Raw genomic sequence first — 115343 nt, 5'->3', positions numbered from 1 at the left:
GGCCGGATTGTCACCGTGCCGCGGCGGCTCGATCGGTACGGGGTCGAGCAGGCGCTTCACCCTGAGGTCACCCTCGAACGGGAACGTCGGCCAGTAGGTAAACGAGGGCAGCTGCGATGGCGTCTCGGACACGAGCCGACCCTAGCCGAACCGCGGCCTGGTGTCCGCACCCTGTGGACAGTACACCCGCCGGAACCTCTATCCACAGGTACCCAAGACGTCTACCACGTGGTTTCACGTGAAACGGCGAGCCTGTGGATAACCCCTGTGGATAAAGTGCGCCCAGAGCCATCCTCTGAGGAAAACCAAACGGCCGGACTTTGCCGTCCGGCCGTTTCGTTTCGCCTATTCGGGGCTTCTCCAGCCCCTTCCGGCTCGCTACTGCTCTCGCTGGCCTCGCTGGTCGACCCCGATGATCCCGACGATCCGCTCGAGGTCGTCGACGGTGGCGAACTCGATCGTGATCCGGCCCTTGCGCTGACCGATGTCGACCTTGACCCGAGTGTCGAACCGATCCGAGAGCCGATCCGCCAGATCCGACAGCGCAGGCGCGTGGGGCTTGGCCCGGCGCTGCGGTGCGGCCTTCTTCGCCGTGCCGCCCTCCGACACCGCGAGCGAGACCATCTCCTCGGTGGCCCGGACCGACAGCCCTTCGGCGACGATGCGGTGGGCGAGCGTCTCCTGCTCCTCCGAGCTGTCGAGCCCGAGGAGCGCACGGGCGTGCCCGGCGGACAGCACGCCGGCCGCGACGCGGCGCTGCACCTGTGCGGGCAGGTTCAGCAGACGGATCGTGTTGGAGATCTGCGGCCGGCTCCGGCCGATGCGCCGGGCGAGTTCCTCGTGGGTCGCCCCGAACTCCTCGAGAAGCTGCTGATACGCGGCGGCCTCTTCCAGCGGGTTGAGGTTCGCACGGTGGATGTTCTCGAGGAGGGCGTCGCGGAGCATCGCGTCGTCGCGGGTCTCCCGGACGATCGCCGGAATGACCTCCTTGCCGAGCGCTTGGGCGGCGCGCCACCGGCGCTCGCCCATGACGAGTTCGTACTTCTTCTGCGTCCCCTCGTCGCCTTCGGCCTCGACCGGCGTGGGGAGCTCGCGGACGACGATCGGCTGGAGAAAGCCGACCTCCTGGATCGAGGTCTTCAGCTCCTCGATCGCCTCCTCGTCGAACACCTGCCGCGGCTGCTTCGGGTTCGGCACGATCGAGGTCACGGAGATCTCGGCGAAACGCGCACCGGGAACCGGGGCGAGCTGCTCCACCGGCTCGGCGGTCGCGCCGTTCGTGGGAGCGTCCGTCGTGGCCGGGGGAGTCGCCAGCGCGGTGGCGGTGCCGCCGGCCACGCTCTCGGCCGGCGCGGCGGTGGGGATGAGAGCACCGAGCCCCCGTCCGAGACCTCCACGTCGGTTCGACTTCATGCCACTCCTCCAACCTGTGCGTCATGCGCACCGCGCAGCGCGATCTCTTGCGCCGCCTCGAAGTAGCTCACCGCACCGCGGGAGCCCGGGTCGTACGTCATCACCGACTGGCTGTAGCTCGGCGCCTCGGACACGCGCACGTTGCGGGGGATGACCGCGTTCAGGCACTTGTCCCCGAAGTGGTTCCGCACGTCCTGCTCGACGAGGTCGGCGAGGCGGGTGCGCCGGTCGTACATGGTGAGCAGCACCGTCGAGATGTCGAGCTTCGGGTTCAGGTGCGACCGCACGAGCTCGATGTTGTTCGTGAGCGCCTGCACACCTTCGAGGGCGTAGTACTCGCACTGGATCGGGATCAGCACCTCTTCGGCGGCGACGAGCGCGTTCACCGTGAGGAGCCCGAGCGAGGGCGGGCAGTCGATGAAGATGTAGTCGTAGTTGCTGCCGCCGGCCTCGATGGCCCGCTTGAGGCGCGACTCTCGGGCGACGACGGAGACCAGTTCGATCTCGGCGCCGGCGAGGTCGATCGTGGCGGGCACGGCCCACAGGTTCGGGATGCCCTCGACCTGTTGGGTCACCGCGTCGAGCGGGGCGCCGTCGATCAGGCAGTCGTAGACGTCCGGCACACCGGAGTGGTGGGGAACGTTGAGGCCGGTGGAGGCGTTGCCCTGCGGGTCGAGGTCGATCACCAGGACGCGGTTGCCGTGCAGCGCCAGGGCGACGGCGATGTTGACCGCTGTGGTGGTCTTTCCCACCCCGCCCTTCTGGTTCGCTACGCACATCGTGCGTCGCCGTGGTGGGCGGGGCATGGTGATCTCCCCGCTCGGGTTGAGGATCTCCACGGCGCGCTTTGCCTCCTGTGCGAGCGGGGGGTCTTCGGTTTCACGTGAAACGTACGCGTCTGTCATTGCGCCCTCGGTATCCGCGGTGACGACGGACGGGTGTGGTCGGGGGGACGGAGTGCTCCGTCGCTCGGACCTCATATCTGCTCTCGTCTCGGCTTTCGCTTCGTCTGCAGCGGACTGTGGATCGGCTTTGGACACGACCGGTTTTCCGCCCCGGCCGTAAACAGTACCGGTATTTGCACGATCGACTTGCCCGCTGACGTGAAACTCCACCGTGGCGCCGCGTGTCGTACCGACCGGCTGCTCCAGACGCGGTTGGGGCACCGGCCGCACGCCCCATCCCTCGATTCCATCGGCGCTCCGCGCCCCTGCATCCGTCCTGTATTCGGTCCCGGCGTTCGCCCCTGTTTCACGTGAAACATGCGAACTGGCATCGCCATAGTCGGGGTTGTCACCGCTGTCGCGCACCATGTCAGTCCCGTCCCGCTCGGAAAGATGTGCACTGCCGGCCGTCAGCGACGCGGTGCCCACCTCCGGAACACCGCCCGACACGAAGTCTCGACTGACCGCGGTGACCGGCGCCGGGAACGCAAGAACGGCGCGCGGCCAGCCTACGGCGCACAGGCGGCCTGAGCTATGGCTCATCGGCGCGTCGTCGCCCTTGTCACTCTCTCCCGGCCGCAAGAAGACCAAAAAGCCGTCGACTCGGCGGAGGAGACCGCCGAGTCGCTTCATCGGCGCGGCCGGCCAGCCGCTGCCACAGTTCCTGATGTCCATTGTCGAACCCCCGCGTTCCCCCGTGTCCGGGGGACGCTCTTGGCCCGCCCCCCGGTTTACCGGCCGCGCTTGCCCTTCCGGCGTTGCGCGACTTCCCGCTCCCGCACGATCTCGACGACCGTGGTCGGCTCCGCGAGGACGGCGTCCCCGCAGAGGCGTACCGACGGCGTGCCCGCTCCGAGCCGGCTCAAGGTCTCCGCGTGCTCGGCGATCTCGGCCGCTGCGGAGGCTCCCTTGAGCGCAAGCAGTCGCCCGCCGACGGCGGTGAGGGGAAGACACCAACCGGCAAGCCGGTCCAGCGGTGCGACTGCTCGGGCGGTGACGACATCGGCGAGCGGGAGCTTCCCGACGCACTCCTCGGCCCGCGCCCGGACCACGGTGGTCCGCTCGAGACCGAGCGCCGTCACCGCTTCGGAAAGGAACGCGGTACGTCGTGCGAGCGGCTCGACCAACGTGACGTGCAGGTCGGGACGAGCCACTGCGAGCACCATACCGGGCAGGCCGGCGCCGGAGCCGACGTCGACGACCGTGGCGCCCGACTGAATCAGATCGCCGAGGACGGCGCAGTTGAGCAGGTGCCGCTCCCAGATGCGCGGCGCCTCGCGGGGGCCGATCAGCCCTCGGACCACCCCGTCGGTGACGAGCAACTGAGCGAACCGCTCAGCCAACGGAAGCCGATCGCCGAAGACCTTCTCGGCGGCCGGCAACACCTCATGCGGAACAGCACCATCCATACGGTCAAGCAAATCATGCGGGCCAGACCGGTCGGGCCGGTGGGCGCACGCGCCACTCGTCGGGTGCGCTGATCCGGGGGCCGTTGTTTCACGTGAAACAACGCTCGGTGGAGCGGAAGGCCGGCGATGCATCGTCGCCACGGGCCTGCCCCGGTTTGACGGACATCCGCGGTTGCGGCGGGAGAACTGCCGCCTGCAGGACGACGTCGACATCCTGAAGTGGGCCACGGCCTTCTTCGTCCTATTGCCATGATGATCGATGTCTCGGCGAGGTTCGCTCACTTCTTCGCTACCCGGGCCAGCGGCTGGTGGCTTGTCCCTGATGTGCGGCCCTGCCGGACGCCCGCGCCCGAACCGGGAGTGCCTTGATAGGAGCCTGCTCACGCTCGAATAGGGCATGCCCCTGGGTCGGGTCGCGGGTCGATGACCTCGGCCGCAAGCTGGGCGAAAAAGACTGTGGCGGCAACCAGCGAAGCCATCTCAGCGCGGTGCAATGGGCCGGGCAGTGGCCCGACGTGCGGTTCGCGGTTGAGGACTGTCGACACCTGACCCGCCGCTTCGAAGGTGACCTGCTGCGTGCCGGGTACTCAGTCATGCGCGTGCATACCCGGTTGATGGCGGCGGCGCGACGCACCGGACAGCAGCGTGGCAAGTCCCACCCAATCGACGCCGAAGCCGTTGCCCTGGCCGCGCTGCGCGACCCCGATCTGCCCGTCGCCCGCCTCGACGGCCCGACTCGCCAGATGAAGCTGCTGTCTGATCACCGGCACGACCCCGTCGTGGACCGCAAAGCTGTGCGGCCGGCTGCGCTGGCACCTGCACGAACCCGACCCGGAACTCCGCGTTCCCTCCCGCGGCCTGCGCCGCTTCCACGTGCTCGACGAGCTGGCGGCTGAGATCGACCGCTTCGACGGCACCGTCGCTCGGATCGCCCGTGAGCTGGTGGCGCGGTGCCGCGAACTCACGACACAGATCAACGCCCTGGAACGTGAGCTTGAATGCCTGTGGACCGCCAACTCGGCCCTGCATATGGCCGCGGTCACCCAGACCCGCGGGATCGGAACGGGCAAGGCTTACGTCGATAAGTTGCTCTACGAGGACAAGACCGGCACCGAAGCCCTACGGCTGCGGCGGCGACAGCCTTTCCGACCGGGTGTTCTCTGCACTGCTCACCGACGAACGCGCCCAGCAGCAACTCGCTGCTGCCGCCCCGATCAGCCGATCGAGCCCAGCGCTGGGGGCGGCTTGACATAGGAGCATCAGGCAGACCTGGTGAATATGTACCCGTTCATCGAGGCGGAGCAGACCGGCCGGCGCAACGTGAAGCGTGCGTGCGACTGCTTTCGGTTCCCCGGTCCGTCCTCTGCCGCTGCCACCACGAGTCGACCGAGCAGACACAGACCGGGACCTGATCGCGCGGATCATCGCGATCCACGATGTCTCAAGAGCACCTACGGCGCGCCGCGCACCCCATGCCGAGTTCACCGAGACCGGCACATCGGCACGGCCGCGAACGCATCGCCCGGCTGCTGGCCGGCACGGGCCACCACGGCAGGACCTCACGCCGCTGGCGGATCACCACGGCCTGACCACCACAACACCCCTGTCCGACAGAGACGGGTCGACGCCACCATGGCGTGGTCGAAGCGGTCGACTTGCCGTTGGTCCGAGGCCCGTAGCGGCGGGTGTCGCGGGCTTGTCCGCCAAGCTTGGTCAGCGTGCGCCGCCAGGCCCGGCCGCGGCGATAGGCCCGGACGTGTCAGTCATGACCCGTTCGATGCGGGGTAACGCCACGAGCAGCGAAGTGAGCCGCGACGCGGCGCGGCTGCCGGCGTCCTCGTCCGGCTGCGTCTCGACGTAGGCCAGGCGGCGAAGAGCGTGGCGGGTCAGCACGGTGCGGTTGCGGGCACGGTCCTGCAGGGAGAGCGCCACGCACGCGGGCCCAAGTAGACGGGCCTCGCCGGAGCGGGTTCCGAAACGGCGGGGGAGCGGCCCCGGGTCGTTGGGCCTGAGCGACCCGGGGCCGATGTTTCACGTGAAACGGCGCTCCGCGGCGGTGACCGCGTTGCGGAAGAGCATGGCGACGGTGGTGGGGCCCACGCCGCCGACTCGGGGAGTGATGGCGCCGGCGACGGCCGCGCACGACTCGTCGACGTCGGGCAGGAGACGGCGGCCGGAGTAGCGGACGCCGCCGCCGATGACCACGGCGCCCGGCTTCACGTGCTCGGGCTGGATGATGCCCGGGACTCCCGCGGCGGCGATGAGGATGTCGGCGCGTTGGGTGTACCGCGGCCAATCGGCAACGCCGGTGTGCACCACGGTCACCGCGGCGTTGGCAGTCGGGCGCTTCTGCGAGAGCAGCATCGCGAGCGGACGGCCCAGCGTCGCACCGCGACCCAGGATGACGACCTCGCGGCCGCTGACCGGAATCTCGTAGTGCGCGAGCAGCGCCTCGATGCCGGCCGGCGTGCAGGGGAGCGGCCCGGGCATCCCAGCGGCCAGGCGGCCCAGGTTCAGCGGGTGCATGCCGTCGACGTCCATATCGGGGTCGACCCGCTGCAGGGCGGTGTCATAGTCGATGTGCCGCGGCGTCGGGTACTGGATGAGCAAGCCGTGCACATCGGGGTCGGCGTTGAACCGGTCAATGACCGCGTGCAGGTCCTCCTGTGTCGCGTCGGCGGGCAGGTGCTCATGCGGCGACGCGAACCCGAGCTCGGCGGCCTGGCGCTGCTTGATGCGGATGTATCCGGCGCTGGCATCGTCGTCGCCGACGAGAATCGTCGCGAGCGACGGCACGACACCACGAGCCCGCAGCGCGGCGACCCGGTCGGCGACGTCGGCGAGGATTTGCTCGGCGACGGGAGCGCCGGGCAGGAGTACGGCAGTGGTCGTGGACATACGACTCCTCGACGTGAGGACCCAGGCGGTCGACCCTCACAACTCGAGCTCCCCGATGGTCCGTCCCATCCCGGTGCCGCCAGTCGCGTCTGCCCCCATTGTCGCCGATCCCGGAGCCACCCGGCCAGGCGGGGACATCGCCCGGCCGGATGAGCCGGAACGGCGGGAGATCAAACAGCGGAGCCAGACCGTGGAGCGGACGGTCGGCGCAGGCTCCTCGATCGTGCGGACGGACACCGCGCGGCCGGCAAGGTGATGACCGGCAACGCCGGTGGAAGATGAGCAGCCGGCTCGGGCGATGCCGACGTGCGCTGCGGCGCGGCGTCGTCGTAGACACGCCGCTGAGCAAGGCTGCAAGCGGTGGGGACCAAGCAGACCCACCAGGCCCGAGACACGGAAGCGGGGCGCCCCCATCAAGGGACGCCCCGCCAAAGACAGAGCAGCAGCGGCGGCAGAACCGTCAGGCGACGGGCCGCACCACGATCCGCCGGGCCGGCTCGACGCCTTCCGACTCGCTCTCCACGCCGGGGAGTGCGTTGATCACGTCGTGGACGCACTTGCGCTCGAACGCGCTCATCGGCTCGAGCCGGACGGCCTCGCCGTACTCCTTCACCTTCTCGGCGGCGTTCTTGGCGATCGCGCCCAGCTCCTTGCGGCGCAGCGCCCGGTAGCCGCCGACGTCGAGGAGCAGCCGGCTGGGGGAGCCCGTCTGCCGGAAGACCGCGAGACGGCTCAGCTCCTGCAGCGCCTCAAGGGTGGCGCCGCGCTGGCCGACGAGCGCCTGGAGCCGGCGGCCGGAGCCGTCGCCCCCCTCGACGACCTCGACGACGGGACGGCCGCTGACCACGAGCTCGTCGATGTCGCCGTCGTAGTCGAGGATGTCGAGGAGGCCCTCGACATAGTCGGCCGCGATCTCGCTCTCCCGGAACAGGTCGGCCGCGGCGCGGCCGTTGCCGCCGGTGGACGCCGGCGCGGCGTCGCTATCGCCCTCGCCGTCGCCGGCTTCGGCGTCGCCGTCCTCGACCTGGTCGAGGTTGGCGTCCTGATCCAGAGCGTCGCCCTCGGTGCCGCGCGCGTCGAGATCACTGGTGGTGTCGGTCACGAAACTCATCTCCGCTTGTTTGGGGCGCCGAGGCGCCGTCACAGGTCGTCGGTGAGGGGTGGTGGTGCACAGGGAGCGCCACTCGCCGGTCCGGGATGAGGGGTGGACCGGCGGGGTCGCGTCAACCCGACTGCCGCTTCGCGGCGCCACCCTTCTTCGGGTTGATCGGCTTGGCACCGGGCTTCGGGGCGAGCGCCTTGCCGTTCGCCTTGGCCGCGGCCGCCTCAGCCGCCGCCGCCTGCTGCGCCGCGGCCTCGTCCTTGGCCTTGGTCAGCATCGCCCGGAAGCCACCGACCGGCTTCGCCTCGCCGGTCTTCTTCGGGCCCCCCTTGTACGGGGTGGTGTTCGCGGTGGCGCTGGCCGGCGGCGGGTACTTGTGCAGGACCCAATACTGCTGGCCGAGGGTGATCGCATTGTTGGTGACCCAGTAGATGATGACGCCGATGGGGAAGTACCAGCCAGAGGTCAGGGTGAAGAACGGGATGCCGTAGAGCATGAACTTCTGGATCATGCGCTGCTGCGGGTCGGAGTTCCAGCCCGTCTTCATAATCATCTGACGCTGGGTCAGGTAGGTCGTCGTGATCATCAGGGCGACCAGGAGCGCGGCGACAATCTTGACGGTGGTCGAGTTGGCCTCGATCTTCGCCAGGTCGGCGGCGCTGCTGCTGAACTTCGCGACGATCGGGGCGTCGAAGAGCCGGGCGTCGACGGCACCCATGAACTCAGGGATGCTCCAGCCGTACAGCTGCATCTGGTGGTCGGAGGTGCCGGGCTTCAGGTGGCGCAGCACGTGCAGGAGGCCGATGAAGACCGGGATCTGCAGGAACATCGGAAGGCAGCCCATGAGCGGGTTGACCTTCTCCTCCTGGTAGAGCTTCATGACCTCCTTCTGGAGGGTCTCCCGGTCGCCCTTGTGCTTCTCCTGCAGCTCCTTCATCTTCGGCTGGATCGCCTGCATCGCGCGCTGCGACTTGATCTGCTTCACGAAGATGGGGAACAGCACCACGCGGACCGTGATCACCAGGAACACGATCGCGAGAACCCACTGCCAGTTGGTGCCGAGCGTGCGGTGGTCGGGCACGACCTTGTCCCACACGGTGTGCCAGAACAGCATCACCTGCGAGATCAGCCAGTAGATCCCGCCCATCAGCTTGCTAATCACGACACTGCTCCAGTCACGTCGACTCGGGCTCGGGCGAGGCTCCCCGGCGCGGAGGCACCGGATCGAACCCACCGGGGTGGAATGGGTGGCAGCGCAGCAGCCGCCAGATCGCGAGACCGATTCCCCGGACCGCGCCGTGAGTGCCGACCGCCTCCAGGGCATAAGCGCTGCACGACGGGTAGAACCGACAACGCGCCGGCAACGCCGGGCTTATCCAACGACGGTACGCGACGATGGGAGCGGCAACGACCCGGGCTCCGACGTTCATCGACGCCCCTCCCGGCTTCTGGGCCGCTGGGCGGCCGTCAACGCTGCCTCGAGATCACGGCCGAGATCGTCATACCGCGCGTTGGCCGACGCCGGCAGTGCCCGGACGACGATCGTCGACGCCGGGGGGAGAGCTGCCAGGTGCGGCCGGATCAGGTGCCGGAGCCGGCGCTTCACCAGGTTGCGGACCACGGCGTTGCCGACGGCCTTGGACACGACGAACCCAGCACGCGCCGGGACGGCACCGGCCTCACCAGCAACGTCAGAAACCGGGGCAGCCACGTCAGATGAGGCAGCCACGTCAGACGGCGAGCCGGACGCCGACACGACGAAGCCGGCGCGGGCAGATGGTTGATCTGCTGGCGCCGGCTCGACAGTCGACTGCAGGAAATGCACCACGAGGGCTCCGCGACCGGCGCGGCGACCGTTGCGAATGGTGGCGGCGAAGTCTTCCCGCCGCCGCAGACGCTGAGCGGCCGCCAGCACACTGCCTCCCGGAGGGCCCGGCGTCGGATCAGGCCGACAGGCGGTCGCGCCCCTTGGCGCGGCGCGCCGACAGGATCGCACGACCGGCACGGGTGCGCATGCGCAGCCGGAAACCGTGGGTCTTCGCACGCCGGCGGTTGTTCGGCTGGAAGGTGCGCTTGCTCACGTCGGGCTCCGTCTTCGTAGCGGCGTAGGGCTGGTTCACTGGAGTTTATCAGGGAAAGCTTCCCCAGCCGAACCAGGGTACGCGCGGCCCTACAGACCGTCAACGATGGCGGGGAACGCCCCGAAATCCACAGGTTACTTGTGGACAACGGTTGAGTGGTTGTGGACAACGCTGTTAACGTGCCCGGTTGCCGGTAGACACCGCGACGACCGGCGACAGGACACAACGGACTTTCCGCAACCAAACGGATGCGCCACAGGGGGCACGGCACCGCATCCGACCTGCAGAACCTTCCGCACACGGGTCGAACACCGCCAGGTCGACACCGAGCGAGAGGGAATCAGGACGATCCGTCCACGGCACATGCCTCGTTGATACACAGGTTGTGGAAAACCTGTGGACAATGGGGGCCGGGACGGGCGGAACTTCCGGCGCACGGTCCACTCGCGGTGGGGGGCGACGATGGGGGTGCGCGAACGGTGACTGACACCGACCTCGCAGCGGTGTGGCATGCGGCGACGGACGAGATCGCAGACGAGATCGTCTCGGCGCAGCAGCGTGCCTATCTGCGGCTGACGAGGCTACGGGCCATCGTCGAGGACACCGCGCTGCTCTCCGTGCCTGACGCCTTCACCCGCGACGTCATCGAGTCGCGCCTGCGCCCGGTCATCACCGAGGCGCTGTCCCGGCTGCTCGGCCGGGCCATCCAGGTCGCCGTCACGGTCCGCCCGCCCGAGGACGCGCCGCCGCTGCCCGCGCCGTCCGCGTCGCACTGGTCCAACGGCACCGCCGGCCAGCTGACCGAGCCGACCTCAGGGCCTCCGTTCCAGCGGCAGGCGCAATACCCGCCGCCGCAATATCAACAGCCGCAGTACCAGCAGCCGCCGTTCCACCCCGCGTCGCCGGGCCAGCAGGAGCAACTCGATCTCGACCAGGGCCGGCCGCTCGACCAGGGCCGGCCGGAGCAGCCGCTGCCGACGGCCCGGGAGGGCAGCGACCGCCTCTTCGACCTGCCGACCGAGACGGGCTGGACGCCCGCGGAGCGGACCGAGCACTCGGGCACCGCGTTCGAGGCCGCCCGTGACGAGCGGCTGCGCCGCTCTCCGCTGCAGGACGAGGACCCGCTGCCGCCGCGGCCGCCGTCGAACCCGGGCACCGGCCGCGAGGACCGCCGCGCCGCGCAGACCCCCGCCGGCGACTCTGCCGGCAACCGGCTCAACCCGAAGTACACCTTTGAGACGTTCGTCATCGGATCCTCGAACCGTTTCGCGCACGCCGCGTCGGTCGCGGTGGCCGAGTCGCCGGCCAAGGCGTACAACCCGCTGTTCATCTACGGCGGCTCCGGGCTGGGCAAGACGCACCTGCTGCATGCCATCGGCCAGTACGCCACGATGCTCGGCAACGCCCGCTTCGTGCGCTACGTGTCGACGGAGGAGTTCACCAACGACTTCATCAACTCGCTGCGCGACGACAAGACGCAGGCGTTCCAGCGCCGGTACCGCGACGTCGACATCCTGCTGATCGACGACATCCAGTTCCTGGAGACGCGGGAGCGCACGCAGGAGGAGTTCTTCCACACGTTCAACACCCTCCACAACGCCAACAAGCAGATCGTGATCAGCTCGGACCGCTCCCCGCGGCAGCTGGCGACGCTGGAGGACCGGCTGCGGACCCGGTTCGAGTGGGGACTGCTCGCCGACATCCAGCCGCCGGACCTGGAGACGCGTATCGCGATCCTGCAGAAGAAGGCGGCGCAGGAGCGGCTGTTCGCGCCGCCGGACGTGCTGGAGTTCATCGCGTCGCGGGTGTCGTCGTCGATCCGTGAGCTGGAGGGCGCGCTCATCCGCGTCACCGCGTTCGCCAACCTGACCCGCGCCCCCGTCGAGCTCGGCCTGGCCGAAGAGGTGCTGCGCGACTTCATCCCGGACGGCTCCGGGCCGGAGATCACCGCCGACCAGATCATGGCGTCGACCGCGGACTACTTCGGCGTCAGCCTGGAGGACCTGCGCGGGCACAGCCGGTCGCGGGTGCTCGTCAACGCGCGCCAGGTCGCCATGTACCTGTGCCGCGAGCTGACCGACCTCTCCCTGCCCCGGATCGGCCAGGCGTTCGGCGGCCGCGACCACACCACGGTCATGCACGCCGACCGCAAGATCCGCCAGCAGATGGCCGAGCGCCGCTCGCTCTACAACCAGATCGCCGAGCTGACGAACCGCATCAAGCAGACGACATAGCGGAGTCGGGTCCCGCCCTTGGAGGCCGTGTCAGGCGTGGTCGCGCCTGCCGCGGCCTTCTTCGCGTGTACGCCCAGACGGCTGTGCACAACTGAGAACGCGAACGATTCTCACGATGCGCCTGTGGACAACGCTGTGGGTCGCGCGACGAGCGGCGGTCGATATGTCAGGAATGCACTTTCCACCGAGGTTGGCCACAGCCTGTGGACAACGTGCGTTATCCACCGTGTCCACAGGCCGCCGAGCTGGGATCCAGGCGCTTATGCCCATAAGTTTTCCACAGCTCGTCCCCAAGTCGTCCACAGGTTGTGCGCATATACCCCCAAGGGGTTTGTCCGAGTTATACACAGCTTTCATCCACAGAGCCTGTGGATAACTCCGTTTGTGCCAACTCTTGACCACGAAGAGCGACGCACCGGTCACAAGTGATGGGATGACTACGCATTGCACACAGCCGTCATCCACAGTCTGTGGATAACTCCTGGGGAGATCGTGTGGACGGGGTGTGGACACATCCGAAGAGTGACCGAGGTGTCAACAGAACGTGAGGCACTCTCTGATCGAGTTATCCCCAGATGGTGGACGAACCCTGTGGATTGCCGGTGGATAGCCGGTGGACAACGCCTGTGGACGATCGTTTATCCACAATCCACAACCTTGTACACAGGGGGTTATGCACAGTCCATACCCAGAGACCTAAGTCCTCTGAGCTGCGGAAACGCGGGTTATCCACAGAATCCACACCACCTATGACTACGAAGTAAATCTCTTTAAAAGAGAGAAAAAAGCAATCATCAGCAAGTGGAAAAGTTCTGGGCTCGAAATTTGGTGGGGTCGGTGCACGGCACCGCCGTGCAAGCCCTAAGGTTCGATGCAGCACCACGCTTGAGACGAGACGACGCGGGAGGACCGCGATGAAGTTCCGAGTCGAGCGCGACGCGCTCGCCGATGCCGTCGCCTGGACAGCCAAGAGCCTGCCCAGCCGCCCTTCTGTGCCGGTGCTTGCCGGTGTACTGCTCAGAGTCGCTGACGGTCGCCTGCAGGTGTCCGGCTTCGACTACGAGGTGTCCAGCCAGGTGACCGTCGAGGTCCAGGCCGACGCCGACGGCGCGACGCTCGTCTCCGGGCGGCTGCTCGCCGAGATCACCAAGTCGCTGCCGGCCAAGCCGGTCGACGTCGCCGCGGTGGGGTCGCACGTCGAGATCACCTGCGGCAGCGCCCGGTTCACTCTGCCGACGATGCCCGTCGAGGACTATCCGACGCTGCCGGAGATGCCCGAGCTGGCCGGCACGGTCGACGCGGCCACGTTCGCCGGTGCCGTCTCGCAGGTGGCGATCGCCGCCGGCCGGGACGACACGCTGCCGATGCTCACCGGCGTGCGGATCGAGCTGGAGGGCAGCAAGCTGACGCTGCTCGCCACCGACCGCTACCGGCTCGCCGTGCGCGAGCTCGAGTGGCGCCCCGACGAGGATGACGTGAGCCTCGCCGCGCTGGTGCCTGCCCGGACGCTCGACGACACCGCGAAGACGCTGGGCCCGGTGGGTGGTCACGTCTCCGTCGCCCTGTCCCGGGGCAAGATCGGCGAAGGCATGATCGGTTTCGCCGGTGGCACCCGCCGCACCACGTCACGCCTGCTCGACGGCGACTTCCCGAAGGTCCGGGCGCTGCTGCCCGACACGCACAACGCGCAGGCCCGCATCCGGGTCTCCGCGCTCAACGAGGTCGTGCGGCGCGTCGGCCTGGTGGCCGAGCGGTCCACCCCGGTGCGGCTGTCGTTCAGCGGCGACGGTCTCGTGGTGGAGGCCAGCGGCAGCGAGGACGCGCGGGCCAGCGAGGCGATGGACTGCACCTACGAGGGCGAGCCGATGACGATCGCCTTCAACCACCAATATCTGCTCGACGGGCTCAAGGCGCTCGACGCGCCGATCGCCGTGCTGTCGTTCACTGACCCGAAGAAGCCTGCAGTCATGTCCCCGGCCAAGGATGATGGAGAAATCATCCCTGGGTACTGGTACTTGATCATGCCGGTTCGCATCGGCAGCTGAGGTTCGGAGGCACCAGAAATGCAGCTCGGTCTCATCGGCCTGGGCCGGATGGGCTTCAACATGCGCGAGCGGCTCCGGGCCGCCGGGCACGAAGTCATCGGCTACGACCACCATCCGGACGTCACCGACGTGTCGTCCCTCAGCGAGCTGGTGGAGAAGCTCGCCGCGCCCCGCGTGGTGTGGATCATGGTTCCGGTGCAGTACACGGAGCCGACGATCGACGAGCTCGCCAATCTGCTGTCGCCCGGCGACATCGTCATCGACGGTGGCAACTCGCGCTTCAGCAACGACCGCCCGCGCGCCGAGCGGCTGGCCACGAAGGGCCTCGGCTACCTCGACGTCGGCGTGTCCGGCGGGGTCTGGGGCCGGACCAACGGCTATGCGCTCATGGTGGGCGGCGACAAGAAGCACGTCGAGCACTGCATGCCGATCTTCCAGGGCCTCAAGCCCGAGGGCGAGTTCGGCTTCGCGCACGCCGGCCCGGTCGGTGCCGGCCACTACGCCAAGATGGTCCACAACGGCATCGAGTACGGCATGATGCACGCCTATGCCGAGGGCTACGAGCTGCTCGAGGCCTCCGAATACGTCGAGAACATCCCCGAGGTGTTCAAGTCGTGGCGGGCCGGCTCCGTCGTGCAGTCGTGGCTGCTGGACCTGATGGACCGGGCGCTGGACGAGGACCCCAACCTCGACGGCCTGCGCGGCTACGCCGACGACACCGGCGAGGGCCGCTGGACGGTCGAGGAGGCCATCCGCCTGGCCGTGCCGATGAACGTCATCGCGGCGTCGCTGTTCGCCCGGTTCGCGTCCCGCCAGGACGACTCGCCGGCGATGAAGGCCGTGGCCGCCCTGCGCAACCAGTTCGGCGGCCACGCGGTCAAGAAGGGCTGAGTTTGTACGTCCGGGGTCTCGAGCTCGTCGACTTCCGCAGCTACGAGCGGGTCGTCGTCGAGTTCGGGCCCGGGGCGTGCGTGCTGGTCGGCCCCAACGGCGTCGGCAAGACCAACCTGGTCGAGGCCCTCGCGTATGTCGCCAGCCTCGAGTCGCACCGGGTCGCCACGGACGCGCCGCTGGTCCGGTTCGGCACCGCCCGCGCGGTGGTGCGCTGCGCCATCGTCCACGAGGAGCGCGAGCTGCTCGTCGAGCTGTCGATCGAGCCGGGCAAGGCGAACAAGGCGCGACTGGGCCGCTCGCCGGTGAGCCGTACCCGCGACATCCTGGGCGCACTGAAGCTCGTGTTGTTCGCGCCGGAGGACCTGTCACTGATCCGCGGCGACCCGGGCGAGCGCCGGCGCTTCCTGGACGAGCTGCTGGTCACCAGGCAGCCCCGCTTCGCCGGGGTGCGCTCGGACTACGACCGGGTGCTCAAGCAGCGCAACGCCCTGCTGCGCAGTGCGTATCTGGCCCGCAAGACCGGCGGCAGCCGCGGCGGGGACCTGTCGACGCTCGACGTGTGGGACACCCATCTCGCGCAGCACGGCGCCCAGCTGGTGCGCGCCCGGCTCGACCTGGTCGCCGCGCTCGCACCGCACGTGGCGAAGGCGTATGCGGCGGTCAGCGCCAGCCGGTCCGAAGCCCGCATCGCCTACAGCCCGTCGTTCCCGGTGCCGGCGGAGCTGCCCGCGGGGGGCGACGGTCAGGCCGCCATCGAGCAGGCCCTGCTCGCCGCGCTCGGGGAGGCCCGCAAGCAGGAGGTCGAGCGCGGCGTGACCCTGGTCGGGCCGCACCGCGACGAGCTGACGCTGACGCTGGGCGACCTGCCCGCCAAGGGGTATGCCAGCCACGGCGAGTCCTGGTCGTATGCGCTGGCCCTCCGCCTGGCCGCCTACGATCTGCTGCGGGACGACGGCGTGGAGCCGGTGCTGGTGCTGGACGACGTGTTCGCCGAGCTCGACGTGGGCCGCCGGGAGCGGCTCGCCGAGCTCGTCAGCGGCGCGAGCCAGGTCATCGTGACGTGCGCCGTCGACGACGACGTGCCGCGCTCGCTGCGCGGTGCACGGTACGAGGTGGGCGGAGGCGACGTGCGACGTGGCTGACGACAGCACGCCGGGCGCCGGCGCACCGGGCGCCCCCGGGCGCGGCGGCGTCGAGGGCACCGGGCAGAGCGGGCCGGAGCTGGCCCGGGCCGCGGTCGAGGCGGCCCTCGCCAAGCGGCGGGCCCAGCCGCGCCGCAAGGCCGTCGGCGACCCGGCGACGGGGGAACCGCGCCGGCGGCGTGGCTATACCGGACCCGGACCCGACCCGCGCGACCCGCAGCTGTTCGGCACGCTGCTCGAGCGGATGATGAAGGCGCGCGGCTGGCAGAAGCCCAAGGCGGAGGCGACCGTCTTCGGCGAGTGGGAGCGGGTCGTCGGCGCCGACGTGGCGGCGCACTGCCGGCCGATCAAGCTCGAGGACGGCGAGCTGACCGTCGAGGCGGAGTCGACGGCGTGGGCCACGCAGCTGCGGATGCTGTCGGGCCGGCTGATCGCCCGCATCGCGGGTGAGGTCGGTCACAACGTCGTCAAGAAGCTGCACATCCAGGGGCCGAGCACGCCGTCGTGGAGCCGCGGGCCGAGGCGGGTGCGCGGGCGGGGTCCGCGCGACACCTACGGCTGAGGCGCCGCGCCCGCCAGAACGTCGGCGTCAGAAGTCGGCGTAGACGGCGAACCCGCGGTTGGCGCAGCGACGGTAGAACTTCGCGAGCACGTCGAGCTCGGCGATCGTGTAGCTCCACTGCGGAGCGTTGCCGGTGTCGTCACGCAGCGCGTCGAGGCGGCTCTGCAGCCACCGCAGCTGCTGCTCGGCCAGGCGGGAGCCCTCGAGGGCGCGCCGCAGCACCGTGCTCACGGTCTCGAACGTGATCTCGTCGCCGAACTCCTGGTGGCCGTTGACGAAGCGCTCCAGCCCGCCGGCGATCCAGGCGCAGTCGTCGGGGCTGATCACCGGATCCTCGTCCTCGGCCGCGGCGTCGGTGGCGAACAGCACACCATTGAGACCGAAGAGCAGATCGACCAGCTCCGTGTAACCGGTCACCCGCACCGTGCCGGTCTTCGCCACGTGGTCCGCCAGCGCCGCCGCCGGCCCCGCGTGCAGCGGCAGCTTCTCGGCCAGCTCCGCGAAGTCGACGAACTCGGCCGGGGCCACCGGGTCATAGAACCTGCCGGTGCGCGGCCACTGCACGGCGACGTTGTCCAAGCCCATCGCGGACCCCTCGCTCTCACACTTTCCCCGCCCCCGCGGCGGGGAACATACGGCACGAACGGCCGCTCGCGCGACCCCCGCAGGTGCCGAACCCGGAGCCGGCCTCCCGGCGCTCGCCGTGCCGCCCATCATCGCCCGCCGGAACCCCTCCCGCGTAGGGGGACCTTCGCCCCGTACCGTTCGGGCCGCTACGGGGACTACAGGCGCCGTCCCGATGCGAAAATGTCGCACGGGCACAGTAGGATTGCGGCAGGAGCGAAGGCTCTGAGAACCAGCCGACACAACCCGCGTGCACGCGTCCGCGGTGTCGGCCCGCCGGTGGTCGCGGCGCCCGCTCTGGGTGGGGCGCAGGCCCTCGGCGTGCCTGCGCCGTGACCGTAGTGCCCGCACGACTCCGCACGAGACCCGGGGCGCCCTGCGGCGCGGCCGGCCGGTGCGAGAAAGCGACCGAGGGTGGTAGCAAACAAGCCCGAACAGTCCTACGACTCCTCATCGATCACCGTCCTCGAAGGGCTCGAGGCGGTTCGCAAGCGCCCAGGCATGTATATCGGCTCGACCGGCGAGCGCGGCCTGCACCACCTGGTGTGGGAGGTCGTGGACAATGCCGTCGACGAGGCCCTGGCGGGCTTCTGCGACACCATCGAGGTCACGCTCCTCGAAGGTGGCGGTGTGCGGGTCGTGGACAACGGTCGTGGCATTCCGGTCGACATCCACCCCAAGGAGAAGCGGCCCACGGTCGAGGTCGTCCTGACGGTGCTGCACGCCGGCGGCAAGTTCGACGGCAAGGCCTATGCCGTCTCCGGCGGTCTGCACGGCGTCGGCATCTCGGTCGTCAACGCGCTGTCCACGCGCATCGACCTGGAGATCCACAAGGACGGGTATGTCTGGCGGCAGACCTACCGCAACTCGGTGCCCGAGCCGCTGCAGAAGGGCGAGGCCACCGACCGCACCGGCACCAGCGTGACCTTCTGGCCCGACGGCGTGATCTTCGAGACCCTCGAGTTCAACTACGAGACGGTCTACCGGCGCATCCAGGAATATGCCTTCCTCAACCGCGGGCTCAAGATCGCCCTGCGCGACGAGCGCGCCGAGGCGCCGGAGGAGAAGCGGGAGGTCGTCTTCTGCTACGAGAACGGCATCGCCGACTTCGTCCGCCACCTCAACGCGACGAAGACGCCGATCCACCGCTCGGTCGTGGAGTTCGGCTCCGACGGCGACGGCATCTCCGTCGAGATCGCCATGCAGTGGAATGAGTCGTATGGCGAGAGCGTCTACACGTTCGCCAACACGATCAACACGCACGAGGGCGGCACCCACGAGGAGGGCTTCCGCAGCGCGCTGACCTCCGTGGTGAACAAGTACGGCGCGGACAAGAAGCTCCTCAAGGGCGACGAGAAGCTCACCGGTGAGGACATCCGCGAGGGCCTGGCCGCGATCATCTCGATCAAGCTGACCAACCCGCAGTTCGAGGGCCAGACGAAGACCAAGCTCGGCAACACCGAGGCACGTAGCTTCGTGCAGAAGGTGTGCAACGAGTGGCTGGTCGACTGGTTCGACCGCAACCCGGCCGAGGTCAAGACCATCATCACGAAGGCGTCGCAGGCCGCCCGGGCGCGGCTGGCCGCCTCCCAGGCCCGCAAGCTGGCCCGGCGCAAGTCGCTGCTGGAGTCGGGCTCGATGCCCGGCAAGCTGGCCGACTGCCAGTCCAACGACCCGCGGGTCTCCGAGCTGTTCATCGTCGAGGGCGACTCCGCCGGCGGCTCCGCCAAGCAGGGCCGCGACCCGCGGGTGCAGGCGATCCTGCCGATCCGCGGCAAGATCCTCAACGTGGAGAAGGCGCGCATCGACCGCGTCCTCAAGAACAACGAGGTCCAGGCGCTGATCACCGCGCTCGGCACCGGCATCCACGACGAGTTCGACATCGAGAAGCTGCGCTACCACAAGCTGATCCTCATGGCCGACGCCGACGTCGACGGCCAGCACATCCAGACGCTGCTGCTGACGCTGGTGTTCCGGTTCATGCGGCCGCTGATCGAGCTCGGCCACGTGTATCTGGCGGCGCCCCCGCTGTACAAGATCAAGTGGAACAAGAAGGGCGACGACGCGCAGTACGCGTACACCGACCGCGAGCGTGACGGTCTGATCGCGCTGCGCCAGCAGAGCAAGCCCAACGCGAAGCCCGACGACATCCAGCGGTTCAAGGGCCTCGGCGAGATGAACTACCCCGAGCTGTGGGAAACGACGATGAACCCGGCGACCCGCATGCTCCGTCAGGTGACCTTGGACGACGCTGCAACCGCGGACGAGCTCTTCAGCGTCCTGATGGGCGAAGACGTGGAAGCACGCCGCTCGTTCATCCAGCGCAACGCCAAAGACGTCCGGTTCCTCGACATCTGATCGCCGACACTGAGAAAAGGGATAAAGAGTGACGGAACCGACTTCCACTCCGGAGACCCCCGACGAGAGTGGTTCAGCGGTCGCGAGCCGGATCGAGCCGATCGGCATCGAAGTCGAGATGCAGCGGTCCTACCTCGACTATGCGATGAGCGTCATCGTCGGGCGCGCCCTGCCCGACGTGCGTGACGGCCTCAAGCCGGTGCACCGCAAGATCCTGTATGCGATGTTCGACGGCGGCTACCGCCCCGACCGCGGCTACGTGAAGTGTGCCCGCGTCGTCGGTGACGTGATGGGTAACTACCACCCGCACGGCGACGCCTCGATCTACGACGCCATGGTCCGCATGGCGCAGAACTGGTCGCTGCGCTACCCCCTCATCGACGGCAACGGCAACTTCGGCTCACCGGGCAACGACCCCGCCGCCGCCATGCGGTACACGGAGGCCCGGCTCGACCCGCTCGCCATGGAGATGCTGCGGGACATCGACGAGGACACCGTCGACTTCGTCCCCAACTACGACGGCCGGGCCCAGGAGCCCACGATCCTGCCGTCGCGCATCCCCAACCTGCTCGTCAACGGCAGCACCGGCATCGCCGTCGGCATGGCGACGAACATCCCGCCGCACAACCTGCGGGAGATCGCCCAGGCCGTCCAGTGGTGCCTGGACAACCCCGAAGCCGACGAGGCCGAGACGCTCGACGAGCTGATCAAGATCGTCAAGGGGCCCGACTTCCCGACCAAGGGCCTCATCGTCGGCACGTCCGGCATCGTCGACGCGTACCGCACGGGCCGCGGCTCGATCCGCATGCGCGCCGTCGTGGAGGTCGAGGAGGACACCCGCGGGCGGACCATCCTCGTCGTCACCGAGCTGCCGTACGCGGTCAACCCGGACAACCTCGCCGAGCGCATCGCCGACCTCGTCAAGGAGGGCAAGCTCGCCGGCATCGCCGACATCCGCGAGGAGTCCTCCGGCCGCACCGGCATGCGCCTGGTGATCGTGCTCAAGCGCGACGCCGTCGCCAAGGTGGTGCTCAACAACCTCTACAAGCACACCCAGCTGCAGGAGACGTTCGGCGCCAACATGCTGGCGCTGGTCGACGGCGTGCCCCGCACGCTCAACCTCGCGCAGTTCGTGCGGCACTACGTCACGCACCAGATCGAGGTCATCGTCCGGCGCACCCGGTATCGGCTGCGCAAGGCCGAGGAGCGCGCCCACATCCTGCGCGGCCTGGTCAAGGCCCTCGACATGCTCGACGAGGTCATCGCACTCATCAGGCGCTCGCCGAGCGCCGAGGAGTCGAAGAACGGCCTCATGAACCTGCTCGACATCGACGACATCCAGGCCACGGCGATCCTCGACATGCAGCTGCGCCGGCTCGCCGCCCTGGAGCGCCAGCGCATCTTCGACGAGCTGGCAAAGATCGAGATCGAGATCGCGGACTACAAGGACATCCTGGCGACGCCGGCCCGGCAGCGGCAGATCATCTCCGAGGAGCTCGCCGAGATCGTGTCCCGCCGCGGCGACGACCGGCGGACGCAGATCATCCCGTTCGACGGCGAGGTCTCCATGGAGGACCTCATCGCGCGCGAGGACGTCGTGGTCACGATCACTCGCACCGGCTACGCGAAGCGCACCAAGGTCGACCTGTACCGCTCGCAGAAGCGCGGCGGGAAGGGCGTCTCCGGCGCGACGCTGCGGCAGGACGACATCGTCAGCCACTTCTTCGTCTGCTCCACGCACGACTGGATGCTGTTCTTCACCAACAAGGGACGCGTCTACCGGGCCAAGGCCTACGAGCTGCCCGAGGCGAGCAGGGTCGCGAAGGGCCAGCACGTCGCCAACCTGCTGGCGTTCCAGCCCGACGAGCACATCGCCCAGGTCATCGAGATCCCGAACTACCAGGTGTCGCCCTACCTGGTCCTGGCCACCAAGGACGGCCTGGTCAAGAAGACCAAGCTGGAGGAGTTCGACTCCAACCGGTCCGGCGGGATCATCGGCATCAACCTGCGCGACGAGGACGAACTCGTCGGCGCCGCGCTCCTCGGCCCGGAGGACGACCTGCTGCTGGTGAGCAAGCAGGCGCAGGCGATCCGCTTCACCGCCAACGACGACACCCTGCGCCCCATGGGCCGGGCGACGTCGGGGGTGATCGGGATGCGCTTCGCCGAGGGTGATGAACTGCTGGCGATGGAAGTAGTGCGCGAGGGAATGGACCTGGACGTCTTGGTGGCCACCGACGGTGGTTTTGCCAAGCGGACTCCCATCGAGGAGTATCCGGTACAAGGACGCGGCGGCAAGGGCGTCCTCACCGCTAAAATCACGTCTCGTCGTGGTGGCCTCGTTGGCGCCGCGGTGATCAGTCCGGATGACGAGCTTTTCGCCATCACCTCAAATGGTGGCGTGATCCGGACTCCTGTGAAGCCTGTACGACGTACGCGGGATCGGAACACAATGGGGGTCAAGCTCATGGACCTGCCGGAGGGTGTGACCATCGTCGCGATCGCCCGTAACGCCGATGAGCCCGACGAACAGGACTAGTTGATGACAGACACACAGGCGAAGTCGGGGACCGCCTCGGCAGCAACCGAAGAGGCCAAGCCGGCCGGAGAGGCTGCCATGACGGGATCTGACTCGGGGGCGCCTGCCGCCGGCGGCGACGCCGGCGCGTTCAACGGCTCCAGCACGCCCGGTGAGACGACGATCGGCGGCACGCCGAAGTTCCAGCGTGCCCCGGGCATGGCGCCGCCACCGGACTCGCTGACGGTGCCGATCCAGGCGCCGACGTCGGTCGCGAAGGGCAAGGCCGGGGTCGTCACGCCCCCGCCCGTGACGCTCGGCTCGGCCGCGCCCACCAGCGGCGCGGCGACGGGCACGGCGAGCGTCGCGGTCGCCCGCGCCTCGGTGCGCCCGACCAACGCGGGCGCCACCCAGGCGCTGAACACGCCCGCGGCGCCGGCGGTGAGCGGCTCCGCCCGCGTCACCGAGGCCGTCCGCGCCGCACGCAAGACGGTCAGCTCGGCCGTCGGGCGCGGCCCGCGCCGGGCCCGGCTGCACCTGAAGCGCATCGACCCGTGGTCTGTGATGAAGTTCGCGTTCGCGGTCTCGTTCGTGCTGTTCGTGGTCGTCATCGTGGCCACGTCGGTGCTCTACCTGGCCCTCGACGCGATGGACGTCTTCAACAGCGTCAACAAGGCACTCTCCGACATCGTCAGCTCCACCGGTGGAGAGGCCGACAGCACCTTCCGCATCACCGCGAAGGGTGTCATCGGCGGCGCCGCCCTGCTCGGCGTGGTCAACGTGGTGCTCTTCACCGCGCTCGCCACCCTGGGCTCCTTCATCTACAACGTCTGCGCCGACCTGGTGGGCGGCATCGAGCTGACGCTGGCGGAGAAGGACTGACCTGCGGTTTTCCCCACGGCGGGCCGCCCGGCTCGCCGTGGGGGGAACCGGTTTGAGGCTTCGGTGCCGGGTGCGGTAACCTTGGCCGTCGCGCTGATACGCCGCATTTCGCGGGGATCGGTGTAACGGGGCTATAGCTCAGTCGGTTAGAGCGCAGAGCTGATAACTCTGAGGTCGCTGGTTCGATTCCAGCTAGCCCCACATGTGGAAAAAGGTGCTCGTGGTCGTCGCAGTCGTCGGTGCCGCCGCCTATGTCGCCAAGCGCGTGAAGACGGCGAATGAAGAGCGCGCGCTCTGGCACGAGGCGACCACCGCCCCGGACCTGCGCTAGTCAGACCCGAGGGTTTCCCTCGCCTGGGGGCGTAGCTCAACTGGCAGAGCACCGCCTTTGCAAGGCGGGGGTTAGGGGTTCGAGTCCCCTCGCTTCCACTCCATCCGGTGTGTGACCTGCGCGTTCCTCTTGCTCATGATCGCCGGGACCAAATCGGGACCAAGATCTTCCTTACCGGCGTGCTGCCGCGCTCATCAGCGCCGCGCCGATGACGCCCTTCTGCCGGGTGCGCTTCGGCCACCAGTGAACGTAGGTCTCCAGCGTGATGGTCAACGTATTGTGACGCAGTGCCCGCTGAACCTCTTGCGGCTCGACATGCTGCGAAGCCACGCTGCACATCGCCGCGATCAACGAATGGCTATGACTTCAACACACGACCTAGCCGCGAAGCCGCCCATACTTGCCACGTACCTCCGGCAGACCCATCCGGAAAGCAATCACAGCGTCGATCTGTTCGGCGTGTAGCGGCGCGAGGGCGAGGATGAGTTCGCCTCGGGTCCAGAGGCTGGCGAAGTCGCTGGGCGGGTCGTTTTGCCCTGGCGAACCCAAGGGATGGGGGGCCGGCATGGATGCCGCCATCGCTAAGAAGTCATCGGAGCGAAGGCAGAGCATCGCAGCCATGCGTCGCAGATATCTCGGTTCCGGCATGCGGTAGTCGTTGATCACGACGCCGACCGTGGGCTCCGAGAGGAACGTCGCATGGGCCATCGCCCTCCGCCTCAAGTTCCGGACCTGCATCAGTCTTCTGAACGCGTCGCCGAACGTCATCGCCTCCATTGCGGGTAGGCCCGTCGTGCCAGTCGTGCGAGGCGGGATGGGCAGAGACCGTGCGTAATCGAGGACCACTGGGTCGCTACCCCATGCGTAGTCGGCCACCGTCATGACCTGGCTGATGCCGTCAGGGTTGGCCGGCAGCAACTCGGTCGGGATCTCGCAGCCGGCGATGGCGAGGAGGTCGGCGGGCCGGATGTCGAGCATTGGAGCAAGATCCAGCAGCAGTCCCTCTGTCGGCACCGCGACACCGCGGTGGGCACAGAGCCGCTCCAACGGAGTCGCTGTCACATCCACGAACCTAGTTGGTAGTCGTAGATCGCTCCACATCTGCGAGCCGAGCTGACTCGGGACCAACACCTGCCGGGAGCAAGATCATCGGGACCAAATCCGGACCAACTGAGGTTGAGAAGTGCTGTCAAAGGTCCACAAGTGCTGGCAAGGTTCGCGCAGCTCAGGCGCATGATCCGCCCGGTTTGGGTGATCTCCGAGCACGCCTGCGGCTTAGGGGTTCGAGTCCCCTCGCTTCCACTCCCTCACCGGGCGTGGTCGGTGCCATTGCCAGCCCTTCTGAATATGACCAACTCATCGGCGTGCCGCTGCTCAGACCAGCGCCACGCCGATGCTGCTTTTCGGCCGACGCCGCTTGTCGGTGGGCTGCCGCTTGTGGGCGGGGTGCTGCTTGGTCGCGGTAGGAGCGACGGTGCGGCGGGTGGTGCTGATCCGCGGTCCGGGCATCGATCTGTCGCCGGCCGAGATGCTTGGTGACGCCGCCGGGTTGGACGTCGTCAGCGCTGGGAACCTGTTCCGCGAGCATGTCGAGCGGGGCACGCCGATCGGCGCGCGGGCGAGCGATCTCATGCGGGCCGGGGAGCTGGTCCCCGATGCGCTGGCGGTGGACGCGGTCGCCGGTGCGCTGGCCGGTGTGGCGCACGGCTGGGTGTTGAGTGGCTTCCCGACCACCGTCGACCAGGCCGCGCTGCTGACCGCGCGTGGGCACCTGCCCGACACCGTGATCGAGCTGGCCCTGGTCGAGGCCGAGCTCGACCAGAATCCTCGGCTGGCCGCACAGCGCGAGCACATCGACCTCGTCCTGCCGCACTACCACGAGCGCGTCGAGCCGTTGCGCCGCTACTACGCGGCCCGCAGCGCGTTCCACGTCGTCAGCGGCACCGGCCACCGCGAAGCCGTCGGCGCCGCACTGGTGGCGATCGTCGCCCGCGGCCCGGAAGGCCGCTGAGGCGGAAGGCCGCTGAGGCGGCGGGGCTCAGCGGGCCAGGTCGGTGATGACCTCGGCGGTGGCGAGGCGGGTCAGGGCGGCGCCCGGCAGCACGATCTTGCTGCGGCGCAGGCCGCTGCCCACGATGACCAGCGGCACGTCGACGACCCGGGAGTCGATGAGGACGGGCCAGTCCGGCGGGAGGCCGATAGGGGTGATGCCGCCGTACTCCATGCCGGTCAGCGACACGGCGTCGTCCATCGGGGCGAAGCTGGCCTTGCGCACGTCGAGCCGCTTGCGCACGACGCCGTTGACGTCGGCGCGAGTGGTCGCGAGGATCACGCAGGCCGCGTAGCGGATCTCGCCTTCGCGCTTGCCGGCGACGACGACGCAGTTGGCCGACTGGTCGAGGCCGACGTCGTACGCGGCGCAGAACTCAGCGGTGTCGGCGAGCGTGGGGTCGATGGGCGCGACCAGGATGTCCGGGTCGTGCACCGCGGCGGCGACGGGGGCGGCCAGCAGGTCGGTGGCCGACAGGGCCGGCACCGTTTCGAGCTTCCCGATCAACGACCGTCGTCCAGTGCGAGTGCCTTCATGAAGATGTCTCCGATCTTCGACGGGTCCTGGGCGATGAAGACGGCGCCGCCGGTGGCGTCCACGATCTTCTGCATCTCGCCCTGGTTCACCTCGGAGCCGACGCCGATGATGATGATCTGCACCGGCTGGTCCTTGTTCTCCGCCTTCTTCAACGAGCTGACGAGCGTGTCGAGCGACATGCCGCTCGGATCATTGTTCCGCCCGCCGGTGATCACCACGACCGAGTTGCCGCGAGTGGAGTCCCAGCCCTGCTGCACGGTCTGGTACGCGGCGAACACCGTGTCGTACAGTCCGCTGCCGCCCTTGGGGTTGGGCTTCAGGCCGCCCAGGGCGCCGCGCAGCTGGTCGCGTTGCGCGTTCAGCGGGCCGATCGGCACCAGCTGCTGGTGCCCGGTCGAGAACGACCAGAGCCCGACGGCCCAGCTCTCCGGGAACATGTCCAGGCCGCCCAACGCGGCCTGGACAGCGATCTGTTGCTTGCTCAGCCCACCGGCGGACGCGACGGTCTGCTTCATCGCCGCGGAGACGTCGACGACCGCCAGCATCCGTGACGGCTGAGTGATTTCGATCCACATCTGCAGTGCCGTGTTGATGACCTTGGGGTCCGGCACCGGGGTGACGGCGCTGCTGCTGGCGGCGCTGGGCGACAGCGTCATGCCGGTGCCGACGGTGCCGTCGTTGGCGCGCAACTGGTGCGTGGAGAGCAGGTTGCGGAACTCGGGACCGGACAGCACCGCCCGGAACTGCTCCGCGGCCGCGGCCCGGTTGGGCGACAGCCGCGGCATCGCGGCGAACGGGTAGTCCAGCGCGATCGGCGCCGGGTCGGGATAGACGGCGACGAGTGGCACCGCCGGCCCGGTCGCGTTGTACGCGTGCAGCGCCTGCTCCGACAGCGGCGCCAGGGTGACCGCCGTCGACAGCGTCCGCGGGTCGGCGTCGCGGGGGAACCTGGCCATCAGCCCGGCCTGCTGCTCCGACTTGCCCGACGTCAACGCCTTGATCGCGCCCACGGTCAGCGCGTCGCCCTCGGGGCCGAACTGGTCGCGTACCGACGCCATCGCCACCATCGTGGAGATGCCGACGGCATCACGGTTGGGGTCGACGATGCCGGCCGTGATCCGGGTGTCGCCGACGATCTGCTGCAGCACCTGCTTCCAGGTGAGCTTGTTCTCCAGCCAGCCGAGCGACTTGGCCGTCGGCTCGGGCACCGCCAGCACGATCGGGCTGCGCGCCAGCGACGGCGCGGCCAGCGGCACCAGATCCTCGCGGGCGGCACGCATACGCTGCAGCCAGATCGAGGAGTCCGGAACCCATACGTGCGGCACCTGCGTCTTGCCGTCGGCCTGCCCGAGCGTGTTGATGTTGACGCCGTGCTCGCCGGCGATCGCCGCGGCGACCTCGGACGCGCCCACGGCGACCACATCGACCGCGACACACTCATTGTCGACCCGCGGCTCGGTCTTGATCCACCGGGCCGCGGCGTCCTTGATGGCCGGCGCGATCTCCGGGCTCGCCGCGACAGACAGCCGCACCGTGCCCGAGCACCCCGTGGTCGACATCACCTGGTAGCCGCCGTAGACGGCACCGATGACGACGAGGGGAAGGATCATGCCGGCGGCGAGTGCGACGAACCCGTTACTTCTCAGGTCCGCCGCTGCGTGCCGTCCTCTCACGGGTACCAATATTCCCTAGATACGAGGTAAATGGGTCCCGCGTTCGGGTATTCGTCACACAAGTTCGCGCGACACGAGTACACTCCGCATTTCAATGATCACGTTCGGTCCGAAACTTGTTCGGATCCTTTCGGAAGCCTTTGCAGACCGTTTGGATGAACGCGCGGGCCTCGGCGCCGTTCCCCGGCCGCCACGTGCACGCGAGGTCCACCGCGACGACCCGGCCGGTGGCGATGATCTCCCGCACCTTCGCCAGGACGGCGCCCAGCGAAGGGCCGCCCGGCACCGGGAAGAGCAGCCCGGGCAGCTCGGCGGCGTCCACCACGTCGAGGTCCACGTGGACGACCAGCGGCCCGTCGGGCAGCTCCAGGTCCTGCAGCCGGTACTGCCGGATCCCTGATCCCCGCAGGTAGTCCGCCTCGGCCGGGTCGAGGTCGCGGGCGTCGACCAGCACCGCGCGCCGCTCGTCCAGCGCCCGGAGCCCGAGCCGGTCCGCGATGAGCTCCGGCCGGTACCCCACCAGGATCCGCAACGGCATCCCGCCGATGTATCCCGAGGTGGTGGTCTCCAGCGTCTGCACGTCGCCGTGCGCGTCGAACCACACGATCGCCGGGTCCACGCCGCGGCGCTGCAGGCCGGCGACCGTGCCGAGGGCGGTGGTGCAGTCCCCGGAGATCACCACCGGCGCGTCGGCCTTGCTGACCTCGTCGGCGAGCACGTCGTACAGGACCGCCAGACGCCCCCAGATGTCGGTGTCGGCCGGCAGGTCGGCGGTGACCGTGGTGTCCGCCGGCTCGTCGACCAGGCCGTCGAGCCGCTCGTCGAGGTGGTATGGCACGTAAATGGTGGTCATGACCCAGTTTCCCTTGCGCTGATCGTGGAGACCAGGTCGGCGTCCCCGGCCGGTGCGGGCGGGGTGCCGGCGGCCCGGACCGCCGCCGCGCCGGCGAGCAGGCCGAGCATCAGCGCGGTGATCAGCCGGACCCCGACGATGTGCGGTCCGTGGTACCCGAGCGACCACGTCACCAGCGCGCCGGCGCCGAAGACCACGGCGGTCGTGAGCCAGAACAGCGCCGGCCGCCGCTCGACGGCCGGCGGTGCACCGTGCCAGCGGCGCAGGAGGCGGCGGCTGCCCGCGTACCAGATGAACAACGGCGTCAGGAACAAGGACGCAACGTCGCTGGTCCGGCAGATCACGAACCACGCGTCCAGCGGGCCGGGGTGGGTGACGAAGTCCCACAGCAGGTGGCTGGCGATGCCGATCGCCGCGGACCAACCGGTGATCCACCACCGGTGCGGATTGCGCCCGAGGACGCCGTAGTCCGCCGCCCAGCCGCCGGGGCGGCCGAGGTGCGCGGCGACGGTCGGCGCGCCGAGCCTGATCAGCCACGCGATCAGCAGCGCCACCGGCACGCTCCACCACAGCGCGCCGAAGAGGTGTTCGGGCGTGTACCCCCACGCGTGGACGCCGTGCCGCGGCGGCCAGCCGAGGAGCCGGTCGAACGCGTACGCGGTGTCCGGCGCCGCCGCCCCCGCCACCATCGCCACCCCGTCGAACCGGCGTGGCCGCCAGAGCTTCAGCGGCAGCACGGCCAGCGGATGCGTGGGCAGCGTCGACGGCATGCTGATGATCGTGCCCCGCCGGTCGTCCCGCTGTCGAAACCGGAGGCGGGTGATACGTTCGGATTATGATCGGTGTCGATCGATGGCTGAAGGCCGTGGTGGACCTGTCACACCCGCTGTCGCCGGGCTTTCCCGGGCACCCGTCGACCCGGCCGCCGCGGGCCGGCACGGTCGCCGACCTCGCCCACGAGGGCTGCTTCAAGCAGCGGTGGGACCTGGACGAGCACTCCGGCACGCACCTGGACGCGCCGGCGCACTTCCTCGAGGGCGGCCGCACCGTCGACCTGCTGCCGGCCGAGGACCTGGTGCTCTGCGCCGCCGTGGTCGACCTCCGTCCCCGGGCCGCGGCGGACCCGGACGCGCTGGTCGAGGTCGAGGACGTCCTCGCATGGGAGCGCGAGCACGGTGAGCTGCCGCGGCGGTGCGCGGTGCTCGCACAGACCGGCTGGTCGTCCCGGGTCGGGGACCGGCTGGCGTACCACGGGATCGACGGCGACGGCCTGCCGCACTGGCCCGGGTTCGCCCCCGCGACGGCCGCTTTCCTGGTCCGTGAGCGCCCGCAGGTCACGGCGCTGGGCGTGGACACCCCGAGCCTGGACTCGGCCGGCAACGAGCGAGCCGGCTGCCCGGTGCACAGGACATGGCTGCACGGGCGGCGGTTCGGCCTGGAGCACCTGACCAACCTGGCCGCGCTGCCGGCCGCCGGCGCCGCGATCGTGGTCGGTGCGGTGAGCCTGGCGGGCGGCAGCGGCGCGCCCGCCCGGGTGCTGGGCCTCGTCCCCACCGCCGGGTGAGTCGGAGACGATCATCTTGTTGCACGTGAAACGGTGAGTTCCCGACCGAGCGCGGCGGGATCGCGTGGGAGGCTGGCGGGACCGTTTCGCGGGGGAGTCGCCGTGACGCAGCTCGGGAAGGGCGGGAACACCGCCGTTCAGGCCAGCACCGTCCGTGTGGTCGTCGGGTGGCAGCCCGGGCCGGGGATGCCGGACGTGGACTGCACGGCGCTGCTGGTCGACGCCGGCGGCAAGGTGCGTGGCGACGCCGACATGGTGTTCTACAACCAGCCGAAGCACCCGAGCGGCGCCGTCGTCCACGAGGGGAAGCAGCGGGCGGGTGGCTGGGCGTACGACGCGGTGACCGTCAGCCTCGGCGCCGTCGAACCGGCGGTCGACCGGGTCGTGGTGGCCGCGTCCGCGGACGGTGGCTCGTTCGGCCGGGTTCCGGGGCTGCACGCCACGGTCTACGACGCGATCAGCGGGGCCGAGCTGGTCCGGTTCACCGACATGCGCGCCACGTCGGAGACCGCGTTCGTGGTCGGTGAGCTGTACCGCCGGCAGGGCGCCTGGAAGTTCCGCGCGGTCGGGCAGGGCTGGGACACCGGCCTGGCCGGGCTGGCGACGGCCTTCGGCATCACGGTCGAGGACACCCCGGCGACACCACCGACACCACCCGCCGCACCCCCGACGGCACCGATGACGCTGCCACTCGCGCCCCCAGCCGCACCCCCAGCCGCGCCCCCAGCCGCGCCGCCGGCGCCGGCGGTGCGGTTCACCAAGGGCGAGGAGCGCCTGCCCGCCGCCGACCGGCAACGGCTCAACCTGCGCAAACAGCAGGTCCTCGTATCGCTGGCCAAGCGCGGCGCCGCCGGCATCCAGGCCAGGGTCCTGGTGGTGCTCGACGCGTCAGGCTCCATGCTCGGCCTGTACAAGCGCGGCGTGGTCATGCAGGCGGTGGAGCGGATGGCCGCCGTCGCGGCCCAGCTCGACGACGACGGCACGATGCAGGTGTGGGCGTTCGCGGACAAAGCCAGGCAGCTGCCGGACCTGGTCATCGCCGACCTGCCGCGGTGGCTCCCGACGCACCTCAAGGCGCGCCCCGAGAAGGTCGGGGTGGGCAACAACGAGCCCGCCGTCATCGCCCAGATCCGCGGCTGGATCGCGGCCAACCCCGCCCCGGACCCGACGCTGGTGCTGTTCTTCTCCGACGGTGGGGTGCACCGCAACGACGAGATCGAGCGCCAGCTGCGTGCCGCCGCCCAGGAGCCGATCTTCTGGCAGTTCATCGGGCTCGGGCGCAGCAACTACGGCGTCCTGGAGCGCTTCGACCGGATGGAGGGCCGGGTCGTGGACAACGTCGGTTTCTTCGCCGTCGACGACATCTCCACGGTCAGCGACGCCGAGCTGTACGACCGGCTGCTGCAGGAGTTCCCGACGTGGATCCCGGAGGTGCGCAGGCTGGGCATCCTGCGCTGACCGGATCCCTGGGGTCAGGCCTCGCGGACCTGGCGCTGCAGGCGGTTGAGGATCGCGGTGCCGCCCCGCACGCGCAGCGGGCTGATCGCCGCCGCGAGGCCCATGCGCTGGTACAGGTCGGACGGCACGGAGAGGACCTCGGCGGTGGTCGCCCCGTCGAGCCCTTCGCTGAGAATGCCCGCGAAGGCGCGCGTGGTCGGCGCCTCCGGCGGGCAGTCGAAATACAGCTCAACCTGGTCCTGCGGGGTGACGACCGCCTTGAGGAAGAACGGCGTCTGGCACTCGGGCACCTGCTCCATACCCGCATGGCCGTCGAACGAGGCCGGCAGCGGCTTCACCGCGTCGGCGTACTCGAGCATCATCTCCAGCACCACGTCACGCGGTGCGGAGGCGAACTCCTCGACGATGGCGGCAAGCTTGGCAGGCATCTCCACGACTACAAATTTAGTTGTTCGGGGCGGCCTTGCTGATGCCGCCGAGGACGGAGTCGGGGTCGATCTCCTCGGCCAGGTCGCCGATCGACACGATGCCGACCAGCCCCTGCACGTCGTCGCAGACCAGGACGCGGCGCACGGCCTGATCCCGCATCAGCAGGGCCGCGGTGTGGATGGAGTCCTCAGGGCGGACGGTGACCAGGTCGCGCGTGACGATCTCACCCAGGGTGGTGGCGGCCGGGTCGCAGCGCTCCGCGACGGCCCGCACGACGATGTCCCGGTCGGTGACGACGCCGGTGAGACCCGGGCCGTCGGCCACGACGACGTCGCCGATGTCCTGCTCGCGCATGGTGCGGGCGGCCTCGGCGAGGGTCGTCTCGCTGGGGAGATACACCACGTTGGTGGTCATCACGTCGCGAACGGTCTGCATCGTCATGGTTGTCCTCCCTGCGGTTCGATATCGCTTTGTTACCCCCGGGCCGAAGGGCTGAACCCCGGTGTGGCGTGCGGCAAAGTCGCTTCCAACGCTCCGGGCGCCCTGAAAGGATGCGAGGCAGGCAACGGCAGACCACGGGGAGGTTGTGCGGTGGCGGGGTGGACCAGCTATGTAGCGGTCGGTGACAGCTTCACCGAAGGCATGGACGATCCAAGACCCGACGGCAAGGGCTACCGCGGCTGGGCCGACCTGGTCGCCGGTTGCCTCGCGGCGGACCAGCCCGACTTCCGTTACGCCAACCTCGCCGTGCGCGGCCGCCTGTTCGACAACATCGTGGCCGAGCAGGTGCCGCTCGCCACGGCCATGAAGCCCGACCTGATCAGCTTCGCCGGCGGCGGCAACGACGCGCTGCGCCGCGGGTTCGATCCCGAGCCGCTGGTCGCGCGGTTCGACAAGACGATCGAGCGGCTCCGGGCGACCGGCGCGGACGTGATCCTGTTCCGCTGGGCGGACCTGACGGGACGCATGCCGGGCGGCAAGATCCTGCGCCCGCGGGTGGACGCGCTCAACACCGCGATCGACAGCATCGGGGCGAAGCACGGCGCCCACGTGGTGAATCTGTGGGATGACACGGAGTTCGCCAACCCGCGGCTGTGGGGGATCGACCGGTTGCACCTGTCGCCGGCCGGCCACCGCCGCGTCGCCGGGCACGTGCTGACCGCGCTCGGAGTGACCTGCGACGCGGCGTGGCTGGCCGCGCCGCCGCCGCCGGAGGACCTGTCGTGGATGTCGCGGAAGGCGGCCGACGCCCGCTGGGCGACACAGCACCTGGCGCCGTGGGTGAAGCGGCGGCTGACCGGAAAGTCGTCCGGAGACATGGTGACGGCCAAGCGGCCGGAGCTCGCGCCGCTAGATTGAAAATATGGCTGCGACAAAGCTCGTCACCACGCAATGGCTGGCCGAGCGCCTGGAGACCGGAGACACGGACAACCTCGTCGTCGTCGAGTCCGACGAGGACGTGCTGCTGTACGGCACCGGCCACATTCCCGGTGCGGTGAAGGTCGACTGGCACACGGAGCTCAACGACCAGGTCACCCGCGACTATCTCGACGCGGCGGGGTTCGCCGCGCTGTGCGAGGCCAAAGGCATCAAACCCGACGACACCATCGTGTTCTACGGCGACAACTTCAACTGGTGGGCGACCTACGCGCTGTGGGTGTTCTCCCTATTCGGCCACCGCGACCTGCGCATCCTCGACGGTGGCCGGGCGAAGTGGATCGCCGAGGGCCGGCCCCTCACCAAGGATGTGCCGGACCGGCCGAAGACCACCTATCCGCTGCCGACCAGGGACGACACCGGGATCCGGGCCTTCCGCGAGGACGTGCTGGCGCACATCGCCGCGGACCGGCCGCTGGTGGACGTGCGTTCACCCGGCGAATACACCGGCGAGCTGCTGCACATGCCCGACTACCCGCAGGAGGGCGCGCTGCGCGGCGGGCACATCCCGGGCGCCGTGAGCAAGCCGTGGAAGCAGGCCACGCAGGAGGACGGCACGTTCAAGCCGGTGGAGGAGCTGCGCAGGATCTACGCCGACGAGCTGGGCCTGGCGCCGGACGACGACATCATCGCCTACTGCCGCATCGGCGAGCGCTCCTCGCACACCTGGTTCGTGCTGACACACCTGCTCGGATACCGGCACGTGCGCAACTACGACGGCTCGTGGACCGAGTGGGGCAACCTCGTGCGGGTGCCGGTCGTTAAAGGCAACAGCCCGAAGTAGCGACAAACGGACGGCGGCCCACTGCAGGGGGCCGCCGTCCACCGCGCTCGTCAGCAGGTCACTCGTTCTCGGGTGGCAGACTGACCAGGTAGTCGACCACCTCGGAGAAGCGGGCGCTCGCCATCGCGACGCACAGGTCGGCGGCGCCGTAGTACAGCCGCAGCTCGTCGCGCGCCTCGTCGTGGACGAGGCCGGTCGGGAAGACGACGTTGGGCACGTCGCCGACCCGCTCGTACTCGGCGTCGGGGCCCAGCACCCAGCTCGGCGTCCGACGGATGATCTTCGTGGGATCGTCCAGGTCGAGCATGATCAGGCCGACGCGGTACAGCGACGTCGCCACCATCTGCTTGACGCCGTGGTACACGCACAGCCAGCCGTGCGGCGTCTCGACCGGCGGCGGCCCCATGCCGATCCTGGTGGCGTCCCACCAGGGCCCGGAGCGGGACTGCATGACCGGCTCGGGCGTCGTCCACGCCTGCAGGTCGGTCGACTTCGACAGCCACACGTCGGCGCGCGCCGACAGCACCGACACGGGCCGGTGGAAGAGCACGTAGTGACCGTCGACCTTGCGCGGCAGCAGCGAGGCGTTCTTGTCCTCGGGCGGCATGACGATCCCGAGCGGCTCCACCGACTCGAAATCCTCGGTGCGGGCGAGCGCCACGCAGGGGCCGCCCGGCCCGTACGCGGTGTAGGCGATCACGTAGCCGGCCAACTCGTCCACGTACGTGATCCGCGGATCCTCGACACCCCAGCAGCTGTGCTGGTCGGTCGGGTCGTCGGCGATGAGCGGCTTGGCGTCGACGACCCAGTTGGTGCGGCCGTCCTTGCTGCGGGCGACGGTCAGGTGGGAGATGCCGCGCCTGTCCTCGATCCTGCACAACAGGATGGTGTCCCCGTTGTGCAGGCAGGCGCCCGGGTTGAACACGCTGTTGATCGGATAGGGCCAGTCCCCGGCGGTCAGCAGGGGGTTCGTCGGTTCCCGGTGAAACAGCTCCGCGTCAAAGTGCATCGGGGCCCTCCGTGGTGCGGGAGCGGGGCGGCTGAGCGGTCGCGCTGAAGCCGGCCGACGCCCGCCCGACGGCCCGGGTGCCCGTCGGTGCCTTGTTCGGTGTCGGCCGGGACGGACCGGTGACCGGCAACGACGTCGGCACCGGTGTCGTCGCGACCACCGGATGGGGCAGAGCGGCCAAACCGGCCTTGAGCAGGCTGAGCAGCGCTTGGTAATAGGCTAGCGTGGACTCGGCGCCCTGGTTCCCATTTGGCTCAGTAGCAGACAAACCGTCATGGCAGGCACCCGACGCGTCGACGTAGAGCCGCGCGCCGGCCCTGTTCCGGCCGAGGAACCAGGAGTAGCCCCAGCCCGCCAGCCGTGCCGTCGTCGGGTCCGCCGTGTAGTGCCAGGCGTCGACCATCGCCTCGGTGATCGCGGCCGCGTCCAGCGGCTGCTCGTCGCCGTCGTCGGCGAGCCAGGCCGCCGGCGACTCACCCCGCCGGTGCCAGCGGTTGCCGACGCAGCGCAGGGTGCCGTCCGCGAGGCCGACGTGCTGGGCGTACCAGTCGAGCGCCGCGATCGCGCGGGCCGCCGCGGCGTCGTCCTCCAGCAGCGCGGCGCCGAGCAGCATCGCCTGCGGCAGCCGGGCGTTGTCGTAGGTCAGCTCCGGCTCGAACCAGCGCCAGGACGGGTCCACCACCGACGTCGTCACCAGCGCCTCGTCCAGCGCGCGCAGCAGCGGCGCCGCCTGGTCGCTGCGACCCGCGCGGGCCAGGCCGATCAGCGCGTACGCGGCGGTGCGCAGGCCCAGCTCGGGCAGCTGGCCGGTGCGCGGGCCCAGCTCGTCGAGCAGCGCCGAGGCCGGCCGCCGGATGTCGTCGGGCACCGCCGGCGTGCCGACCAGCACGCCGAGGGCCCACACCGCGCGGCCCACGTGGTCGCCGAGGTGCGGCCAGTCCTGCCAGGTCCCGCCGTAGCTCAGCACGTTGTGCATCGCGCCGGACGGGTCGTAGGCGGCGGTCAGGAACCGCACCGACTGGCGCAGCCAGCGCGTCGCCAGCGCGGTCTGCTTGCTGTCGATACCGACCGCCAGCAGGTCCGCCGCGACGATCGCGAGCCGGGCGACGTCGTCGACGCAGTACCCCGACGCCAGCTCCGGATTCGAGCCGCGGGAGAACTGGATGATGCCGATCTCGTCCGTGAGACGGTCCAGGTGGGTGAGGTTGAGCACCGGCGCGGCCGCGGTCGAGTGACCGGGGCGGGCCGTGGCCGCCTGCGACTGGCGCACCACGTCGGCGACCAGCTCGGCCTCCCGGGCGGCGACCGCCGGCCAGGGCAGCCACGCCGCGCACGCCTCCGCCACCGACTTCGCCGCGGCGAGCGCCCGCGTGTCGGTGAGCAGGTCGGTGATCTCGGCCGCGAGCGCCGCGTCGTCGCCGCACGGCACCACCCGGCCGGCGCCGCCGGCGAGCATGTCCTCGGCGTAGCTGTACGAGGTCGACACCGCCGGCAGCCCGGCGCCGAGCGCGAACGTCAGCGCACCCGAGCAGATCTGCTCCGGCGACCGGTACGGCGTGACGAACAGCGTGCTGGCGTGCAGGATCGCCGACAGCTCGTCGAGCTTCAGGAAGGCGTCGACGAAGTGCACGTTGTCGGTGAGCCCGAGCATCTGGACCCGCCCCTGCAGGCTCTCCCGGTAGACCTCGCCGTCGCGGCGCTTGATCTCCGGGTGGGTCGCGCCCGCCACGATGTACTGCGTGTCGGGGTGCTCCTTCACCACGGCGGCCAGCGCGTCGATCGCGATGTCGATGCCCTTGCCCTCGCTGAGCAGGCCGAAGGTGGTGAGCGTCGGCTTGCCGTCGACCTTCGCGAGCAGCTCGCGCAGCTCGGTGCGCAGCGTCGCCGGGTCCGGCGGCTGGCGCATCGCCTCGGGCGCGCCGTGCGGGACCACGATCAGCTGGTGACCGGCGGCGACGCCGGTGCGGATCGCGACCCGGCGGGCGGTTTCGGTGAAGACCGTGACCCTCGCCGCCCTGGCGCACAACGCGCGCAGCGTCGCCGCCTGACCGGGCGAGGGCCGCGACAGCACGGTGTGCAGCGTCAGCAGGTAAGGAATGCCGCACGCGTTGAGCGCGCGGGTCAACTCGAGCAGGTGTGAGCCGTCGGTGCCGCCGAAGATCCCGTACTCGTGCTGGATCAGCACGACCTGGACGCCGGCCTCGCGCAGCGCGCGGGCAGCGGCGGAGTAGTCCTCGATGCGGTCGTGGTTGATGGTGACGACGACCTCGTCACCGTAGCTGTGCCCGTCACGGTCGATGGCCACGACGACTGTTTCCAGATCGTCGGTGGCGACACCAAGTGCCTCCCGCAGGTCCGCGGTGTACGTCGCGAGACCGCAGCGGCGAGGCAGATAGGTCGACACGATACCGAGGCGATAGGTCGCGGCAGGGTGTGACATGAGCACATTGTTACCCCGGGGCCCGCCAAAAAACCTTGATACGCCCGGATGGGGGTCTGCGGTGAATGTGCTGGTCAGTACCTCTTTCGAGAAACCCTTCCGGGCATGATCGTTTGGGTGAAATATCGTTCAGTTGTCACGTAGAGTATTTAGCTCCAAGTGGGGAGCGGCTCACGGTGGTCGATCCACTGCGGCGGCACCCCGATCGTCCCCCGCCCCGGGTCGTCGCCGATCCCGGTGTGTGCCGCGATGATCCCGCCCGCGATCGCGCACATCGAATCGGTGTCGCCCCCTGCCTGTACACACGCCTCCATCGCCCGCGGGTAATCGTCGAGATGCGTGGCGGCCACCCAAAGCGCGAACGGCACAGTGTCCTGCGCCAATGCGTGTGAACCGTTGCCGAGGTCGGCGGCGACGTCCCGGGGATCGGCCTTCTCCGACATCCGCACCGCCCGGCCGATGCCGTCGCGGACGTCGGACGGCGGCAACTGGTTGAGCACCATGCGCAGCAGCGACTCGCGCGGGGTGTGCCGGGCGGTCAGCGACGAGGCGAGCGCCACCGCCACGGCGCCCGAGATCCCCTCCGGGTGCCGGTGGGTGACCTCCGCCGACAGTGCCGCCTGCCGGACCGCGACATCCGGGTCGTCGGCGAAGAACGCCCCGAGCGGTGCCACCCGCATCGCCGCGCCGTTGCCGGACGAGCCCCGGCCGGAGAAGAGGGCGGCGGACGCGGTCTGCCACGGCACCCCGTCGCGGATGCTGGACAGCAGCGAGACCGAGCCGCGACCGTAGCCCCGGTCGGCGCTCCACCGCTGTGCGAACGCGGCCGCCAGCCAGTGCTGGTCGACCCGGCCGTCCCGGCGCACCCCCTCCAGCAGGGTGCAGGCCATCTCGGTGTCGTCGGTCCAGCGCCACGGCGGCGGTGGCGGTGCGAACACCGCGCCGTCCTCGAACGGCGGGTGCATCTCGAAGGGCGCGCCCAGCGCGTCACCAACGGAGAGTCCGGTCAGGCTGTCGACTGCGGCGCGGAGATCCACCTGCCGAAAATAGTCGATGATCGCCGGGAACGACGCTCGCGTACGGGGGCTCGTGCTGGACATGAAGCGTCGTGAACTGCTCGGCCTGGGCGGCATCGTCCTTGTGGCGTCCTGCGGGTCGGACGGACGGCCCAGCCGGGTCGAGCCCGGTGAACTGCTCGCCGTCGGCGTCACCGACGGCCTGACCGTGGTGGAGTCCGGCACGGGGCGCAGGGTCGTGGCGCCGGCCGCCGCGCTCGCCACCGCCGACGGCCGCCGGCTGCTCAGCACCGTGGCGGAGGCCGGCACGTCGAAGGTCGTCACCCGCGACGCGGCCACCGGCGACGTGGTCGCCCAGACCACCGTGCGGGGCGCGGGGCGGCTGGCGGCCGTCGCGCCGGACGCGGGTCTCGTCGCCCTCGTCGACGGCGACCCTGCCGGGCGGCAGGAGACCACGATCGTCGTCGCCGGGCCGGCGGGCGAGCGGCACCGGCTCACGCTGCCGGGCTTCGTCCAGCCGGAAGCCTTCTCCTCCGGCGGTACCAGCCTGTTCGTGCTCGACATGCTGCCGCCCGAGCACCCCGACCACTACCGGGTGCGGGTCCTCGACCTGGCCGCCGGCCAGCTCAACGCCCTGAACCTGCCCAACCAGAACGCGGGTGTGAAGGTGCTGGTGCCCGAGGGCGCCGAGGAAGAGATGCGCGGCGAGGGGCGCCAGGCCGTCTTCGACCCGAAGCGGGAGCGGCTCTTCACGCTGTACAGCCACCAGCCGGACCACCAGCACGTGCGGGACCTGCTGCACCCCGGCGCGCGCGACGGCAGGCCCGACGTCCACGCGTTCGTGCACACGCTCAGCGTGGCCGACGCGTGGGCGGTCTGCGTCGACCTGCCCACGTCGTTCGGCACCGGGGCGGTCGAGGGCCTGACGATCGCGCAGCACGCGGGCGAGGTCTGGGTCGCCGACGCCGGCAAGGGCGTGCTCGCGGTCATCGACGCCGACGCGCTGGTGGTCGCGCACGAGCAGGCGTTCCCGCCCGTGGCCGGCCGGGCCCGGCTGGCGGTGTCCGGTTCGGCGGCGTACCTCGCGGCGGGCCGGCAGATGCACGTCTTCGATGCCGGTACCAAGGAGGTGCGGGCGACCTGGCCCCTGCCCGGCGAGGCGAAGGGCGTCGCCGTGTCGGGCACGCACCTGTACGTGGGGCAGCCGGACGGCGTGCACCGGCTGGATCCGTCGACCGGCGCGAGGACCGCGACCGTCGCGGTGCCCGGCCTGACCGCCGTGGAGCGCGTCATCGGTTGAGAACGGGGCGGAGAATGTCGGTGGGGCGCGGTAGCGTGCGCCCGTGGATCGGACGTTCCAGGTGGACCTGCGCGGGGTCGTGGACCTGCTCAGTCATCACCTCTATGCGAGCCCTCGTGTCTACGTGCGCGAGCTGCTGCAGAATGCCGTCGACGCGATCTCCGCGCGGCGCGCCGCCGCCGGTCCCGGGGACCCGCCGGTGCCCGCCCGGGTGCGCATCGACCCGCCGGACGTGACGGGCGACGGCACGCTTCGCGTGTCCGACACCGGCATCGGGCTCACCGAGGACCAGGTCCACCAGTTCCTGGCCACGATCGGGCGCAGCTCCAAGCGCGACGACTTCGGCTTCGCCAGGCACGACTTCCTCGGGCAGTTCGGCATCGGCCTGCTCTCCTGTTTCCTGGTCGCCGACGAGATCCGCGTCCTGACCAGGGCGGAGGGCAGCCCGACGGTGCTGTGGCGCGGCTTCGCCGACGGTCGCTACAGCGTCGCGGTCGCCGGCGAGGACCGGCTGCAGGTCGGCACCACCGTGACGCTGGTGCCGCGGCGCGACGCCGACCAGTGGCTGCTGCGGCGCACCGTCGTCGAGCTTGCCACGCTGTATGGCTCGCTGCTGCCGGTGACCGTCGAGGTCGGCGACACCACGATCACCGGCGACGGCCTGCCCTGGCGGCCGGGCGGCGACGACCGCCGGCAGCGGCTCGTTGCGTACTGCCAGGAGGTCTTCGGGTTCACCCCGTTCGACGTCGTCGACCTGGCGGTGCCCGAGGCCGGGCTGACCGGGGTCGCGTTCGTGCTGCCCACGCCGGCCAACCCCGCGGCCCGCGCCGGGCACCGGGTCTACCTGAAGCGGATGCTGCTCGCCGAGGGCGCCGAGGGCGTGCTGCCCGAGTGGGCGTTCTTCGCCCGTTGCGTGTTCGACGCCGGCGAGCTGCGGCCGACCGCGAGCCGCGAGGCGCTCTACGAGGACCAGCTGCTCGAGTCGACCCGCGAGGCGCTCGGCGACCAGCTGCGCGGCTGGCTGGTCCGGCTCTCCACCCGCGACCCGCGCCGGCTGACGGAGTTCCTCGAGATCCACCACCTCGGCGTGAAGGCGCTCGCCGTCCACGACGACGAGATGCTGCGCCTGGTCGAGCGCTGGTGGCCGATGGAGACCAACACCGGCCGGATGACCCTCGCCGACTTCCGGGCCCAGCACGGCCTGGTGCGATACACCGTCCAGGTCGACGAGTTCCGCCAGATCGGCGCGGTCGCCGCGGCGCAGGGCATGCCCGTGGTCAACGCCGGCTACGTGTATGACGCGCAGCTCATCGAGCGGCTGCCGCTGGTCGAGCCGGGCGCGCTCATCGAGCGGGTCGAGCCCAGCGACCTGACCACCCACTTCGACGCGCTGGAGCCGGGGCTGGAGCTGGCGAAGCGACCGTTCCTGGCGCGGGCCCAGCGGGCCATGGACCGGCTCGGCTGCGAGGTGGTCCTGCGGGCGTTCGACCCGGCCGGTCTGCCGGCGATGTATCTGGTCAACCGCTCGGCCGCGTTCGCCGCGGAGCTGCGGGCGACCCGCGAGCGGGTCGACGAGGTATGGGCCGACGTGCTCGACGCGCTCGCCCGCACCGACGACGAGGACCGGCCGCAACTGGTGCTCAACCATCGCAATCCGCTGGTGCGGCGGGTCAGCGAGCTGGCCGACGAGGACCTGGTGCGGCTCGCCGTCGAGGGCCTGTATGGCCAGGCCCTGCTGCTCGGCCACCACCCGCTGCGGCCGGCCGACGCCGCGCTGCTCAACAGCTCATTTTTGGGTCTGCTCAACAAGGCGGTCGCACATGAAGACTGAAGACGAGCTGTGGGGCCTGCTGCGCGAGGCCGACCGCATGCCCTACGGCAGCGGGCAGATCGCCCTGGTCGAGCAGATCGTGCAGCACGCCGACGCCGGCGGCTTCGACGAGCTGCGCTTCGCCGCCAGGATGCAGGCGACCACGGCGTATGTGCACGGCGGGGAGACGGCGAAGTCGTTCGTGACGTTCTCCTGGTGCCGGGCGGAGTATGACGCTCACCCGGACCGCTTCGACCGCCACGCCGAGAGCCTGCTGCTGTGGCAGTTCAAGTACATGGTGTCGGGGCTGCTGAAGTTCCCCGAGGTGCCGCTCGGGCGCACCTATGACGTGCTCGACGACATGGAGCGCCGCTTCCGCGCCGGTGGGCACAGCCTGCAGGCCGTCTACTCCTACCGGCACGCCGTGGCCGCGCACGTCGGCGACCCGGCCGCCGAGGAGTGGTACGAGAAGTGGTGCGCGACGCCCCGCGACGAGAACTCCGACTGCGTCGGCTGCGACCCCACGTCGAAGGTCTACCACCTGGTCTCCGTCGGCGACGACGAGGCGGCGGTCGCGCTCGCCCAGCCGGTGCTGGCCGGTCACCTGACCTGCGCCGAGCAGCCCCAGTCCATCCTGACGTCGCTGCTGCTGCCGTACCTGCGCACCGGCCGGCTGAGCGAGGCGGCCGACGCGCACCGGCGGGCCTACCGCAGCCTGCGCGGCAACCTCGCGGACCTGCAGCGCATCGGCGAGCACGTGGTCTTCTGCGCCCGGACCGGCAACGAGACGCGGGGCCTGGAGATCGTCGAGCGGCACCTGAGCTGGCTGGACAAGGCGCCGCACCCGCAGGCGGACATGTGGTTCTCCGCCGCGGCGGCGCTGCTGCTCGGCCGGCTCGGCGGCGACGTGCTGGTCGGTGACGAGCCGGCGCCGCGGCTCGGCGAGCGGCTCGCCGAGCGGGCCCGGGCGCTGGCGGCCCGGTTCGACGCGCGCAACGGCACGCCCAACATCGGCCGGCTCATCGACGCGCGGCTGCACGCGGAGCCGATCGTGGAGCACCTGCCGCTCAGCGCCGTCGCCCGCACGCTGCGGGCCGGCGCGACCGTCACGGCGGCCGCGCCGGCGCGGGCGCCGCGCCCGTTGCCGACCGACGCGGCGCAGCTGCTCGACCGCGCCGAGGAGCTGTTCGACGAGTACCGCTTCACCGAGGCACGTGCCGCGTGGCAGCGCTTCGACGAGCTGCACCCCGAGCCGCCGTTCCCGCTCGCGGTGCGGCGCGTGGAGGGCCGCGGCCGGATGGCGGGCGTCGACCAGGAGCCGGAGCAGGCCGAGGCCGCCTTCCGGGAGGCGGTCGCCGGATACCGCGCGCTGGGTGACGAGCTGTCCGCGCTGGTCGCCGAGGCCCGTGCGGTCCTCGCCCCGGACGCCGAGGACCGGCAGGAAGAGGTCCTGGCCCAGCTCACCGGGGTCACCGAGCGGATCCTGGCGGTCGGCGACGCCGACGTGCGGGCCGAGGCGCGGCTGCGCCTGGAGTATCCGCTGCTGGCGCTCGACCGGCTCGACGAGGCGCTCGCCGCGGTCGACGCCGCCCTCGCCGAGGAGCCGGCCCGGCCGGCGCTGCGGGCCGAGCTGGCCGGCCGGCGGGCCCGGTGCCTGCTGGTGCTCGAGCGGTTCGAAGAAGCCGCGGCGGCCGCCGCCGACTGCCGCGAGCAGTACGCCCGGCTCGGCGACCCGCCACCGGTCGCCCTGGCAGCGCTGATCCACGGCCACGCGCTGGCGAACCTGGAGCGGTTCGACGCCGCGGTGGAGGCGTTCGACGCCGCGCTCGGCGCCGCCGTCGAGCGCGACCCGCGGCTGTCGGCGCTGGTCGGCCGGGCCCGGGCCCGGCTCGCCGCGGACCGGCCGGGCGAGGCGGTCGACGACCTGGTCGAGGCGATCGCCGACCACGTGGCGCACGGCGAGGACGCCCCGGCGGCGGTCCTGCGCTTCGACCTGGCCAGCGCGTATGAGCAGGCCGGCCAGCCGCTCGACGCGGCGGAGGCGGCGGAGAGCGCCATCGACGTGCTGGACCGCATCGGCGCCCAGGACCACGCCGACCGGACCCGGTATCTGCTGTCGCGGGTCTACCGCGAGCTCGACGAGCCCGACCAGGCGCTGGCGCTGCTGGAGACGCTCGCCGGCAACCTCGACGGGTTCGACAACCTGCCGGCCCGGGGCCGGATGCTGCAGGAGGCGGCCCAGCTGCTCTACCGGGCCGACCGCGACGCCCAGGCGGCCGAGCGGTTCGCCGCGGCGGCGGCCGCGTTCGAGGCGGCCGGAGTGGTCCAGGCCGAGCTGTACAACCGCCGGATGCGGGCGCTCGCGCTGCGTTGGGCGGGTAGCGTCGAGGAGTCGCTCGTGGCGCTGGCCGAGGCCGACGCGCTCGTCCAGTCGTTGACGTCGACGGTGGACGGGTCCGAGGCGTGGCTCGTGTGGCACCGGGCGATGCTCGACTGCGACGCGGCGCGCGTGCACCTCGGCGCGGGTCAAGGCACTGAGGCCCTGGCCCGGGTCACCGGCGCGGCGGGCACGCTGCGGGACATCGGCGCGTTCGGCGAGGCCCTGGAGGCCGACCTGCTGCACGCCGAGCTGCTCATGCGCGCCGGCGAGCCGGCACCGGCCGAGCCGCTGCTGCGCTCGGTGCTCGGCGCGGCACCCACCGGCTCCCAGGCCGGGCAGAATGCGGCCTGGATGCTGGCCGAGGCCCTGGAGGCGCTGGACCGCCCGGCGGAGGCCGCGGAGATCCGCCGGCGCCATCTCGAGCAGTGATGAACTTAACGACCGTTCAGCAACTGTCTTGACACGAGGTTAGGCTTTGCCCATGACGCTGGAACAATCGGCCGTCCGCCCACCTGCACAGACCCGCGGCGCCGGCCCCGCCGGACAACGCCGCCGCTCACGGCGCGAGGAGATCCTCGAGATCGCCGTGGGGCTGTTCGCGACCCGTGGCTACCACGGCGTCTCGATGGACGACATCGGTGCGGCGGCCGGCGTGACCGGCCCGGCGCTCTACCACCACTTCGCCGGCAAGGAGGCGATGCTGGCGGCCGCCCTCATCCCGGTCAGCGAGCAGCTGCTCGCCGGCGGCAAGGCGCGCATCGCCGAGGCGTCGGACGACCCGGCCGCGGCGCTGGCCGCCCTGGTCGACTTCCACGTCGAGTTCGCCCTGGCCAATCCGGCGGTCATCGCCCTGCACCTGCACGAGCTCGACCGGCTGCCCGAGGAGCCGCGGCGGCAGATCCGCCGCCTCCAGCGCCTCTACGTCGAGGAGTGGGTCAACACGCTCACCGTGCTGCGCGGCGAGCTGGACGCCGGCGAGGCCCGGGTCCTCGCGCACGCCGCCTTCGGTCTCATGAACTCCACGCCGTTCCTCGGCGGCGAGGTCGACCGGGTCCGGCGCGCGGAGCTGCTGCGCGCGGCGACCCTCTCCGCGCTGCAGGGATGACCTCGACCGGGTGACGTCCCGGCGTTATCCACAACCTGGTTACGTTCAAACCCACAGAGTTATCCACAGGAGACGCTCCGCATGTTGAGTGCTCTGCTCGTCGCCAACCGCGGGGAGATCGCCAGGCGGATCATCCGCACCGCACGCCGGCTGGGGATCCGCACCATCGCGGTGTATTCCGAGGCCGACGCCGCGCTGCCCTTCGTCGGTGAGGCCGACGAAGCGGTGCTGATCGGCCCGGCCAACCCGGCCCAGTCGTACCGCAACACCGAAGCCATCCTGGCCGCGGCCAAGTCGACCGGCGCGGAGGCGATCCACCCCGGCTACGGCTTCCTGTCGGAGAACGCGGCCTTCGCCGCCGCCGTCGTGGAGCACGGGCTCATCTGGGTCGGGCCCGGTCCGGAGGCGATCGCCGCGATGGGCGACAAGATCAACGCGCGGAACCTGATGGCCGCCGCCGGGGTGCCGGTGGCGCCGGGCACCACCGACCCCGCCACCACGGCCGACGACGCGGCCGCCGCCGCGGCCGGGATCGGCTACCCGGTGATGGTGAAGGCCGCCGCCGGCGGTGGGGGCATGGGCATGGCCGTCGCCGCCGACGAGGCCGCCCTGCGCACGGAGTACGAGAAGGTCCGCGCCTTCGCCGAGCGGATGTTCGGCGACGGCTCGGTGCTCATCGAGCGGTACTTCCCCCGGGTCCGCCACATCGAGGTGCAGATCCTCGGCCTCGCCGACGGTCGGGTCGTCGCCCTCGGTGAGCGCGAGTGCTCGGTGCAGCGGCGCAACCAGAAGCTCGTCGAGGAGACGCCGTCGCCGGCTCTGGACCCGCGGCAGCGCGCCGACCTGCTCGCCGCCGCCGTGCGCGCCGGTCAGGCCGTCGACTACCGCAATGCCGGCACCGTCGAGTGCCTGTTCGATCCGACGTCCGGGCAGTTCTTCTTCCTGGAGATGAACACCCGGCTGCAGGTCGAGCACCCGATCACCGAGGCCGTGTTCGGCATCGACCTGGTCGAGCAGCAGCTGCGGGTCGCGTCCGGCCTCGCGCCGACCTTCGACCCCGACGCGCTGACGGTGACCGGGCACGCCATCGAGGTGCGGGTCAACGCCGAGGACCCGAAGCGCTTCCTGCCCGGCCCCGGGGCGATCACGTCCTGGGTCGAGCCGACCGGCGACGGCGTGCGCGTCGACGCGGGGTACGGGCCGGGCACCGTCGTCACGCCCAGCTACGACTCGCTGATGGCGAAGCTCGTCGTGCACGGCACCGACCGCGCCGACGCGCTGGCGAGGCTGCGGACCGCGGTCGCCGGGTTCGAGGTCGTCGGGCCGAAGGTCAACCTGCCGTTCTTCGCCGAGCTGCTCGACAACGCCGAGTTCGTCTCCGGCGACTACGACACCGGCATCGTGGGCCGCATGCGCCAGGGAGGTGCGCGTTGAGCTTCATTTCCATCCGTGAGGTCGGGCCCCGCGACGGCCTGCAGAACGAGGACCCGGTCCCGGCCGGGGCCAAGGTCCGGCTGCTCGACGCGCTGTCGGCGACCGGGGTCGGCCGGATCGAGGCGGTCTCGTTCGTCCACCCGAAGGCGATCCCGCAGATGGCCGACGCCGACGAGGTGTGGGCGGCCGCGCACAAGAACCCCGCGGTCCGCTACTCCGCGCTGGTGCCCAACTCCCGCGGTGCGGAGCGGGCGCTCAAGGCCGGCTTCGGGGAGATCGAGGTCGTCGTCTCGGCGTCCGAGACGCACAACCAGCGCAACGTCAACCGGTCGACCGGCGAGTCGCTCGACGACATCGCCGAGCTGATCGCGTTGCTGCACGCCGCCGGTGCCACCGCCGAGGTGATCATCTCGACGAGCTTCGGGTGCCCGTTCGAGGGTGACATCGACCCCCAACGGGTGGCCGGCATCGTGGACCGGGTGATCGCCGACGGCGCCGACCGGATCGCGTTCGGCGACACGACCGGCATGGCGACGCCGCGCCGGGTGCAGGACGTGGTCGGCCTCGTGCGTGACCGGCACCCCGACGTGCCGCTGCTGCTGCACTTCCACAACACCCGGGGCGCGGCGCTGGCCAACATCCTCACCGCGATGCGGCTGGGGATCACCGAGTTCGACGCGAGCGTCGGCGGGCTCGGCGGCTGCCCGTACGCGCCGGGCGCCACCGGCAACGTCGCCACCGAGGAGGTCGTGCACATGCTGCACGACATGGGCTACGAGACCGGCATCGACCTCAAGGCGCTGATCGAGGCGGCCGCGACGGCCCAGGAGATCGTCGGGCGGGAGCTGCCGTCGGGGGTGCTCAAGGCCGGTCCGCGAATCCCTTTCTGACGCCCGTCGCCCCACTTGTGTCCGATTCGCCGGGATAGTGGCGTGTCCCCGGCCGGGGCGGTTCGTTGCTCAGTACGGAAACAGTCACATGTCGGGCGACAAGCCCGGCATTGAGCCCGTACTGAGAGGCAGACATGGCCCAGTCGAGGAGCGAGCGCAACCCGCGCACGGCCCGCTGTGCCCGTTCTGCTGCCCGCCTCGCCGTCAAGGGTCTGGTCGTCGCCGGCTTCGCCGGCGTGGCCTGGCTGCTGTCGGCGTCGGCGGCGCAGGCCTCCGAGTCGGCGGGCGCCGACGGTTTCGGGTCCGTGACGTCCCTGCTCGGCCCGGTGACCAACCTGGTCACCGGCGGCGGCGGTGCAGGACTCGACCTGCTCGACCTCGGTGCCGGTGGCAACCGTCACGGCGCCTCCGGCGGTCACATCGGGTCCACCGGTGTGCCCTCCGGCGGGGCGACGCACGAGTCGAAGCGTGACCTGCTCACCGGGACGGTGCTGACCGTCCTGCGACCGGTGACGGGCACCGTCCTGACCACCACCGGCGGGGTCACGGACAAGGCGGCCGACCAAGCCGCCACTCCGGCATCCGGCAGGATGCCCCGCTTGACGACGGTGAACGCGTCGAGCGCCACGAACTCACGCACCAAGAGGCCGGCAAAAGCCGGCATCACGAACGCCCGCAGGACGCAGACGCAGGAGCCGGCCGTCCAGGCCGTGCCGGTCGGCGTCGGGTCAACAGACGACGTCGTGGCCGCGGCGACCGGCACCTCCGGTGCCGGCGTCGACTCGACGCGCGTCGTCGTGTCACGTGCCTCGGACCAGCTCGACCGGCTCGACGCCGGTGACGCCACGCACGTGAAGCCGGTCGCGGACCGGACCGATGCGCAGGGCACGCGCCACGTGCCGCTGCTGCCCCGCCCGGCGCCCGTCCCGGCGCCGGCGGTCGGTGTCACCTCGGGAGCCCCGGGCACCGTCCCAGGCCTCAACCACGACGGTGGCGCCACCGCCACGCTGCCCGCCGCACCGGCCGGCACGAAGGTGCTCACCTTCCGGCTGGACGCGGTCGACGACGCCGAGCTGCGGCTGCTCGCAGCCGAGAAGCCGACAGTCTCACCTGACTGAGGCCGGCCGGCCAGCCGACGCGACGCGAAGCGGGCCGAGCCGGAGCCAGCCAGGGTCCGTAGACCCGCCTCGACCACATCGCGGCATCTCGCACCACCGAACACGCACCATCCGGGCGCACGTCGACAGGGCGGAGCCGGGCAGAGCCTGCCCGCACGCAGGTTTCGCGGCTCCGATCCGCGCCCACGCAAGCAGCACTGAACAGAAACACCTACCGAAGGGTCTCACTTTCACCATGAAGACGTGGGTTCGTAAGTCGCTCAACGTGGGCGTGCTTTCCGCGGGCTTCCTGCTCATCTCGGGCGGGGCCGCGCACGCCGACTGGACGACTGGCTACAACGCCGGCCTGCTGAACGGCAATCAGTTCGACACCACCCTCCAGCTGCCGGTCAACGTCTGCGGCAACTCGATCGCGGTGCTCGGCTTCGCCGACGCGTCCTGCGGCGGCGGCGCCATGGCGGTCGACACCGAGAGCGCGACGACCGAGGACTGGACCACCGGGTACAACGCCGGTGTCGCCAACGGCAACCAGTTCGACACCACCCTCCAGGTGCCGGTCAACGTCAGTGGCAACGCGATCGGCGTCCTGGGCTTCGCCAGCGCGTCGAGCCAGGGCGGCGCGGCCGCCGTCGACGGTGACGGCTGGGGCGGCGGCAACGGCGGCGGCAACGGCCACGGCCACGGCCGCGGTCACGGGCACGGTGGCGGCAACGGCAACAGCAACGGTGGCTACAACGCGGGCAGCAACGGTGGCTACGACGCCGACGCCGCGGGCGACTACACCGAGAGCACCGGCAACCGTACCGAGGACTGGACCTCGGGCTACAACGCCGGCCTGCTCAACGGCAACCAGCTCGACACCACCCTGCAGGTGCCGGTCAACCTGAGCGGCAACGCGATCAGCCTGTTCGGCTTCTCCAGCGCCCAGAGCGCCGGCGGTGCCTGGGCGGTCAAGGGCGAGAGCGCCTCCACCGAGAGCGCCACCACCGAGGACTGGACCACCGGCTACAACGCGGGCCTGCTCAACGGCAACCAGTTCGACACCACGATCCAGGCGCCGATCAACGTCTGCGGCAACGCCATCGCGGTGCTCGGCTTCTCCAGCGCCTCCTGCGGCGGCGGCGCGGTCGCCGTCGACGGCGACGGCGACGGCTGGGGCGGCGGCAACGGCCAGGGCAACGGCAACGGTCACGGCCACGGCCACCACGGCAACGGCGGCGGCAACGGCGACTGGGACGACGACTGGGACAACAACGGCGGCGGCAACGGCGGCTACGGCGACGACGACGCTGACAGCAACGGCGGCTACGGCGACGACGACGCCGACAGCAACGGCGGCTACGGCGACGGCACCAGCCACGCCAACCCGAACGCGTACGGCAACGCCGCGGGCAACGCCAGCAACATGAGCTCGCACGGCGCCTCGGCGTCGCACGGCGCCTCGGCGTCGCACGGCAAGGCCAAGACCAAGAAGGAGCACGGCCGCGGCAACGGCGCCGGCACCGGCACCGCCAACAACGGCGGCTACGGCAACGGCGCCGGCAACAACAACGGCGGCTACGGCAACGGCCAGAACAACGGCGGTTACGGCAACGGCCAGAACAACGGTGGCTACGACGGCAACGGCAACGGCAACGGTGACGACAACGGCGGTTGGGGCCACGGCCACCACGGCAACGGCAACGGCCAGGGCAACGGCAACGGCGGCGGCGCCACCGCGGTCAAGAACTCCTGCAGCGACTGGACCACGGGCTACAACGCGGGCCTGCTGAACGGCAACCAGTTCGACACCACCCTGCAGGTGCCGATCAACATCAGCGGCAACGCGATCAGCCTGTTCGGCTTCTCGCAGGCGTCCAGCCAGGGCGGCGCGGTCGCGTACTCCTGCTGACAGCGGGTACCGGGGTCCCTCTGATCCGCAGGGGGACCCGGGCCACGCCGGGTACACACCGACCCGTGCCCGACGAGCCATTGGTACTTGACCTCTGCTTCGGCTAACCTGAACGATCGTTAGGCATAACGATCGTTCAGGTAGCCGTTGCGGAGGTCGCACCATGCTGGAGGGTCTTCGGAAGCGCGTCGAGGCCGGCGGTGCCGAGAAGTACCACAAGGCCAACGCCGACCGGGGGAAGCTCTTCGCCCGGGAGCGGGTCGCGCTGCTCGTCGACGAGGGCACCTTCGTCGAGGACGGCCTGTTCGCCAACGTCATGGCCGAAGGCCTCCCGGCGGACGGCGTCATCACCGGCACCGCGACCGTCGACGGCCGGCCCGTCTGCCTGATGGCCAACGACTCGACGGTCAAGGCCGGCTCCTGGGGGGCCAGGACCGTCGAAAAGATCATCCGGATCATCGAGCAGGCCTACGACACCGGCGTCCCCATGGTGTACCTGGTGGACTCCGCCGGCGCCCGCATCACCGACCAGGTCGAGCTCTTCCCCGGCCGGCGCGGCGCCGGGCGCATCTTCCACACCCAGGTCCGCGCCAGCGGCAGCATCCCGCAGGCCTGCGCCCTGTTCGGCCCGTCCGCCGCCGGCGGCGCCTACATCCCCGCCTTCTGCGACGTCGTCGCGATGGTCGAGGGCAACGCCTCGATGTACCTCGGCTCCGACCGCATGGTCGAGATGGTCACCGGCGAGAAGACCACCCTGGAGGCCATGGGCGGCGCGCGGGTGCACTGCGCGGAGTCCGGCGTCGGGCACTTCCTGTGCAAGACCGAGGCCGACGCGATCGAGACGGTCCGGCGGTACCTGTCGTACCTGCCGTCCAACTGGACGATGCCCGCTCCGGTCGCCGCCGCGGCCGACGCCACGGGCCTGCCCGAGATCCCCGCCAGCGAGCGCCAGGCATTCGATATGCGCCGGTTCGTCAAGGGTCTCGTCGACGAGGGCTCGTTCTTCGAGATCCAGGCGCTGTGGGCGCGCGAGCTCACCACCGGGTTCGCCCGCATCGACGGCAAGCCGGTGGGCGTGGTGGCCAACAACTCGATGTTCAAGGGCGGGGTGCTCTTCGTCGACTCCGCCGACAAGGCGACCCGGTTCGTGCAGCTCTGCGACGCGTTCAACGTGCCCCTGCTGTTCCTCGCCGACGTGCCCGGCTTCATGGTCGGCTCGGCGGTGGAGAAGCAGGGCATCATCCGGCATGGCGCCAAGATGATCACCGCGATCTCCGAGGCGACCGTGCCCAAGATCTGTGTCGTGGTCCGCAAGGCGTACGGCGCCGGCCTGTACGCGATGGCCGGCCCGGGCTTCGAGCCCGACGCCACGATCGCGCTGCCCACCGCCAAGATCGCCGTCATGGGCGCCGAAGCCGCGGTCAACGCGGTGTACGCGAACAAGATCGCCGCCCTGCCCGACGACGAGACCCGCGCCGCGTTCGTCGCGGACAGGCGCGCCGAGTACGAGCGCGACATCGACATCATGCGCCTGGCCAGTGAGCTGGTGGTCGACACGGTCGTCGAGCCGGGCGCGCTGCGCCACGAGCTGACCCGCCGCTTCGCCGCCGCTGCCGGCAAGAACCGTCAATTCTCGCGCCGTCGCCACGGCGTGACGCCCGTCTGAGAGGCACCTGTCATGGTCGACTTCACCCTCGGCGAGGATCTCGAAGCCCTCCGCCTCAGCGTCCGCGAGTTCGCCAACGACGTCGTCGCACCCGTCATCGGCGACTACTACGAGCGGCACGCGTTCCCGTACGACGTGGTGCGCCAGATGGGCAAGATGGGCCTGTTCGGGCTGCCCTTCCCCGAGCAGTACGGCGGCATGGGCGGCGACTACTTCGCCCTCTGCGTCGCCCTGGAGGAGCTGGCCCGGGTCGACTCCTCCGTCGCCGTCACCCTGGAGGCCGGCATCTCCCTCGGCGCCATGCCGATCTACCGGTTCGGCACCGACGAGCAGAAGGCCCACTGGCTGCCGCGGCTCGTCTCCGGTGAGGCGCTGGCCGCGTTCGGCCTCACCGAGCCCGGCGCCGGCTCCGACGCCGGCGGCACCCAGACCAGGGCCGTGCTCGACGAGGCCACCGGCGAATGGGTGATCAACGGCTCCAAGGCGTTCATCACCAACTCCGGCACCGACATCACCGCACTGGTGACCGTCACCGCGGTCACCGGCGTCAACCCTGACGGCTCCAAGGAGCTCTCGGCGATCATCGTGCCGAGCGGCACCCCGGGCTTCACCGTCCAGCCCGGCTACTCCAAGGTCGGCTGGTGCGCCTCCGACACGCACGAGCTGAGCTTCGACGACGTCCGGGTGCCGGCCGCCAACCTGCTCGGCGAGCGCGGCCGCGGCTATGCCCAGTTCCTGCAGATCCTCGACGAGGGCCGGGTCGCGTTCGCGGCGCTCGGGGTGGGCCTGGCCCAGGGCTGCGTCGACGAGTCGGTCGCCTACGCCAAGCAGCGCCGCGCGTTCGGCAAGGCGATCGGGGAGTACCAGGCGATCCAGTTCAAGCTCGCCGACATGGAGGCCAGGGCGCACACCGCCCGGCTGGCCTACTACGACGCCGCGTCCCGCCTGGTCAGCGGCCGCGAGTTCAAGCGGCAGGCGGCCATCGCCAAGCTGCAGGCCAGCGACGCCGCGGTCACCAACGCCCGTGAGGCGACCCAGGTCCACGGCGGTTACGGCTTCATGAATGAGACCCCGGTCGCCCGGATGTGGCGGGACGCGAAGATCCTCGAGATCGGCGAGGGCACCTCAGAGGTCCAGCGGATGATCATCTCTCGGTCCCTGGGGCTCTAGCGACACGGGGGATTTCGCCCGGCTCGGGCGCCGTGCTTGCATACTCCGATGTTCGCGAAACTGGGCACGCTCATGGACCGCTACCGCTGGCCTGTCATCGGCCTGTGGCTGGCGGTGACCGTGGCGGGTGCGGTGTTCGGTGGCGGGTTGTTCGACCGGCTCGCCACCACCAGCACCAACCGCGCCGACAGTGAGTCGGCCGTCGCCCAGCAGCGCATCGACGAGCTCGCCCCCGAGGGCTCGATGGTGATCGCCGTCATCGAGGGCAAAGACGTCTACGACCCGGGGCTCAACGCCAGCGTCACCAAGGCCGGCCAGGAGATCAAGGCCATGGCGGGGGTCAAGGAGGTCCACGACCTCTACAACGGCCCCGGCGGTCAGATCGGCGCCGACAACATGAGCTCGACGGTGCGCGTCGAGCTCGACCCGGCGCTCGGCGAGGACGCCCGCGAGCAGCTCGAGGACAAGGTCAAGGCTCGCCTCAAGCAGATCGAGGCGCCGAAGGTCACGGTCGGTGGCACGAAGCTCGCGGAGCGCGCGTTCGGCGAGCAGTCGGTGCGTGACCTGGCGATCGGCGAGAGCATCGCGCTCGTGGCGCTGCTCGTCGCGCTCGTGCTGATCTTCGGTGGGGTGATCGCGGCCGGCCTGCCGCTCGCCGTGGCGCTGGTGGGCGTGACCGGCTCGCTGCTGCTCCTGCTCGTCCTGAGTTTCGCGACGAAGGTCAGCGAGTACTCCCTCAACGTGGTGACCCTGCTCGGCATCGGGCTCGCCGTCGACTACTCGCTGCTGATCGTCGCCCGCTTCCGCGAGGAGCGGCTGCTGCGCGAGCCGGCCGAGGCGCTCGTCGAGGCGGTCGCGCGATCCGGCCGGGCGGTCGCCATCTCCGGCATCGCGGTCGCGGCGACCCTCGCGGGGCTGACGGTGTTCGCCGAGCCGCTGCTCGCCGCCGTCGCGCTCGGCGGTGCCGCCGTCGTCGTGCTGGCGACGGTTGCCGCTCTGACGCTGGTACCGGCGCTGCTGTCGCTCGCCAAGGAGAGGATTCCGGCGGCCGGCGAGGGACGGTTCACCTTCAGGACGGATCTGCTGGCGCGGCTCGCGACCAAGGCGCAGCAGTCGCCGGGACCGGTCGCACTCGGCGTGACCGTCGGGCTGCTGGTGCTCGCCGCGCCGCTGCTCGGGGCGAACTTCGCCAACTCCGACGCGCGGGCGCTGCCGCACAGCAACGAGGCGCGGCAGGCGTACGACGCGCTGCAGCAGAAGTTCAACAACAACCACCCCGAGGACGTGGTGGTGCTGGTGCAGGCCGGCCCCGAACGCGCCGACGTGCGCATGTTCATGAACCAGATCAACAACCAGCTCAACGCCCAGGTGTTCCGCCAGGAGGTCCGGCCCGACGTGCCCAAGGGCTGGACAGTGCTCGACCTCACCCCGAAGGGCGAGGTCGGCGGGGAGGAGTCGCTGGAGCTGGTGCGCAAGGTGCGGGCCATGTCGACGCCGTTCCCGAAGTGGGTCACCGGCCCGAGCGCCGAGGTCATCGACTATCAGGACTCCCTCGCCCGGCGGCTGCCGATCGCGGTGCTCATCGTCCTCGTCGTGACGGTCGTGGTGCTCTTCCTGCTCACCGGCTCCGTGGTCATCCCGCTCAAGGCCGTCCTGATGAACCTGCTGACGCTGATCGCCACGCTCGGGGTCCTGGTCGTGGTGTTCCAGTGGGGCTGGGGGCAGCTGCCGCTCTTCTTCGACTCCTGGGGCGGCATCGACCTGACGACCCCGGTGCTGCTGTTCGTCTTCATCTTCGGCCTCTCGATGGACTACGAGGTGTTCCTCCTGGCGCGCATCAAGGAGGAGTACGACCAGCGCCCCGACACCAACCGGGCGGTGCTGCGCGGCATCACGAAGTCGGGTCCGGTGGTGACCGCGGCGGCGATCTGCATCGTCATCGTGTTCCTCGGCTTCACGGTCGGCGGGCTCGTCGCGGTGAAGGAGATCGGCGTCGGCATGACGGTCGCCGTGATCATCGACGTCACGGTGGTGCGCGGGCTGCTGCTGCCGGCGCTGATGACGATGCTGGACAGCTGGAACTGGTGGGCGCCGAAGTTCCTCGGCCCGCTGGGCGCCACGCCCGCGACCTCGGCACCGCGCCCGCCGAAGAAGGCCGCGCCGGCTTCGGGCTCCAAGGCGGCTTCCATCGCAAAGGCGGGTTCGGGCGCAAAGGCGGGCTCGGGCTCCGAGGCGGCTCCCGGTTCGACGGCCGCGACGACTTCCGGCTCGACCGCGGCGGCCGCTCCGGCCGGCACGACGGCGGTGTCGCCGGCCGACGAGCTGACGGTGGAGGTGCCCGCACCGCGGCCGCCGTCGGAGGAGCTGACGGTCGAGGTGCCCGCGCTCAGCCGCAAGCCGCCGGCCGATACGCCGCCCGTAGATAACGTATAGATAACCGTCGTGGTTCCGACGTCTGGCTTCTTCGGCACCGCTGCGATTAGTACCCTTCCTCAACATGTCTCCAGTTGCGGATCATGATCCGCGGGGCGCCGGGGCAGGGTTCGCCGCCGCGTTGCGGACCCGCCGCCTGGCCCGGGGACTGACGCAGGAAGAGCTGGCCGGCCGGGCCGGCCTGGGCGTGCGTACCCTCCGCGAGCTGGAGCGCGGCCGGGTCGCCCGGCCACAGCGGGGCACCCTCACCCTGCTCGCCGACGCACTGGACCTCGTCGGCGTCGACCGGGAGGACTTCCTCGCCGGGACCGTCAGCTCGAGCCCCACGACGCTGCCGCTGCCCACCGCGCCGGCGCTGATCGGCCGCGGCGCCGACATTGCCGAGCTGCTCGACCTGCTGGAGCGCGCCGAGCTGATCGTGCTCGTCGGCCTCGCCGGCGTCGGCAAGACCGGCCTCGCCCACGCCGTCGCGCACCGGGTCCCCGGCACCGCGGTCTCCGTGACGATCACCGACGTGTCGCAGCCCACCGACGTGTTCGCCGCGGTCGCCGCGGTCTTCGGCGTGGCCCGCGCCGAGGAGCTGCCCGACCGCCCGGCGCTGCTGGTGCTCGACGGCATCGACCGCTCGCACCGCAGCGCGGTCAAGGCGATCGCCTGGCTGCGCGCCCGGGCGCCACAGGTCAGGATCCTCGCCACCAGCCGGAGCCCGCTGGCCGGCGTCGTGCCCGGCGCCGTCGACTGGCGGGTCGAGCCGCTGGAGCTGCCCCACGCGTTGGGTCCGCCGGCGGATGTACGCCGTGTCCCGGCCGTCGCGCTCTTCCTCGACCGGCTCCGGCAGGTCCGCCGCGAACCGGTGCCGGACGCGGAGATCCCCGCCGTCGCCGAGCTGGTCCGGCGCCTCGACGGGCTGCCGCTCGCGATCGAGCTCGCCGCCGCCCGCGGGCGCGTGCTGGAGTTGCCGGAGCTGCTGTCCCGGTACGGCAACCGGGTCCTCGACCTCGCCCCCACCGACCCGGACGGGCAACGGCTCCGCGACGCCGTCGCGGCGAGCTACTACCTGCTGGACGAGCCGGAGCAGGCCGCCCTGCGCCGGCTCGCGATGTTCCGGGGGCGCTGGTCGCTCGAACTGGCCGAGGCGCTGCTCGGGTTCAACGCCGAGGCGGTGCTCGACCGGCTCGTCGGGCTCGGCCTGGTCAGCGTCCGCGGCCCGGGTGACCTGCGCTTCCGGCTGCTGGACGTGGTCCGCGACTTCGCCGCCGAGCGCTGCGTCGAGCTGGGCGAGCTGCGCGCCGTCCGGCTGCGGCACGCCCAGGTCATCACCCGGTTCGTGGCCCGGCTCGCGGCCGACCTCACCGGGCCGGCCAGCGGCGCCGCCGTCTCCCGGCTCGACTATCTCAACAGCGACATCCGCGCCGCGCTGCGCTATTCCTCTGTCCGCGACCCGGAGACGGCGCTGCGCCTGGCCGGCGCCATCCCGCGCTGGTGCCGGCTGCGCGGGCGCGACGTCGAGGCGCACCAGCTGCTGCGGCGGTTGCTGGACGATCCGCGTACCGCCGGCTGCGACCTACACGTGCGGGCAACCGCTCAGGTCGCGGCGGGGATGCTCGCAATGGCCCACGGGCGCGGCTTCGCGGAGCTGTGGCCGACCGAGGCCGCGCTCGAGGTGCTCGCCGGTCTCGGCGACACGTCCGGTGAGCTGGCCGCCCGTGCGGTGCTCGCCGGGGTCTGGCAGGCGGTCGGTGGCCCCGACGAGTCGCGCCGGCACAACGAGGCGATGCTCGGCCTGGCGATCCGCGCCGGCCGGGTACGGGAGATCGCCGTGTCGCAGAACAATCTGGCGTGGCACGACATCCGCGCCGGTGATCTGGCCACGGCGGCCCGGCGGCTGACCGGCGCTGGACGCCGCGCCGTCGAGGCCGGCGACGCCCGCGTCCATGCCCTCGCTCAGGCGAACCTGGCCGAGGTCGCCCGCCTGGACTGCCGCTTCGACGAGGCGATCGACCTGGCCCGCCGCGCCGCGGCCGCGTCGGCGGAGATCGGCGACCCGACGCACCGGGTCCGGGCGCTGGGCACGCTCGGCCAGGCGCTCGCCGAGTCCGGCCGGCTCAACGACGCGGCCGACGTGCTGGTCGAGCTGGCCGAACTGCCCGGCAGCGCCGGCATGTCGGCGATGATCGGCGGTTACCTGGCGCTGGCCCGCGGCGACCGGCCGGCGGCGGCGACCGCGTTCGAGGCGGCGGCCAACCACCTCGCCGGCCGCGACGACATCCGGGACGTGCTGGAGGCGCTCACCGGGCTGGCCGCGAGCGCGGATCCGGCGACTCGTCAGCGTGCCCTCGAGGATCTGGACGGCATCTGTGCCCGGGGGCGGCTGGCGCTTCTGCCGCGCGAGCGGGCGCTGCTGGCCGGGACGGTATAGGGCACGGACGAAGACCCCCCGGGCGCGTGTTGCCTTCCCACCTGCTTCGTCCGTGCCGGTCCCCGTGGTGCGGTGCCTCCCCGGGCCGGACAGTAACGAAGCCGTTCATCCGGATTGCGGCTTTCCACGCGATTCAGCGCGATCACCGGCAGAAGCTGCCGGTGATCCTGCCGGTAGCGTTCGCGGGTTTTCACAATCGAGCGACTTTTCATGATCGAGCGACCGAGGAGCGCTCGTGGTGACGCCGCTCGGCGTCAGGGAGCGTCCGTCACCGCCGCCGGGCGTCAGTGGCGTTACCGGTGAGTCGCTGGGCGTCAGTGGGTGGCGGAGGCCTGGGCCGCGGCGCCGGACGTCGCGCCGGGGCGGACCGCGTCGCGGATCGTCCTGAGGCTGGTCAGCAGGGCCTCCAGCGCCTCCGGCGACAGCCGCCCGGTGAACCACTCCTCGATGAGCGCGAGGTGGTCCGGCAGGACCTGGTGCATCTTCGCCACGCCGGCGGGCGTCACCACGGTGAACGAGCCGCGCCGGTCCGTCGGGCAGGCGCGCCGCGTCGCCAGGCCGTCGCGCTCCAGGCGGTCCACGACCCGGGTGACGCCGCTCGTGGACAGGCCGGTCTGCGCGGCGAGGTCCGTCATGCGCAGCTCACCGCCGGGCGAACGCGCCAACCTGACCAGCACCTCGAAGTCGACGTTGCCGAGGCCGTGCTCGGCCAGCTGGACGTTGAGCCGCGCGTTCACCCCGGTGAACGCCTCGACGAACAGGCCCATGGCCGTGATTCGTGGATCTTCCAGCATCTCGTCGCTCACAGCTGACACTCTACCAGAAGAGCTTGACAAACGAGAGTCTGCTGTGCGTATATTTGCTGCGGCAATCTTCTTCATTGCAGCACATGTGGAGGGCATCATGACCGCACCGGCCGCCAACACCCGCGAGTTCAACGGCGTCACCATCCCCACGCCGGGCAAGTTCGACCTCGACCCGACCCACACCCGCGTCGGCTTCGTCGCCAAGCACCTGATGGTGAGCAAGGTGCGCGGCGGCTTCACCAAGGCCGGCGGCACCATCGTCATCGCCGAGGACCCGCTGCAGTCGCACGTCGACGTCCAGATCGACGCGGCCAGCATCGACACCGGCGTGGCCGACCGTGATGGTCACCTGAAGAGCGCCGACTTCCTCGACGTGGAGCGCTGGCCGTCGGTGACCTTCAAGAGCACCCGCGTCGTGGGCTTCTCCGGCGGCGAGTTCAAGCTCGTCGGCGACCTGACGATCCGCGACGTCACCCGCGAGGTCGAGCTCGACGTCGAGTTCGAGGGCCACGCCAAGAGCCCGTGGGGCCAGGAGGTCATCGGCTTCAGCGCGACCACCGAGATCGACCGCGAGGAGTTCGGCATCACCTGGAACCAGGCGCTCGAGACCGGCGGCGTGCTCGTCGGCAAGAAGGTCAAGATCGAGATCGGTGCCGAGGGCGTGCGCCAGGCCTGAGTCCCGCCAAGACCGTCTGCGCCATACGGAAGATCGGACTCCGCGCCGATCGCGGCTTATGCCGGAGTTTGACCATCGTGCAGAGGGTGGGCGAAATCTCCCACCCTCTGCAAGGTTTTGATCACCCTAGGCTGAGGTTGTGCCCGTTTTGTCCCTAGCGGTACACCGGGACCGCTCTTAACGTGGAGGGTCCACGGGGTCGGCCGGGGATTTGGGGAAACGCAAATGGGGCAAGACGTCATACGGGGAGCCTTCTCGCGTGAGGACCGTGCCCGATATCGGTATAAAGTCCGCCGGTGTCTTGACGTGTTTGCTCTGATGCTCAACGACTTCCGGTTCGATTCGGACCGGCCGATGACGGGCCTGGAGATCGAGCTCAACCTGATCGACCCCGACGCGCAGCCCGCCATGCGCAACGCCGAGGTGCTCGCCGACCTGGCGGATCCGTCGTTCCAGACCGAGCTCGGCCAGTTCAACCTCGAGATCAACGTCGCGCCGCGGGTCATCGAGGGCGACGGCCTCGATGTGTACGAGCGGGAGGTCCTCGCCAGCCTCGTCCACGCCGACGAGCGGGCCCGCAAGTCCGACGCCCAGCTGGTGCTCATCGGGATCCTGCCGACGCTGCGCCAGGAGCACACGGTCCTGGCCAACCTGTCCAACAACCCGCGCTACCAGCTGCTCAACGAGCAGATTATCAACGCGCGCGGCGAGGACATCGCGCTGGACATCCGCGGCCAGGAGCGGCTGGAGGCCGAGTCGGACTCGATCGCCGCCGAGTCCGCGTGCACCAGCGTCCAGTTCCACCTGCAGGTCGCCCCCGAGGACTTCGCGATGCACTGGAACGCGTCCCAGGCGATCGCCGGCGTCCAGGTCGCGGTGGGGGCGAACTCGCCGTACCTCTTCGGCAAGCGGCTCTGGGCGGAGACCCGCATCGCCCTGTTCGAGCAGGCCACCGACACCCGGCCAGAGGAGCTCAAGGCACAGGGGGTGCGGCCGCGGGTGTGGTTCGGCGAGCGCTGGATCACCTCGATCTTCGACCTGTTCGAGGAGAACGTCCGCTACTTCCCGCCGCTGCTGCCCATCACCGACGACGAGGATCCGGTTGCGGTCCTTGAGGCCGGCGGCGTGCCGCGCCTCGGCGAGCTGCGGCTGCACAACGGCACCATCTACCGGTGGAACCGGCCGGTCTACGACATCATGAACGGCCGGCCGCACCTGCGCGTCGAGAACCGGGTCCTGCCCGCCGGCCCGACCGTGGTGGACCAGGTCGCCAACGCCGCGTTCTACTTCGGACTGGTCGGCGAGCTGGTCCAGCAGGACCGTCCGATCTGGACCCAGATGACCTTCTCCGCGGCCGAGGAGAATTTTCACACCGCGGCCCGCGAGGGACTCGACGCCCACCTCTGGTGGCCGGACCGCGGCGAGGTGCAAGTTGCGGAGTTGGTACTGGACGAGCTGCTGCCACTGGCGTCGGCCGGCCTCGACCGCTTCGGCGTGCACCCCGCCACCCGCGACCGCCTGCTCGGGGTGATCGAGGGCCGGTGCCGCACCGGCCGCAACGGCGCCGCCTGGCAGACGGACACGGTCAACGACCTGCAGGCCAGGCACCACCTCGACCGCCGCTCGGCGCTACGGGAGATGCTGCAGCGTTACAGCGTCGGCCTGCACGTCAACGAGCCCGTCCACACCTGGCCGGTCTGACCCGCCGCCGCTGACCCTGTGCGGATCCGCGCGCGGGCGGAGGGCTACTCGCCCGACCGGCCACGTCCCCGGCCGCGACCGCGGCCAGGAGCAGGCTTGGCCGGCTCGGTCGGCGTCTCCGTCGCGGTGTCCGTCGGCCACAGCGGCTCGACCGAGCCGCGGGCGGGCGACGACGACTTCGCGGGCTGGGGGTCGGACTCGTCGCTGACGGTGTCCTCGGCGTATGCGCGGTTCGCCGACTCGGACGCATACGTCCGGCCGGTGGACTCGCCGCCGTAGGCGCGGGCCGGCGCGTACGCGTCGGACTCCAGGTCCTTGGCCGAGTCCAGGTCGGCGCCCTTGCCGGCGGCGGCGCTCGCCTTCGCCACGCTCGCCTTGCCGCTGGACGTGGCCGCCTTGCCGGGCTTGCTCGTGGTGACGGGCGGCTTGCTGCCCGCGCCGATGGTGACCGGCTCGGCGGAGCGGTCGGATGCCGCGGCCCACGGGTCGTCGCCGTCGGGCTGCTCGCCCTTCTCGGCGCGGCGGCGGGCCTCGGCGGCGTCCGCGTCGGCCAGCGCCTGCGTCCAGTCGGCGATGTCGGAGGCGGCGCGCGCCTCCCGCTCCGCCGCGGCGGCCTTGCGGGCGGCCCGGGCCTGCGTGCGGGAGCCCCGGGGGCCGATCGCCGACACGATGACCGAGCCGGCCAGCCCGGCGAGCACCGCATACGGCGCGATGACGAACGCCGACAGCTGCTGGTCGCGCTCGTTCACGGCGGGGGCGGCCAGGAAGTACGCGAGGGCGACGAGCAGCGGGCCGGCCGCGCCGGAGACCGCCACGCCGACCCGGTTGTCCCCGCGCCGGCCGGCGGGCCATGCCGCGAGCGCCCCGATGACCAGGGCAATGGCGAGCATGAGCAGTGCGCCCGGCAGGTTGACCATGCCCCTGATCCAGGTCGCGTCGGTGAACTGCCACGTGCCGAGCTGGGCGGCGGTGGCGAGGTTGCCGTCGGCGCGGACCACGTCGATGACCGCGACGACCGCGAGGAGCCACAGCCACGCCGACGAGGCGATGACGTTGGCGGCGATCGCCCGCGCGGCGAGGGCGCCGACCGCGATGAGCAGCCCGACGATGATGCCCGCGATGGCATAGCCGCCGGCCGTGAAGTAGGGCGCGACGTTGTCGGGCCGGGGCGTGCGCGACGGCACGGCGACCAGCGGCACGATGATCAGGCTGCCGACCGCGGCGGACAGGGCGATCACGATCCGCCAGGCGGCGGTCAACGCGTGCGCCGCGGGCGTCGAGGCGTCACCCGCGACCGGGGTGTCGGCCGGGCTGAGCCGGTCGGCGCACAGCGCGCCGATGACCGTGGACGATGCCGCGAGCCACGCCACCCAGGCAAGACTGCTGACCCAGACGGTCGCGCTGTTGCCGGTCGGCTGCCAGGAGATGATGCCCAGGCCGTAGCCAAGACCGAGCTGCGCGGCACCCGCGCCCGCCGCGACACCGATCGCGGTGAATATTGAGGTTGCCCAGCTTCGTGCCGCCATGCCGCGCAGCGTACGCCCAGCGGTCCACCCGGGCGAGTCGATGTCCGAGGAACGTCAGGCAGTGTCCGCGACGGTCGCGGAGGGTGGACCTGAGGTGGGCAAACTGTCCACCGTCAAGCGACATGTCGGACAAGGTGATGAACTGGGAGCTATGCCTGACGAGCCGGACGACACCGCTCCGTTCGATCGACCGCCGTCCCAGGGAGGCGACCCCGACGCGACCAGGATCGGCCCGACCGGCCCCACCGACCCGGACGCGACCAGGATCCACCCGGCGGGCCCGATCGGCCCGGACGCGACCAGAATCGGCCCGGCCGACCCGGACGCGACGAGGATCGGCGGCGGCACCTCGCCCCTGCGCCCCGACGACAGCGGCGCGACGAGGATCGGCGGTCCGCTCGGCCACGACGAGCCGCCCCGGTGGTCCGCCCGCGCCAACGTCCCCCAACCGGGTGATCCCGTCCTTCGCCAGCCGGCGCCGGAGGAGTGGGTGGAGGAGGACCCGTACCAGGGCCGGTCGTGGTTCACCCCGGTGATCGTCGGCATCGTCGCACTGGTGCTGGTCGGCGCCCTGAGCTTCGGGCTGTATCTGATCTACCAGGCCACCGCCGACGGGGAGAACGCACCGTCGGGCCAGCTGCCGAGCGTGGAGGGGACCACCAGCGCCGCCGTACAGTCGCCGACGCCGCCACCGACGAGTGCGCCGCCGACCTCCGCCGAGCCCTCGCCCACGACCGCGGCGCCGCCGTCGAGCGTCACGATCCCGCCGCTGCGCGGCAACACCCTGGCCCAGGCGACGGTCAAGCTGCAGCAGCTCGGGCTCCAGGTGAAGGTCGTCCGCCGCGCCGACGGGTCCGTCGAGCCCGGCGAGGTCCTCGAGTCGGACCCCGGCCCGGGCGAGGTGGTCGACGCCGGCGAGACCGTCACGCTCTACGTGGCGACCGCGCCGACGGCGGCACCGACCAAGGCCTCGGTGTCGCCGTCGGCGGATTGATTCAGCGGTACCCCGCCAGCAACCAACCCTTCGCGACGGCCGGCTCGGTCACCGTGGTGCGGACCGACCGGTCGGCCGCCAGCAGGGTCAGCGTCGTGCCGCCCGGCCGGCTGGCGCGGACCAGGATCGTGCCGTCGGACCCGAAGAGGATCTGGGTGACGGCGCCGGTCACGGGCAGGGTGACGGCCTTGCCGGTGCTCGTGTCGATGATCGCGTCGGCGGTACGGTTCGGCCCGATGTCGCCGGCGTCCTGGCCGGGCAGGATGACGTCGACCGCGATCATCGAGCCGTCCGGCGACAGGCTGAACGGATCGCAGCTGCGGACGGTCGGCACCAGGCGGGCGTTGCCACCGTCGGCGTCGGCGACGCCGATCCGGCACTCGCCCGTGGCGTAGCCGAGCCGCTTGCCGTCACCCGACCAGAGGTAGTGGATGCCGCCGGGGTCGTGCGGCAGCGGAGTGAAGGCGCCGGTGGCGACGGTGAGGACGCCGTACCTGGGCCGGCTGTCCGCGGGTCCTCCGGCGACCAGGATCCGGTCCCCGGCCGGTGACCAGGCAGGCTCGTAGCCGACGCCCGCGAGGCCCGAGCCGAGGTGCCGCCGGTGCTTGCCGTCGCGGTCGGTGATCACCACGCGGTCGCCGTCGAGCGCGGCGATGGCGGTGCCGTCGGGCGACACCGTGGGAAAGTCCACCCCGGACGCGACCGGCACCAGGCGCCCGCCGTCGAGGCGGGCCAGGGTGGTCGTGCCGCTCGACCCCGCCGCCGGCTGGTAGTACAGCCAGCCGGGCAGGCCGGCGACCGAACCGGCGACCGGGGGAGAGGACGACGGCACCGACGGCGACGACGGTGGCGCCGACGACGGCAGGACCGGCGGCGACGGGGCCGCCGTGGCCGAGATCTCCGGGCCCGGTGACGGCCGGTCCGGGCCGTTCACACCCAGGGTCACGCCGACCGCGGCGACCACGGCGAGCGTGACCCCGCCGGCCGCCGCCATCGCGCGTCGCTGGCCGATGCGCCTGGAGCGCCGCAGCGAACGATCGAGCAGGTCGGCCGGCGCGACCTTGTCGGCGATCTCGGACAGGCCGGTGTGCAACGGGTCGCTCACCTCAGGCCTCCTTCCGCCCTGATGGTGCCGAGCTCCGGGACCAGTGCCCGGAGCCGTTCCAGTCCGCGCGCACCCTGGGTCTTGACCGTGCCGACCGAGACGCCGAGCAGCTCGGCGGTGGCCGCCTCGGTCTGGTCCTCGAAATAGCGTAGGACGACCACCGCCCGCTGCTTCGGGCTCAGCGAGCGCAGCGCCTGCTCCAGGACGACCCGCTGGCTGGAGGTCTCGGCGAGGTCGGTCCCGCCGGCGGTCTCCGGCAGGTCACCCGGCATCGACTCGGGTGCGCGCCGGCGGCGCCAGAAGCTGACCTGCGTGTGGTACATGACCTTGCGGGCGTACGCCTCCGCGTTGCCGCCCTCGTGCAGCCGCCTCCACGCCCGGTGCGTGCGGGCGAGGGCCTCCTGCACCAGGTCCTCGGCGAGGTGCTGGTCGCCGGTGAGCAGGTACGCCGAGCGCAGCAACGCGTGACTGCGGGCCCTGACGAACTCGACGTACTGCGCGTCGCTGCCGCTCACAACGAAGACCTTAGATTGCGGTCAGACGTAGCCGACGAGGATGGCCTTACCGGCGACCGCCGGCTCGGTGGTGCTGGCCACGACCGTGCCGCCCGCGCTGAGCAGCGTGAGCGTGACGGTGCCCCCGGTCGACGCCCGGACCAGGGCAGTGCTGTCGGGGCGGAAGAAGACCTGGGTGACGGTGCCGCTGACGGGGATGGCGATCGCCTTGCCGGTGCTCATGTCGATGATCGCGTCGGCGGTACGGTTCGGCCCGATGTCGCCGGCGTCCTGGCCGGGCAGGATGACGTCAACGGCCATCTTGGTGCCGTCGGGCGAGATGCTCAGCGGGTCGCAGCTCTTGACGCCGGGGACGAGGCGGGCCCCGCCGCCGTTCGCGTCGGCGATGCCGATCTCGCAGACCCCGGTCGCGTAGCCGAGGTGCTGGCCGTCGGCGGACCAGATGTAGTGGATGCCGTGCGGGTCGTGGGGCAGCGCAGCGAACGCGCCGGTGGCGACGGTGACGATGCCGGGCGTGACTTCGCCGCTGCCGGCGGTCTTGGCGACCAGCAGCCGGTCCCCGGCCGGCGACCAGGCGGGCTCATAGCCGACGTCGGCGAACCCGGTGCCCAGCTTGCGCCCATTGGCCCCGGTGCCGTCGGTCACCCACAGGTCCGTGCCGTCGACGAAGGCGATCCTGGCGCCGTCGGGCGAGACCATGGCGCTGTAGGTCCGCTCGGCCGCGATCAGGTCCACGAGCCGGCCGCCGTCCAGGCGCTGCAGGGCGTACTTCGGGTGCTCGCCGGTCGGTGACGCGTAGAAGAGCGTGCCGGGAAACCCGCCCGGCCTGCTCGCCGCGACGGGCGGGCTCTCGGACGGACCGGTCGACCCGGCCGGCACCGCGGCCGTCGTGCCGGGTGTCGTGAGGCTCTGGCCTGCGCCGCAGCCGGTGAGTGCGGCGAGCGTGGCGGCGACGCAGGCGGCCGTGACGATGTGGTTGCGCACGATCGGGCTCCTTCAGTGGGTGAGGTACCCCTGAAGACGCGAGCCCGGCGAAGCGTGGATGACGGCCCGTTCGGCCGGTGTTTGTATCAGCCGAACGGTCAGGCGGAGACCGGCACGCGGCCGGCGGCCGCCCGCTGGGAGCTCTTGACGACTCCCGGCTGCAGCCCTTGAAGCTGGACGAAGATCGATCGGCGCTCGACCGCGTCGCCGGTGGCGTTGAGCTGGTAACCGTCCAGCCAGGCCCAGCCGTCGTACGTCTGCCAGTCGTGCACCCGGATCACCCGGAACAGCATCGGCTGCACGAACTGCACACTCGCGGCCCTGGTCACGCGCAGCACGTCACCGGTCTTCGGTAACACAGTTCAGACTCCCGTCATCCGCCGGTGGGGGGAAGGTCGGTCACGGACATGCCGTAACCGCCGATCGGCTCGATCGTTTGTCGCTGCGTCCGCTTCTGGTGATCAGGTCGTCTCGTTGGCTCGAAGATGAACAGACCGTGACCGCCGCCACACACACAGATTGCCTGATGGTCGTGATCGATGCAACTTGCACGACGAAAATTCCACCGCACGCATGAGTGAAACGCCCCTCGGTGGCGAACCGCTCGGGTTGTGGTGAGAATGTCGTGCCGGAGCCGGGTTGCGCAGCTTCGTGATGTTGCGCTGATCTATACGTATCGGAATTACGTGGACCGGCGGAGGTGCGACGCGTGGCAAGTCGACGAGGCAGCCCGACGCTACGACGCAGGCAGCTCGGCATGGAATTGCGCCGCCTTCGGGAGGCGGCGCACGTGACCATTGATCACGTCGCGGAGCGGCTGGAATGCTCCGGCTCCAAGATCTCCCGGATCGAAACGGGGCAGACCGGTGTCACCCCGCGCGACGTGCGGGACATGCTGGACATTTACCACGTTGACCCGGAATACGCCGAGCAGCTGATGAAGATCGCCAGGGAGGCGCGCCAGAAGGGTTGGTGGCAGCTCTACGGTGACGTGCTCACCGGTGCGTATGTCGGCCTGGAGGCGGCCGCCGATCACATCCGCTCCTACGAGGCGCTCGTCGTGCCCGGTCTGCTCCAGACCGAGGAGTACGCGCAGGCCATGATCCATGCCGCCCGGCCCGACATCAGCGTCACGGAGGTCGAGAAACGCGTCCGTGTCCGTATGAGCCGCCAGTCGTTGGTCACTCAGGATGACCCGATCGATCTCTGGGTGGTGCTGGACGAGGCTGTGTTGCGCCGCCCGGTCGGCGGAAGGGCGGTCATGCGCCGCCAGCTCGAGCATCTGAGCCTGGCGGCCGGGTGGCCGAACGTGACTCTCCAGGTCCTGCCCTTCTCCGCCGGTGCGCATGCCGGGATGGACGGGACATTCACGATGTTGCTGTACGACGAGTCCGCGGGACAAAACTTCGTGTTCGCCTCGAACGCGGCCGGCGGTCTCTTTCTCGAGAAGGACGACGAGCTTCAGCGCTACGGATTCATCTTTGACTACTTGCGCGCCAACGCACTCCGTCCGGACGAGTCAGTGTCAATGATCGTGAAGCTGACAAAGGAGTTGTAGTGGAAATCGAGGCCAAGGGCTTCAGCGTGAATCTCGAGGGTGCGAACTGGCGCAAGAGCACCCGCAGCGGTCCGTACTCGGACAACTGCGTCGAGGTCGCGTTCGTCGGCGGGGCCGTGGCGCTGCGCGACTCGAAGGACAAGGCCGGGGCGGTTCTGCTGTTCACCCCGGAGGAGTGGCTGGCCTTCATCGGCGGCACCAAGGACGGAGAATTCGATCTCGCGTAAGTGACACGCCAGGTCTGAAATCGACCGGCCCGGCCCGTGACGGTGGTACCGCCGTTGCGGACCGGGCCGGTCATCGTTGTATCCGATGAGTGCTCAGGCGCTTTCCGACGACAGACCCGCACCCCCCCGAGTCAGATAAGGCTTGTATCCGATGAACAATGGCCCCGACAACTTCGGCAACGGATCGTCGAAGACCGACGACCGTTTCTCCGGGCAGCTCGGTAGCTACCGCCCGGGCGGGCGCCGGGACGTCATCGGCGACGGGCCGATCGACGACCTGTCGCCCCGCAACGGCACACCGCTGGACCGCCCGGGCTCGCCGCTGGACCGGCCGTCCTCACCGTTGGACCGCCCAGGCTCGCCGCTGGACCGGCCGTCCTCGCCGCTGGACCGCGCGTCGATGCCGCTGGACAACTCGCCCATCGCCGCGTCGCTGACGCCGCCGAAGCTGCCCGAGTCGTCGCTGGTGGCGGACCTCGGCCCGCTGACCGAGCCGATGTTCGGCCGCACCGGCGTGCTGCAGGACTCCTGGCTGGACGGCCCCAGCGGGTCGATGGCCGACCACCCGCTGCTGCGCGGGCTGCTGCTGGAGCTGCCGCCCAAGGGCACGATGCCGCAACAGGAGTGGCTGGACCGCTGGTTCGAGGCGGCCCGCTCGATCCTGGAGCTCATCTATTCGCAGGAAGCGCGCGGGCTGAAATAGTCCGCGAACGCGCACCAATTCGCCTGTCGACAGGTCGAATCCCATGGCGTAGAAACGCAGGGAGACTCGGCCTGGGGAGGTCGGACGGGCTCCGGTGCGCGCGAACGCGGCCGGAGCCCGTCGCTATTTTGAACGGATGAGCTTCCCCAAGATCGAGCTGCACGTGCACCTCGAGGGGGCGATCCCGCCCGCGACCCTGCTGGACATCGCCCGCCGAAACGACCTGCCGCTACCCGTCGACACCGTCGAAGGCGTGCAGGGGCTCTACGAGTTCACCGACTTCAAGAAGTTCGTCGAGGTCTGGATCCTCACCACGAACTGCCTGCGCACCGCGGCCGACTTCCGGCAGATCGTGGTCGACTACGCCGGTGTGGCCGCGTCGCACGGGGCCGTGTATCTGGAGGCGATCTTCTCCCCCGGTGAACGCGCGCAGCGCGGTGTCGCCTGGGAGGACCTGTACGAGGGCTACACCGACGGCATCGTCGAGGCGCAGGAGCGGCACGGGCTCACGGTCCGGCTGACCCCGGACCTCTACCGCGGCATGCCGGCGGACCTGGCCGAGGAGGTCGCGCGGTGGAGCGTGCGCTACGCCGACCGGGGCATCGTCGGCCTCGGCCTGGGCGGCAACGAGCAGGCCGGCCCCGCGGCGACCTATGCCAAGGCGTTCGAGATCGCCCGCGACGGCGGACTGGCCCTCGTGCCGCACGCCGGCGAGTCGGCCGGCGCCGAGTCGATCCGCGAGATCCTGACCTTCGGACCGGACCGGCTGCGCCACGGCATCCGTGCCGTCGAGGATGCCGCTGTACTGGCGGAGATCGTCGATCGTGGGCTGGTCCTGGACGTGTGCCCGACCTCGAACGTACGGACCCGGTCGGTGCCGTCCCTGGCCGAGCACCCGCTTCCCGCCCTGCTGGCGGCGGGTGTGCCGTGCACGGTCAACACCGACGACCCGGCGATGTTCAACACGGATCTGGCTCAAGAGCACCGGGTGGCTGCCGATCTCGGTCTTGGTGCGAGGGCGGCCTACCGGGCCGGCGTCGCGGGCGCCGCCTGCGACGAGACCACCCGCGCAGTACTGGCCAGCAAGATCAGTGATATCGGCTGAATGTCCGATTAGCGGGTCTACGTTCGGCCGAGGTCGGTGTCGCAAAGTTGATGGTCGATCTTGAAATGTCCGCTTAGCTTTGGGCGGGTTCGCTGATGGTGCGGGGAGGCAAGGGTGAGTGACGTGTCTGATCTGATGTTCGCAATGATGAGTGGCGGCGGCCTCCTGGCCCTCAGCATCGGCGCTTTCGGCGTGCTCGACGCCTACAACAAAAGGGGCGTCGGCGAGAAGCGCGTCGACTGGCTGATCGCGCTGTACGCGTTCGGCGTCGTCATGAACATCGTCGCCTACGTGATGCTGGACCGCTGGTACATCGCTGCGCCGCTGGCCCTCATGCTGGTGCCGGCCGAGCGCGCGCTGGAGAAGCGGGGCACCTTCAAGCGTCGCGCCGTCAAGGTCGACGCGATCACCGGTCGCTGACCTCATACGACTTACAGCCGGCTCCCCGGAAGGGGGGCCGGCTGTCGGTGTACACCAGGGGGCGGGCCGTCCTCAGGACAGACGTCGCCGGTGGGTCGTGCCCGGTAGCGGTGGGCGTCGCTTCCGCCCTGCGGATATCGCCGGGCGTCGCCGCTCAGACGGCGAACGTCGTCAGCTGCTCGGTCGCGGGTGGCGGCGGGGTCGCCCGCCACAGGCGTGCCTTCTGGGCGCCGAGCCGGGCCAGATACGCCGGGTTGAGCAGGATGTAGCGCCGCCAGAGCCGCTTGGGCTCCAGGCCGAGCCGCCAGAGCCACTCCAGGGCGTACTTCTGCATCCACGCGGGCGGGTTCTTCAACCCGCCGGCGTGATAGTCGAACGCCGCGCCCACCGCCAGCATCGGCGCGTCCACGAGGTGGCGCATGCCGTACACGAAGATCTCCTGGCGGGGGCAGCCGAGGCCGACCATGACCACGCGCGCCCCGGAGTCCCGGATCCGCGCGGCGATCTCCTCCGGCTCACCGGGCTGCGCCGGGCGGAACTTCGACGCCTCCATGCCGGCGATCTTCAGCGCCGGGAACCGCTCGTGCAGCTTGCTCACCAGCAGCTCCAGCGTCTGCTGGGTGGAGCCGTACAGGTAGACCGGCAGCCCCTGCTCGGCGCTGGCCCGCAGGACCCGCAGCGTGAGCTCCGGGCCGTAGACGCGGTCGGCGAGGCGGGCCCGGTGCAGCAGGTTGAGCGCCCAGCGCACCGGCTGGCCGTCGGGGGTGACCAGGTCGAACGCGTTGAGCCGGGCACCGTGCGCCCGGTCCTGCACGCCGGTCATGACGCCGTGCACGGCGAGCGCGGTCACCGCGAGCGACCGGCCCTCCCGGGCGGCGCTCATGACCTTGTCGACGGCGCTGTCGTAGTCGACGGCGCTGACCTGCACGCCGAGGACGTTCTGCTTGCCCTGGTCGATCACGGTCAGGCTTCCGGGGTCCACTTGTCGACGTTGGCCTCGTAGATCTCCTGACAGATCATGGGCACGTCGTAGACCTGTTTCCAGTCCGGGTAGTCCAGCTGGAAGCGCTCGTTGGACCCGATCCACCACTGGTGGTCGCCGACCCGGTTGGCCTCGTGATACTCGGTGACCATCTCGTTGCCGGTGATCTGCTGCGCCAGCGAGAACACCTCCAGGTGCGAGGTGTTGGAGTGCCGGCCGCCGCCCAGGTTGTAGACCGCCGCCGAGCGGGGGTTGCGGAAGAAGGCCTCGAACGCGGCGACCACGTCGTGCGAGTGGATCGCGTCGCGCACCATCTTGCCCTTGTACCCGAAGATCTTGTACGTCCGGCGCTCCATCGCGCACCGCATCACGTACCCGAGGAAGCCGTGCAGCTCGGTGGCCGAGTGCGCCGGCCCGGTCAGCGTCCCGCCCCGGAAGCAGGCGGTCTTCATGTCGAAGTAGCGCCCGTACTCCTGGACCATGACGTCCGCGGCGACCTTGGAGGCCCCGAACACCGAGTGGAGGCACGCGTCGATCGACATGTCCTCCTTGATGCCGTTCTCGTACGGGTGACCCGCCTCGATCTCCCACCGGGTCTCCTGCTCGACCAGCGGCAGGCTGTTGGGCCGGTCGCCGTAGACCTTGTTGGTCGAGCAGTGGATGAACGGCGCCTCGATGCAGTGCTCCCGCACGTTCTGCAGCATGTTGAGCGTGCCGCCCGCGTTCACGTCGAAGTCGGTGAACGGGTCCCGCACCGCCCAGTCATGGCTCGGCTGCGCCGCCGTGTGCACGACCAGCGCCACGTCCTTGCCATACCGCCTGAAGATGGCCGCCAGCGCGTCCCGGTCGCGGATGTCCACGTCGTGGTGCGTGTAGGCGTCCCCGAGGTCACTCGCGAGCCTGACCACATTCCACGCGGTCGACGCCTCAGCCCCGAAGAACTGCTTCCGCATGTCGTTGTCGATGCCCACGACCTCCAGCCCCAACGAGGCGAAGTGCCGAACGGCCTCAGACCCGATCAACCCGGCCGAACCGGTGACGATGACGACGCTCACGAGAAGAACTCCTTGCGGCTCCAGCAGGTCCGGCCGAGCATACCCTCAACCCACAGTCACCTTCCCGACCGCAGCAAGCGGACAGACCGGCGCTGGACAACATGATTGGGGCCGGGGGCGCAGCCCCGAGATGAGCGAGGCGAAGCCGAAGCTGACGCGGGGGTGTGGGTGGCCGCAGGCCCCCACTGGGGAGCGAGGCGAAGCCTTGCGCGGGTGATGCCGCCACATCAACGGCGAACGCTCCCTGCAGCGTGAGCAGGGAGCGTCCAATGTGGTGGGGAAGGGGGGAGTTGAACCCCCACGCCCTTTCGGGCACACGGACCTGAACCGTGCGCGTCTGCCATTCCGCCACTTCCCCTTTGACGATGAGCGGGCTCATCGTCTGGCAGTGCCCAGCGTAGCGTGTCCAAACTCGGCGGAATCACCGGGTAGGTACTACGCTGCCCTGGGCGCCACGGAAGAGTAGCACGGGCTGACCGGTCAGGTTGCAACCGGGCGTGCGACGTCCGGATACCATCATGACCTCGGAACCCGAGGAGGAACCGGTGAGTGTGCTGCAGCGCTTCGAGAAGCGCCTAGAGGGCCTGGTCGAGGGGGCCTTCGCAAAGGTCTTCAAGGGGGTCGTCCACCCCGTGGAGATCCTCAACGCCATGCAACGGGAGGCGGAAGCCCACAAGGCGATCTTGGCTGGCGGGCGCACGCTCGTGCCGAATCGCTACGTGATCGACCTTTCGCCCTATGACCACAGTCGGCTGGCGCCGTATGCCGCCGCGCTCGCCCAGGAGCTCGCCCAGTCGCAGGCGGAGTTCATCGGCGAGCAGGGGTGGACCGTCTACGGCGACGTGATTGTCGAGATCGAGCGGGGTGACGGCCTCGACACGGGCATGTTCCGGGTCACCGCCGAGGTCTACACCGGCGGTGAGGTGGCTCCGCAGGCCGCGCCCGACCCGTACGGCGGCTACAACCAGGGTGGTGGCTATGGGCCGGGTGCCGGTGGCCCCGGTGGGCCCGCCCGCAACGTACGACTGGTGTCCGGCGACGGGCGAAGCTACCCTCTGTCGATCGGCTCGACCGTGATCGGCCGGGGCGACCAGGCCAACATGCGCCTGCCAGATGTCGGCATCTCGCGGCGTCACGCGCGACTCGACTTTGACGGTGCGCAGGTGGTGCTCACCGATCTCGGCTCGACGAACGGCACGATGGTCAACGGTCAACGCGTCTCCGCGGTCGCGCTGAATCCCGGTGACATGATCCAGCTCGGCACGACCACGCTCACCTACCGCGTGGATGGCTGAAGTCCCTGCACCACGTGGTCGACGTTAGGCGGATCTGGATGAGTGCACCTGCTCGACCGGGCCTTCAGCAGGCCCCTGATAGGTCGTAGATGGAATTTGTCATTACGGTCGCCCGCTACGGGTTGCTCGTGCTGCTGTGGATCTTCGTGTTCACGGTCGTGGGAGTGATCCGGCGGGACCTGTTTGCGGGCTCCCGGTCGAGCCGGATCGTCGCCGCACCCCGGGGGGTTGGTGCGGCGACGGCTCCTGGCCGTCCTGCGAAGGTGAAGCGCGGCAAGACCGCCCACCAGCTGTTCGTCACCGCCGGTTCGCTGGCGGGCACCCGGATCACGCTCGGCGAGGCGCCGATCACGATCGGCCGGGCCGAAGACTCGACGCTGGTGATCACCGACGACTACGCCTCGGCGAAGCATGCCCGCCTCGTGCCCCGCGCCGGCCAGTGGTATCTCGAGGACCTCGGCTCCACCAACGGCACCTACCTGGACAAGACCAAGGTCGGCGCCCCTACCCCCGTCCCCCTCGGCGTGCCGATTCGCATCGGCCGCACTTCTCTCGAGTTACGGCCATGACCCTCACCTTGCGCTATGCGGCCCGCAGTGACCGCGGTCTGATTCGGAGTGGCAACCAGGACTCCGTCTACGCCGGACCGCGGCTGCTCGCCGTGGCCGACGGCATGGGCGGCATGGCCGCCGGTGACGTCGCCAGCAACATCGTCATCGCCACCATGGCGCCGCTCGACGAAGACGTGCCCGGTAACGCCATGATCGACACGCTTCGCAGCGCCGTCGACCTGGCGAACCAGCAGATCCGGGACGCTGTCGAGGAAAACCCGGCCATGGAGGGCATGGGCACCACCCTCACCGCCATGCTGTTCTCCGGCAGCAAGATGGGCATGGTCCATATCGGCGACTCCCGCGCGTACATCGTGCGCGACGGTGAGTTCGCCCAGGTGACCAAGGACGACACCTACGTCCAGATGCTCGTCGACGAGGGCCGGATCAGCCTGGAGGAGGCCAACAGCCATCCCCAGCGCTCCCTGCTCACGCGCGCCCTCGACGGCCGCGACGCCGACCCCGAGTATTCGGTGCGCCAGGTCAAGACGGGCGACCGCTATCTGCTCTGCAGCGACGGGCTCTCCGGCGTCGTCAGCGCCGAGACGATCGAGTCGACGCTGCGGGAGTACGTCGACCCCAACCAGTGCGCCGGCCGGCTCATCGAGCTCGCGCTGCGCGGTGGCGGACCCGACAACATCACCGTGATCGTGGCCGACGTCACCGACGAGGACATCGTCGAGGAGCGGCCGATCGTCGGCGGTGCGGCCGCCCAGGACCGGGGCATGGCCACGTCCGCCGACCAGTCGATGTCCTCGGCCCGGGGTGCCGCGCTCGCCGCGCCGCGCCCGCCGGTGCCGGAGCCCGACGAGGAGGCCCGGGCGCGCGCCGCGGCGAGCGCCCGCGACGAGGCCGGCCGGCCCAAGCGGCACCCCGTGCGCACCGTCCTGCTGCTCGTGGTGCTGCTCGGTGTGCTCGGTGGCGGTCTCTGGTACGGCTGGAGCGTCACCCAGTCCCGCTACTACGTGGGCGCGACCGACGACGGTACCGTTGCCATCTTCAAGGGCGTTCCGGGCAAGATCGCCTGGATCGAGCTGTCCGAGGTCTACGAGTCGAGCGAGCTCAAGCTCGACGACCTGACCCCGGCCGCGCAGAGCACCGTCCGGCAGGGCATCCAGGTGGACAGCCTCGACCAGGCCAAGGACAAGCTCGCGGCGCTGACCGACCCCGACAACCCGTCACGGAAGCAGGCGTGCCCGACCGGCGAGCCGACGCCCGACACGAGCCTGAGCGCGACCAGCGCCGCGGCGCCCGGCGCGACGCTCAACGGCTCCGCCGCGCCGACGTCGGCGCCGGCGAGCAGCGAGGCGCCGCCGACCATGACCTCCGAGACCCCCACCCCGAACGCCAGCTGCTGATCTGACGATGACCCTGACCGCGAGGCCAAGAGGAATTCTGCTGTGACCGCAACAGCCATCCCTTCCCCGTCACCCATCGACCCGGGTGACGGGGCTGGCGCGCCGCGGCCGCGCACCCGACGCAACGTCGAGTTGGGGCTGCTGCTGTTCGTCGCCGCCATCCTGCTCGTCTACGCGGCGGTCGTCGAGGGCAACGCGATCGGCGAGGTCACGCCCGACTTCTGGGTGCAGATCGCGATCCTCGCGGTCATCTTCGCGGTCGCGCACGTCGCGATCCGCTTCCTGGCGCCGTACGCCGATCCGGTGATCCTGCCGGCGGTCGCCCTGATCAACGGCATGGGTGTGGCGTTCCTGCGGCGGCTGGACCTGGCCCGTACCAAAGCACCACTGCGCGCCGACCTGAGCGTCTTCGGCGGCGACGGCTTCCGGCAGCTCGGCTGGACCGCGGCGGCCATCGTCGGCGCGATCATCCTGATGCTGATCGTGCGCGATCACCGGTCGCTGTCGCGGTACGCGTACACGCTGGGCCTCGCCGGCATCGTGCTGGTGCTGATCCCGGCGGTTCTGCCGGCGCGGTTCTCCTCGATCAACGGCGCCAAGCTGTGGATCAAGTTCCCCGGCTTCTCGATCCAGCCGGGTGAGTTCGCCAAGATCTGCCTGCTCGTCTTCTTCGCCTACTACCTGGTGCGCAAGCGCGAGGTGCTGTCGATGGCGAGCAAGCGGTTCCTCGGCGTCGACTTCCCGCGCGGCCGCGACCTCGGCCCGGTCGTGCTGGTCTGGCTGCTGTCGCTGATGGTCCTCGTCTTCGAGAAGGACCTCGGCACCTCGCTCATGTACTTCGGCATGTTCGTCGTGACGCTGTACATCGCCACGGTGCGGGTCAGCTGGCTGATCATCGGTCTGGGCTTCTTCCTCGGCGGTGCGTTCCTCGCGTACTTCCTCGGCAAGACCGTCGGCGGCCCGTTCCTGAACTTCTCCGAGCGCGCGACCACCTGGCTCGACCCGTTCGCCGACGCGGACAACAAGGGCTACCAGCTGGTCCAGTCGCTGCTCGGGCTCGGCACCGGCGGCCTGACCGGGGCCGGACCGGGCGCCGGTCAGCCGACCAAGGTCCCCGAGGTCCGCACCGACTTCATCTTCTCCGGGCTGGGCGAGGAGATCGGGCTCTTCGGCCTGACCGCCCTGCTGGTGATCTACCTGCTGCTGGTCGAGCGGGGCCTGCGGGCCGCGATCAACGTGCGGGACTCCTTCGGCAAGCTGTTCGCCGGCGGCCTCGCGTTCACGCTGGGGTTGCAGGTGTTCGTCATCGTGGGTGGCATCAGCCAGCTCATCCCGCTGACCGGGCAGACCACGCCGTTCCTTTCGGCGGGTGGCTCGTCGCTGGTGGCCAACTGGCTGCTGATCGGCCTGCTGCTGCGCATCTCCGACGCGTCGCGGCGCCCGGCCGGCGGTGCGCCGTCGATCGGGCTCGGCGGGGTGTCCACCGGTGGTGGAGGCGGCGCGCCGGTCCAGATCCAAGAGCTTCCCACGGAGGTCGTGCGATGAACGCCCCACTGCGCCGGGTCGGTGTCGTGGTGCTGGTGCTGTTCGCGATGCTGTTCGTCAACCTGAACTACCGCCAGGTGGTCAAGGCCGACGACTACCGGACCAACTCGCACAACGGGCGGGTCCAGGCGAGTGAGTACGAGCGTGCCCGCGGCAAGATCATCAACGCCCAGGGCATCGCGCTCGCCGACGCGCAGGAGACCGGCGACACGCTGAAGTTCCTCCGCACGTACCCGCTGAAGGACAAGTACGCGCACGTAGTCGGCTTCAAGCCGGTCAACCTCGGCGCGACCGCCCTGGAGAAGCTCAACAACGACTTCCTGATCGGCACCTCCGACAAGCAGGCCGCCGACCGGATCGCCGGGCTGTTCACGGGCAAGGAGGTCGCGGGCGGCAACGTGCTGCTGACCCTGTCGCAGGCCACCCAGGAGGCGGCGTACACCCAGCTGGGCAACAACAAGCTGAAGGTGAAGAGCGGCGCGGTCGTCGCCCTCAATCCGGAGACCGGCGCCGTGCTCGCCGAGGTGTCGCTGCCCAGCTACGACCCCAACCTGCTGAGCACCCACGACATCAACGCGGCCAGCGCCAACTACAAGAAACTCGACAGTGACCCGGCCAAGCCGATGCTCAACCGCGCGGTGCAGGAGATCTACCCGCCCGGTTCGACCTTCAAGGTCATCACCTCCGCGGCGGCCATGTCCGCGGACTCGTCGCTGACGCCCGACACGACCGTGCAGGGCGGCGAGTTCTACCAGCCGCCGCAGACCTCCTCGTTCCGCATCAAGAACGCCCACGAGGGCATCTGCCCCGAGCAGATCACCCTCAAGCAGGCCCTCACCGTCTCGTGCAACACCGTCTTCGCCCGGATGGGCGTGGAGCGGATCGGTGCCGAGAAGCTCAAGTCGATGGCGCAGGCGTTCGGCTTCGAGACCGAGCCGCGCTTCATCGAGGACCAGGACAAGAACTACTGCAACGTCGCGGCGAGCCACACCGGCCCGATGACCGCCGGCGCCAACAATGTCGTCGACCCGCCGGCCGTTGCTCAGTCGAGCATCGGACAGCGGGAAGTGAAGATGTCTCCGCTGCAAGGCGCCATGATTGCGGCGACGGTGGCCAACGGCGGGCGCGAGATGCAGCCCTACATTGTCGACCGTCTGCAGAACGCCGACCTGTCCAACGCCGACCGAACCGACCCGAAGGAGCTGCGCCGCCCGATCAGTGGCGACGTGGCCGCCAACCTGCAGCAGATGATGTTCAGCGTCGTCACCTCCCGTGACGGCACGGGCCGCAGCGCTGCCGTCTCGGGTTTGCAGGTGGGTGGTAAGACCGGAACGGCGGAGGACGGTGACGAGGCCGGGGACCACGGCTGGTTCATCGGCTTCGCAATGAAGGACGGTAAGCCGATCGTTTCGGTCGCGGTCTTCCTCGAGAACGCTGGCAAGGGCGGCAGCGCGGAGGCGGCTCGCATTGCCGGCCTGGTCATGAAGGCATACGCGGACGAAAAGGGCATCAAATAATGAGGTGCGCGACATGTTGAGCGCCGGCACCACGTTGGGTGGGCGCTACCGCCTGGACGAGCGCATCGCCGGCGGTGGGATGGGTGACGTGTGGCGGGGCACCGACGAGGTGCTCGGACGCACGGTCGCGATCAAGGTGCTGCTGCCCGCACTGCTGGAGGAGCCCGGCTTCGCCGAGCGCTTCCGCGGCGAGGCGCGCACGATGGCCACCATCAACCACCCCGGCGTGGTGGACATCTACGACTACGGCAGCGAGAACGGCACCGCCTTCCTGATCATGGAGTACGTGGAGGGCGACGCGCTCTCCCGCACCCTGTCCCGGGTCGGCCGGCTCACCCCCGCGCGAGCGATGGCGCTGGTCGCCCAGGCCGCCGACGCGCTGCACGCCGCGCACGAGAAGGGCATCGTCCACCGCGACGTGAAGCCCGGCAACCTGCTCGTGCGCCCCAACGGCACGCTCGTCCTCACCGACTTCGGCATCGCCCGGTCGGCCGCTGTGGCACAGCTCACGGCCGCCGGTTCGGTGCTCGGCACCGCCTCGTACATCTCGCCGGAGCAGGCCTCCGGCGCGCAGGCCACCCCGCTGTCCGACGTCTACGCCCTCGGCGTGGTCGCCTACCAGTGCCTATCCGGCCAGCGGCCGTTCGAGGGCGACAACCCGCTGCAGATCGCGATGCGGCACGTGCGGGACACGCCGCCGCCGCTGCCCGCCGACATCCCGCCGCCGATCGCGCAGCTCGTCGAGCGCGCGATGGCCAAGGACCCGTCGGCGCGCTGGCCCAGCGCCGCCGCGCTCGCCCAGGCCGCCCGCCGGGTGTCCGGCGCCGCCGGCGGTGGCACCAGCGCGGGCCCGGGCATCCCGATGGCGGCGCCGCTCGGCCCGCCCGGATCCCCGGTCGGCCCGCCCGGCTCGCCCGTGGCGTACACGCCGGTCTCCGGTCCGCCGGTCTCCGGTGGCCCGATGTCCGGTGCGCTGGGCTCGCCGATCTCCGGTGGCGCGCCCGTGTCCCCGGCGGCCGGCGCGAGCGGCACGCGGATCATGCCCGGTGCCGCGGTCCCGCCGCCCCCTGGCGTCGCCGCGGCCTCGGCCGGGCACGCCGCGCGCGGCGCGGCAGGGGTACCGCCGCCGCCGAGCAACGAGACCGCCTACTTCGCCGGTGATACCGGTGGTTACCAGGCCCCGGGCAACTACCAGCCGCCCACGCCGAACAACAACCGCTCGGGCGGCAACCGCAACATGATGGTCGCGCTCGGTGCGGCCGCCGCGGTGCTGCTGGTGCTCTGCGGCGTCGGCGGCATCTGGTACGCCACCAAGGGCGACGACAAGCAGACTCCTGGCGCCGGCGGCCAGACGACGGCGGCGGCGACGCAGGCACCGACCAGCACGAAGCCGACCGGCAAGATCGTCAAGGTCCCGTGCGAGTGGGCCGGCGCGCCGAAGCTACGGGCCTCGGTGGTGTCGCAGCTGAAGAAGGCCAAGCTCAACGTCAAGCAGACCCCGCGGGACGACAAGAAGCCGATTCCCGGCCAGGTCCTCGAGGTGCAGCCGTGCGGCGACGTGCCCGAGGGCAGCGACGTGACGCTCTTCTACCAGGAGAGCGCACGCGGCGGCGGCCCGACCGCGGAGCCGAGCGAAGAGACTGAGTCGCCGGCCCCCGGCAACTCGTCGCAGCCGGCCGGCAACGCCAAGCCGTCGTGCACGCCTCCCGCGGTCCCCGTCGGGAACCAGTGCGTGGGCTAGATCGGAATGGGTTCTCGTCGCAAGACGTGGCAAGGTAAGAGTCGATGACCGAAGGACGACACGACATGACCGCCCAGCCTCGCCTCCTCGGCGGCCGATACCAGGTCGGGGAGCTGCTTGGCTATGGCGGCATGGCCGAGGTCCATCGGGGCCGTGACCTGCGCCTGGGCCGCGACGTAGCGATCAAGACCCTGCGCACCGACCTGGCCCGCGACGCGACCTTCCAGCTGAGATTCCGCAGGGAGGCGCAGAACGCCGCCTCGCTCAACCACCCCGCGATCGTCGCCGTGTATGACACGGGCGAGGAGCGGGGCCCGGCGGGCGAGGAGCTTCCCTACATCGTCATGGAGTTCGTCAACGGCCGCACCCTCAAAGAGGTGCTCGCGGCCGAGGGACGGCTCATGCCCCGGCGGGCGTTGGAGATCACCGCCGACATCTGCGCGGCGCTGGAGTTCAGCCACCGGCACGGCATCATCCACCGGGACATCAAGCCCGGCAACGTGATGCTCACCCAGACCGGCCAGGTCAAGGTGATGGACTTCGGCATCGCGCGGGCGCTGGCCAGCGGCGCCACCACGATGACCCAGACCTCCGCGGTCATCGGCACCGCGCAGTATCTGTCGCCCGAGCAGGCCCGCGGCGAGCCCGTCGACGCCCGCAGCGACGTGTATGCGTCCGGCTGCGTGCTCTTCGAGCTGCTCTGTGGCCATCCGCCGTTCGTCGGGGACAACCCGGTGTCGGTGGCCTATCAGCACGTACGGGAAGATCCGCGGCCACCGAGCAGCAGCAACCGCGACGTGACGCCCGAGATCGACGCGGTCGTGCTGAAGGCCCTGGCGAAGAACCCGCTCAACCGCTACCAGAGCGCCGGTGAGATGCGCGCCGACGTAATGCGGGCGGCGGCCGGCCGGCCGGTCTCGGCGCCGCCGGTCATGACCGAGGACGAGATGGCGAGCGTGATGGCGGCGCAGACCGCCTACCGCCCGCCGCCGGCCTCGCGCCAGCCGGCCCGCGCCGCGCAGCGGCAGAAGCGCAAGAACTCCACCGGCATCGTCGTGGCGCTCACGGTGCTGAGCCTGCTCGCGGTCGCGGCGCTGTCGATCGGGCTCTATCTGGCCAACCAGGACCCGATGGTGCAGGTGCCCGACCTCGTCGGCAAGAGCCAGGACGAGGCCCGCGCGGCGCTGCGTCAGTCGAAGCTGGAGGGCGACCCGCGCACGGGGCCCGGTGAGAACTGCAAGGCCGGCACGGTCATCTCGCAGAACCCGCCGAAGGGCAACGAGGTCAAGCAGGGCACCCAGGTCGACTACAACATCTGCGGCGAGCCCACGCTGATCCCGATCCCGACGCTGGCCCGCCAGCAGGCCGAGGCGGCCAAGCAGCAGCTGGCCAACCTGGGTCTCAAGGCCAACATCGTGGCGAAGGACGGCGCGGCCCCCAAGGACGAGGTCCTGGAGTCCGACCCGCCGGCCGGCACGCCGGTGAAGCCGAATTCGACCGTGACGCTGTACGTGTCGAAGAACAACCAGGCGATCATGCCGGACCTGTCGAACAAGACCCTGGTCCAGGCGCAGGCGGCGCTGGAGGCGGCGGGCTTCACGTCCGCGCCGAAGACGAGCGAGACGCAGGTGACCGACCCGTCCAAGGAAGGCCTGGTCGTCTACCAGTCGCAGCCGGCCGGCAGGGCGCTCATGAAGACCGATGTCATCACGCTGCGGATCGGCGTCCTGGCGGGCGGCAACCCGTCGAACTCACCGAAGCCGAGCGTCACCGCCTCGCCCAACAATTAGTCCGGATTCACCTGATTCTCCACCGATCACAGTGCGTACCCTGTGGATAACAGGCCAGTTATCCACAGGGTTGTGCACAGGCGTGGTGGTCTTGGGTGTGAGGAGCGCCGCATTTTCGCCCTCAATCTGACCCAGCGGCCCGAGCTTCCCCGCACACCGCGCACAGGCTGAGGAGCGCGAGCCGGCGATGTGGATGGCGGCTGACCGCCGGCGCCGGTCTCATCGACGCACCCGGCCTGAGGGTGGGCGCCCGGCCTGACGGTCAGCGCCCGGCTGAGGGGCAGCGCCCGGCTGAGGGGCAGCGTCCGGCTGAGGGGCCAGCGTTCTCGGGGCCACCCCGGCGAGGGCGGCGTCCAGGCTGGTCCCGGTGGCAGCGGGCCTTCCGGGGCTGCCGCCGACGTCCCGTCTCCCGCTGTTGAACGGTCGGTGCCACACCGGGCCGAGCCCGAGCGCAAGGGAAGCCGGGGCGCGACCGCCGACCCGTGTGAGCGGAACGGTCGCGACGGCCGGTCAGGCGAACGCCGCGACTCTGCGGGCCTCCACCTCGGCGACGAGGTCGGGTGCCCGGTCCAGCGCTCCCGGCAGGCCGCAGACCGCCAGCCAGTTGGCCAGCATGAGGTGACCGCCCTGGGTCAGCACCGACTCGGGGTGGAACTGGACGCCCTCGATCGGGAGGCTGCGGTGGCGCATGGCCATGATCACGCCGGACTCGGTGCGGCCCGTGACCTCGATCTCAGGTGGCAGCGTGGACTCGACCACGGCGAGCGAGTGGTACCGGGTCGCGATGAAGGGGTCCGGCAGGCCGTGCAGCACGCCCTGGCCGGTGTGGGTGACCAGCGACGTCTTGCCGTGCAGCAGTTCGGGGGCGCGGGTCACGGTGGCCCCGAAGGCGGCGCCGAACGCCTGGTGACCGAGGCACACGCCGAAGATGGGCAGTTCACCGGCGTACCGCTCGATGACGGCCATGCAGATACCGGCGCGTTCCGGGGTGCCGGGGCCGGGGGAGAGCAGGATGCCGGCGGGGTTGGCGGCGCCGACCTCGTCGACGGTGATCTCGTCGTTGCGGCGCACGTCGCAGTCGACGCCGAGCTGGCCCAGGTACTGCACCAGGTTGAAGACGAACGAGTCGTAGTTGTCGATGACAAGGACGCGCAATCGGCTCACCTAGCTCGGTAGGACCAGCGGGGCGGACGGGGTCTTCGTGGGCACCCTGGACGGCACGGACGTCGCCCCGGTCGACGGCGCCGTCGACGGGGCGGTGCTGGGCGGCTGCTCCAACTGCCCACCGGCGGGGTCGTCCGTCTCGACCTGCACGTCGTCGAACGGCAGGATCGGCTCGACCGCCGGAAAGACCTTGTACCACAGCAGCGCCGCGAACGCACCGATCAGCAGCGCGGAGACCAGGGACTTGAGCTGCCACTGCTTGAACGGGATGTGCCGCCAGATCCATCCGTACACGCGGCTATCCCTTCAGCTCGGCGGGGTCGCCCTGGGCGACCGGCTGCGTCCGGTCCAGCTCGGCGTGCACGACCAGTCGTTGGTAGTTGTTGAACTTCGGGTTGCACGTGGTCATGGTCAGCAGTGCCTTGGTCGGCGCTACCCCGGGCTTGTTCGGCACCGGCGCGACGACCTGCACCGCCGTCGGCAGCACGATCTCGTGGCCGATCACGCGGTAGACGTACCAGGTGTCGGCGGTCTTGATGACCACGGGATCGCCGGCCTTGAGCTGGTCGAGGTCCCACCAGATGGCCGGCGTGCGGTGCCCGGCCATGGAGAAGTTGCCGATCTGGCCCGGCAACGCCGTGTCCGGGTAGTGCCCGGGCGCGTAGCGGATGTCGGCGGCCGTGACGCCCTGCACCACGGCCCACTTCTTCTTCAGCTTCGGGATGTGCACCGACGCGATCACCGCGCCGTTGGCAGGCTTGGCGACGGGCGTGGGCGGCCCGGACGGCGCCACGGTGGGGTCGGCGCCCGGCTGGGCCCACTGCTGCTCCAGCTGCCGGTTGAGCTCGTCCTGGTGCGCCTCGACGATCGCCGACTTGCCCCAGACCTCGTAGCCGGCGAAGAGCAGCACGATGAGGCCGAACGTGATGAGCAGCTCGCCGGTGCCCCGGCTGACCGCCCGCACGACCGTGCCGAACGTGGTCCTCGTGTATTCGGAGTACACGCTGCGATAACCCTCCTGAGTGCGGACCGGCCGCAACGGCACGACCTTGACACCCTTCGGGATGTCAGGATCCTGGGTCGCGTCCGGTTCATCCTCAGGAGTGGCTTTCGGAGTGGTTTCCGGCGTGGCGGGAAGCTTCGGCAGCACGGTGGTGGCGTCGGCCTGCTCCGTGAACCGGGGGATGTAGGCGGTGGCGTCCGCCGCTGCCGGCACGACCGCTGCCGGCGCGACCGCCGGCGGCGCGACCGCCGGCGGCATGACCGGCGGCGGCATGACCGGCGGCGGCGCGACCGCCGGCGGCACGACCGCCGGCGGCGCGACCGGCACGGGCTCCGCGGGCGGATGGTCGTCGCGGATCCGCGGGATCATCCTGGTGGCGATGTCGTCCTGGTCCAGCGCGCGGTGGCGGGGGCGGTGCTGATCGCTCATGCGTCAGGACCCGGTCGTCGCCGCTTGCAGCGCGGTGGAGCCGTCATAGGCCTTCGCCTGCACGTCTGCCTCCATCCGGACCTGGTAGCCCAGGCCGAAATTGTCCGCGGCGTCCCTGAACAGGGCAACCCCCTCCGACTCGTCGAGCGAGCGCTGAAGGCGCGCCTGGTCGCCGATGGCGGCGATCTCGAACGGGGGTGAATACACCTGGCCGTCGAGCAGCAGCGTGTTGCCGACGCAGCGTACCGCGCTGGTGGTGATCACCCGGACGCCCATGAGCGTCATCGCCTCGGCGCCGCCCGCCCACAGGGCGTTGACCACGGCCTGCACGTCCTGCTGGTGCACGACCAGGTCGTCCGGGCGGGCGCCGGCCGGGCGGCCGCCGTCGGGCCGCCGGGGTGCGTCGTTGAGCACGACCACGACCCCGGGGCCGTGCACCGCGGTCAGCCCGGCCGCGGCCAGCTGGCGCTCGCCGCGGCGGCGCTGCTCGTCGACCGCGCTGTCCGCGCCCGCCTGACCCTGCTGCTGCGCCTCGATCTCGGCGCGCAGTCGGGCGGCGCCCGCGCGGGACGTGGCAATTTCGTGTTTTCTTTCAGCGATCAGATTGGTCAGCTCGGGCCGGCGGTCGTCGCGCAGGTCGGTGCCGTGCGCGGTCGCGGCCGTCAGCGAGAAGAGCAACCCGGCCGCTCCGAACACCACCGGCGTCGCCACTGACCAGCCGAAACGTCGATCCCGGCGGTGGCGCGGCAGCATAGCGCGACCGAGCCTGCGCAGGGCGCGAGCCCACGAGGAGTCGCCTGATGTGTACTCCACCACGACCCCTCCCCGCACGCGCGTGCCGACTTGACTACGCTAGACGTAGAACATTATTCAGGCCGACGCTGGCGGAGGTGGCGGCGTCACGTGGATAGTGTTGGCCAGACGACCCCTCCAGGAGAGCGCCGTGCCGAAGTCGACAGTTCGTAAGAAGAAGGTGTACACGCCGCCGGCGGAGTTGCGCCCACAGGAGACGGCCGCCGCCAAGCGCCGTCCAAGCCCGGTCTGGGTGCCGATCCTGGCGGTGAGCCTCATCGTGATCGGCATCGGGTGGTTGGTCGCCTACTACCTGACGCAGGGCTTCTTCGACGTGGATGCGTTCTCCGCCGTGGCCAAGCTGCAGTACTGGAACCTGGCCATCGGCTTCGGGTTCCTCGTCGCGTCGCTCGGCGTCCTGTCCAAGTGGCGCTGAGCTAGCCCCTGCTCCACGGCCTGGGCCCCTTCGGCACACCAACGTGTCGAGGGGGCTTCTTGGCGCTCCCGAACGGCACCGCACCGCTAATCTGTCACAACTTGTGCCGTCGCCCGTGACCGTTGCATCCCGGTGTCTTAGCGTTTGCTGCGACAAACTTCACGTTACCCACCGGTAACGAGGGGACTAAGGTCCTAATTCAGGACCAGCGGCGTTGGAGGCATCGGCATGGGCCCAGTGCAGATCATCGCGACCAGTGTCGCGGCGGTGATCACCGTCGTGGCCGTCGTGCTCGTCGTGCGCACCGTGCGCCGCATGCTCTCCGTCGTGCGGCTCGGCCAGCCCGACCCGACCCGGGGCGACTCCCGCGGCCTGCGCCTCAAGACCATGCTGGCCGAGACGCTCGGCCACACCAGGATGCTGCGCTGGACCGTCGTCGGCGCCGCGCACTGGTTCGTCATGATCGCGTTCATCGCGCTGTCGTCGCTGGTGCTCGAGGCGTACTTCGAGGTCGCCGTGCCCGACCACGGCCTGCCGCTGATCGGCGGCTGGAACGTCTACGGCCTGGTCACCGAGTGGATCGGTGTGCTCGGCTTCATCGGCATCCTGGTCCTGATCGGCATCCGGCTGCGCAACCTGCCGAGCAACCCCAACCGGCGCTCCCGCTTCGCCGGCTCGACGATGTGGCAGGCGTACTACGTCGAGTACACGATCCTCGCGGTGCTGCTCTGCGGCTTCTTCATCCGCGGCTTCAAGGCCGCCAACGACACGCTCGAGTGGCCGGTCTGGGCCGCGCCGGTCAGCCACGCGCTCGGCGATGTGCTGCCGGCCAGCGCCGCCGCAGTCAGCCTCATCGCCATGGTGAAGATCATCGTGTCGATGACCTGGGTCATCGTGATCGCCAGCAACATCACGATGGGCGTCGCCTGGCACCGCTTCCTCGCGTTCTTCAACATCTACTTCAAGCGCACCCCGGGCCGCGCCGGCTCCGGCCTCGGCGCCCTGCGCCCGATGATGAGCGGCGGCAAGCCGCTCGACTTCGAGGAGGCCGACCCGGAGAAGGACCAGTTCGGCGTCGCGCAGGTCGAGCAGTTCACGTGGAAGGGCATGCTCGACTTCACCACCTGCACCGAGTGCGGGCGGTGCCAGTCGCAGTGCCCGGCCTGGAACACCGGCAAGCCGCTCTCGCCGAAGCTGCTCATCCTCGGCCTGCGCGACCACGCGTACGCGAAGGCGCCCTACCTGCTGGCCGGCGGCGCCAACGCCACCGAGGAGGCGCTGGCCAAGGTCGACGTGCTGGCCCTGGCGGAGAAGGACCGGCCGCTCGTCGGCGGCGTCGACGAGAACGGCGTGATCGACCCCGACGTGCTGTGGTCCTGCACCACCTGCGGCGCCTGCGTCGAGCAGTGCCCGGTCGACATCGAGCACGTCGACCACATCGTCGACATGCGCCGCTACCAGGTCCTCATCGAGTCGAACTTCCCGACCGAGGCCGGCGTCATGCTGCGCAACCTGGAGAACAAGGGCAACCCGTGGGGCGCGGCCCAGTCGACCCGCGAGGATTGGACCAAGGGCCTGGACTTCACCGTCCCGAACGTGGCCGACGGCGGCGACTTCGAGTACCTGTTCTGGGTCGGCTGCGCCGGTGCCTTCGAGGATCGCGCCAAGAAGACCACCCGCGCCGTGGCCACGCTGCTCAACGAGGCCGGCGTGTCGTTCGCGATCCTCGGCCAGGGGGAGACCTGCACCGGCGACCCCGCCCGCCGCATCGGCAACGAGTTCGTCTTCCAGATGCTCGCCCAGCAGAACGTCGAGACGCTCAACGAGGCCGGCGTCAAGAAGATCGTCGCCACCTGCCCGCACTGCTTCAACACCCTCGCCAACGAGTACGGCCAGCTCGGCGGGCACTTCGAGGTCATCCACCACACGCAGCTGCTGGCCCAGCTGGTCGCCGCCGGCAAGCTCACCCCGGTGCAGCCGCTCGACGGTGCGATCACCTACCACGACCCGTGCTACCTCGGCCGGCACAACCGGGTCTTCGCGCCGCCGCGCGAGGTGCTCGGCGCGGTCGCCTCCACGAACGAGGACGCGGGCCTGGTGGAGATGGACCGCTTCGCGGAGCGCTCGTTCTGCTGCGGCGCCGGCGGCGCACGCATGTGGATGGAGGAGCGGATCGGCAAGCGGATCAACGTCGAGCGGGTCGAAGAGGCCCTGTCGACCGGAGCGAAGACCGTCGCCGTGTCGTGCCCGTTCTGCCTGACGATGCTCGGCGACGGGGTCACCGGCAAGAAGGCGGCCGGTGCCGCGCCGGACGACGTCGAGGTCGTGGATGTCGCGTCGGTACTGCTGCGCTCGCTGTCTTCGTGACGTAATTGACAAAACGGACTTTTCGCTCTACCTTCGGAGGCGTCAGCGCTGCCCGATGACGTTCATCGCCATCGCCAGCGCCACCAGTACAGCTGCCGCGGTCGCGATCACGCGGAGGCCTCGCAGGCTCTCCGCCCACGCGGTCTTGCGCGCCCCGGGCACGAGCGCCTTCGTGCGCGTGTAGTCCAGCCGGGCGCGCTTCGCCCTGGTGTTCGCGCTGCCGGCGGCGAACCCGGCAACGACCGCTATGCAGACACCGATCAGTGCCGCTCCCATTCCGCCCTCCTCGTGTCGTTTCCACAGCATCCGCGCTGCCTCGGAGGGCGGAAAGACCCCGAAAGAGGGAGGGTGATCTATGCCTCTCGATACCGGGGCGGCCGCCGTCAGCGGCCGGTGGGTTCACGTGGAACAATCGGCTGTCACCTCGAAGGGATCGTCGCGCGCGCGTGTTCACCACCCTGTTGCCCCTGCTGGCCTTCGCGCTGCTCACCGCGGCGAACGCGGGCTTCGTCGCCGCCGAGTTCGCGCTGGTGACGGTCGACCGCGCCGAGATCGACCAGCAGGCCAGCTCCGGCGACCGCACCGCGCGCACCGTCCGGACCGCGCTGCGGGAGCTGTCGTTCCAGCTGTCCGGCGCGCAGCTCGGCATCACCATCTCCGCCCTGCTCGCCGGCTATCTCGCCGAGCCCGCGCTGTCGCACCTGTTCGAGCCGCTGCTGGAGCCCCTGTTCGGCACCGTGACGCAGGGTGCCGGACACGTCGCGGCGCTGATCGTCGCCACGCTGCTGTCGATGCTCTTCGGCGAGCTGGTGCCGAAGAACGCCGCGCTCGCCAAGCCGATGCCGGTGGCCCGGGCCACCGCCGGCCCGCAGCGGATGTTCTCCAAGCTGTTCTCCTGGCTCATCGGCCTGCTCAACGGCTCCGCCAACTGGGTCGTGCGCCGGTTCGGCGTCGAGCCCCAGGAGGAGCTGGCCAGCGCCCGCTCGCCCGAGGAGCTGGGGCTGCTCGCGGCGATCTCGGCCCGCGCCGGCGCCCTGCCGCGGGAGACGGCCGTGTTGCTGCAGCGGACCATCCGCTTCGGAGACAAGCGCGCGGCCGAGGCGATGACGCCCCGCGTCGACGTCGTCTCACTGCGTGCCGACGCGACCGTCGCCGACCTGCTGGCCACCTCGGTGCAGACCGGTTACAGCCGTTTTCCGGTGTACGTCCAGACGCTCGACCAGGTCACCGGGGTCGTCACGGTCACCGACGCGCTCGGTGTCCCGCCGGTGCGCCGCCCGACGACGAAGGTCGGCGCGGTCGCCCGCGAGCCGGTGTTCGTGCCGGAGAGCCTCGACCTCGACGGCGTCCTGCAGGCCCTGCGCCGCAGCGGCTCCGACTTCGCGATCGTGGTGGACGAGTACGGCGGCACCGACGGCGTCGTCACCGTCGAGGACCTGGTGGAGGAGCTGGTCGGTGAGATCGCCGACGAGCACGACGTCGAGGAGGAGCCGACCACCGCGCACGGCATGCCCGACCTCACCGCCCCCGGCAACGAGCGCACCTCGCTCGTCGACGGCGTGCTGCGCGAGGACGAGCTGGCCGAGGTGACCGGCTTCCGGATGCCCGAGGGGCCGTACGAGACGCTCGCCGGCTTCCTGATGGCCCGCCTGGGCCGGATCCCGACCGTCGGGGAGATCTGGAAAGAGGACGGCTGGGAGTTCACCGTCGTTGAGGTCGAGCGGCGCCGCATCGAGCAGGTCCGCGTCGTGCGGCCGGAGGACATCGATGATTGAGCTGCTGGTCACCGTCCTGCTGCTGCTGGGCAACGCGTTCTTCGTCGCCAGCGAGTTCGCCCTCATCGCGTCGCGCCGCACCATGATCGAGCCGCTGGCGGCCACGTCCCGGCGGGCCCGCTCGGCGCTGCGCGCGATGAACGAGATCCCGCTCATGATCGCCGGTGCCCAGCTCGGCGTCACGATCTGCACCCTCGGCCTCGGTGCGCTGAGTGAGCCCGCGCTCGCGCACGCGCTGGAGGGGCCGTTCGCGTCGCTGCACGTACCGGAGCAGCTGATCCATCCGACCGCGCTCGTCCTGACGCTCGGGGTCATCGTCTTCGCACACACCGTGCTCGGTGAGATGGTCCCGAAGAACCTGACCCTCGCCTCGCCCGAGCGAGCGGTGCTGTGGCTCGGCCCGCCGATGCTCGCGTTCTGCATGGCCACCAAGCCGGTGCTGGTCGCCATGAAGTGGGCCTCGCGGATGATCCTGTCGCTGTGGCGGATCGAGACGACCGGCTCGGTCAAGACCGTCTTCACCGCCGAGGAGCTCGCCGGGCTGGCCGCCCAGGCGACCACGGAGGGCCTGTTGGCGCCCGAGGAACACGCCCGCATCACCGGCGCGCTCGCGCTGAGCCAGCGCACGGCCCGCGACGCGCTGCGCCGCTGGTCGGAGATCACCACGGTGGCGGAGGACGTCTCCCCGGCGTCGCTGGAGGTCCTCGCCACCCGCACCAACCGCTCGCGCTTCCCGGTCGTGGAGCGCGCGTCGCGGCGGGTGCTGGGCTTCGTCCACGTCAAGGACGTCATCGGGTTCGTCGGCCCGCAGCGGCGGGCGCCGATCCCGCTGGAGCTGATCCGCCCGCTCGGCATCGTGCCGCCGACGCGGACCCTCGCCGAGCTGCTGCTCGCGATGCGCCGGGAGCGGCAGCACATCGTGCTGGTCAGCGACGGCCGGGTGCCGATCGGCGTGGTGACCCTGGACGACGTGCTCACCGCCGTCGTCGGCCAGGCCGTCTCGGAGGAGCCGGCGCCGGCCTGACCAGGTCCCCCTCCCTCGATCGTGTCGTTGTAGCGTGGTTCGTGGCCTTTTGCCCGGTCTGGCGCGGCATAGTGTCCGGTTATGCGGACGTGGCCCCGCCGGCGACGGCTCATGACGCTTGCCGCGGTCACGCTGGTGGTCGTGGCCGGCGCCTGGGCGCTGCGCCGCGAGCCGGCCGGGACCGCGCCGCCGCCCGCCGCCGCGAGCGGTCGGCCGCCGGCCTCGGCGGTGGTGTCCGGCGCCGCCACGGTGACCCAGGCGGTGCAGCCGGCCGCGTCGGGGCAGTCGGCGCATGCCGGGGTGCGGTACACCTTCGACGGCGGCGTCACGGGGCCCGTCCTGGACGGCGCGGGCCGGCTGCCGTTGCGGATCCGCAGCGCCGGGGGCGAGCTGTCCGCGGTCCCGCACGCCGGCGGACTCGCGGTGCGATTCCCGCCCCGGTGTGAGCATTACGGTGCACAGAGTTGTGCGCGCGCCATCCTGCAGAGTGGTCCCGCGGAATTTCTCAATCCGGGACAGGGTGCGTTCACCTATGGCGCGAGTGTGCTCGTCGGACCCGATGAGACTTCCAAGGGCGCCAATGTTCTGCAAAAAGGGTTCTCGGTCGGTGACAGTCAGTTCAAGTTGCAGGTCGACGGCGCCGCCGGACACCCCAGTTGTGTGATTGTCGGAACGGGCGGACCTACCATTTACGTAGCACTCGCATCGCTGACCGTGGCTGACGGCAGATGGCACCGGGTTGAGTGCTCGCGCCGTGACGCCCTGCTCACGGTGGCCGTGGACGGCCAACTCAAGGGACGGTCAGCTATTCCTTCGTCACTGTCCATAGTGAACGCGGATCCGCTCTGTATTGGTGGCAAGGGGACCAGCGCGAACAACGATCAGTTCACCGGTGCAATTGATGACGTGTACGTCACCAAGGCCGCGTGACTTTTCGGCCAAATCGGACAACAATCGCGGGCTGACTTGCTCCGTGGGAGCGGTCGCCATACCGTGATTTCCGGTCGTGTGGATGTCCGCGCCCAGCACGGGTGCGCCAGACGGCACCGCCGAGTCGATTTTTCTGAACCGGGGACCCAACTGCGCCATCGGGGTGAATCCGCGACGTTCGCGGTAGGGCGACCTTCTCCGCCCGAACCCGTCAGCTAACCCGGTAGGCGGCTGGAAGAAGGAGCAACTCCTCGGTGGAGACCCATACGAGGCGGCCCAACCGTATGTTGCGGCTGCTCGTCGCCACACTCGGAGGTCTGTCGCTCGCCCTCGGGATCACCGGCGCCGCGCACGCGGAGCCGACCCCGGCCGAGCTCGAAGCGCAGATCGACAAGAAATGGAACGAAGTCGAGCCCATCATCGAGCAGCACAACCAGCTCAAGGGTGAGCTGAAGGCCAACCTGGCGAAGCAGGCCCAGCTCAAGAGCAAGATCGACCCGCTGCAGGCGCAGGTCGACACGGCGCTGCTGCGGGTCAGCGCGTTCTCGGTGCTGCAGTACAAGACCGGTCGGGTCTCCAGCTTCAACGCGCTGATGACCACCGGCTCGCCGGACACGTTCGCCGAGCAGCTGGTCCTGCTCAACATGATCGCCAAGGACGAGGCGGAGGGCATCAAGGACGTCCTGGACAGCAAGAAGGTCCTCGACGAGCAGAAGAAGCCCCTCGACGACCTGATCGCCACCCAGAAGGCGGCCGAGGCGGAGATGGCGGCCAAGGAGACCACCATCAACGCCGAGATCAAGGCGCTCAACGAGATGCGCACCAAGGCGTACGGCAGCAGCGGTGCGACCGGTGAGCTGCGCCCGGTCGCCTGCCCGGTCGAGTACTCCGGCGGCGACGCCGCCAAGGCCGCGCAGGTCGCCTGCCAGCAGATCGGCAAGAAGTACGTGTGGGCGGCCGAGGGCCCCAACACCTTCGACTGCTCCGGCCTCACGCTCTACGCCTGGAAGCAGGCCGGCCACACGCTGCGGCACTACACCAAGTGGCAGTACGCGGACACCAAGCGCGTCAGCCGCGCCGACCTGAAGGCCGGCGACCTGGTGTTCTTCTACAGCGACATGCACCACATGGGGATGTACGTCGGCGGCGGCTGGATGGTCCATGCCCCGACCACCGGCGACGTGGTCCGGATGAAGAAGATCGACACATATCCGATCGCTGGGTACGGGCGCGTCGCTTAGCTTTGTGTTGAGGGCGGCTCCTGGTTTCGGGAGCCGCCCTTTTTCATGGCGTCGTTGTGGGCCAGGTGCGCCAGTTCTGCCAGGAGCGGCTCGGGGTGGGGCCGCGCTGTCCCTGGTACCGGGAGCCGTAGATCGCCGAGCCGTACGGGTGCTCCGAGGGCGAGGACAGCCGGAAGATGCACAGCTGCCCGATCTTCATCCCGGGCCAGAGCATGATCGGCAGGTTGGCCACGTTGGACAGCTCGAGCGTCACGTGCCCGGAGAACCCCGGGTCGATGAACCCCGCGGTCGAGTGCGTCAGCAGCCCGAGCCGGCCCAGGCTGGACTTGCCCTCGAGCCGCCCGGCAAGCTGGTCGCCGAGGCTGATCACCTCGAGCGTCGAGGCGAGCACGAACTCGCCCGGGTGCAGCACGAACGGTTGACCGTCGTCGACCTCCACCATCGCGGTGAGGTCGTCCTGCTGCGTCGCCGGGTCGATGTGGGTGTACAGGTGGTTGTTGAACACCCGGAACCACCGGTCGAGCCGCACGTCGATGCTGGACGGCTGCACGAGGTCCCGGTCGAACGGTTCGAGCCGCAACTGGCCGTCGGCGAGCTCTTTGGTCAGGTCACGGTCGGAGAGCAGCACGCCCTAGCCTATTACGTGGCCTCGTCAGCGGCCTTTCCGGTCGCCTCGTTGACTTTCGTCAATATTCTGATGGCGGTCGCCAGCTCGGCCGCGTCGAACTCCGCGAGCGCCGCCCGCATGTGCTGCCCCAGCGGCGTGAAGAAGGCCAGCGCCAGCTCTTTCGCCGGCGGCTGCATCACGAGGTGTACCCGCCGCCGGTCCTCCGTGTCGTGCCGCCGCTCGACATGGCCCGCCTTCGCCAACCGGTCCAGCAGCGCGGTGGTCGCCGCCGGGCTGAGCCGCAGCGTGCGCGCCAGCTCACCGGGCGTCAGCGGCTTGTCCTCTTCCGCCGCCCGCCAGATGTACGCCACCGCGTTGAGATCCGTCCGGTGCAGCCCGTGCGCCCGGGTGAACACCTCGACGAACCGGTCCGCCTGGAGGTTGAACCCCCTGAGAAGGTCGATCAACGTGTCCGTATCACCCACGGGGTCATTGTCCTTCATTCGTGGAATCACACACTGTTCGTACAGGTGTACGAGTAACTTGGAGGCATGGCGACGTGGGCTGAATTCTCCGCGGCCGAGCCCTTGCTGGCGACGGCCATCCGCACCCTGATCTGCCAGTACGGCCCCGGCATGGGCTACCTGGCCACCATCCGCCCCGACGGCGGCCCCCGCGTCCACCCCGTGATGCCCGTCATCACCGACGACGGCCTCTACTGCTTCATCCTGCCCTCCCCGAAGCGCCACGACCTGGACCGCGACGGCCGTTACGCCCTGCACAGCTTCCCCGCCGAGGACACCTCCGACGAGGCCTACCTCTCCGGCCGGGCCACCCCGGTCATGGATCCCCTGCTCGTGGCGTCTCTCGCCCTGCAGATGCGCGCCGCCCAACGGGTCGACTGGAAGCTGTACTCCCTCACGGTCGAGGTAGCCCTCATCGTCCAGCGCGACTCTCCCCTGACGTCCACGAAGACCCTGTGGCGGGACCGCTTAGCCAGAGTTCCACGCGCCCGCCGGAATGGTCCGTGCGCGACGCCCGCGGATTCGGTACAGTAGGCGTCGCTCGCGGGTGTAGTTCAATGGCAGAACATCAGCTTCCCAAGCTGACAGTGAGGGTTCGATTCCCTTCACCCGCTCGGACCTGAGGGCCCTCTGTTCGCCAAAGCGCGAGCCGGGGGCCCTCGCCATTCCTCCTGGGGCCCGAGCCCCAGACCCCACGATCTGTGGTCACCCGCCGTCGTGGCCGGTCGTACTTCGGCCCAGCCACGGATGCCTATCTGGAAGCGCTGGGCTGGTCGTCGAGCAGTTCCTGGCGCCAGTCGGCGAAGCGTGCTCGCAGCTTGGTGAGATGTTCGGGGTCGGCGCCGTAGAAGGCGAATCGCCGGTCGGGGTAGCGCTCCAGCATGGCGAACAGGTCGGCGAGGATGTGGCGCTCGAAGCCGGCGTCCGCCTGTTCGGCCAGTTCGCACAGGCGTTGCCGGGTGTAGCGGCCTGACGTGATCGCGGCGTCCACGTCGAGGAAGTCGCGGGGCTCGGCTCGGGTGTATAGAGCAGACATCTTGCCGGCGACGACGTCATCCGGGTGTAGCACCGGGCCGATGTCCATCTGCACGGGTGGCAGGGCGCGCCAGTTCGCAGCCAGCTCGACCTTGTACGACTGTCCGCCGTCCGCGGCGCTGGTGACCATGAGCCGGGCGAACGTCTCGAACTGCTGCGTGATCTCCACCTTGTAGCCGTGTTGCGTGTAGGCGCCGGTGACCGCTTCGACTGCGGCAGCGAAGTCGGCTCGGCGTTCCCAGGCTGTGAACAGGTCGACGTCTTCGCTTGGTCGGTGCAGGATGCCATGCGCCTGCACCGCGTATCCGCCGGCGAGAGCGAATCCATACTGACCGGCGACCTGCAGACCTATTTGCGCCAGTCGGAGGTGAGCTGGCTCCATCAGCCGGCCACTCCAAGCTCCGGGAACTTCGCCTGCCAGAGCGCACGGAGCCGACCAGGAAGCCAGAGGTCACGCCAGACCCGTCGAAGTGTTTCCCCGTTGATCCAGCGGCACAGTTCGTCCGTGGTGGCTGCCTGGTTGAGGACCGTCTGGTACAGCAGCTGCAGGTCACCGGGGTCGTCGAGGTCGTAGCGACCATCGCCGGACCAATCGAGTCGCTGGTCGAGGGTGACCGTGCCGGTGGCGGGGCCCAGCAGGTCGGCAAGGCGCGCAGGGACCACGTAGTGCCGTTGCTCCGCGTACGTCGAGCCGGGTGGTGCAATTCTTCCGACCATGAGGACTTCCTCCCCTCCGTACCTCATAGATGGTACGGCCGTCCTTCCGCTCAAGAGGGACAGCCGGGGTGCGGACCTGATGCACGTGCCATTAGCGGGCCATTACTGTAGGTCGCAGGAGGCCTCTCCAGACCGCTCAGGGTAGTTCGGCCAGACGCTTCACATGGGGGCGTCGAGGCTGCCTGTCCAGTTCCCAAGCTGACAGTGAGGGTTCGATTCCCTTCACCCGCTCGGACCTGAGGGCCCTCTGTTCGCGGAACGCGCGAACCGGGGATCCTCGCCATTCCCCCTGGGGTCCGAGCCCCAGACCCCACGATCTGTGGTTACCGTCCGCGGTGGGCGGTCGTACTCCGTCCGCTTGGACCCCGCGTGGGCTGGCGCCTGGTTGAGCAGAGTAGGTGGCCGTGGACACGTGAGCACGGACGAGGCGCGGGCACTGCTGGGTCGCGGTACGGCGATCAGCGACCATACGTTGTGGAGTGGACCTGGTGGAGCTTCATGGCCTGACGATCGGCGAGGTGCGGCTCGATCGGCGACCGAACTGGTCCGGGCGAGCGTCTATGACCTCGACAACTCGCGGCGGATGGCCAGCATGTACAAGACGGTGCTGCGGGAGCCGTCCGAGCCAAGCAACTACAGATGTGGCCGGACGGCTCGACGTTGGTGCTGCCGCCGCGGTCAGGCAGCTTTGGGAGCTGTCAACGGCGGATTAGAACTGACCCCTCCTGGACGGTTGGGATTGACCCCCCGTCAGGTCGGCTTGGTCTATTTGTCCCGGTTCTTCGCGAGTAGTTCGCGGCGGGCGCGGGTGCGGAACGAGTCGCCGGCCAGAGTCAGGACTTCAGCGTGGTGGACGAGCCGGTCGATCATCGCGGCGGCGACGACTTCGTCGCCGAAGACTTCGCCCCAGCGGCCGAACGGCAGGTTCGAGGTGACCAGGATCGAGGCTTGCTCGTAGCGGGACGCGACCAGCTGGAAGAACAGGTTCGCTGCGTCGGTGTCGAACGGGATGTAGCCGACCTCGTCGATGATGATCAGCCGGTAGCGGCGGATCTTCTTGAGTTCGGCTTCGAGGTGCCCGGCGTGGTGGGCCCGGGCGAGTCGGGTGATCCAGTTGGTGGCGGTGTCGAACAGCACGGAGTTGCCGGCTTGGGCGGCTTTGATGCCCAAGCCGATCGCGAGGTGTGTCTTGCCGATCCCTGGCGGTCCCAGCAGCACGACGTCGTCGGCCTTGGGGACGAACGTGGCGGTGGCCAGGTGCGCGAGAACGTCCTTGCGCAGGCTGGGCAGGTGCTCGAGGTTGAAGTCGTCCAGGGTTTTGATGGCCGGGAAGTGCGCGGTGCGGACCCGCATCATGTTTCCGGCCGATTCTCGGTCGGCGACTTGGCGTTCCAGGACCGCGGCGAGGTATTCCTCGTGGGACCAGTTCGCATCGCGGGCCTGGTCGGCGAGGTCTTCCCAGACCCGGCCGATGGTGGGTGTCTTCAGCACCCGGGCCAGGTAGGCCAGTTTCGACGTCAATCCGTCCGGCCTGGCCGCGGTGGTGCCCGGCGCCGCGGTCTTGCTGCGTGTGGTGGTCATGAAATCCCTTCAGCGGTGGTGGGTGCGGGTGGGTGCTCGACGGGGCGGGGATCGAAGTCGACGCCGAACAGGTCGTCGTAGTCGGGCAGGGCGCGGATGGCCACGACATGGCCGTCAGCGTGGGCTCTGGTCGTGTCGCGGTCGAGCTCGCGGCGGCGGTGCGCCAGCTCTGCGCGCAGCAGCCTGGCGGTGGCCTGGTGGGCGGGGTCGGTGATCGTCTGCCGGGTTCCCCAGAAGCGGGCGTGTTCGGCGACGATCTGACCGGCGCAGGAGGCCACGACCTGGGCCGGGTTGGCGAACACGTCGACGAACCGGCCGATCGCGCGTGGGTCCACGCTGTAGTCGTTGCTGTCGACACGCACGTAGTAGTCGCGGCCCAGCCGGACCCGGTGGGTCAACCCGACCGCCGGCGCCACTGGCGGCAGGCCGACCATCGCGGCCCGGTCGGCGTCCCACCGCTGCGCCGGAGAAGCACCGATCGCGCGCAGGTGCCGCACGTTCGCCCGGGTCGTGAGCCAGTCACCGATCTGGGCGTTGAAGTCGAACGGCGACGTGAACGTGCGGCCCGGCAGGAACGACGTCTCGAAGTAGCCGTTGCGTCGCTCGACGAGCCCTTTCGACTCCGGATCACGGCGCGGCGTCAGCCGGATGCCCACGCCCAACGTCCCCGCGAACGACGTCGCCTCGACCGTCAGCTTCCCGGTCCCGCCGACCGTCAGCTTCCCGGTCCCAGACCAGCGTGCGTGGACACGCACCCCACCCGCCGATGATCTCCCACATCCCGGCCAGGATGTCGCCCGCCTGCCGCGACGGGATCATCACAGCGTCCGTCACCCGCGAGTGCCCACACGTCATCGCCAGGACCGGCAACACCCGCCTTTGACCGGCCCCGACCGGAATCTCGGGTTCCGGGAACCACAGATCGCACTGCGCGAACTCACCCGGCGAGTACTCGATGCGGTCCGCCGGGTCCGGCGGCACGAACAACGGCCGCAACTGCCGAACCCGGTCCTTCAACACCGTCAACGACCGCGTCCAGCCGATCCGTTCCGCGATCACCGGCGTCGGCATCGACGGCCACTGCGCCAGCAACGACCGGATCTGCGGCTCGAACGCATCAACCAACGAACCCCGCGGCCCACGCTCACGCCGCGGCGGCTCCACCGCCCGCACCGCCGAACGCACCGTGTTCCGCGACAACCCGAACCGCCGAGCGAGCTCCTTGATCGGCACACCCTCAGCCAGGTGCAACCGCCGGATCTCAGCCCACTCCTCCAACTTGATCACCCCTCCACACTTACGGAGAGGGGTCAATTCCAATCCGCCGCCAGAGGGTCAGTCTCAGGCCGCCGTCGACAGGGAGCACCGGTTCTCGCAGCTCACGTGTGAGAGCCGATCTGCTGCCTAGTGATGCATGACCAGGCACCGACGCATCGCCGACACGGCGGAGATCGGCTTGCGGGCCGGCGGTTGACACGGGTTTGCGCTCGCTGAGGGTCATACGGTCGCTGCGCACGGCATCCTGCAGCGACCGAGCGAGGATGTCGACCCGTTCGCTGATTGGCAGCAGCGCGCCGACTTTCCGGCCGCCGAGTGCGCCCGCGTATGCGGTAGGCAACGGGACGCGGGTCTCGACCGTTGATGACGGCGAAAACACGAACGAATGCGACCTCGTCGTTCCACATATCTACACCTCAATCAGCGGGAGACAGTGTTGTGCATCGTCCTTGCGCTCGAACCTCTACCGACTCAGGCGTTCTAAAAGCATATTGAACGAATGGTCCCTCGGGTCGGCAATTTGATCATGCAATGAGATGGATGGTTGAGACGTGCGCATCATGGCCCTGGCTCGATGAATCGCAGCTACCAACGCGGTCGGCCCTCCGAAGGGGCGTGGCGTAATCCCTAGCTCCAAGAGGTATCGTGTCGCGTAACGCTTTTCATGGAAGAAAGCCGAGCCCGGCGAACATGTCAAAGCCTCCGTCTCAATGAGCAAGTCTGTAACTTCTTTGCAATCGCCAAACCGCGCGCATGCTCTCTTCGCGTTTAGGGCAAGTAAGTTAAGTGCTATTGACACGTCGGGCCCGGCTATTGGAACAGAAATTCGGTCCGATATAGAGACCTGCGCTGCCCAGAATGAAGACCATTCATATTCTGCGGTCCCGAGTGAACTTGCAAACTCGGTCCAGCCACCGCGGACATGGTCGGTGTAATCACCCCATGCGGCAGGATCATCTAGACGAGGTGCTTGGATCGCCCAGACTTCCGATATCGCCAAGAGGGGTTGACCTGACTCGCGAAGGGTCTGAGACAATGCAAGGAATGTGCTCAGTTCACGCGGTGCTACCGTGCAGGCTGTACGGCAGAGGTGAAGAGCAAGTGGATTGATCAACTCGCGGGCAACCGACCCCTTCGACAACCTTCGCCCCAAGTCGGTGAGCTGGCCAAATCCTGGCCGAAACCCCGCCTGATATCCGACGTTCCTCACATCGCGAATCAACTTCTCAAGGCTCGACTCGACCTGCAAATTCGACTCGTCGCCGAGGGCCAGCTCAAGCATCGCCTTCGAGATGCTCGGATGCCTTGCGAAGAATGCCCGCGATGACGCGCCCAGGAAGAATTCCCGCTTCATAGGAACCTCGACCTTCGGCCGCAGGTCGGATTCTGAAACACCAAGGAACTGGGCGGAAATATCGCGAGGGAGGCCCGACAACTCGCCAATATCAATGGCGGCGAGCGCGACCAGGAAGTCCGCAAGAGAGACCTCCAACTGTAGGCCTGGATAAACCGTAGAGAGCCTGGATAGCAAGGAGAGCAGCCTCGACCGGAGGCGCTCCGAGTCAAACCGCATTGACAAGAGGCCACCCATAAAAGCTTGCCTGCCCTCGGACGCCCGGCTGGCGCTGAGCATATCTTTTGCAATTTGGTCGACATTGTTGCTGGTAAGTCGAGCGGGTCGACTGGTTGAGCAATCAACCCAGTTCTGGCTGACGACCTTTGCATCGGCTGGTTCGACTCCGCCTACCTGAACTGCCGGGAGAACGCGAAAGTTGGGTTCCCAGCGCGCAGCTATGCTGAATTTCCAGCCGAGCCGATCACGCTCGCCGTTCCAGTCGATATCACGGCTGGCAAGAAGAAAATGTACGAAAAGATCTTCCTCGTGTAACTTGGATTGTGCGAGTTTATCAATATCGGCCAAAAGGGCTTCGGCATCATCGGAAGCAATCAGAATTGTTCGAGATGACGAACGAATCGAATCTAACTCATTCGAGGTCAACCGCGCGTTCGGCCCGCTTCGCCAGTAGATCGCTTGGAAGCGTTCTTCGCGTGCGAGTGTCGCGGCTGCCTGCATGAGAACAGTGGACTTTCCGTCCCCCGTCGCTCCTCCAATTCGCAAAAGAATACTTCGGTCTTCCAAGTCTCTCGAGAGGAACTCCTGAACAATCTTCGTCACAACCGGCCGTGGACGCAGATTTGGATGGCAAACGTCTTTCCAGTCGGGTGCCGACCCATCGAAGTACTCCTCGAGATCGACGCGAGGTTTTCGGGTTGCAAGGAATTTTGGTGTGAGGCGAACCCATCCCGGCAGTGAACCGGTGGACTCTGAGAGGGGCGGACCAGTGTTAATATAAATGTTTCCGGCCGCCTGATAATTAGTTGATCCGATTCCTCCGCGCTGGTCCTGATCTGGACCCATGTCCTACCTGTTCTTCCCATCGGATCCTGTAATCTTGATGTCACGTCCTGCCTGATAGTTGGTAGATCTGTCGCCTCCTACCTGTTTCTGGTTGGTTTGCGGTGCGGTTTCGGCAGGGCCTGACTTATCTGCAGGCGCGAGGAATCCGGCAATTAACACAATAATGGCAATGATAAGAATTGCTATTCCCAAAAATCCGGGCCAACGCCAGAAGGTGCGAGACGAGTCCTGCAGTGTATAGATCAGAAATCCTACAGCTAGTGATCCACCCAAGCTCGCGAGAGTTGTACCGAGAGGCATCAGTCGATCGCGCTTAGTCGTCATTCCGATAGTGTACAGGTACGCTGCTAAGCGTCGAGATCCAACGACGGGTCGTAACTGGCAACCGGCTCGACAGTGACGGTCGTCAGCCTGGAGATCCGTCGAACCGATACACTGCCCCCGAAGGGGAAGTGCGGTGTTCAACGTCCGGTGGACCGGCCGAGAGTTGCTGAGGTGCTGCGTTACGACCATCGCCCCCACGCCGATGCCCGCTTAGGCCTACACCGGCGGACCGCTAAGGCGGCCTCTGACGATGCTCTGCCATTTCCTCCACGGCCCGCCGCATGTATTTCGTGGGCTTGAACTATGGTTCGTCCCGCAGTTGAGATCTCGTGGTTATGGACGATGCCGAGCAATGCGGGGTGGCCGTCGGCGACCACGATGACGGTCCCCGTCGAGCAGGGTCGGCGCTCGGAGTTCGGCGCGGTGCTCGTCAGGTCGTTGTTGGCGAGGTGTTCGTTGCTGCCTAGCCGGAAACTTTCATGGTTAGGCGGGGCGTTCACACCGTCGGTGTGCGTAGCCGCTTGACCCGCGTCGAAGGCCGAAACCATAGTTCGCCGGAGTATCACCCTCCGCCAACCCCCTGGGCGGGTCCACACCTCCGTCGCGCTTGGGTACCGGTTCGTACGGCAGCATGTTAGCGCTAACAAGTGCTGTAAAAGACCCAAAACAGCGCACAGCGGGCCAGTGGCCTGGAGGCGGCGTGGACCGGCACCAACGGCCAGAAGGACGTGACATGACGCAAGATCGGAACGAGCCGGTACGTGATGAACGCAGGCTGCTGACCCGCAGGACCGTCCTGACGACCGGGGGGGCCGTGCCGGTCCTCACCGTCGCGGCGTCGGTGCTGGGGGCCACGGAAGCCTCGGCCGCGACGGCCAACATCAACCCGTCGGCATCGCGGCAGACGATCCGGGGCTTCGGTGGCATGGCCCACGCGGCGTGGATCGGCGACCTGACGGCGGCCCAGCGGGACACCGCGTTCGGCGCCGGTGAAGGGAAACTTGGCTTCTCCCTGCTGCGGATCCCCGTCGGCGAGAACCAGTCGGACTGGGGTCGTGACCTGGCGACGGCGAAGCGCGCCGTCGAGCTCGGCGCGACCGTCTTCGCGTCGCCGTGGAACCCGCCCGCCAGCATGATCGAGACGTTCACGCGCGGGAGCCAGACCAACGCCAAGCGCCTGCGGTACAGCTCGTACGGCGCCTACGCCCAGCACCTCAACGACTTCACCACGTACATGCGAAACAACGGGGTGAACCTGTACGGCATCTCGGTGCAGAACGAGCCCGACTACGCCGCGGACTGGACATGGTGGACCTCCGCCGAGATCGTCCGCTTCCTGCGGGAGAACGCAGGCGTCATCGGCACCAGGGTCATCGCGCCCGAGTCGTTCCAGTACGTGAAGTCCATGTCGGACCCGATCCTCAACGATCCCACGGCACTGGCCAATGTGGACATCATCGGGGCGCACCTGTACGGCACCTCGTACGCCAACTTCCCCTACCCGCTCTTCAAGCAGAAGGGCGCGGGCAAGGAACTCTGGATGACCGAGGTCTACTACCCCAACAGCTCGGACTCCGGTGATCTCTGGCCGCAGGCGCTCGACGTCGCCGAGCACATCCACCATGCCATGGTCGACGCCGAGTTCCAGACCTACGTCTGGTGGACCATCCGGCGCAGTTACGGGCCCATGCGCGAAGACGGCCAGATCAGCAAGCGCGGCGCGATGATGGCGCACTTCGCCAGGTTCGTCCGGCCCGGGTACGTGCGGATCGACGCGACGGCCAACCCGGCGACGAACGTCTTCGTCTCGGCGTACCGGGGCGGCAACACCGTCGTCATCGTCGCCGTCAACAAGAACACCTCGGCGGTGAGCCAGCAGTTCACCCTGGCGAACACGACGGCGTCGGGCAGCGTCGCGAACTGGCTGACCGACGGGAGCAGGAACGTCGCGCCGCAGGGGGCGCTCACCATGTCGAACGGCTCGCTCACCGTCACGCTGCCCGCCCGCAGCGCCATGACGTTCGTGGCCAACCTGACTGACACGTCGTCGCCGAGCCCGTCGATCTCTGTATCCCCGTCGGTCTCGACCAGTCCGTCGTCCGGCGGTGGCGGCGGCGCCCGGGTCGCTTACACGATGAGCACCTGGAACACGGGCTTCACGGCGAGCATCACCATCACCAACACCGGCACGTCGACCATCAACGGCTGGACGCTCGGCTTCACCCTGCCGTCGGGCCAGTCGATCACCTCGGGCTGGAACGCCACCTTCTCGCCCGCCAGCGGCCAGGTGAGCGCCCGCAACGTCAACTACAACGGCACGCTCGCCCCGGGCGCCTCCGTCGACATCGGCTTCCAGGCCACCCACACGGGCAACACCGCCGAACCGGCCGCCTTCACCCTCAACGGCATCCCCTGCACCGTGGTCTGACAGCGCAGCGGCCCCTCCAGCGCCGGCGAGCTGGAGGGGCCCGGACGCTCAGACCGCGGCGGGCTCGCGGACCAGACCGGCTGATTCGGACCGGGTGGAGCGGACCGCGAGCAGGCCGAGGCCGATCAGCAGGGCGCCGCGGAGCAGCTCGATCTGCAGGGCGATACCGAAGATGAGCAGGCCCAGGATCAGGCCGATGCCGGAGGCGATCTGCTCGGCCTCGAAGCCGGGGGCGCCGATGAAGCCGATGAGGCCGAGGGTGCCCAGGCGCGGGCCGAGCCAGCCGTACGTGCCGGGTAGGCCGAGCAGCAGCAGGACCGTGCCGAGCAGCAGGACCGTGCCGAACAGCAGCAGGACCGTGCCGAGCAGCAGGGCCGTCGAGCCGAAGGCGTGCGAGCCGACGAGGGCCTCGACGTTGTGCGCCTGGCCGTCCTTGATGGGGTGCACCCGCGGTAGCTACCCGCCGTCAGCCGACAGCTTGGCCCGGACCTCGGCGGCGTCGGGATGATCGAGCGAGTCGAAGACGTCCAGCGAACGGCGCCACGCGTCGCGGGCGGCCCCGGCGTCACCGGCGGCCAGGAGACTGTCGCCGAGGTGGTGCAGGGTGTCGGCCTCGAAGCAGCGGTCGCCGGTGTCCTCGAAGAGGGCGAGCGCCCGGTGGAAGCACTCGATCGCCGAGTCGTACTCCCCGAGGTGGTGATGGGCGAAGCCCAGGCTGTCCCAGGTCTCGCCTTCGCCCTGCCGGTTGTCCAGCCGCTGGTGCAGCGCGAGCGCCTCCCGGCAGGTGGCCACGGCCTCGCGGTGGTTGCCGCGCTGGGCGTGCAGCCAGCCCATCGCGTTGAGCGCGTTGGCCTCGCCGGTCGGGCTGCCGGCGGCGCGGAACAGCTCGCGCGCCCGCGCCGACTGCCGGAAGCCGTCGTCGAACTGTCCACGGTGGACGGCGATCTCGGCCAGGTTCAGGTGGCCCTGCGCCTGCCGGCCGGTGTCGCCGAGCTCCTCGTACAGCTCCAGGGCCCGCACGGCGTGCCGCTGCGCGTCGTCGGCGCGGTTGAGCTTCAGGTACACGTGCGCGATGAGCCGGTGGCTGTGCGCGGCGCCGTGCCGGTCGGGCAGGCGCTCGGCGGCGGCGAGCCCGGCCAGCGACGCGTGCAGCCAGTCGCCCCACAGCCCCTGCCGGTCGAGGAAGGTGGCGAGGCACCAGGCCAGCTGCCAGGCGTGCGGGTCGAACCCGAGCCGGGCGGCCTGGTCGATGGCGGCGAGCAGCACCTGGCGCTCCGCGGTGAACCAGGCGAGTGCCTGCCGGGCGTCCACCGGCCACGGAGCCGGGTCGAGTTCGAGGGTCTCCCGGTGCGGGCTCAGCAGCCGGGTCGCCGCGTAGGCGGTGCGCAGATAGTGGTCCAGCATCCGGTGCCGCGCGGCGGCGCGGTCCTCGGCGGTGTCGACGGCCTCGACCTGCTCCGCGGCGTAGGCGCGCAGGAGGTCGTGGAAGGTGTACCGGCCGGCGTCGTGCTCGGTGAGCAGGTTCGCCCTCGACAGCTCGGCCAGCTCCGCGGCGGCGTCCGGGGCGCCGGCGAGCCCGGCCGCGGCCGCCGCGGTCACGTCGGGTCCGGGGTGCAGGCCCAGCAGGCGGAACATGCGGGCCGCCGCGGGGCTGAGCGCGGCGTAGGACCACGACAGCACCGCCCGCGCGTCGACGTCGCGCTCCGCGCCGGTGAACGCGTCGAGCTGCCGGCCGGCCGCCTGCCGCAGCTCGGCGGCGACGTCGGCGAGCGGCAGCCCCGGGCGCCCGGCCGCGCGGGCCGCCACGATGGCGAGGGCGAGCGGCAGCCCGGCGCAGGCCTCGACGATCGCGTCGACGGCGGCGGACTCCGCGGCGACCCGGGTGGCGCCGAGCCGCGCGGTCAGCAGCGACCGGGCCTCCGCGGGCGGCAGCAGGTCCAGCACCAGCGGCTCCGCGCCCTCCGACGTGTGCAGCCCGGACAGCTCGTTGCGGCTGGTGACCAGCACCAGGCAGCCGCCGGCACCGGGCAGCAGCGGGCGCACCTGGTCGGAGTCGCGTGCGTTGTCGAGCACCAGCAGCATCCGGCGGCCCGCGATATGGCTGCGGTACAGGGCGGCCTGCGCCTCGATGCCGGTCGGCACGCGCTGCGGCGCGACGTCCAGCGCGTCGAGGAACCCCCGCAGCGCCTCGGCCGGGTCGACCGGTGGCGCGGTGCGGTCGAACCCGCGCAGGTTCACGTACAGCTGACCGTCGGGGAACCGGTCGGCGACCCGGTGCGCCCAGTGCAGCACGAGCGTGGTCTTGCCGATGCCCGCGGTGCCGGCGACGGTGCAGATCACGGTCGCGGTCGGGTCGGTGGCGGCGAGCGCGTCGAGCCTCGCGAGCGCGTCGCCGCGTCCGGTGAACCCGCGCACGGCCGGCGGCAGCTGCGCGGGCACCGGCCCGGACGGTTTCGCCGGCGGTGCGGGGTCGGTGGGCGCGGCCGGCCGCCCCCGCAGCACCGCCAGGTGCAGGCGCTGCAGCTCCGGCCCGGGGTCGAGGCCGAACTCCCGCGCCAGCCGCTGCTGGTGGCGCCGGTACACCTCGAGCGCCTCCAGGCTGCGCCCGGTGCCGTCCAGCGCCCGCATCCACAGGCCCAGCAGGCCCTCCCGGGTCGGGTGCGCGGCCGCCAGCCGGGTCAGCTCCGGCAGCACCTCGACGTGGCGCCCGGTGGCGATCCCGCACGCCAGCCACTCCTCGGTCGCCACCAGCCGCAGCTCTTCGAGGTCCCCCACCAGGCGCGGCCGCAGCCACGCCGACACCGTGTCGTCGAGCGCGTCGCCGCGCCACAGGTCGAGGGCGGCGCGCAGCTGGGCGCCACGCTCCGCCGGGCCGGACAGGGCGCGGGCCGCCGCGACCATCGCGCTGAAGCGCCGCGCGTCGATCGACTCGTCGTCGACGTCGATCTGGTACGACGTGCCCGTGCTGCTCACCAGCGCACCCGCGGCACGCACCGCGGACCGGACCCGGGACACGTGACTGTGCAGCAACTGGCGGGCCGTCGGCACCGGCTCGCCGTCCCACAGCAGGTACGCCAGCCGCTCCACCGGCACCGGCACGTGGTTGTGCAGCAGCAGGACGGCCAGCAGGCACCGCTCCCGCCGCCGGCGCAGCACGACGGGTCCCGAGGACGTGTCGATCGCCAACGGACCGAGGAGCCGGAACCTCACAGCGGCCCACCGTATCGGGTCGCCGATTTCCCACGTCCGCTGGCGTGTCAAGCGTGGCGCAAGCAACGCCACGCATATTCGGGGTGGTCAACACAGGCCGAACGGGGGCGTGCGGTGGACGGCACCCATGAGCCGGCCACCGGACGCGGAAACGGTCACTGCGCGGGAGCGAGCAGCCGCTCGCGGATGAGGGTCGCCGGATCGTCGAACCACTCGTCGTAGTGGGTGGCGGGGCCCAGGGCGTCGACGGCGGCGACGTACGCCGCGGCGTCGATCGGCCGGCCGCTCAGCATCGCGCTCATCGCGTGCAGGTAGTGGAAGTCGCTGTGGTCGGGGAACGCCTCCACGGCGCCCGAGAGCACCGACGCGGCCTGCTCGTCGTCGCCCAGCTCGAGCAGCGTCAGCACGATCCAGCGGCCGGCTGACGGGCGGGTGGCCGAGCCGCCGCGCCGGTACACGGTGAGGAACCCGGCCAGCGCCCGGTCGAACCGGCCGGCCGTGAAGTCGCGCAGAGCTTCGGCGTACGGCAGGTCGTCCGGCACCACGTCGGCGTGCGCCGGCAGGTAGGCGCGGCTGACGTCGGCACCGCCGCCGGTCCTGCGCCCGACGACCCGCCACCGCACGGCGCGGTGCCCGTCGAACGCCGGGAACGTGACCGGCACCGCCACCGCACCGGCACCCGACGCCGCGGCGCGCTGCCGGAGCCGCTGCTCGGCGTCGGCGTCGACGAACCGCAGCCCGCCGAGGTCGAAGCGCCAGTCGCCGCCGGTCGCCGGGGACCAGGCGGCCCGGACCTGCCGGTACGTGTCCTCGATACGCGGCACGATCGTGTCCCACGAGAAGCCGGCCGCGGTGCGCAGGCCGCCGTCGCGCAGCCGGGCCGCCAGATCGGGCCCGTCCAGCACCCGCCGCACCTGCGCGGCCAGCCCTTCGGCGTCGCGGACGTCGGCGAGCAGCGCGTTCACGCCGTCGCGGGCGTACTCGAGCACACCGGTGTTCCTGGTCGACACCACGGGCGTGCCGGACGCCATCGCCTCCAGCGGCGGCAGGCCGAACGTCTCGTAGTGCGAGCAGCAGACGTACACGGCGGCGCCGCGGAACAGGGCGCCGAGCGTGGCCTGGTCCGGAGCCACGACGACCTCACCGAACGGCTCCCGCGGCGGTTTCGGCGTCACCCACACCACGTCGACGTCGTGCCCGTGCTCGACCACGGACCGCCACACCTGGCGCATCTCGGCGATGCCCTTGAACGTGTTGCCGTCCCAGCCGACGCACAGCAGGTACGGCCGCCGGCCGCCGGCCGCCGGGTCGAACACCGTCGGCGGGTGGAACACCGCCGGGTCGACGGCGTTGGGGATCACGGTCGCGGTCACGCCGTACCGCTGCCGGAGCACCTCGGCCACCGTCCCGCTGACGATGATCGTCGCGTCGGCGGCCTCGACGTTTCTGGCCACCACGGCGCGGGCGTCGTCGTCGATGTCCTCGAACAGGTGGAAGTCGCCCTGCTCGAAGTGCACGACCGGGGCGATGCCGAGGGCGCGGGCGGCGAGGACCTGGTCCCAGTACCCGGCGACGATCACGTCGCAGGCGGGGACGGCCTCGGCGAGCTCGACGCCGAACGGCACCTGGCGGAACCGGGCCCGCAGGTCGAACCAGGCCGGTGGTGGAAAATGGCTGAGCACCGTCACCCTGTGGCCCCGGGTGAGGAGCCGGTTCGCGTGCTCGAACAGCACCCGCGCGCCACCGCCGACGTCGGTGCGTGGCACCAGGTAGCAGACCCGCAGCCGCTCCGGCGGGTCGCCGAACGGCGGCAGGCGCGGCACCGGCGGTGGGGCGGGCAGCGCGCGGCGGGCGAGGAACTCCGCGTTCCGGGCGGCGGCGACGGCCGCGGCCAGGTCGGGACGCAGCGGAAGCGCCGGGTCGGGCGAGGTGTCATTCGGCCGCACACCCGCCTATCGGCCGGCCGGCGCGGGGCCTGAGAAATCCGTCGCGCCGGGGTGCAGCAGGGGGGCGGTCGCGGGCCTCTACATGGGGGAGGCGATGCGATGAGCGAGACATCCGACGAGGCGTTCGTGCGGTTCGTGCAGGCGCGGGGTGCCAGTCTGATGCGGTACGGGTATCTGCTCAGCGGCAGCGAGGCCGACGCGGCGGACCTGTTGCAGGACGCGCTCATCGGGCTGCGCGGCAGCTGGGAGCGGATCCGCCGGCAGGACGCGGTCGAGGCGTATGTGCGCCGGTCGATGGCCCGGCAGTACATCAAGATCTGGCGCAGGCGACGGCGGGAGCAGCTCGTCGAGGTGCCGCCCGACCGGGCGTCCCCGCACGACGGGTTCGCGCGGGTCGAGGCCGACGACACGATCTGGAACGCGCTGGGGGAGCTGGGCCGCCGCCAGCGGGCGGTGCTGGTGCTGCGCTATTACGAGCAGCTCGACGACGACGAGATCGCGGTGCTGCTCGGCATCGCCAGGAGCACGGTGCGCAGCCAGGCGGCGCGCGGACTGGAGACGCTGCGGGTGCGGCTGGAAGCGCACCGTCCCGCCGAGATCAGGAGCCGATGATGGTGGAAGAGCAGCTCAGGCAGACCCTGGAGCGGGCCGCGGCCGCCGGGCCGATGCCGCCGGCGGACCTGCTCGCCCGGGTCGACGCCGGGCACCTGCGGCGCCGGGCGGCGCGCCGGGCCGGCTGGAGCGGCCTCGCGGGCGTCGTGGTCCTCGTGATCATCGGCAGCGTGGCGCTGCTGCCGCACGCCGGGAAGACGCCCCCGGTCGGCGCGTCGCCGTCGCCGTCCGGGTCCGCCTCCGGCGCGTCTTCGCCCGTGGAGCCGAAGGTCAAGGACGCGGCACCGGTCGAGCAGGTGTGGCCGCAGGCGGTGCTGAGCGTCCCGGCCCGCTCCGGCCAGGGCACCAATGAGCCGGTCACGATGCTCGACGAGCACACCGTGCTGCTGGCCGTCCACACCGGCGAGGACAAGGTGGTGTCGCTGGCCGCGTATGACCTGCGCACGAAGACCGAGCGGATGCTCACCGAGCTGCCCGCCCCGCCCGGCCTGCAGGGGTACTGGCCAGGCCCCTTCACGGCCGGCGACGGGCTGATCGTGTGGTCGGCGTATGCCTGGGGCAAGGACGGCTCCAAGACCTTCGAATACTGGTCGATGCGCTATGACGGCACCGGCAAGCGCCGGTTCCGCACCGCGGACCTGGGCGTCGGTGAGCGGGTCGTCGTCGCCGACGGCGCGCTGTACGGGGGCTCGTTCGCCGGCGGCGGCATCGTGCGGGTGCCGCTGGACGGCGGCGCCCCGGCGCAGGTGCCGGGGTCCTCGGGGTACCGGCTCGCCCGCTGGCCGTGGGCGGTCACCGCGGGTCCGGCGTCGACGTCCCAGCCGGCGGCGTGGAACCTGGTGACCGGCGAGCGGCGGACGCCCGCGCCCCGGCCGCTGCCGTCGCCGTGGTGGTCGGCCGCCGACCAGGACACGTGGCTCGGGATCGACGACAACCGGCTGCGGTTCGCCCAGGCCACCGACGGGTCGTGGCAGGTGACGACGAACGGGTTCGACCCGGTCACGCTCACCGACGGCTGGCTGGTCGGCGGCACGCTGCTCAACCTGCTGCACCCCAACGACCCGAAGCAGCCGGCGCTGTGGGACCTGCGGACGGGGGTGGTCGCTACGTACGGCACGCCGGCCACCTCGGGCAGTTCGCTGCGCGGCCAGGTGGCCCACCCGCTGGCGTGGTGGCCGTCGGGGGAGCGGCTGATGGTGTTCGACCCGGCGAGAGTGACGCCCTGACCCGGGCCACGGGGGATCGCGGCCGATGCGGGGTCGGGTGAAGCGGCCGCCCTCCACCGCGCCGACGATCACGAGGACCAGCGCGGTGACGACGGTCCCGCCGCCGCCGGCGCCGCCGCCGACGCCGAGCGTGAGCAGGCGATACCGCAGTTGCGTGCCCGGCGGCTCGGCACCGCGGACCGCAACCTGAGCGCCACCCAACGGCCCTCGTCCGGCAAAACCCGATAGTCACGCACCGCAGTCGGGCGGGTATCGTCGCCGAAGGCCTGTTTGAGAAGTAAGGGCGGGAACCCAGATGGTGCTGAAGATGTCCACGCTGTTCGTGCGGACGCTGCGCGAAGACCCCGCGGACGCCGAGGTGACGAGCCACCGGCTGCTCGTGCGGGCCGGCTATGTGCGCCGGGTCGCCCCGGGCATCTTCACCCTGCTGCCGATGGGCCTGCGGGTCCTGCGCAACGTCGAGCGGGTCATCCGCGACGAGATGGACGCCATCGGCGGTCAGGAGCTGACGTTCCCCGCCCTGCTGCCCCGGGAGCCCTACGAGGCGACGGGCCGCTGGACGGAGTACGGCGCCAACCTGTTCCGGCTGAAGGACCGCCGCGGGGGCGACTACCTGCTCGGCCCCACGCACGAGGAGATGTTCACGCTCGCCGTGAAGGACTTCTACTCGTCGTACAAGGACCTGCCGCTCACCCTGTACCAGATCCAGACGAAGTACCGCGACGAGGCGCGGCCCCGGGCCGGCATCCTGCGCGGGCGCGAGTTCCTGATGAAGGACTCCTACTCCTTCGACGTCGACGACGACGGGCTGCGCGAGGCGTACCAGCGGCACCGCTCCGCCTACGTCAAGATCTTCGACCGGCTCGGTCTGGACTACGTTGTGTGCTCCGCGATGAGCGGCGCGATGGGCGGCAGCGCCTCCGAGGAGTTCCTCGCGGTGTGCGACATCGGCGAGGACACGTTCGTCCGCTGCACGAACGGCGACTACGCGGCCAACGTCGAGGCGGTCACCACCCCGCAGATCGCGGCCCTGCCCCTCGAAGGGCTGCCCGCCGCGCGGGTGGTCGACACCCCGGACACCCCCACCATCGAGACGCTGGTCGACCTGTTCAACCAGCGTGAGGACCTGCGCCGGGACGACCGCGCCTGGGGGGCCGGCGACACCCTGAAGAACGTCATGCTGATGCTGACGCTGCCCGACGGCAAGCGCGAGCCGCTGGCCGTCGGCGTGCCCGGCGACCGCGAGGTGGACCTGCGCCGCCTGGAGGCCCAGGTGGCCCCCGCCGAGGTGGCGCCGATGTCGGAAGCCGAGTTCCAGCAGCACCCCGCGCTGGTCAAGGGGTACATCGGCCCCGGCGTCCTGGGCGAGAAGGGCTCCTCCGGGATCCGCTACCTGGTCGACCCCCGGGTGGTGGACGGCACCAGCTGGATCACGGGCGCCGACCAGCCGGGCAAGCACGTCATGAACCTCGTCGCCGGGCGTGACTTCACCCCCGACGGCACCGTCGAGGCGGTCCGCATCCAGGACGGCGACCTGTGCCCCGTCGACGGCGGCACGCTGGAGCTGGCCCGCGGCATCGAGATCGGGCACATCTTCCAGCTCGGCCGCAAGTACGCCAAGGCGCTCGGCCTCACCGTGCTGGACCAGAACGGCAAGGCCGTCACCGTCACCATGGGCTCCTACGGCATCGGCGTGTCCCGCGCCATCGCCGTCATCGCCGAGCAGACCGCCGACGAGCGCGGCCTGTGCTGGCCCCGCGAGCTGTCGCCCGCCGACGTGCACGTGGTCGCCGCCGGCAAGACCGAGGAGATCAAGGCCGGTGCCGCGCAGCTCGCCGACGCCCTTGCCGCGACCGGGCTCGAGGTGCTGCTCGACGACCGCAAGGACGTCTCGCCCGGGGTGAAGTTCAATGACTCGGAGCTGCTCGGTGTGCCGACGATCGTGGTGGTCGGCAAGCGGCTGGCGGACGGCATGGTGGAGATCCGCGACCGCAAGACCGGTGAGAAAGAGGAGATCCCGGTCGAGGGCGCTGCGGAGCGTATCGCCGCGGTGATCAGGGCCGCCTGACGGCGCGGGAAGGGTCGGCCGTTCGGCTCCTTGCCGGATCAGCCGTTCGGCCGGACCTATCCCGTCAAATCGTCCCGCATACGGCGCTTCGGTTTGACTGGGGCCCGGGAGAAGCCGATACGTTCGGTCACGGCCATGCAGTCAACGAAGGGTGCTGACGTTGTCCGGCCGCCACACCGCAATGTCCCGGCGTCACCTCATTCCATTGATCGCAGGCGTGGTCGCCGCGGTCGCCCTGATCGGCGGTGCGATCGCCACCGTCAATATGGGATCGGATGACGCGAAGCCGACCGCCGCTTCCGACACCATCGACGGCAGTCGCAGTCCGGGCGACCGTGCGGACCGCGGCGAGCGACCCTCGCCCGCCACCTCGGCAAGCGCCTCCCCGTCGGCCACCGCATCCGCGTCGCCGCAGGTCAGCAAGGCTCCGGAGGCGACCAAGTCGCCGACGAAGAAGCCGTCGGCATCGAGCACCCCCAAGTCGACCGGCGGCACCGTGACGAGCACCGGCACCTGCAAGGCGTCCTACTACGCCACCGGCTCGCGCACCGCGAACGGGGAGAGCTTCAACCCCGACGGGCTGACGGCCGCGCACAAGGAGCTGCCGTTCAACACCCGGGTGCGGGTCACCAACCTGGCCAACGGCAAGTCGGTCGTGGTGCGCATCAACGACCGGGGGCCGTTCGTCAGCGGGCGCTGCCTCGATCTGGCCCGCGGCGCGTTCGTCACGATCGCTTCGGTGAGTGCCGGCGTGATCAACGCTCGGTACGAGGTACTCAAGTAACGCCGGATCCCGGCCGTTTGTTTGAGCGGTTCGGCGGTCTTTTGGTGGCATGCTGTCGATCGGACCTATGAAACGACCGTTGCTTCCCGAAGCCCGCGCCGGAGTCGGCGCGGCCTTCGTGCTGCTCTGCCTGGTCCTGGCCGCGGAGGTCGCCGACGGCGTCGACGCCAACTACGTCGGCCTGCTGGCCGCGGCGCCGTTCCTCGCCGCCGCGTTCGCGTCCTGGCCCGAGGTCCTCGCCGTCGGCAGCGCCTCGACGGTCCTCGCCCTGGTGTTCTGCACCATCGAGCTGATGCACAGCCGCGAGCGCACCCTGGTCATGCTGCTCAACCTGGGCGCGGTCATCCTCGCCGCCGGCATCGCCTCCGCGGTGGGCGCCATCCGGCAGCGGCAGATCGCGCGCTACGCCGAGCTGTCCAAGCTCGCCTCCGTGGCGCAGCAGGCCGTCCTGCGCCCGCTCGGGCCGCAGCTGGGCCCGCTGACCATCGCGGCCCGCTACATCTCCGCCAGCGCCGCCGCCGACATCGGCGGTGACCTGTACGAGGCGGTCGACACCCCGTACGGCGTCCGCATGATCATCGGCGATGTGCGGGGCAAGGGTCTGGACGCGGTCCGGCTCGCCAGCATCGTGCTCGGCTCCTACCGGCACGTCGCCTTCGAGCGGGCCGATCTGCGCGCCATCGTCGCCGACCTGGACCGGGCCGTCGCCCGCTCCGTGGGTGACGAGGACTTCGTGACGGCGGCGCTGATCGAGGAGCGCGGCGGCACCCTCACGATCGTCAACTGTGGGCACCCCGCGCCGCTGCTGCTGCGCCGTGGGCAGGTCATCCCGCTCGACCCGCCGTCCAACGCGCCGCCACTGGGCTTCATGCCGGTGGTCAAGCCGCGCGTGGAGCGGCTCGAGCC

At 70.2% G+C, this 115343-nt stretch carries 100 protein-coding genes, 4 tRNA genes, 3 pseudogenes and 2 riboswitches (2 of these 109 cut by a window edge); of the genes and pseudogenes, 58 read left to right on the top strand and 49 right to left on the bottom strand.

The genetic code is table 11. The features are described 5' to 3' along the window. The 5 genes and pseudogenes from OP18_RS17290 to OP18_RS17270 all read right to left on the bottom strand — a co-directional run. Positions 1–111 (bottom strand): annotated as a pseudogene (locus OP18_RS17290) (hypothetical protein); its annotated part reaches 462 nt to the left of the window's first position; the annotation flags it as partial. A 267-nt stretch (positions 112–378) separates the two neighbouring features. Beyond that, positions 379–1413, bottom strand: coding sequence for a ParB/RepB/Spo0J family partition protein (locus tag OP18_RS17285; protein WP_033359926.1), 1035 nt, complete (start codon positions 1411–1413; stop codon positions 379–381). Then, complete coding sequence (locus OP18_RS17280; RefSeq protein WP_389250085.1) at positions 1410–2726, bottom strand: ParA family protein; 1317 nt, start codon at positions 2724–2726, stop codon at positions 1410–1412. Before OP18_RS17280 ends, OP18_RS17285 begins: the two co-directional genes overlap by 4 nt. Positions 2727–3088: 362 nt before the next feature. After that, positions 3089–3778 (bottom strand): 16S rRNA (guanine(527)-N(7))-methyltransferase RsmG, encoded by a 690-nt coding sequence (gene rsmG / locus OP18_RS17275; protein ID WP_389249636.1) that lies wholly within the window; start codon positions 3776–3778, stop codon positions 3089–3091. 575 nt (positions 3779–4353) lie between these two features. After that, positions 4354–4530 carry a hypothetical protein gene (locus tag OP18_RS17270; RefSeq protein WP_156089576.1) on the bottom strand — a complete coding sequence of 59 codons (177 nt, stop codon included), beginning with the start codon at positions 4528–4530 and terminating at the stop codon, positions 4354–4356. 109 nt (positions 4531–4639) lie between these two features. Between OP18_RS17270 and OP18_RS57240 the strand changes: the two genes are divergently transcribed. Next, positions 4640–5020: a hypothetical protein gene (locus tag OP18_RS57240; RefSeq protein ID WP_156089575.1), complete on the top strand. Its 381-nt coding sequence runs from the start codon at positions 4640–4642 to the stop codon at positions 5018–5020. Positions 5021–5479: 459 nt separating this feature from the next. On the opposite strand, the gene OP18_RS17265 is transcribed toward OP18_RS57240, so the two are convergent. The 7 genes and pseudogenes from OP18_RS17265 to rpmH form a co-directional block, all read right to left on the bottom strand. Further along, positions 5480–5698 (bottom strand): hypothetical protein, encoded by a 219-nt coding sequence (locus OP18_RS17265; protein WP_033359922.1) that lies wholly within the window; start codon positions 5696–5698, stop codon positions 5480–5482. Positions 5699–5797: 99 nt separating this feature from the next. Beyond that, positions 5798–6664 carry a bifunctional 5,10-methylenetetrahydrofolate dehydrogenase/5,10-methenyltetrahydrofolate cyclohydrolase gene (locus tag OP18_RS17260; protein WP_033359921.1) on the bottom strand — a complete coding sequence of 289 codons (867 nt, stop codon included), beginning with the start codon at positions 6662–6664 and terminating at the stop codon, positions 5798–5800. Positions 6665–6676: 12 nt separating this feature from the next. Beyond that, a riboswitch (ZMP/ZTP riboswitch) is annotated at positions 6677–6761 on the bottom strand. A gap of 363 nt (positions 6762–7124) precedes the next feature. Then, a complete protein-coding gene (locus OP18_RS17255; RefSeq protein ID WP_389250088.1) occupies positions 7125–7766 on the bottom strand; it encodes a Jag family protein in 642 nt (213 codons plus the stop codon). A 121-nt stretch (positions 7767–7887) separates the two neighbouring features. After that, the gene (gene yidC / locus OP18_RS17250; protein WP_033359920.1) at positions 7888–8913 is read right to left on the bottom strand and encodes a membrane protein insertase YidC; all 1026 of its coding nucleotides are present in this window, start codon (positions 8911–8913) and stop codon (positions 7888–7890) included. A gap of 11 nt (positions 8914–8924) precedes the next feature. Then, positions 8925–9196, bottom strand: a pseudogene (gene yidD, locus OP18_RS55185) (membrane protein insertion efficiency factor YidD). Then, positions 9193–9681, bottom strand: a complete 489-nt coding sequence (rnpA, locus tag OP18_RS55180; protein WP_081970831.1) for a ribonuclease P protein component — start codon at positions 9679–9681, stop codon at positions 9193–9195. Before rnpA ends, yidD begins: the two are co-directional and overlap by 4 nt. A 28-nt stretch (positions 9682–9709) precedes the next feature. Next, on the bottom strand, positions 9710–9847 hold the full coding sequence (rpmH, locus tag OP18_RS17245) for a 50S ribosomal protein L34 (RefSeq protein ID WP_033360019.1): 138 nt from the start codon (positions 9845–9847) through the stop codon (positions 9710–9712). A 248-nt stretch (positions 9848–10095) separates the two neighbouring features. On the opposite strand from rpmH, the gene dnaA reads away from it, so the two are divergent. From dnaA to OP18_RS17220, 5 genes are all read left to right on the top strand, one after another. After that, complete coding sequence (gene dnaA / locus OP18_RS17240; protein WP_081970830.1) at positions 10096–12081, top strand: chromosomal replication initiator protein DnaA; 1986 nt, start codon at positions 10096–10098, stop codon at positions 12079–12081. Positions 12082–12995: 914 nt separating this feature from the next. Then, positions 12996–14126, top strand: coding sequence for a DNA polymerase III subunit beta (dnaN, locus tag OP18_RS17235; RefSeq protein WP_033359918.1), 1131 nt, complete (start codon positions 12996–12998; stop codon positions 14124–14126). A gap of 18 nt (positions 14127–14144) precedes the next feature. Beyond that, on the top strand, positions 14145–15017 hold the full coding sequence (gene gnd / locus OP18_RS17230; protein WP_033359917.1) for a phosphogluconate dehydrogenase (NAD(+)-dependent, decarboxylating): 873 nt from the start codon (positions 14145–14147) through the stop codon (positions 15015–15017). A gap of 2 nt (positions 15018–15019) precedes the next feature. Then, complete coding sequence (gene recF, locus OP18_RS17225; RefSeq protein WP_033359916.1) at positions 15020–16162, top strand: DNA replication/repair protein RecF; 1143 nt, start codon at positions 15020–15022, stop codon at positions 16160–16162. Next, complete coding sequence (locus tag OP18_RS17220) at positions 16155–16724, top strand: DciA family protein (RefSeq protein ID WP_033359915.1); 570 nt, start codon at positions 16155–16157, stop codon at positions 16722–16724. The genes recF and OP18_RS17220 overlap by 8 nt, the downstream gene beginning before the upstream one ends. Before the next feature lie 27 nt (positions 16725–16751). On the opposite strand, the gene OP18_RS17215 is transcribed toward OP18_RS17220, so the two are convergent. Further along, positions 16752–17309, bottom strand: a complete 558-nt coding sequence (locus OP18_RS17215) for a hypothetical protein (RefSeq protein WP_033359914.1) — start codon at positions 17307–17309, stop codon at positions 16752–16754. 453 nt (positions 17310–17762) lie between these two features. Between OP18_RS17215 and gyrB the strand changes: the two genes are divergently transcribed. The 6 genes from gyrB to OP18_RS17190 all read left to right on the top strand — a co-directional run bounded on the left by gyrB (position 17763) and on the right by OP18_RS17190 (position 23535). Next, positions 17763–19706 (top strand): DNA topoisomerase (ATP-hydrolyzing) subunit B, encoded by a 1944-nt coding sequence (gene gyrB, locus OP18_RS17210; protein ID WP_033359913.1) that lies wholly within the window; start codon positions 17763–17765, stop codon positions 19704–19706. 28 nt (positions 19707–19734) lie between these two features. Continuing rightward, positions 19735–22245 (top strand): DNA gyrase subunit A, encoded by a 2511-nt coding sequence (gene gyrA / locus OP18_RS17205; protein WP_033359912.1) that lies wholly within the window; start codon positions 19735–19737, stop codon positions 22243–22245. Between the two features lie 3 nt (positions 22246–22248). Beyond that, positions 22249–23106 carry a DUF3566 domain-containing protein gene (locus OP18_RS17200; protein WP_033359911.1) on the top strand — a complete coding sequence of 286 codons (858 nt, stop codon included), beginning with the start codon at positions 22249–22251 and terminating at the stop codon, positions 23104–23106. Positions 23107–23233: 127 nt separating this feature from the next. Further along, positions 23234–23307, top strand: a tRNA-Ile gene (locus tag OP18_RS17195). 1 nt (position 23308) lies between these two features. Beyond that, a complete protein-coding gene (locus tag OP18_RS59665) occupies positions 23309–23437 on the top strand; it encodes a DLW-39 family protein (protein ID WP_211273575.1) in 129 nt (42 codons plus the stop codon). Between the two features lie 25 nt (positions 23438–23462). Next, positions 23463–23535 (top strand) — tRNA-Ala (locus tag OP18_RS17190). 73 nt (positions 23536–23608) lie between these two features. Here the strand turns inward: OP18_RS17190 and OP18_RS57235 are convergent. Further along, complete coding sequence (locus OP18_RS57235; protein WP_156089573.1) at positions 23609–23788, bottom strand: hypothetical protein; 180 nt, start codon at positions 23786–23788, stop codon at positions 23609–23611. Between the two features lie 27 nt (positions 23789–23815). Next, entirely contained in the window at positions 23816–24415 is a 600-nt protein-coding gene (locus OP18_RS17185; protein WP_033359910.1) for a helix-turn-helix transcriptional regulator, read from the bottom strand. Positions 24416–24830: 415 nt separating this feature from the next. On the opposite strand from OP18_RS17185, the gene OP18_RS52630 reads away from it, so the two are divergent. After that, entirely contained in the window at positions 24831–25448 is a 618-nt protein-coding gene (locus OP18_RS52630) for a nucleoside monophosphate kinase (RefSeq protein ID WP_081970829.1), read from the top strand. 27 nt (positions 25449–25475) lie between these two features. Here the strand turns inward: OP18_RS52630 and OP18_RS17175 are convergent, their stop codons facing one another. The 4 genes from OP18_RS17175 to OP18_RS17160 all read right to left on the bottom strand — a co-directional run bounded on the left by OP18_RS17175 (position 25476) and on the right by OP18_RS17160 (position 29320). Then, positions 25476–25991, bottom strand: a complete 516-nt coding sequence (locus OP18_RS17175; RefSeq protein WP_033360017.1) for a YbaK/EbsC family protein — start codon at positions 25989–25991, stop codon at positions 25476–25478. Next, positions 25991–27697, bottom strand: a complete 1707-nt coding sequence (locus OP18_RS17170) for a substrate-binding domain-containing protein (protein ID WP_156089572.1) — start codon at positions 27695–27697, stop codon at positions 25991–25993. Before OP18_RS17170 ends, OP18_RS17175 begins: the two co-directional genes overlap by 1 nt. Positions 27698–27788: 91 nt before the next feature. Then, positions 27789–28550 carry an arginase family protein gene (locus OP18_RS17165; RefSeq protein WP_052386859.1) on the bottom strand — a complete coding sequence of 254 codons (762 nt, stop codon included), beginning with the start codon at positions 28548–28550 and terminating at the stop codon, positions 27789–27791. Beyond that, positions 28547–29320, bottom strand: a complete 774-nt coding sequence (locus OP18_RS17160) for a DUF4184 family protein (protein ID WP_033359908.1) — start codon at positions 29318–29320, stop codon at positions 28547–28549. The genes OP18_RS17165 and OP18_RS17160 overlap by 4 nt, the downstream gene beginning before the upstream one ends. Positions 29321–29385: 65 nt before the next feature. On the opposite strand from OP18_RS17160, the gene OP18_RS17155 reads away from it, so the two are divergent. Then, positions 29386–30114 carry a cyclase family protein gene (locus OP18_RS17155; RefSeq protein ID WP_052386858.1) on the top strand — a complete coding sequence of 243 codons (729 nt, stop codon included), beginning with the start codon at positions 29386–29388 and terminating at the stop codon, positions 30112–30114. A 102-nt stretch (positions 30115–30216) separates the two neighbouring features. Then, positions 30217–31572, top strand: coding sequence for a VWA domain-containing protein (locus OP18_RS17150; protein WP_033359907.1), 1356 nt, complete (start codon positions 30217–30219; stop codon positions 31570–31572). 14 nt (positions 31573–31586) lie between these two features. Here the strand turns inward: OP18_RS17150 and OP18_RS17145 are convergent, their stop codons facing one another. Then, positions 31587–32000, bottom strand: a complete 414-nt coding sequence (locus tag OP18_RS17145) for a SufE family protein (RefSeq protein WP_033360014.1) — start codon at positions 31998–32000, stop codon at positions 31587–31589. A 16-nt stretch (positions 32001–32016) separates the two neighbouring features. Continuing rightward, positions 32017–32442, bottom strand: coding sequence for a CBS domain-containing protein (locus tag OP18_RS17140; RefSeq protein WP_033359906.1), 426 nt, complete (start codon positions 32440–32442; stop codon positions 32017–32019). A 150-nt stretch (positions 32443–32592) separates the two neighbouring features. Here OP18_RS17140 and OP18_RS17135 point away from each other — a divergent pair, with 150 nt between their 5' ends. Then, positions 32593–33360 (top strand): SGNH/GDSL hydrolase family protein, encoded by a 768-nt coding sequence (locus OP18_RS17135; protein WP_033359905.1) that lies wholly within the window; start codon positions 32593–32595, stop codon positions 33358–33360. A gap of 4 nt (positions 33361–33364) precedes the next feature. After that, entirely contained in the window at positions 33365–34222 is an 858-nt protein-coding gene (locus OP18_RS17130) for a sulfurtransferase (RefSeq protein ID WP_052386857.1), read from the top strand. Between the two features lie 58 nt (positions 34223–34280). Here OP18_RS17130 and OP18_RS17125 read toward each other — a convergent pair whose 3' ends face one another. From OP18_RS17125 to OP18_RS17115, 3 genes are all read right to left on the bottom strand, one after another. Beyond that, positions 34281–35231 (bottom strand): glycoside hydrolase family 130 protein, encoded by a 951-nt coding sequence (locus tag OP18_RS17125; RefSeq protein WP_033359903.1) that lies wholly within the window; start codon positions 35229–35231, stop codon positions 34281–34283. Further along, the gene (locus OP18_RS17120; protein WP_162189803.1) at positions 35221–37635 is read right to left on the bottom strand and encodes a glycosyltransferase; all 2415 of its coding nucleotides are present in this window, start codon (positions 37633–37635) and stop codon (positions 35221–35223) included. The genes OP18_RS17125 and OP18_RS17120 overlap by 11 nt, the downstream gene beginning before the upstream one ends. 185 nt (positions 37636–37820) lie before the next feature. Beyond that, positions 37821–38771 (bottom strand): ADP-ribosylglycohydrolase family protein, encoded by a 951-nt coding sequence (locus OP18_RS17115; RefSeq protein WP_081970827.1) that lies wholly within the window; start codon positions 38769–38771, stop codon positions 37821–37823. On the opposite strand from OP18_RS17115, the gene OP18_RS17110 reads away from it, so the two are divergent. The 12 genes from OP18_RS17110 to OP18_RS17055 all read left to right on the top strand — a co-directional run bounded on the left by OP18_RS17110 (position 38770) and on the right by OP18_RS17055 (position 58303). After that, a complete protein-coding gene (locus tag OP18_RS17110; RefSeq protein WP_052386856.1) occupies positions 38770–39987 on the top strand; it encodes a YncE family protein in 1218 nt (405 codons plus the stop codon). The genes OP18_RS17115 and OP18_RS17110 overlap by 2 nt on opposite strands. 43 nt (positions 39988–40030) lie before the next feature. Next, positions 40031–41818: an HSP90 family protein gene (locus OP18_RS17105; protein ID WP_033359901.1), complete on the top strand. Its 1788-nt coding sequence runs from the start codon at positions 40031–40033 to the stop codon at positions 41816–41818. Continuing rightward, complete coding sequence (locus OP18_RS17100) at positions 41808–44606, top strand: hypothetical protein (protein WP_033359900.1); 2799 nt, start codon at positions 41808–41810, stop codon at positions 44604–44606. The genes OP18_RS17105 and OP18_RS17100 overlap by 11 nt, the downstream gene beginning before the upstream one ends. A gap of 52 nt (positions 44607–44658) precedes the next feature. Further along, a complete protein-coding gene (locus tag OP18_RS17095; RefSeq protein WP_033359899.1) occupies positions 44659–45282 on the top strand; it encodes a TetR/AcrR family transcriptional regulator in 624 nt (207 codons plus the stop codon). 81 nt (positions 45283–45363) lie between these two features. Continuing rightward, complete coding sequence (locus OP18_RS17090; protein WP_033359898.1) at positions 45364–46716, top strand: acetyl-CoA carboxylase biotin carboxylase subunit; 1353 nt, start codon at positions 45364–45366, stop codon at positions 46714–46716. Beyond that, entirely contained in the window at positions 46713–47606 is an 894-nt protein-coding gene (locus tag OP18_RS17085) for a hydroxymethylglutaryl-CoA lyase (protein WP_033359897.1), read from the top strand. The genes OP18_RS17090 and OP18_RS17085 overlap by 4 nt, the downstream gene beginning before the upstream one ends. Positions 47607–47740: 134 nt before the next feature. After that, entirely contained in the window at positions 47741–48724 is a 984-nt protein-coding gene (locus tag OP18_RS58645; protein ID WP_033359896.1) for a hypothetical protein, read from the top strand. 235 nt (positions 48725–48959) lie between these two features. Further along, the gene (locus OP18_RS52625; protein ID WP_162189802.1) at positions 48960–50615 is read left to right on the top strand and encodes a chaplin family protein; all 1656 of its coding nucleotides are present in this window, start codon (positions 48960–48962) and stop codon (positions 50613–50615) included. Positions 50616–50778: 163 nt separating this feature from the next. Beyond that, positions 50779–52281 (top strand): acyl-CoA carboxylase subunit beta, encoded by a 1503-nt coding sequence (locus OP18_RS17070; protein ID WP_033359895.1) that lies wholly within the window; start codon positions 50779–50781, stop codon positions 52279–52281. 12 nt (positions 52282–52293) lie between these two features. Then, positions 52294–53451, top strand: coding sequence for an acyl-CoA dehydrogenase family protein (locus OP18_RS17065; RefSeq protein ID WP_033359894.1), 1158 nt, complete (start codon positions 52294–52296; stop codon positions 53449–53451). Positions 53452–53499: 48 nt separating this feature from the next. Beyond that, on the top strand, positions 53500–55884 hold the full coding sequence (locus tag OP18_RS17060; protein WP_063745531.1) for an MMPL family transporter: 2385 nt from the start codon (positions 53500–53502) through the stop codon (positions 55882–55884). 64 nt (positions 55885–55948) lie between these two features. Beyond that, positions 55949–58303 (top strand): ATP-binding protein, encoded by a 2355-nt coding sequence (locus OP18_RS17055; protein WP_033359893.1) that lies wholly within the window; start codon positions 55949–55951, stop codon positions 58301–58303. Positions 58304–58617: 314 nt separating this feature from the next. Here the strand turns inward: OP18_RS17055 and OP18_RS17050 are convergent, their stop codons facing one another. Next, a complete protein-coding gene (locus OP18_RS17050) occupies positions 58618–59109 on the bottom strand; it encodes a MarR family winged helix-turn-helix transcriptional regulator (protein ID WP_156089571.1) in 492 nt (163 codons plus the stop codon). A gap of 97 nt (positions 59110–59206) precedes the next feature. Between OP18_RS17050 and OP18_RS17045 the strand changes: the two genes are divergently transcribed. Both OP18_RS17045 and OP18_RS17040 read left to right on the top strand, forming a co-directional pair. Continuing rightward, the gene (locus OP18_RS17045; RefSeq protein ID WP_211273574.1) at positions 59207–59785 is read left to right on the top strand and encodes a YceI family protein; all 579 of its coding nucleotides are present in this window, start codon (positions 59207–59209) and stop codon (positions 59783–59785) included. Positions 59786–60010: 225 nt separating this feature from the next. Continuing rightward, complete coding sequence (locus OP18_RS17040) at positions 60011–61486, top strand: glutamate-cysteine ligase family protein (protein WP_033359892.1); 1476 nt, start codon at positions 60011–60013, stop codon at positions 61484–61486. Between the two features lie 44 nt (positions 61487–61530). Here the strand turns inward: OP18_RS17040 and OP18_RS57230 are convergent, their stop codons facing one another. Further along, entirely contained in the window at positions 61531–63012 is a 1482-nt protein-coding gene (locus tag OP18_RS57230; RefSeq protein WP_052386853.1) for a hypothetical protein, read from the bottom strand. A 151-nt stretch (positions 63013–63163) separates the two neighbouring features. Here OP18_RS57230 and OP18_RS17030 point away from each other — a divergent pair, with 151 nt between their 5' ends. After that, the gene (locus tag OP18_RS17030; RefSeq protein WP_033359891.1) at positions 63164–64006 is read left to right on the top strand and encodes a PASTA domain-containing protein; all 843 of its coding nucleotides are present in this window, start codon (positions 63164–63166) and stop codon (positions 64004–64006) included. Position 64007: 1 nt separating this feature from the next. Here the strand turns inward: OP18_RS17030 and OP18_RS52615 are convergent, their stop codons facing one another. The 4 genes from OP18_RS52615 to OP18_RS17010 all read right to left on the bottom strand — a co-directional run bounded on the left by OP18_RS52615 (position 64008) and on the right by OP18_RS17010 (position 66969). Continuing rightward, a complete protein-coding gene (locus tag OP18_RS52615) occupies positions 64008–65111 on the bottom strand; it encodes a TolB-like translocation protein (RefSeq protein WP_052386852.1) in 1104 nt (367 codons plus the stop codon). Then, a complete protein-coding gene (locus OP18_RS17020) occupies positions 65108–65626 on the bottom strand; it encodes a SigE family RNA polymerase sigma factor (RefSeq protein WP_033359890.1) in 519 nt (172 codons plus the stop codon). The genes OP18_RS52615 and OP18_RS17020 overlap by 4 nt, the downstream gene beginning before the upstream one ends. Before the next feature lie 21 nt (positions 65627–65647). After that, positions 65648–66610 carry a TolB-like translocation protein gene (locus OP18_RS17015; RefSeq protein ID WP_033359889.1) on the bottom strand — a complete coding sequence of 321 codons (963 nt, stop codon included), beginning with the start codon at positions 66608–66610 and terminating at the stop codon, positions 65648–65650. 98 nt (positions 66611–66708) lie between these two features. Then, entirely contained in the window at positions 66709–66969 is a 261-nt protein-coding gene (locus OP18_RS17010) for a hypothetical protein (protein ID WP_033359888.1), read from the bottom strand. Between the two features lie 398 nt (positions 66970–67367). Here OP18_RS17010 and OP18_RS17005 point away from each other — a divergent pair, with 398 nt between their 5' ends. The 5 genes from OP18_RS17005 to OP18_RS16985 all read left to right on the top strand — a co-directional run bounded on the left by OP18_RS17005 (position 67368) and on the right by OP18_RS16985 (position 70623). After that, entirely contained in the window at positions 67368–68168 is an 801-nt protein-coding gene (locus OP18_RS17005) for a helix-turn-helix domain-containing protein (RefSeq protein ID WP_052386851.1), read from the top strand. Then, positions 68168–68395 carry a DUF397 domain-containing protein gene (locus OP18_RS17000; RefSeq protein WP_033359886.1) on the top strand — a complete coding sequence of 76 codons (228 nt, stop codon included), beginning with the start codon at positions 68168–68170 and terminating at the stop codon, positions 68393–68395. Before OP18_RS17005 ends, OP18_RS17000 begins: the two co-directional genes overlap by 1 nt. Positions 68396–68546: 151 nt before the next feature. Beyond that, the gene (locus OP18_RS16995; protein ID WP_033359885.1) at positions 68547–69098 is read left to right on the top strand and encodes a hypothetical protein; all 552 of its coding nucleotides are present in this window, start codon (positions 68547–68549) and stop codon (positions 69096–69098) included. Between the two features lie 136 nt (positions 69099–69234). Beyond that, the gene (add, locus tag OP18_RS16990) at positions 69235–70203 is read left to right on the top strand and encodes an adenosine deaminase (RefSeq protein WP_033359884.1); all 969 of its coding nucleotides are present in this window, start codon (positions 69235–69237) and stop codon (positions 70201–70203) included. A 123-nt stretch (positions 70204–70326) separates the two neighbouring features. Then, on the top strand, positions 70327–70623 hold the full coding sequence (locus OP18_RS16985) for a hypothetical protein (RefSeq protein ID WP_156089570.1): 297 nt from the start codon (positions 70327–70329) through the stop codon (positions 70621–70623). A 154-nt stretch (positions 70624–70777) separates the two neighbouring features. Here OP18_RS16985 and OP18_RS16980 read toward each other — a convergent pair whose 3' ends face one another. The 3 genes from OP18_RS16980 to OP18_RS16970 form a co-directional block, all read right to left on the bottom strand. Next, positions 70778–71605 (bottom strand): WecB/TagA/CpsF family glycosyltransferase, encoded by an 828-nt coding sequence (locus OP18_RS16980; RefSeq protein WP_389249670.1) that lies wholly within the window; start codon positions 71603–71605, stop codon positions 70778–70780. Continuing rightward, positions 71587–72660, bottom strand: a complete 1074-nt coding sequence (locus tag OP18_RS16975) for an NAD-dependent epimerase/dehydratase family protein (protein WP_033359882.1) — start codon at positions 72658–72660, stop codon at positions 71587–71589. The genes OP18_RS16980 and OP18_RS16975 overlap by 19 nt, the downstream gene beginning before the upstream one ends. 272 nt (positions 72661–72932) lie before the next feature. Further along, positions 72933–73018 (bottom strand) — tRNA-Leu (locus OP18_RS16970). A gap of 160 nt (positions 73019–73178) precedes the next feature. On the opposite strand from OP18_RS16970, the gene OP18_RS16965 reads away from it, so the two are divergent. The 7 genes from OP18_RS16965 to pknB all read left to right on the top strand — a co-directional run bounded on the left by OP18_RS16965 (position 73179) and on the right by pknB (position 82517). Beyond that, positions 73179–73955: an FHA domain-containing protein gene (locus OP18_RS16965; protein WP_033359881.1), complete on the top strand. Its 777-nt coding sequence runs from the start codon at positions 73179–73181 to the stop codon at positions 73953–73955. Between the two features lie 89 nt (positions 73956–74044). Continuing rightward, the gene (locus OP18_RS16960) at positions 74045–74524 is read left to right on the top strand and encodes an FHA domain-containing protein FhaB/FipA (protein WP_033359880.1); all 480 of its coding nucleotides are present in this window, start codon (positions 74045–74047) and stop codon (positions 74522–74524) included. After that, positions 74521–75924, top strand: coding sequence for a PP2C family protein-serine/threonine phosphatase (locus tag OP18_RS16955; RefSeq protein ID WP_033359879.1), 1404 nt, complete (start codon positions 74521–74523; stop codon positions 75922–75924). The genes OP18_RS16960 and OP18_RS16955 overlap by 4 nt, the downstream gene beginning before the upstream one ends. Before the next feature lie 42 nt (positions 75925–75966). Beyond that, positions 75967–77469: an FtsW/RodA/SpoVE family cell cycle protein gene (locus OP18_RS16950; protein WP_033359878.1), complete on the top strand. Its 1503-nt coding sequence runs from the start codon at positions 75967–75969 to the stop codon at positions 77467–77469. After that, positions 77466–78986, top strand: a complete 1521-nt coding sequence (locus OP18_RS16945) for a peptidoglycan D,D-transpeptidase FtsI family protein (protein ID WP_033359877.1) — start codon at positions 77466–77468, stop codon at positions 78984–78986. The genes OP18_RS16950 and OP18_RS16945 overlap by 4 nt, the downstream gene beginning before the upstream one ends. A gap of 13 nt (positions 78987–78999) precedes the next feature. Beyond that, complete coding sequence (locus tag OP18_RS61855) at positions 79000–80727, top strand: serine/threonine-protein kinase (protein ID WP_389250092.1); 1728 nt, start codon at positions 79000–79002, stop codon at positions 80725–80727. Positions 80728–80792: 65 nt separating this feature from the next. After that, the gene (pknB, locus tag OP18_RS16935; protein ID WP_033359876.1) at positions 80793–82517 is read left to right on the top strand and encodes a Stk1 family PASTA domain-containing Ser/Thr kinase; all 1725 of its coding nucleotides are present in this window, start codon (positions 80793–80795) and stop codon (positions 82515–82517) included. A 510-nt stretch (positions 82518–83027) separates the two neighbouring features. Here pknB and OP18_RS16930 read toward each other — a convergent pair. From OP18_RS16930 to OP18_RS16910, 4 genes are read right to left on the bottom strand one after another with little or no spacing between them, the layout of a single operon-like run. After that, on the bottom strand, positions 83028–83672 hold the full coding sequence (locus tag OP18_RS16930; protein WP_033359875.1) for an aminodeoxychorismate/anthranilate synthase component II: 645 nt from the start codon (positions 83670–83672) through the stop codon (positions 83028–83030). A 9-nt stretch (positions 83673–83681) separates the two neighbouring features. Continuing rightward, positions 83682–83975, bottom strand: a complete 294-nt coding sequence (locus tag OP18_RS16925) for a hypothetical protein (protein WP_033359874.1) — start codon at positions 83973–83975, stop codon at positions 83682–83684. Positions 83976–83979: 4 nt separating this feature from the next. After that, positions 83980–85113 (bottom strand): class E sortase, encoded by a 1134-nt coding sequence (locus tag OP18_RS16920; protein ID WP_245635408.1) that lies wholly within the window; start codon positions 85111–85113, stop codon positions 83980–83982. 3 nt (positions 85114–85116) lie between these two features. Further along, positions 85117–85926 (bottom strand): DUF881 domain-containing protein, encoded by an 810-nt coding sequence (locus OP18_RS16910; protein ID WP_033360002.1) that lies wholly within the window; start codon positions 85924–85926, stop codon positions 85117–85119. 130 nt (positions 85927–86056) lie between these two features. On the opposite strand from OP18_RS16910, the gene OP18_RS16905 reads away from it, so the two are divergent. Together OP18_RS16905 and OP18_RS16900 are read left to right on the top strand one after the other, a co-directional pair. Further along, the gene (locus tag OP18_RS16905; protein WP_033359872.1) at positions 86057–86341 is read left to right on the top strand and encodes a cell division protein CrgA; all 285 of its coding nucleotides are present in this window, start codon (positions 86057–86059) and stop codon (positions 86339–86341) included. 228 nt (positions 86342–86569) lie between these two features. Continuing rightward, positions 86570–88708, top strand: coding sequence for a (Fe-S)-binding protein (locus OP18_RS16900; RefSeq protein WP_033359871.1), 2139 nt, complete (start codon positions 86570–86572; stop codon positions 88706–88708). A 42-nt stretch (positions 88709–88750) separates the two neighbouring features. Here the strand turns inward: OP18_RS16900 and OP18_RS16895 are convergent, their stop codons facing one another. Further along, entirely contained in the window at positions 88751–88984 is a 234-nt protein-coding gene (locus tag OP18_RS16895) for a hypothetical protein (protein WP_033359870.1), read from the bottom strand. 170 nt (positions 88985–89154) lie between these two features. Here OP18_RS16895 and OP18_RS16890 point away from each other — a divergent pair, with 170 nt between their 5' ends. The 4 genes from OP18_RS16890 to OP18_RS61850 all read left to right on the top strand — a co-directional run bounded on the left by OP18_RS16890 (position 89155) and on the right by OP18_RS61850 (position 93678). Then, the gene (locus OP18_RS16890) at positions 89155–90483 is read left to right on the top strand and encodes a hemolysin family protein (RefSeq protein ID WP_245635407.1); all 1329 of its coding nucleotides are present in this window, start codon (positions 89155–89157) and stop codon (positions 90481–90483) included. Beyond that, a complete protein-coding gene (locus OP18_RS16885; RefSeq protein ID WP_033359869.1) occupies positions 90476–91507 on the top strand; it encodes a hemolysin family protein in 1032 nt (343 codons plus the stop codon). The genes OP18_RS16890 and OP18_RS16885 overlap by 8 nt, the downstream gene beginning before the upstream one ends. Positions 91508–91618: 111 nt before the next feature. Beyond that, positions 91619–92437 carry a LamG-like jellyroll fold domain-containing protein gene (locus OP18_RS16880; RefSeq protein ID WP_052386849.1) on the top strand — a complete coding sequence of 273 codons (819 nt, stop codon included), beginning with the start codon at positions 91619–91621 and terminating at the stop codon, positions 92435–92437. Positions 92438–92544: 107 nt separating this feature from the next. After that, positions 92545–92683: riboswitch (cyclic di-AMP (ydaO/yuaA leader) on the top strand. An 8-nt stretch (positions 92684–92691) separates the two neighbouring features. Next, positions 92692–93678 carry a C40 family peptidase gene (locus tag OP18_RS61850; RefSeq protein WP_156089568.1) on the top strand — a complete coding sequence of 329 codons (987 nt, stop codon included), beginning with the start codon at positions 92692–92694 and terminating at the stop codon, positions 93676–93678. 43 nt (positions 93679–93721) lie between these two features. On the opposite strand, the gene dcd is transcribed toward OP18_RS61850, so the two are convergent. Both dcd and OP18_RS16865 read right to left on the bottom strand, forming a co-directional pair. Then, positions 93722–94306: a dCTP deaminase gene (gene dcd / locus OP18_RS16870; RefSeq protein ID WP_033359867.1), complete on the bottom strand. Its 585-nt coding sequence runs from the start codon at positions 94304–94306 to the stop codon at positions 93722–93724. Positions 94307–94317: 11 nt separating this feature from the next. Continuing rightward, positions 94318–94770, bottom strand: coding sequence for a MarR family winged helix-turn-helix transcriptional regulator (locus OP18_RS16865; RefSeq protein WP_245635406.1), 453 nt, complete (start codon positions 94768–94770; stop codon positions 94318–94320). 66 nt (positions 94771–94836) lie between these two features. On the opposite strand from OP18_RS16865, the gene OP18_RS16860 reads away from it, so the two are divergent. Beyond that, entirely contained in the window at positions 94837–95343 is a 507-nt protein-coding gene (locus OP18_RS16860) for a pyridoxamine 5'-phosphate oxidase family protein (protein WP_052386848.1), read from the top strand. 9 nt (positions 95344–95352) lie between these two features. Further along, positions 95353–95423, top strand: a tRNA-Gly gene (locus OP18_RS16855). A 137-nt stretch (positions 95424–95560) separates the two neighbouring features. On the opposite strand, the gene OP18_RS16850 is transcribed toward OP18_RS16855, so the two are convergent. From OP18_RS16850 to OP18_RS57220, 6 genes and pseudogenes are all read right to left on the bottom strand, one after another. Further along, positions 95561–96226 (bottom strand): nucleotidyl transferase AbiEii/AbiGii toxin family protein, encoded by a 666-nt coding sequence (locus tag OP18_RS16850; RefSeq protein ID WP_033359865.1) that lies wholly within the window; start codon positions 96224–96226, stop codon positions 95561–95563. Beyond that, entirely contained in the window at positions 96226–96561 is a 336-nt protein-coding gene (locus OP18_RS16845; protein WP_033359998.1) for a hypothetical protein, read from the bottom strand. Before OP18_RS16845 ends, OP18_RS16850 begins: the two co-directional genes overlap by 1 nt. A gap of 765 nt (positions 96562–97326) precedes the next feature. Beyond that, entirely contained in the window at positions 97327–98142 is an 816-nt protein-coding gene (gene istB, locus OP18_RS16840) for an IS21-like element helper ATPase IstB (protein ID WP_033359864.1), read from the bottom strand. Beyond that, positions 98139–99429: pseudogene (gene istA, locus OP18_RS51240) on the bottom strand (IS21 family transposase). The gene istB and the pseudogene istA overlap by 4 nt, the downstream one beginning before the upstream one ends. 454 nt (positions 99430–99883) lie before the next feature. Beyond that, the gene (locus OP18_RS57225) at positions 99884–101839 is read right to left on the bottom strand and encodes a P-loop NTPase (protein ID WP_439329648.1); all 1956 of its coding nucleotides are present in this window, start codon (positions 101837–101839) and stop codon (positions 99884–99886) included. A 3-nt stretch (positions 101840–101842) separates the two neighbouring features. Next, entirely contained in the window at positions 101843–102163 is a 321-nt protein-coding gene (locus tag OP18_RS57220) for a hypothetical protein (protein WP_156089566.1), read from the bottom strand. A 733-nt stretch (positions 102164–102896) separates the two neighbouring features. Here OP18_RS57220 and xynC point away from each other — a divergent pair. Then, positions 102897–104591, top strand: coding sequence for a glucuronoarabinoxylan endo-1,4-beta-xylanase XynC (xynC, locus tag OP18_RS16830; protein ID WP_033359863.1), 1695 nt, complete (start codon positions 102897–102899; stop codon positions 104589–104591). A 48-nt stretch (positions 104592–104639) separates the two neighbouring features. On the opposite strand, the gene OP18_RS16825 is transcribed toward xynC, so the two are convergent. The 3 genes from OP18_RS16825 to OP18_RS16815 all read right to left on the bottom strand — a co-directional run bounded on the left by OP18_RS16825 (position 104640) and on the right by OP18_RS16815 (position 109747). Beyond that, the gene (locus OP18_RS16825; protein ID WP_033359862.1) at positions 104640–105038 is read right to left on the bottom strand and encodes a hypothetical protein; all 399 of its coding nucleotides are present in this window, start codon (positions 105036–105038) and stop codon (positions 104640–104642) included. Between the two features lie 9 nt (positions 105039–105047). After that, on the bottom strand, positions 105048–107801 hold the full coding sequence (locus OP18_RS16820; protein WP_081970823.1) for an AfsR/SARP family transcriptional regulator: 2754 nt from the start codon (positions 107799–107801) through the stop codon (positions 105048–105050). Positions 107802–107956: 155 nt separating this feature from the next. After that, positions 107957–109747, bottom strand: coding sequence for a glycosyltransferase family 4 protein (locus OP18_RS16815; RefSeq protein ID WP_033359861.1), 1791 nt, complete (start codon positions 109745–109747; stop codon positions 107957–107959). 99 nt (positions 109748–109846) lie between these two features. Between OP18_RS16815 and OP18_RS16810 the strand changes: the two genes are divergently transcribed. From OP18_RS16810 to OP18_RS16790, 5 genes are all read left to right on the top strand, one after another. After that, positions 109847–110359 (top strand): SigE family RNA polymerase sigma factor, encoded by a 513-nt coding sequence (locus tag OP18_RS16810; protein WP_033359860.1) that lies wholly within the window; start codon positions 109847–109849, stop codon positions 110357–110359. After that, on the top strand, positions 110359–111585 hold the full coding sequence (locus tag OP18_RS16805; protein ID WP_033359859.1) for a hypothetical protein: 1227 nt from the start codon (positions 110359–110361) through the stop codon (positions 111583–111585). The genes OP18_RS16810 and OP18_RS16805 overlap by 1 nt, the downstream gene beginning before the upstream one ends. Positions 111586–111880: 295 nt before the next feature. Further along, on the top strand, positions 111881–113653 hold the full coding sequence (locus OP18_RS16800; protein ID WP_033359858.1) for a proline--tRNA ligase: 1773 nt from the start codon (positions 111881–111883) through the stop codon (positions 113651–113653). A gap of 160 nt (positions 113654–113813) precedes the next feature. After that, complete coding sequence (locus tag OP18_RS16795; RefSeq protein WP_245635417.1) at positions 113814–114437, top strand: septal ring lytic transglycosylase RlpA family protein; 624 nt, start codon at positions 113814–113816, stop codon at positions 114435–114437. A 49-nt stretch (positions 114438–114486) separates the two neighbouring features. Next, positions 114487–115343, top strand: the 5' portion of a protein-coding gene (locus OP18_RS16790) for a PP2C family protein-serine/threonine phosphatase (RefSeq protein WP_033359856.1). It continues 271 nt past the right edge of the window; only the first 857 of its 1128 coding nucleotides appear in the window; its start codon is at positions 114487–114489; its stop codon lies off the right edge, out of view.

Source organism: Dactylosporangium aurantiacum (assembly GCF_000716715.1).
Classification (GTDB): Bacteria; Actinomycetota; Actinomycetes; order Mycobacteriales; family Micromonosporaceae; genus Dactylosporangium; species Dactylosporangium aurantiacum.
The sequence above is the reverse complement of the archived record's forward strand: the minus strand, read 5'-3'. Positions and strand labels throughout refer to the sequence as shown.

Bases quoted from the DNA above. Each gene is read 5' to 3' on its own strand.
- OP18_RS17285 (WP_033359926.1), bottom strand. From the start codon at position 1,413: ATGAAGTCGAACCGACGTGGAGGTCTCGGACGGGGGCTCGGTGCTCTC.
- OP18_RS17280 (WP_389250085.1), bottom strand. From the start codon at position 2,726: ATGGTGCGCGACAGCGGTGACAACCCCGACTATGGCGATGCCAGTTCG.
- OP18_RS17260 (WP_033359921.1), bottom strand. From the start codon at position 6,664: ATGTCCACGACCACTGCCGTACTCCTGCCCGGCGCTCCCGTCGCCGAG.
- yidC (WP_033359920.1), bottom strand. From the start codon at position 8,913: ATGGGCGGGATCTACTGGCTGATCTCGCAGGTGATGCTGTTCTGGCAC.
- dnaA (WP_081970830.1), top strand. From the start codon at position 10,096: ATGCGCCACAGGGGGCACGGCACCGCATCCGACCTGCAGAACCTTCCG.
- dnaN (WP_033359918.1), top strand. From the start codon at position 12,996: ATGAAGTTCCGAGTCGAGCGCGACGCGCTCGCCGATGCCGTCGCCTGG.
- gnd (WP_033359917.1), top strand. From the start codon at position 14,145: ATGCAGCTCGGTCTCATCGGCCTGGGCCGGATGGGCTTCAACATGCGC.
- OP18_RS17215 (WP_033359914.1), bottom strand. From the start codon at position 17,309: ATGGGCTTGGACAACGTCGCCGTGCAGTGGCCGCGCACCGGCAGGTTC.
- OP18_RS17200 (WP_033359911.1), top strand. From the start codon at position 22,249: ATGACAGACACACAGGCGAAGTCGGGGACCGCCTCGGCAGCAACCGAA.
- OP18_RS59665 (WP_211273575.1), top strand. From the start codon at position 23,309: ATGTGGAAAAAGGTGCTCGTGGTCGTCGCAGTCGTCGGTGCCGCCGCC.
- OP18_RS17185 (WP_033359910.1), bottom strand. From the start codon at position 24,415: ATGCTCGACATCCGGCCCGCCGACCTCCTCGCCATCGCCGGCTGCGAG.
- OP18_RS52630 (WP_081970829.1), top strand. From the start codon at position 24,831: ATGCTGCTTTTCGGCCGACGCCGCTTGTCGGTGGGCTGCCGCTTGTGG.
- OP18_RS17165 (WP_052386859.1), bottom strand. From the start codon at position 28,550: ATGACCACCATTTACGTGCCATACCACCTCGACGAGCGGCTCGACGGC.
- OP18_RS17160 (WP_033359908.1), bottom strand. From the start codon at position 29,320: ATGCCGTCGACGCTGCCCACGCATCCGCTGGCCGTGCTGCCGCTGAAG.
- OP18_RS17155 (WP_052386858.1), top strand. From the start codon at position 29,386: ATGATCGGTGTCGATCGATGGCTGAAGGCCGTGGTGGACCTGTCACAC.
- OP18_RS17145 (WP_033360014.1), bottom strand. From the start codon at position 32,000: ATGCCTGCCAAGCTTGCCGCCATCGTCGAGGAGTTCGCCTCCGCACCG.
- OP18_RS17140 (WP_033359906.1), bottom strand. From the start codon at position 32,442: ATGACGATGCAGACCGTTCGCGACGTGATGACCACCAACGTGGTGTAT.
- OP18_RS17130 (WP_052386857.1), top strand. From the start codon at position 33,365: ATGGCTGCGACAAAGCTCGTCACCACGCAATGGCTGGCCGAGCGCCTG.
- OP18_RS17125 (WP_033359903.1), bottom strand. From the start codon at position 35,231: ATGCACTTTGACGCGGAGCTGTTTCACCGGGAACCGACGAACCCCCTG.
- OP18_RS17110 (WP_052386856.1), top strand. From the start codon at position 38,770: ATGAAGCGTCGTGAACTGCTCGGCCTGGGCGGCATCGTCCTTGTGGCG.
- OP18_RS17115 (WP_081970827.1), bottom strand. From the start codon at position 38,771: ATGTCCAGCACGAGCCCCCGTACGCGAGCGTCGTTCCCGGCGATCATC.
- OP18_RS17100 (WP_033359900.1), top strand. From the start codon at position 41,808: ATGAAGACTGAAGACGAGCTGTGGGGCCTGCTGCGCGAGGCCGACCGC.
- OP18_RS17095 (WP_033359899.1), top strand. From the start codon at position 44,659: ATGACGCTGGAACAATCGGCCGTCCGCCCACCTGCACAGACCCGCGGC.
- OP18_RS17090 (WP_033359898.1), top strand. From the start codon at position 45,364: ATGTTGAGTGCTCTGCTCGTCGCCAACCGCGGGGAGATCGCCAGGCGG.
- OP18_RS58645 (WP_033359896.1), top strand. From the start codon at position 47,741: ATGGCCCAGTCGAGGAGCGAGCGCAACCCGCGCACGGCCCGCTGTGCC.
- OP18_RS52625 (WP_162189802.1), top strand. From the start codon at position 48,960: ATGAAGACGTGGGTTCGTAAGTCGCTCAACGTGGGCGTGCTTTCCGCG.
- OP18_RS17070 (WP_033359895.1), top strand. From the start codon at position 50,779: ATGCTGGAGGGTCTTCGGAAGCGCGTCGAGGCCGGCGGTGCCGAGAAG.
- OP18_RS17065 (WP_033359894.1), top strand. From the start codon at position 52,294: ATGGTCGACTTCACCCTCGGCGAGGATCTCGAAGCCCTCCGCCTCAGC.
- OP18_RS17060 (WP_063745531.1), top strand. From the start codon at position 53,500: ATGTTCGCGAAACTGGGCACGCTCATGGACCGCTACCGCTGGCCTGTC.
- OP18_RS17055 (WP_033359893.1), top strand. From the start codon at position 55,949: ATGTCTCCAGTTGCGGATCATGATCCGCGGGGCGCCGGGGCAGGGTTC.
- OP18_RS17045 (WP_211273574.1), top strand. From the start codon at position 59,207: ATGACCGCACCGGCCGCCAACACCCGCGAGTTCAACGGCGTCACCATC.
- OP18_RS17040 (WP_033359892.1), top strand. From the start codon at position 60,011: ATGGGGCAAGACGTCATACGGGGAGCCTTCTCGCGTGAGGACCGTGCC.
- OP18_RS57230 (WP_052386853.1), bottom strand. From the start codon at position 63,012: ATGGCGGCACGAAGCTGGGCAACCTCAATATTCACCGCGATCGGTGTC.
- OP18_RS17030 (WP_033359891.1), top strand. From the start codon at position 63,164: ATGCCTGACGAGCCGGACGACACCGCTCCGTTCGATCGACCGCCGTCC.
- OP18_RS17005 (WP_052386851.1), top strand. From the start codon at position 67,368: ATGGAATTGCGCCGCCTTCGGGAGGCGGCGCACGTGACCATTGATCAC.
- OP18_RS16995 (WP_033359885.1), top strand. From the start codon at position 68,547: ATGAACAATGGCCCCGACAACTTCGGCAACGGATCGTCGAAGACCGAC.
- add (WP_033359884.1), top strand. From the start codon at position 69,235: ATGAGCTTCCCCAAGATCGAGCTGCACGTGCACCTCGAGGGGGCGATC.
- OP18_RS16965 (WP_033359881.1), top strand. From the start codon at position 73,179: ATGACCTCGGAACCCGAGGAGGAACCGGTGAGTGTGCTGCAGCGCTTC.
- OP18_RS16960 (WP_033359880.1), top strand. From the start codon at position 74,045: ATGGAATTTGTCATTACGGTCGCCCGCTACGGGTTGCTCGTGCTGCTG.
- OP18_RS16955 (WP_033359879.1), top strand. From the start codon at position 74,521: ATGACCCTCACCTTGCGCTATGCGGCCCGCAGTGACCGCGGTCTGATT.
- OP18_RS16945 (WP_033359877.1), top strand. From the start codon at position 77,466: ATGAACGCCCCACTGCGCCGGGTCGGTGTCGTGGTGCTGGTGCTGTTC.
- OP18_RS61855 (WP_389250092.1), top strand. From the start codon at position 79,000: ATGTTGAGCGCCGGCACCACGTTGGGTGGGCGCTACCGCCTGGACGAG.
- pknB (WP_033359876.1), top strand. From the start codon at position 80,793: ATGACCGCCCAGCCTCGCCTCCTCGGCGGCCGATACCAGGTCGGGGAG.
- OP18_RS16920 (WP_245635408.1), bottom strand. From the start codon at position 85,113: ATGAGCGATCAGCACCGCCCCCGCCACCGCGCGCTGGACCAGGACGAC.
- OP18_RS16900 (WP_033359871.1), top strand. From the start codon at position 86,570: ATGGGCCCAGTGCAGATCATCGCGACCAGTGTCGCGGCGGTGATCACC.
- OP18_RS16895 (WP_033359870.1), bottom strand. From the start codon at position 88,984: ATGGGAGCGGCACTGATCGGTGTCTGCATAGCGGTCGTTGCCGGGTTC.
- OP18_RS16885 (WP_033359869.1), top strand. From the start codon at position 90,476: ATGATTGAGCTGCTGGTCACCGTCCTGCTGCTGCTGGGCAACGCGTTC.
- OP18_RS16880 (WP_052386849.1), top strand. From the start codon at position 91,619: ATGACGCTTGCCGCGGTCACGCTGGTGGTCGTGGCCGGCGCCTGGGCG.
- OP18_RS16860 (WP_052386848.1), top strand. From the start codon at position 94,837: ATGGCGACGTGGGCTGAATTCTCCGCGGCCGAGCCCTTGCTGGCGACG.
- OP18_RS16850 (WP_033359865.1), bottom strand. From the start codon at position 96,226: ATGGAGCCAGCTCACCTCCGACTGGCGCAAATAGGTCTGCAGGTCGCC.
- OP18_RS16845 (WP_033359998.1), bottom strand. From the start codon at position 96,561: ATGGTCGGAAGAATTGCACCACCCGGCTCGACGTACGCGGAGCAACGG.
- istB (WP_033359864.1), bottom strand. From the start codon at position 98,142: ATGACCACCACACGCAGCAAGACCGCGGCGCCGGGCACCACCGCGGCC.
- OP18_RS57225 (WP_439329648.1), bottom strand. From the start codon at position 101,839: ATGGGTCCAGATCAGGACCAGCGCGGAGGAATCGGATCAACTAATTAT.
- OP18_RS57220 (WP_156089566.1), bottom strand. From the start codon at position 102,163: ATGACGACTAAGCGCGATCGACTGATGCCTCTCGGTACAACTCTCGCG.
- xynC (WP_033359863.1), top strand. From the start codon at position 102,897: ATGACGCAAGATCGGAACGAGCCGGTACGTGATGAACGCAGGCTGCTG.
- OP18_RS16810 (WP_033359860.1), top strand. From the start codon at position 109,847: ATGAGCGAGACATCCGACGAGGCGTTCGTGCGGTTCGTGCAGGCGCGG.
- OP18_RS16805 (WP_033359859.1), top strand. From the start codon at position 110,359: ATGGTGGAAGAGCAGCTCAGGCAGACCCTGGAGCGGGCCGCGGCCGCC.
- OP18_RS16800 (WP_033359858.1), top strand. From the start codon at position 111,881: ATGGTGCTGAAGATGTCCACGCTGTTCGTGCGGACGCTGCGCGAAGAC.